Source organism: Chitinophagales bacterium (assembly GCA_020635995.1).
Classification (GTDB): Bacteria; Bacteroidota; Bacteroidia; order Chitinophagales; family UBA8649; genus JAFMKE01.
Map to the genome: position 1 here is coordinate 1 of JACJYS010000007.1, position 115,343 is coordinate 115,343.

110 protein-coding genes, 2 tRNA genes, 1 pseudogene and 1 riboswitch (1 of these 114 running past the window's edge) are annotated in these 115,343 nt (G+C 32.0%); of the genes and pseudogenes, 43 read left to right on the forward strand and 70 right to left on the reverse strand.

From position 1 onward, the window contains the following. From H6578_10085 to H6578_10110, 6 genes are all read left to right on the forward strand, one after another. A partial coding sequence (locus tag H6578_10085; protein MCB9227501.1) for a hypothetical protein occupies positions 1–248 on the forward strand: 248 nt, incomplete at its 5' end. Next, complete coding sequence (locus H6578_10090; protein MCB9227502.1) at positions 241–609, forward strand: hypothetical protein; 369 nt, start codon at positions 241–243, stop codon at positions 607–609. The genes H6578_10085 and H6578_10090, both read left to right, overlap by 8 nt. A 561-nt stretch (positions 610–1,170) precedes the next feature. Next, positions 1,171–2,208: a hypothetical protein gene (locus tag H6578_10095; protein ID MCB9227503.1), complete on the forward strand. Its 1,038-nt coding sequence runs from the start codon at positions 1,171–1,173 to the stop codon at positions 2,206–2,208. Positions 2,209–2,214: 6 nt separating this feature from the next. Next, positions 2,215–2,937, forward strand: a complete 723-nt coding sequence (locus H6578_10100) for a hypothetical protein (GenBank protein ID MCB9227504.1) — start codon at positions 2,215–2,217, stop codon at positions 2,935–2,937. A gap of 310 nt (positions 2,938–3,247) precedes the next feature. Beyond that, the gene (locus H6578_10105) at positions 3,248–4,273 is read left to right on the forward strand and encodes a hypothetical protein (GenBank protein ID MCB9227505.1); all 1,026 of its coding nucleotides are present in this window, start codon (positions 3,248–3,250) and stop codon (positions 4,271–4,273) included. Continuing rightward, positions 4,242–4,703 (forward strand): hypothetical protein, encoded by a 462-nt coding sequence (locus H6578_10110; protein MCB9227506.1) that lies wholly within the window; start codon positions 4,242–4,244, stop codon positions 4,701–4,703. Before H6578_10105 ends, H6578_10110 begins: the two co-directional genes overlap by 32 nt. A 260-nt stretch (positions 4,704–4,963) precedes the next feature. On the opposite strand, the gene H6578_10115 is transcribed toward H6578_10110, so the two are convergent. The 3 genes from H6578_10115 to H6578_10125 all read right to left on the reverse strand — a co-directional run bounded on the left by H6578_10115 (position 4,964) and on the right by H6578_10125 (position 8,975). Beyond that, the gene (locus H6578_10115) at positions 4,964–6,085 is read right to left on the reverse strand and encodes a serine hydrolase (GenBank protein MCB9227507.1); all 1,122 of its coding nucleotides are present in this window, start codon (positions 6,083–6,085) and stop codon (positions 4,964–4,966) included. After that, positions 6,085–7,317 carry a phosphoglycerate dehydrogenase gene (gene serA / locus H6578_10120; protein MCB9227508.1) on the reverse strand — a complete coding sequence of 411 codons (1,233 nt, stop codon included), beginning with the start codon at positions 7,315–7,317 and terminating at the stop codon, positions 6,085–6,087. The genes H6578_10115 and serA overlap by 1 nt, the downstream gene beginning before the upstream one ends. 134 nt (positions 7,318–7,451) lie before the next feature. Beyond that, positions 7,452–8,975 carry an OmpA family protein gene (locus H6578_10125; protein MCB9227509.1) on the reverse strand — a complete coding sequence of 508 codons (1,524 nt, stop codon included), beginning with the start codon at positions 8,973–8,975 and terminating at the stop codon, positions 7,452–7,454. A gap of 140 nt (positions 8,976–9,115) precedes the next feature. On the opposite strand from H6578_10125, the gene thrS reads away from it, so the two are divergent. The 9 genes from thrS to H6578_10170 all read left to right on the forward strand — a co-directional run bounded on the left by thrS (position 9,116) and on the right by H6578_10170 (position 17,756). Continuing rightward, positions 9,116–11,044 (forward strand): threonine--tRNA ligase, encoded by a 1,929-nt coding sequence (gene thrS, locus H6578_10130; protein ID MCB9227510.1) that lies wholly within the window; start codon positions 9,116–9,118, stop codon positions 11,042–11,044. Between the two features lie 63 nt (positions 11,045–11,107). After that, entirely contained in the window at positions 11,108–11,644 is a 537-nt protein-coding gene (locus tag H6578_10135; GenBank protein ID MCB9227511.1) for a translation initiation factor IF-3, read from the forward strand. A gap of 75 nt (positions 11,645–11,719) precedes the next feature. Then, positions 11,720–11,914 (forward strand): 50S ribosomal protein L35, encoded by a 195-nt coding sequence (rpmI, locus tag H6578_10140; GenBank protein MCB9227512.1) that lies wholly within the window; start codon positions 11,720–11,722, stop codon positions 11,912–11,914. Between the two features lie 28 nt (positions 11,915–11,942). Further along, positions 11,943–12,287: a 50S ribosomal protein L20 gene (gene rplT, locus H6578_10145; GenBank protein MCB9227513.1), complete on the forward strand. Its 345-nt coding sequence runs from the start codon at positions 11,943–11,945 to the stop codon at positions 12,285–12,287. 96 nt (positions 12,288–12,383) lie between these two features. After that, on the forward strand, positions 12,384–12,941 hold the full coding sequence (locus H6578_10150; protein ID MCB9227514.1) for a LemA family protein: 558 nt from the start codon (positions 12,384–12,386) through the stop codon (positions 12,939–12,941). Continuing rightward, the gene (locus H6578_10155) at positions 12,938–14,812 is read left to right on the forward strand and encodes a DUF2207 domain-containing protein (GenBank protein MCB9227515.1); all 1,875 of its coding nucleotides are present in this window, start codon (positions 12,938–12,940) and stop codon (positions 14,810–14,812) included. The genes H6578_10150 and H6578_10155 overlap by 4 nt, the downstream gene beginning before the upstream one ends. 233 nt (positions 14,813–15,045) lie before the next feature. After that, complete coding sequence (locus H6578_10160) at positions 15,046–16,644, forward strand: sensor histidine kinase (protein ID MCB9227516.1); 1,599 nt, start codon at positions 15,046–15,048, stop codon at positions 16,642–16,644. 8 nt (positions 16,645–16,652) lie between these two features. Then, on the forward strand, positions 16,653–17,315 hold the full coding sequence (locus tag H6578_10165) for a response regulator transcription factor (GenBank protein MCB9227517.1): 663 nt from the start codon (positions 16,653–16,655) through the stop codon (positions 17,313–17,315). Positions 17,316–17,501: 186 nt separating this feature from the next. Beyond that, positions 17,502–17,756, forward strand: coding sequence for a hypothetical protein (locus tag H6578_10170; protein MCB9227518.1), 255 nt, complete (start codon positions 17,502–17,504; stop codon positions 17,754–17,756). Here H6578_10170 and H6578_10175 read toward each other — a convergent pair. The 5 genes from H6578_10175 to H6578_10195 all read right to left on the reverse strand — a co-directional run bounded on the left by H6578_10175 (position 17,727) and on the right by H6578_10195 (position 20,657). Further along, on the reverse strand, positions 17,727–17,978 hold the full coding sequence (locus H6578_10175) for a SprB repeat-containing protein (GenBank protein MCB9227519.1): 252 nt from the start codon (positions 17,976–17,978) through the stop codon (positions 17,727–17,729). The two genes, H6578_10170 and H6578_10175, sit on opposite strands and share 30 nt — an antisense overlap. Before the next feature lie 60 nt (positions 17,979–18,038). Then, a complete protein-coding gene (locus tag H6578_10180) occupies positions 18,039–18,452 on the reverse strand; it encodes a hypothetical protein (GenBank protein MCB9227520.1) in 414 nt (137 codons plus the stop codon). Next, entirely contained in the window at positions 18,449–18,601 is a 153-nt protein-coding gene (locus H6578_10185) for a hypothetical protein (GenBank protein ID MCB9227521.1), read from the reverse strand. The genes H6578_10180 and H6578_10185 overlap by 4 nt, the downstream gene beginning before the upstream one ends. Before the next feature lie 182 nt (positions 18,602–18,783). Next, complete coding sequence (locus H6578_10190) at positions 18,784–19,641, reverse strand: hypothetical protein (GenBank protein ID MCB9227522.1); 858 nt, start codon at positions 19,639–19,641, stop codon at positions 18,784–18,786. 5 nt (positions 19,642–19,646) lie between these two features. Next, positions 19,647–20,657 (reverse strand): hypothetical protein, encoded by a 1,011-nt coding sequence (locus H6578_10195; protein ID MCB9227523.1) that lies wholly within the window; start codon positions 20,655–20,657, stop codon positions 19,647–19,649. A gap of 168 nt (positions 20,658–20,825) precedes the next feature. Between H6578_10195 and H6578_10200 the strand changes: the two genes are divergently transcribed. Then, the gene (locus H6578_10200; GenBank protein ID MCB9227524.1) at positions 20,826–21,869 is read left to right on the forward strand and encodes a tyrosine-type recombinase/integrase; all 1,044 of its coding nucleotides are present in this window, start codon (positions 20,826–20,828) and stop codon (positions 21,867–21,869) included. Positions 21,870–21,913: 44 nt separating this feature from the next. On the opposite strand, the gene H6578_10205 is transcribed toward H6578_10200, so the two are convergent. The 5 genes from H6578_10205 to H6578_10225 form a co-directional block, all read right to left on the reverse strand. Then, positions 21,914–22,381: a hypothetical protein gene (locus tag H6578_10205; protein ID MCB9227525.1), complete on the reverse strand. Its 468-nt coding sequence runs from the start codon at positions 22,379–22,381 to the stop codon at positions 21,914–21,916. Between the two features lie 328 nt (positions 22,382–22,709). Beyond that, positions 22,710–22,946, reverse strand: a complete 237-nt coding sequence (locus H6578_10210; GenBank protein ID MCB9227526.1) for a hypothetical protein — start codon at positions 22,944–22,946, stop codon at positions 22,710–22,712. Further along, a complete protein-coding gene (locus H6578_10215) occupies positions 22,946–23,215 on the reverse strand; it encodes a helix-turn-helix domain-containing protein (protein ID MCB9227527.1) in 270 nt (89 codons plus the stop codon). The genes H6578_10210 and H6578_10215 overlap by 1 nt, the downstream gene beginning before the upstream one ends. Positions 23,216–23,341: 126 nt before the next feature. Further along, positions 23,342–23,415 (reverse strand) — tRNA-Asp (locus H6578_10220). A 54-nt stretch (positions 23,416–23,469) separates the two neighbouring features. Next, positions 23,470–23,859 carry a DUF423 domain-containing protein gene (locus H6578_10225; GenBank protein MCB9227528.1) on the reverse strand — a complete coding sequence of 130 codons (390 nt, stop codon included), beginning with the start codon at positions 23,857–23,859 and terminating at the stop codon, positions 23,470–23,472. Between the two features lie 76 nt (positions 23,860–23,935). Here H6578_10225 and H6578_10230 point away from each other — a divergent pair, with 76 nt between their 5' ends. Then, complete coding sequence (locus H6578_10230; protein MCB9227529.1) at positions 23,936–26,449, forward strand: hypothetical protein; 2,514 nt, start codon at positions 23,936–23,938, stop codon at positions 26,447–26,449. On the opposite strand, the gene ung is transcribed toward H6578_10230, so the two are convergent. After that, the gene (gene ung, locus H6578_10235) at positions 26,430–27,110 is read right to left on the reverse strand and encodes a uracil-DNA glycosylase (GenBank protein MCB9227530.1); all 681 of its coding nucleotides are present in this window, start codon (positions 27,108–27,110) and stop codon (positions 26,430–26,432) included. The genes H6578_10230 and ung overlap by 20 nt on opposite strands. A gap of 56 nt (positions 27,111–27,166) precedes the next feature. On the opposite strand from ung, the gene H6578_10240 reads away from it, so the two are divergent. From H6578_10240 to H6578_10260, 5 genes are all read left to right on the forward strand, one after another. Then, positions 27,167–29,404, forward strand: coding sequence for a PAS domain S-box protein (locus H6578_10240; protein ID MCB9227531.1), 2,238 nt, complete (start codon positions 27,167–27,169; stop codon positions 29,402–29,404). A gap of 79 nt (positions 29,405–29,483) precedes the next feature. Next, a complete protein-coding gene (locus tag H6578_10245) occupies positions 29,484–30,632 on the forward strand; it encodes a glycosyltransferase (GenBank protein ID MCB9227532.1) in 1,149 nt (382 codons plus the stop codon). Continuing rightward, positions 30,629–31,714, forward strand: coding sequence for an ABC transporter permease (locus H6578_10250; protein MCB9227533.1), 1,086 nt, complete (start codon positions 30,629–30,631; stop codon positions 31,712–31,714). The genes H6578_10245 and H6578_10250 overlap by 4 nt, the downstream gene beginning before the upstream one ends. A gap of 13 nt (positions 31,715–31,727) precedes the next feature. Next, the gene (locus H6578_10255) at positions 31,728–32,948 is read left to right on the forward strand and encodes a PP2C family protein-serine/threonine phosphatase (GenBank protein ID MCB9227534.1); all 1,221 of its coding nucleotides are present in this window, start codon (positions 31,728–31,730) and stop codon (positions 32,946–32,948) included. An 11-nt stretch (positions 32,949–32,959) separates the two neighbouring features. Then, entirely contained in the window at positions 32,960–33,685 is a 726-nt protein-coding gene (locus H6578_10260; protein MCB9227535.1) for a nitroreductase family protein, read from the forward strand. 51 nt (positions 33,686–33,736) lie between these two features. Here H6578_10260 and ric read toward each other — a convergent pair whose 3' ends face one another. The 6 genes from ric to H6578_10290 all read right to left on the reverse strand — a co-directional run bounded on the left by ric (position 33,737) and on the right by H6578_10290 (position 38,799). Continuing rightward, a complete protein-coding gene (gene ric, locus H6578_10265) occupies positions 33,737–34,462 on the reverse strand; it encodes an iron-sulfur cluster repair di-iron protein (GenBank protein ID MCB9227536.1) in 726 nt (241 codons plus the stop codon). Between the two features lie 68 nt (positions 34,463–34,530). Then, the gene (locus H6578_10270) at positions 34,531–34,914 is read right to left on the reverse strand and encodes a group III truncated hemoglobin (GenBank protein ID MCB9227537.1); all 384 of its coding nucleotides are present in this window, start codon (positions 34,912–34,914) and stop codon (positions 34,531–34,533) included. A 51-nt stretch (positions 34,915–34,965) separates the two neighbouring features. After that, positions 34,966–35,400 carry an Rrf2 family transcriptional regulator gene (locus H6578_10275; GenBank protein ID MCB9227538.1) on the reverse strand — a complete coding sequence of 145 codons (435 nt, stop codon included), beginning with the start codon at positions 35,398–35,400 and terminating at the stop codon, positions 34,966–34,968. A gap of 49 nt (positions 35,401–35,449) precedes the next feature. Continuing rightward, positions 35,450–37,399, reverse strand: a complete 1,950-nt coding sequence (gene feoB / locus H6578_10280) for a ferrous iron transport protein B (GenBank protein ID MCB9227539.1) — start codon at positions 37,397–37,399, stop codon at positions 35,450–35,452. Next, a complete protein-coding gene (locus H6578_10285) occupies positions 37,381–37,584 on the reverse strand; it encodes a hypothetical protein (GenBank protein MCB9227540.1) in 204 nt (67 codons plus the stop codon). The genes feoB (H6578_10280) and H6578_10285 overlap by 19 nt, the downstream gene beginning before the upstream one ends. Positions 37,585–37,587: 3 nt before the next feature. Beyond that, a complete protein-coding gene (locus tag H6578_10290; GenBank protein MCB9227541.1) occupies positions 37,588–38,799 on the reverse strand; it encodes a phosphoglycerate kinase in 1,212 nt (403 codons plus the stop codon). Positions 38,800–38,999: 200 nt separating this feature from the next. Between H6578_10290 and H6578_10295 the strand changes: the two genes are divergently transcribed. Continuing rightward, positions 39,000–39,074, forward strand: a tRNA-Glu gene (locus H6578_10295). A 159-nt stretch (positions 39,075–39,233) separates the two neighbouring features. Here the strand turns inward: H6578_10295 and cysK are convergent. The 10 genes from cysK to H6578_10345 form a co-directional block, all read right to left on the reverse strand. Beyond that, entirely contained in the window at positions 39,234–40,163 is a 930-nt protein-coding gene (cysK, locus tag H6578_10300) for a cysteine synthase A (GenBank protein ID MCB9227542.1), read from the reverse strand. A gap of 14 nt (positions 40,164–40,177) precedes the next feature. Next, entirely contained in the window at positions 40,178–40,993 is an 816-nt protein-coding gene (locus H6578_10305; GenBank protein MCB9227543.1) for a serine acetyltransferase, read from the reverse strand. 246 nt (positions 40,994–41,239) lie between these two features. Next, complete coding sequence (gene secDF / locus H6578_10310; protein ID MCB9227544.1) at positions 41,240–44,323, reverse strand: protein translocase subunit SecDF; 3,084 nt, start codon at positions 44,321–44,323, stop codon at positions 41,240–41,242. 106 nt (positions 44,324–44,429) lie between these two features. Beyond that, the gene (locus H6578_10315; protein MCB9227545.1) at positions 44,430–44,891 is read right to left on the reverse strand and encodes a hypothetical protein; all 462 of its coding nucleotides are present in this window, start codon (positions 44,889–44,891) and stop codon (positions 44,430–44,432) included. A gap of 87 nt (positions 44,892–44,978) precedes the next feature. Further along, positions 44,979–45,443: a hypothetical protein gene (locus H6578_10320; protein ID MCB9227546.1), complete on the reverse strand. Its 465-nt coding sequence runs from the start codon at positions 45,441–45,443 to the stop codon at positions 44,979–44,981. Next, complete coding sequence (locus H6578_10325; protein MCB9227547.1) at positions 45,436–45,645, reverse strand: hypothetical protein; 210 nt, start codon at positions 45,643–45,645, stop codon at positions 45,436–45,438. Before H6578_10325 ends, H6578_10320 begins: the two co-directional genes overlap by 8 nt. Before the next feature lie 214 nt (positions 45,646–45,859). After that, positions 45,860–47,419: a choice-of-anchor B family protein gene (locus H6578_10330; GenBank protein MCB9227548.1), complete on the reverse strand. Its 1,560-nt coding sequence runs from the start codon at positions 47,417–47,419 to the stop codon at positions 45,860–45,862. Between the two features lies 1 nt (position 47,420). Beyond that, complete coding sequence (locus H6578_10335) at positions 47,421–48,800, reverse strand: ABC transporter substrate-binding protein (GenBank protein MCB9227549.1); 1,380 nt, start codon at positions 48,798–48,800, stop codon at positions 47,421–47,423. A gap of 22 nt (positions 48,801–48,822) precedes the next feature. Further along, positions 48,823–50,361 carry a glutamine-hydrolyzing GMP synthase gene (gene guaA / locus H6578_10340; GenBank protein MCB9227550.1) on the reverse strand — a complete coding sequence of 513 codons (1,539 nt, stop codon included), beginning with the start codon at positions 50,359–50,361 and terminating at the stop codon, positions 48,823–48,825. A gap of 95 nt (positions 50,362–50,456) precedes the next feature. Further along, positions 50,457–52,304 (reverse strand): type IIA DNA topoisomerase subunit B, encoded by a 1,848-nt coding sequence (locus H6578_10345; protein MCB9227551.1) that lies wholly within the window; start codon positions 52,302–52,304, stop codon positions 50,457–50,459. Positions 52,305–52,449: 145 nt separating this feature from the next. On the opposite strand from H6578_10345, the gene H6578_10350 reads away from it, so the two are divergent. Together H6578_10350 and H6578_10355 are read left to right on the forward strand one after the other, a co-directional pair. Continuing rightward, positions 52,450–52,860 carry a response regulator gene (locus H6578_10350; protein ID MCB9227552.1) on the forward strand — a complete coding sequence of 137 codons (411 nt, stop codon included), beginning with the start codon at positions 52,450–52,452 and terminating at the stop codon, positions 52,858–52,860. Then, positions 52,853–53,590, forward strand: coding sequence for a response regulator (locus H6578_10355; GenBank protein ID MCB9227553.1), 738 nt, complete (start codon positions 52,853–52,855; stop codon positions 53,588–53,590). Before H6578_10350 ends, H6578_10355 begins: the two co-directional genes overlap by 8 nt. On the opposite strand, the gene H6578_10360 is transcribed toward H6578_10355, so the two are convergent. The 7 genes from H6578_10360 to H6578_10390 all read right to left on the reverse strand — a co-directional run bounded on the left by H6578_10360 (position 53,587) and on the right by H6578_10390 (position 61,825). After that, entirely contained in the window at positions 53,587–55,329 is a 1,743-nt protein-coding gene (locus H6578_10360) for a hypothetical protein (GenBank protein MCB9227554.1), read from the reverse strand. The two genes, H6578_10355 and H6578_10360, sit on opposite strands and share 4 nt — an antisense overlap. Before the next feature lie 67 nt (positions 55,330–55,396). Beyond that, on the reverse strand, positions 55,397–56,041 hold the full coding sequence (gene pdxH, locus H6578_10365; protein ID MCB9227555.1) for a pyridoxamine 5'-phosphate oxidase: 645 nt from the start codon (positions 56,039–56,041) through the stop codon (positions 55,397–55,399). 12 nt (positions 56,042–56,053) lie between these two features. Further along, positions 56,054–56,554 (reverse strand): hypothetical protein, encoded by a 501-nt coding sequence (locus tag H6578_10370; GenBank protein ID MCB9227556.1) that lies wholly within the window; start codon positions 56,552–56,554, stop codon positions 56,054–56,056. Positions 56,555–56,574: 20 nt separating this feature from the next. Beyond that, positions 56,575–58,290, reverse strand: coding sequence for a M3 family oligoendopeptidase (locus tag H6578_10375; GenBank protein ID MCB9227557.1), 1,716 nt, complete (start codon positions 58,288–58,290; stop codon positions 56,575–56,577). Then, positions 58,290–58,814, reverse strand: coding sequence for a DUF5606 domain-containing protein (locus H6578_10380; protein ID MCB9227558.1), 525 nt, complete (start codon positions 58,812–58,814; stop codon positions 58,290–58,292). Before H6578_10380 ends, H6578_10375 begins: the two co-directional genes overlap by 1 nt. Before the next feature lie 132 nt (positions 58,815–58,946). Continuing rightward, positions 58,947–59,918, reverse strand: coding sequence for a DUF4465 domain-containing protein (locus tag H6578_10385; protein MCB9227559.1), 972 nt, complete (start codon positions 59,916–59,918; stop codon positions 58,947–58,949). Beyond that, positions 59,915–61,825, reverse strand: coding sequence for a TonB-dependent receptor (locus H6578_10390; GenBank protein MCB9227560.1), 1,911 nt, complete (start codon positions 61,823–61,825; stop codon positions 59,915–59,917). Before H6578_10390 ends, H6578_10385 begins: the two co-directional genes overlap by 4 nt. A 102-nt stretch (positions 61,826–61,927) precedes the next feature. Further along, positions 61,928–62,128: riboswitch (cobalamin riboswitch) on the reverse strand. Positions 62,129–62,284: 156 nt separating this feature from the next. On the opposite strand from H6578_10390, the gene H6578_10395 reads away from it, so the two are divergent. Further along, entirely contained in the window at positions 62,285–63,220 is a 936-nt protein-coding gene (locus H6578_10395) for an IS982 family transposase (protein ID MCB9227561.1), read from the forward strand. Between the two features lie 181 nt (positions 63,221–63,401). Here the strand turns inward: H6578_10395 and H6578_10400 are convergent, their stop codons facing one another. From H6578_10400 to H6578_10465, 14 genes and pseudogenes are all read right to left on the reverse strand, one after another. Further along, a complete protein-coding gene (locus tag H6578_10400) occupies positions 63,402–64,322 on the reverse strand; it encodes a hypothetical protein (GenBank protein MCB9227562.1) in 921 nt (306 codons plus the stop codon). A gap of 6 nt (positions 64,323–64,328) precedes the next feature. Continuing rightward, positions 64,329–66,644, reverse strand: a complete 2,316-nt coding sequence (locus tag H6578_10405; protein ID MCB9227563.1) for a sensor histidine kinase — start codon at positions 66,642–66,644, stop codon at positions 64,329–64,331. After that, a complete protein-coding gene (locus tag H6578_10410; protein MCB9227564.1) occupies positions 66,644–67,858 on the reverse strand; it encodes a DNA cytosine methyltransferase in 1,215 nt (404 codons plus the stop codon). Before H6578_10410 ends, H6578_10405 begins: the two co-directional genes overlap by 1 nt. Next, entirely contained in the window at positions 67,855–68,064 is a 210-nt protein-coding gene (locus H6578_10415) for a helix-turn-helix transcriptional regulator (protein ID MCB9227565.1), read from the reverse strand. The genes H6578_10410 and H6578_10415 overlap by 4 nt, the downstream gene beginning before the upstream one ends. 202 nt (positions 68,065–68,266) lie before the next feature. After that, positions 68,267–70,492 (reverse strand): annotated as a pseudogene (feoB, locus tag H6578_10420) (ferrous iron transport protein B). Then, entirely contained in the window at positions 70,476–71,522 is a 1,047-nt protein-coding gene (locus tag H6578_10425; protein MCB9227566.1) for a metal-dependent transcriptional regulator, read from the reverse strand. Before H6578_10425 ends, feoB (H6578_10420) begins: the two are co-directional and overlap by 17 nt. 2 nt (positions 71,523–71,524) lie before the next feature. Then, complete coding sequence (locus H6578_10430) at positions 71,525–72,190, reverse strand: metal-dependent transcriptional regulator (GenBank protein MCB9227567.1); 666 nt, start codon at positions 72,188–72,190, stop codon at positions 71,525–71,527. A 291-nt stretch (positions 72,191–72,481) separates the two neighbouring features. Beyond that, positions 72,482–72,904 (reverse strand): ribose 5-phosphate isomerase B, encoded by a 423-nt coding sequence (gene rpiB, locus H6578_10435; GenBank protein ID MCB9227568.1) that lies wholly within the window; start codon positions 72,902–72,904, stop codon positions 72,482–72,484. A gap of 5 nt (positions 72,905–72,909) precedes the next feature. Next, complete coding sequence (tatC, locus tag H6578_10440) at positions 72,910–73,698, reverse strand: twin-arginine translocase subunit TatC (GenBank protein ID MCB9227569.1); 789 nt, start codon at positions 73,696–73,698, stop codon at positions 72,910–72,912. A 5-nt stretch (positions 73,699–73,703) separates the two neighbouring features. After that, entirely contained in the window at positions 73,704–74,717 is a 1,014-nt protein-coding gene (locus tag H6578_10445; protein MCB9227570.1) for an OmpA family protein, read from the reverse strand. 181 nt (positions 74,718–74,898) lie between these two features. After that, a complete protein-coding gene (locus H6578_10450) occupies positions 74,899–75,735 on the reverse strand; it encodes a DUF1016 family protein (protein ID MCB9227571.1) in 837 nt (278 codons plus the stop codon). Positions 75,736–75,882: 147 nt separating this feature from the next. Beyond that, positions 75,883–76,707 carry an IS3 family transposase gene (locus H6578_10455; GenBank protein MCB9227572.1) on the reverse strand — a complete coding sequence of 275 codons (825 nt, stop codon included), beginning with the start codon at positions 76,705–76,707 and terminating at the stop codon, positions 75,883–75,885. Further along, on the reverse strand, positions 76,704–77,102 hold the full coding sequence (locus H6578_10460) for a transposase (GenBank protein MCB9227573.1): 399 nt from the start codon (positions 77,100–77,102) through the stop codon (positions 76,704–76,706). The genes H6578_10455 and H6578_10460 overlap by 4 nt, the downstream gene beginning before the upstream one ends. A 529-nt stretch (positions 77,103–77,631) precedes the next feature. Then, on the reverse strand, positions 77,632–78,387 hold the full coding sequence (locus tag H6578_10465) for an outer membrane beta-barrel protein (protein MCB9227574.1): 756 nt from the start codon (positions 78,385–78,387) through the stop codon (positions 77,632–77,634). Positions 78,388–78,476: 89 nt separating this feature from the next. Here H6578_10465 and H6578_10470 point away from each other — a divergent pair, with 89 nt between their 5' ends. Beyond that, positions 78,477–79,484, forward strand: coding sequence for a WYL domain-containing protein (locus tag H6578_10470; protein MCB9227575.1), 1,008 nt, complete (start codon positions 78,477–78,479; stop codon positions 79,482–79,484). Between the two features lie 77 nt (positions 79,485–79,561). On the opposite strand, the gene H6578_10475 is transcribed toward H6578_10470, so the two are convergent. From H6578_10475 to H6578_10490, 4 genes are all read right to left on the reverse strand, one after another. Next, positions 79,562–80,197, reverse strand: a complete 636-nt coding sequence (locus H6578_10475; GenBank protein ID MCB9227576.1) for a YceI family protein — start codon at positions 80,195–80,197, stop codon at positions 79,562–79,564. Positions 80,198–80,269: 72 nt separating this feature from the next. After that, entirely contained in the window at positions 80,270–80,923 is a 654-nt protein-coding gene (gene hxpB, locus H6578_10480) for a hexitol phosphatase HxpB (GenBank protein ID MCB9227577.1), read from the reverse strand. After that, the gene (gene bioD, locus H6578_10485; GenBank protein MCB9227578.1) at positions 80,916–81,533 is read right to left on the reverse strand and encodes a dethiobiotin synthase; all 618 of its coding nucleotides are present in this window, start codon (positions 81,531–81,533) and stop codon (positions 80,916–80,918) included. Before bioD ends, hxpB begins: the two co-directional genes overlap by 8 nt. Further along, positions 81,530–82,684: a pyridoxal phosphate-dependent aminotransferase family protein gene (locus tag H6578_10490; GenBank protein ID MCB9227579.1), complete on the reverse strand. Its 1,155-nt coding sequence runs from the start codon at positions 82,682–82,684 to the stop codon at positions 81,530–81,532. Before H6578_10490 ends, bioD begins: the two co-directional genes overlap by 4 nt. A 277-nt stretch (positions 82,685–82,961) precedes the next feature. Here H6578_10490 and H6578_10495 point away from each other — a divergent pair, with 277 nt between their 5' ends. Next, complete coding sequence (locus H6578_10495) at positions 82,962–83,840, forward strand: nucleoside phosphorylase (GenBank protein ID MCB9227580.1); 879 nt, start codon at positions 82,962–82,964, stop codon at positions 83,838–83,840. Between the two features lie 14 nt (positions 83,841–83,854). Here the strand turns inward: H6578_10495 and rdgB are convergent, their stop codons facing one another. Then, entirely contained in the window at positions 83,855–84,430 is a 576-nt protein-coding gene (gene rdgB, locus H6578_10500) for an RdgB/HAM1 family non-canonical purine NTP pyrophosphatase (GenBank protein MCB9227581.1), read from the reverse strand. Beyond that, positions 84,431–84,865: a hypothetical protein gene (locus H6578_10505; GenBank protein MCB9227582.1), complete on the reverse strand. Its 435-nt coding sequence runs from the start codon at positions 84,863–84,865 to the stop codon at positions 84,431–84,433. 86 nt (positions 84,866–84,951) lie between these two features. Here H6578_10505 and H6578_10510 point away from each other — a divergent pair, with 86 nt between their 5' ends. The 3 genes from H6578_10510 (at position 84,952) to H6578_10520 (ending at position 89,596) form a co-directional block, all read left to right on the forward strand. Further along, positions 84,952–86,031 (forward strand): branched-chain amino acid aminotransferase, encoded by a 1,080-nt coding sequence (locus H6578_10510; GenBank protein ID MCB9227583.1) that lies wholly within the window; start codon positions 84,952–84,954, stop codon positions 86,029–86,031. A gap of 169 nt (positions 86,032–86,200) precedes the next feature. Then, positions 86,201–88,954: a gliding motility-associated C-terminal domain-containing protein gene (locus H6578_10515; GenBank protein MCB9227584.1), complete on the forward strand. Its 2,754-nt coding sequence runs from the start codon at positions 86,201–86,203 to the stop codon at positions 88,952–88,954. A 51-nt stretch (positions 88,955–89,005) separates the two neighbouring features. Next, on the forward strand, positions 89,006–89,596 hold the full coding sequence (locus tag H6578_10520; GenBank protein ID MCB9227585.1) for a riboflavin synthase: 591 nt from the start codon (positions 89,006–89,008) through the stop codon (positions 89,594–89,596). A 581-nt stretch (positions 89,597–90,177) separates the two neighbouring features. Here H6578_10520 and H6578_10525 read toward each other — a convergent pair. After that, entirely contained in the window at positions 90,178–90,708 is a 531-nt protein-coding gene (locus tag H6578_10525; GenBank protein ID MCB9227586.1) for an ATP-binding protein, read from the reverse strand. Continuing rightward, positions 90,687–91,244 (reverse strand): nicotinamide mononucleotide transporter, encoded by a 558-nt coding sequence (locus H6578_10530; GenBank protein ID MCB9227587.1) that lies wholly within the window; start codon positions 91,242–91,244, stop codon positions 90,687–90,689. The genes H6578_10525 and H6578_10530 overlap by 22 nt, the downstream gene beginning before the upstream one ends. Positions 91,245–91,318: 74 nt before the next feature. Here H6578_10530 and H6578_10535 point away from each other — a divergent pair, with 74 nt between their 5' ends. Then, positions 91,319–91,960, forward strand: coding sequence for a thiamine phosphate synthase (locus tag H6578_10535; GenBank protein ID MCB9227588.1), 642 nt, complete (start codon positions 91,319–91,321; stop codon positions 91,958–91,960). On the opposite strand, the gene H6578_10540 is transcribed toward H6578_10535, so the two are convergent. Beyond that, entirely contained in the window at positions 91,957–92,856 is a 900-nt protein-coding gene (locus tag H6578_10540; GenBank protein MCB9227589.1) for an LD-carboxypeptidase, read from the reverse strand. The genes H6578_10535 and H6578_10540 overlap by 4 nt on opposite strands. A gap of 71 nt (positions 92,857–92,927) precedes the next feature. Between H6578_10540 and metG the strand changes: the two genes are divergently transcribed. From metG to H6578_10560, 4 genes are all read left to right on the forward strand, one after another. Further along, on the forward strand, positions 92,928–94,997 hold the full coding sequence (gene metG, locus H6578_10545) for a methionine--tRNA ligase (GenBank protein ID MCB9227590.1): 2,070 nt from the start codon (positions 92,928–92,930) through the stop codon (positions 94,995–94,997). A gap of 58 nt (positions 94,998–95,055) precedes the next feature. Beyond that, positions 95,056–96,918 (forward strand): T9SS type A sorting domain-containing protein, encoded by a 1,863-nt coding sequence (locus tag H6578_10550; protein ID MCB9227591.1) that lies wholly within the window; start codon positions 95,056–95,058, stop codon positions 96,916–96,918. 332 nt (positions 96,919–97,250) lie between these two features. After that, positions 97,251–98,159: a T9SS type A sorting domain-containing protein gene (locus tag H6578_10555; protein ID MCB9227592.1), complete on the forward strand. Its 909-nt coding sequence runs from the start codon at positions 97,251–97,253 to the stop codon at positions 98,157–98,159. A gap of 10 nt (positions 98,160–98,169) precedes the next feature. Further along, on the forward strand, positions 98,170–98,856 hold the full coding sequence (locus H6578_10560; protein MCB9227593.1) for a hypothetical protein: 687 nt from the start codon (positions 98,170–98,172) through the stop codon (positions 98,854–98,856). A gap of 156 nt (positions 98,857–99,012) precedes the next feature. Here H6578_10560 and odhB read toward each other — a convergent pair whose 3' ends face one another. After that, complete coding sequence (odhB, locus tag H6578_10565) at positions 99,013–100,311, reverse strand: 2-oxoglutarate dehydrogenase complex dihydrolipoyllysine-residue succinyltransferase (protein ID MCB9227594.1); 1,299 nt, start codon at positions 100,309–100,311, stop codon at positions 99,013–99,015. A 2-nt stretch (positions 100,312–100,313) separates the two neighbouring features. Further along, positions 100,314–103,055 carry a 2-oxoglutarate dehydrogenase E1 component gene (locus H6578_10570; GenBank protein ID MCB9227595.1) on the reverse strand — a complete coding sequence of 914 codons (2,742 nt, stop codon included), beginning with the start codon at positions 103,053–103,055 and terminating at the stop codon, positions 100,314–100,316. 195 nt (positions 103,056–103,250) lie between these two features. On the opposite strand from H6578_10570, the gene H6578_10575 reads away from it, so the two are divergent. After that, positions 103,251–103,502: a 30S ribosomal protein S20 gene (locus tag H6578_10575; protein ID MCB9227596.1), complete on the forward strand. Its 252-nt coding sequence runs from the start codon at positions 103,251–103,253 to the stop codon at positions 103,500–103,502. Between the two features lie 69 nt (positions 103,503–103,571). On the opposite strand, the gene H6578_10580 is transcribed toward H6578_10575, so the two are convergent. Genes H6578_10580 through trpS form a run of 3 tightly spaced genes read right to left on the reverse strand, consistent with a single transcriptional unit; the run spans position 103,572 to position 106,021 of the window. After that, the gene (locus tag H6578_10580; GenBank protein ID MCB9227597.1) at positions 103,572–104,369 is read right to left on the reverse strand and encodes an SDR family NAD(P)-dependent oxidoreductase; all 798 of its coding nucleotides are present in this window, start codon (positions 104,367–104,369) and stop codon (positions 103,572–103,574) included. Positions 104,370–104,374: 5 nt separating this feature from the next. Next, positions 104,375–105,007 (reverse strand): deoxynucleoside kinase, encoded by a 633-nt coding sequence (locus H6578_10585; GenBank protein MCB9227598.1) that lies wholly within the window; start codon positions 105,005–105,007, stop codon positions 104,375–104,377. Positions 105,008–105,013: 6 nt separating this feature from the next. Next, entirely contained in the window at positions 105,014–106,021 is a 1,008-nt protein-coding gene (gene trpS / locus H6578_10590; GenBank protein MCB9227599.1) for a tryptophan--tRNA ligase, read from the reverse strand. Positions 106,022–106,170: 149 nt separating this feature from the next. Between trpS and gatC the strand changes: the two genes are divergently transcribed. From gatC to H6578_10610, 4 genes are all read left to right on the forward strand, one after another. Beyond that, positions 106,171–106,461 (forward strand): Asp-tRNA(Asn)/Glu-tRNA(Gln) amidotransferase subunit GatC, encoded by a 291-nt coding sequence (gene gatC / locus H6578_10595; protein ID MCB9227600.1) that lies wholly within the window; start codon positions 106,171–106,173, stop codon positions 106,459–106,461. A 2-nt stretch (positions 106,462–106,463) separates the two neighbouring features. Next, a complete protein-coding gene (locus H6578_10600) occupies positions 106,464–107,153 on the forward strand; it encodes an ABC transporter ATP-binding protein (protein MCB9227601.1) in 690 nt (229 codons plus the stop codon). 57 nt (positions 107,154–107,210) lie between these two features. Beyond that, complete coding sequence (locus H6578_10605; protein MCB9227602.1) at positions 107,211–108,092, forward strand: SDR family oxidoreductase; 882 nt, start codon at positions 107,211–107,213, stop codon at positions 108,090–108,092. 112 nt (positions 108,093–108,204) lie between these two features. Beyond that, positions 108,205–109,485: an oligosaccharide flippase family protein gene (locus H6578_10610; protein ID MCB9227603.1), complete on the forward strand. Its 1,281-nt coding sequence runs from the start codon at positions 108,205–108,207 to the stop codon at positions 109,483–109,485. 314 nt (positions 109,486–109,799) lie between these two features. Here the strand turns inward: H6578_10610 and ruvB are convergent, their stop codons facing one another. After that, positions 109,800–110,822 carry a Holliday junction branch migration DNA helicase RuvB gene (ruvB, locus tag H6578_10615; protein MCB9227604.1) on the reverse strand — a complete coding sequence of 341 codons (1,023 nt, stop codon included), beginning with the start codon at positions 110,820–110,822 and terminating at the stop codon, positions 109,800–109,802. A gap of 20 nt (positions 110,823–110,842) precedes the next feature. Beyond that, positions 110,843–113,080 (reverse strand): BamA/TamA family outer membrane protein, encoded by a 2,238-nt coding sequence (locus H6578_10620; protein ID MCB9227605.1) that lies wholly within the window; start codon positions 113,078–113,080, stop codon positions 110,843–110,845. Between the two features lie 98 nt (positions 113,081–113,178). Here H6578_10620 and H6578_10625 point away from each other — a divergent pair, with 98 nt between their 5' ends. Next, a complete protein-coding gene (locus H6578_10625; protein MCB9227606.1) occupies positions 113,179–113,913 on the forward strand; it encodes an RNA methyltransferase in 735 nt (244 codons plus the stop codon). Positions 113,914–113,919: 6 nt separating this feature from the next. Here the strand turns inward: H6578_10625 and H6578_10630 are convergent, their stop codons facing one another. The 3 genes from H6578_10630 to H6578_10640 are packed head-to-tail and all read right to left on the reverse strand — an operon-like array spanning position 113,920 to position 115,281. Next, positions 113,920–114,432, reverse strand: coding sequence for a tetratricopeptide repeat protein (locus H6578_10630; GenBank protein MCB9227607.1), 513 nt, complete (start codon positions 114,430–114,432; stop codon positions 113,920–113,922). Between the two features lie 2 nt (positions 114,433–114,434). Continuing rightward, positions 114,435–114,788, reverse strand: a complete 354-nt coding sequence (arsC, locus tag H6578_10635; GenBank protein ID MCB9227608.1) for an arsenate reductase (glutaredoxin) — start codon at positions 114,786–114,788, stop codon at positions 114,435–114,437. Next, positions 114,754–115,281 carry a hypothetical protein gene (locus H6578_10640; protein ID MCB9227609.1) on the reverse strand — a complete coding sequence of 176 codons (528 nt, stop codon included), beginning with the start codon at positions 115,279–115,281 and terminating at the stop codon, positions 114,754–114,756. Before H6578_10640 ends, arsC begins: the two co-directional genes overlap by 35 nt. A 36-nt stretch (positions 115,282–115,317) precedes the next feature. Here H6578_10640 and H6578_10645 point away from each other — a divergent pair, with 36 nt between their 5' ends. Next, on the forward strand, positions 115,318–115,343 hold the 5' portion of the coding sequence (locus H6578_10645; protein ID MCB9227610.1) for a dCTP deaminase. Its footprint extends 496 nt past the window's final position; the window shows 26 of its 522 coding nt (coding positions 1–26); it begins with the start codon at positions 115,318–115,320; the stop codon falls past the right edge of the window.

The following is a 115,343-nucleotide window of genomic DNA, read 5'->3' on the forward strand; positions in this document are numbered from 1 at the left end:
GTGGTGGTATTGGTCCTTTTTCAGGTCAAGCAAGTGGAAATGACCCTGATGAAGATAATTTTAGATTAAAAGGAAAACAATACACAGCGTTAGAGGGTGGCGGAAGTTTAGGGGAAGGCTACAAGGCGTTAAAATGGACGAAATTAAGTAAACTTACTAATGTAGAAATAGGCGGACAATATCAGTGGACAACTACCTATACTTTTTGGAAAAATAAAGTAGCTAAACAAAATTCGTCTAATGAGTAGTGGAAAATTAGAGAAAGTAGGAGGGATTTTGTTTTTAAGTGCAATAGCTCTTTTTGCAATATTTTTACTATTACAGCCAAGCGATGAATGTTTAAGTAAAAAATATATTCTCAATAAAGATTTACAAGGAGTTGTTGTAGAAAAATTTTACGATAATAAGCATAGCAATGTTGAGGTCATTAAAGTTAGAAATAATAATTATAATGTAAATTTCAATAGCTATTCGGAAAGATTACCATTGTTTAATTACACTCAAATAGGCGATAGCATATACAAGCCTAAAGGAGTATTGGAAATAAAATTGTTTAGAGGAGGTTTTGACACCACATTTGTTTTCAATTATGATTGTGATAAATGGTAAAATAAAAAGTTATCAACACTACACTGAAACAAGCTAAAACGCCCACCATTCGGGCGTTTGGCTCTCTTTTTTCATTCTTTTTCTTTCCTTTCCTTTTCCGTAGCTCCCACCCTGTAAAATCAGGCATTGGTGGCGGTGGGTGGGTTTGTTTTTGTTTTGTTTTTTTGCTTTGTTTAGGATCTTGTCTTGTGGTGGTTCTTTAGTTGGTTTTGCCTTATTCCTTTTGTTCTTTTAGTGGTTTTGTAGTGCTTTTTTCTGCTACGCAGAAAAAAGAGAGAAAAAGGGGGGCTTTTCCGCCATTGGCAGACAGGTTTTAAGTGTTTTGCCAACGGCAAAACACTTTTTTAGTTACTTATATAATTAAATACTATAATCATAGTATATAAATTCAATTTCATCTATTTCCGTGCTGTCGGGTGTTTCCACCCGACACTTTTGAAATGTAAAACAGAAGCGGAATAAGCTCTAATAATTTTCCGTGCTGTCAGAAGCTACCTTCTATTTGATTGTAAAAACATCAAAAAAAATGCTTACATTTGGTTTAAACTTTAAGCAAGTTACGTGCAAAATCAAGTAGCATATTATATAAATTTAAGTGTAAAAAAATACCACCCGTTTGGCATGCCTATGCCAGGACGCTCCTTTAATAGCCATGATTATAGGTTCGGGTTTAATGGTATGGAGAAAGATGATGAAGTTAGTGGAGATGGAAATCAGTACACGACCGAGTTTAGACAATATGACCCAAGATTGGGAAGGTGGACTAGTTTAGACCCATTGATGGCTCAGTTTCCTCATTTAAGTCCTTATGTGGCTTTTGCCAATAACCCTATTTATTATGTAGATCCATATGGACTTGCACCAAATCCAGGAGGTGATAATGTTGCAAAACCATTTTGTGAAGACTGTAATAATGGAGATAATGTAAGTACACAGTCTCAAATGGAAGGACTTTTGGGATTTGATACTGATGATTTTGACTTCAAGTTGACTCCTGTTGCAGACTCCAAGGATAAATATGATTTAACATTATATGACAAAGAAGGTAATCGCGTTGGAGCACTAACTAATTTTACAGTAAATGAAAAAACAAATAAGTATATATTTAGTTATACTTTAGGTCAGGAAAATAGCGGAAAATCAATTACTAGTGACGCTTTAAGATTTTGGGGAACGTCTCAATCCTCAGATATCCCCCCTGGAACAGCGATAGTTCACTATGAAGGACCCTTTGAAAACCATTCAAGTAATAGTACTACAATTTTAATAATTTCTTCAATACAACTTAATGGTGGATATGCAAAAACCAACATGGCATTTGTCCCTTCAGATACAAAGGTAACAGGTGTACAAGTAAAACAGTGGCTAGTTGCAAATATTACCTATGTTAATGAACAAATACAAAATAATCTTTTTAATCTTATTTCGTCTGAGATGCCTGAATATGGGAATAATCCTTTTGCATTAAAAGAGAGGAATGAGGATTTATATAACAGTTACAAGAAGAAGGCTTCTAAAATGTTTTTTGAACCATTTCTCCAATATGGAATTGATGAATCATCCATGAGGTGGGATATTGGAGTTGGAAATAATTTTTAATTTATTATGAGATATACTTTATATTTTATCATTGTTTTTTTGATTTCAGGGTGTTCACATGATAACACACTTGTAGGCTATTGGGAATCAAGCACAGGTAACTCAATTCATTTTACGAAAGATAACAGGGTATTCATTAATGAAAAGTATTGTATGCAATACTCAGTTTCAGGAGACTCTCTATTTTTTTATAGGAGTGATTTAGAGTGTATGTATTTTGAACTAATCAAGCATAAAGAAGAAGACCAATTAAAATTGATAATTAATGATAATAATCAATATTTAACTCAGATTTTAGATAGGGATTATCATTTAATTGATAAAAACAAAATTATAGAAGATACTTTGTGTGAAACAATTAATGTTTCAACTAAGAAGGAGACACGGGGGGGGATTGAATCAGGAATATATGCAATAGAGGGTTCTAAGAATCACTACTTTTTTGAAATAAAAGACTCTAATCTATTAAAGTATGAAGGTAATAATACTATCTACAACTTAGTTAGTATGGAAGGGGGGGCATTCAAAATTGTAATTTTTTGTGATGAAGAAGTAAACCAAAATACTACAGAAGAAAATTTTCTGTTTACAATGGATTATCTTCAAAGATTAATTGATACTCAAAAACAATTTTTAATTCAACAAGAGGATGGATTGTATTATATGGATATTGTGGTTGGAGATACTTTTAAAGTATTTAAGACTGTACTACTGGATACTGTAAAATGAATGTTTTCCCCAATGCTGGTGCGAGCTTGTAGCTCGTACTAATAGAAAGTAATTTTCCCCATGGTCGGCATCCGTGCCGTACCATAAACTAGTAAAGAACAGAGGCGGAAGTAATCTAATAAATTTTATAAACCTAGGGTTTTATAAAAAAGAGGGTTTTTCCGTGCTGTCAGAAACTACCTTCTGACATTTTAATGTATGAAACATCAAAAATATTCCTTACATTTGGTTTAAACTTTAAGCAAGTTAAGTGCAAAATCAAGCCACATATTATACAAATATAAGTGCAAAAAAATACCACCCATTTGGTATGACTATGCCAGGACGACACAAACTTGCTCAAAGTAGTGATGATTATAGGTTCGGGTTTAATGGGATGGAGAAAGATGGGGAGGCATGGAGTGGTGATGCAGGTAATCAGTTAGACTTTGGCGATAGGATTTATGATAGTAGGTTGGGGAGGTTTCTTTCAACTGATGCATGGGAGTACAAATACCCCTCCCATAGTACATATAACGCATTTATGGGTAATCCTATTGTTAATATTGACCCAACTGGTAATGGAGCAGAAACGACCGTTAAAACAGACGAAAATGGAGATGAATACGCGGAAATAAGTTCTACAATATATGTTTATACAGACCAAGAAGGCGTAGATATTGAAAATTTTGCTCACACATTAGAAACATCATTAAACGCCCAATTTAATTATACAGGACAATACAGTAAAACAGATGGTAATGGTGATGCTATAACTCCTCAAGTAAAAGTACAAGGTAAAGGTAAAATGGATGCTGTTTTTAATATTAATGTAGTACCATTGTCAAGTGTAGATGAAGCTCAAAGTAAAGCAAATGCAAACACAAATAAAGCCAATAATTTTTTCTTTGTGGATAAAGAATCAACAAGTAAAGAGAACTTTCAAAGTTCAGCAAAAGGAGGCAATGCAGGATTTTTCAGTTATTACGCACATGAAAAAGTGTGGGCACATGAATTTCTTCATGTTTTAGGGCATACTAATACTGCTGGAAAAATGGGAGGACATAATGACACTGATTTTAATAATAGAGATAATAATTATTCAATAATGATTATGGACCCGACTAAGTTTAATAATACTTTTGTTAATTGGAAAGATGATTTATGGAGAATGAATGGAGCAAAGTCACTGCCAACTAATAAACCGTTTGGTGCTCCAATGACAAATAACATATATAATTCTCAGACAATTGAGGAATACGTGAATGGGAATAGACCATTTTCTGAAGGTATTATACCAATTAATAGGAATTTATTTAACAAATATGGCAATACTTGGAATGTATTTAAAGAGTAGTTTTTATTGTTTATTTTTTATCTTGACATTATTCAAAATTGGATTTTCTCAATCTTTGAATCCAGTAGACATAGTGATTAATGTAGATGGCAAAGTTTATAATAGATTGGATACAACAATAAGATTTAAAAGGAAAAAATTTCGACATATTGAATTTAGAGTATTAGATGAAAGGTATAAAATTGTTGCATTTTATATGCGAAGTGAACCTGATCTAGGAGCAGGAGATATGATAGCTTCCGTCCTTATAATTGGAAATAGAATTGATAAGAAATTTTCCAAGATTTTTAAAAAGCGACACTATGGAGTACTTAAAACGAGTAAAGGATTACAAGTTATAAAATTTTATGTGCTTGATCAACTCACTTCTGAAATTATTATTCCTAATTATGGTATGGTTATTAGATGGAGAGGTACTGTATCAGATTAGGTCATGGGATGGACAGTGTAAAAGCAATTTCCCCCCAGCAGAGTCTCTCAAAGAGGACTCTGCTGTTTTGAGTATGCTGTCAAAAGCTACCTACTGACAATCTGTTTACAAAAATATTTCCTACATTTGGTTAATAAATTTGGCTAAAATAAGTGCAATATCAAGCTATATATAATACAAATTTAAGTGCAAAAAACTACCATCCATTTGGTATTTACCATTGTAAAACACAAAATAGATTAGACTATTTTGTGTTGGTATTATAACTTTTGAGCTATATTTCTTAAAATACTTTCCCAGTTTATCTCTTTGTCAAAATCTCTTTTTCCCAAACGGATAATTATTAAATCTTTAAGTGGATTAATGTAAATAAACTGTCCATTAAAACCTTGTGCCGTGTAGTCGCCTTTCCCGTCTGTAGAAGGAAACCAATGTCTATAAAAAGTAAAGGCTTTGTTGTTGGGGTTTTTACCTTTGTATTCTGTTACAAAACTAACCCAGCCTTTAGGCAAAATCTGTTTGCCATTCCATACGCCATCATTTAAGTATAGCTGAGCAAATTTTGCAAAATCTTTAGCTTTGGCGTTTAAACAGCAGTAGCCTCTTATTAAATCATCTTTTTTGTAGGTGTTCCAAAAAGCTTCTGTAGCACCTATTTTATTCCATATTTTTTCGTAAAAATATTCTGTTATGGGTCTGCCAATTACTCTTTTTAAAATTAAGGCAACTAATTCGGCATCCGTTTGATTGTATCTGGGTGTTCCGCCCGGTGCTTTTTCTATTTTTATAGTTTTCATAAACCTATAAAAATTATTGCCATAATATGTTCTGGCTAAATCGCCAAAAAGAGCCGCATTTTTTCCTCTTATTTTTATGCCGGAGTTCATTTCAAACACATTTTGAAAAGTAATATTGGCAAAAGCACTATCGTTGTTTAAAAGCTCCGGTATATATTGAGTTATAGGAGCGGTATAGTTTAGCAAACCTTCATCTATAGCAATGCCTACAATAGAAGCTATGGCACTTTTACTTACTGAAAAAGCTAAGTTTTTGCTGGCCTCATTATAATTTCCGTAGTATTTTTCAGCCTTAATTTCTTTGTTTTGTACTATAAGAAAACCGTTGGTTTTTGAATATTTTAGTAAAGAATCTAATGAACTTTCAGCACCATTTCTAAAATGAACTGTTAAATTATTTAGGTCAATTGGAGTTTTAGCGTACTTCCACACAAATTCATTTTCCGATTTAGCAATATCTTGTTTGGGAAACTTATTGCCGTCTTTATGGTCGGGGCGAAAGTAAGTAAATGACCGTACGAAATGGCAAGAGGGTAAAAGGATAATTAAAAGTAGGAGTGTAACTAAAAGTGTTTTTTTATTCATTAATATAGTATTCTTGCGTTTATAGTATTAGGTATGCTTTTTAGCTCAGTAAGTGTTTCTTCGCTTGTTTTTTTGCTCACATCTAAAACCACATAGCCTACTGTAGCATTGGTACTTAAATATTGACCTAATATATTAACTTCTAATTTTGAAATTCTATTGTTAATTTCGCTAAGTACGCCCGGTACATTTTTGTGTATGTGTAAAATTCTATGAGAATCAGCAACTTTTGGCAAACTTAATTCCGGCAATGAGTGAGAACCTAATGTAGAGCCTGTTTCTATATATTTTATCAATTTAGACGATACATCTAAACCTATGTTCCATTGTGCCTCTTCGGTACTACCACCTATATGTGGTGTTAAAATAACATTAGGTAGATTTTGCAAAGGACTTTCAAATTTATCGCCCACTATTTTGGGTTCTACAGGAAAAACATCTATAGCCGCACCCGATAGTTTGCCACTTAAAATAGATTCTTTTACGGCATCTAAATCAACTACATTCCCTCTACTCATATTTATTAGATGCTGCCCTTTTCTAAATCTTTTTATTATTTTTTCATCAAATAGATTAACCGTTTCGGGTGTGGCAGGCACGTGCAAGCTTACAATATCGCATTTGTCTATTATTTCTTCTATAGTGCCCAGTGTGTTGGCATTGCCTAAAGGCAGTTTACTTTCTATATCATAATAATATACTTCTAAACCCAGAGATTCTGCCAATACAGAAACTTGAGAACCTATGTGTCCATAGCCAATAATGCCCAATTTCTTTCCTCTTACTTCGTGTGCATTTTCACTTTCTTTTTTCCACAATCCTTTGTGTGCCGCTTCGTTTTTTTCGGGTATTCTTCTTACCAACATAATTATGCTGGCTATAACCAGTTCTGCCACAGAACGAGTATTGCTAAAAGGAGCATTAAATACGGCTACACCATTTTTAGTGGCGGCTTCTAAATCTACTTGGTTGGTGCCAATACAAAAACAACCTACACTCATTAGCTTATCTGCTTTGTTTAGCACATTTGCGGTTAGTTGTGTTTTGCTTCTAATGCCCAAAATTCTAACATCTTCCAATTTCTCTAAAAGTTCTTCTTCGCTATAAGCACCCGTTGCGGTTTCTATATTGGTATATCCCGCTTTTTTTAATTCGTCAATAGCAGAAGGGCTAATACTTTCAAGCAGTAAAACTTTAATTTTATCTTTAGGGAAAGATGTATTTTCAGACATATTTTTTAGTGAATTTTTGCTAACGAGTGCAAAGATGCATAACTGCTTTCCATTTTTAAAATAATATGAGAATAAGTTATAAAAAAAGAGCTCCGAAATTTTCGGAGCTCTAAAAATATTAATTGATATGCTTATTATTCAACAACGATAGAAACGCGTCTATTTACTTTAGACGTTCCTGTTGCTTCAGCTTCTCCATAATAATTTACATTTAATCTATCGGCATTTACACCTAAAGAAACTAATTGTTGTTTTACATAATTAGCTCTTTTTTTAGATAGTTCTAAATTGAAAGCATCATTGCTACTACTATCTGCATAGCCACTAATATCGGCAGTTCTGTGAGGATAACTTAATAGGAATGAAGCTACATCTAAAATAACGGCATTATATTCTTTGGTTAAGGTAGAAGCACCAGAGTTAAAGAATACATTCCATCTAATGTTGTCTTGTGCTACAGATGAAGTGTTATTTGTAGGAGTAGATGTAACTAATTTAATAGTTCTTCCTAAAGCATCGGCTTGAGCTTCAGCTGGAGTATTAGCTTCTTCATCTTTGTAGTCAGCCACTCCATCGTTATCACTATCTATTGCTTTGCCTGTAGCATCTACAGTAGCACCTAAAGGCGTTCCGGTTTCAGCATCTCTGTAATCTGGTACGCCATCTTTGTCTAAATCTATAGAGTTTAATTTCTCATCTACTTTTTCGCCTATAAATTCAGGACTTACATTTCTTTTTAATTCAGCCACATCATCATAATTATTAGCTACAGGATTTTGCCAGTATGTAGGTTCTTCACGTTTTCCTATTTTAAAGTTTAAACCGGCAGATAAATAATGCAACACATCATTGTTTCTTCCAGCATAAACACCATCTAAATAGTCGTCAAAATGTCTGCTGTGTCTATATTCTAAAGCTAAATCAATTCTTTTGCTTAAGTAAACATCAATACCGCCACCTAATACTAATGTTGGTAGTATTCTAGTGTCTTTTATCATTGGGTAGTCTGTCTTTTTTGGAGTGGAGTTAGTTTCGTATTTTCCATCTTGCAATTGATTTAATTGGTGTCTTACAAAAAATCTATCGCCCCAAGTTTCTTGATTAGCAATATCTGAATAATCATATAAAGTGGCATTTTCATCGTAGTAATCAGCTTGAGAAAAAGCTGTGGTAGCTCCACCACCTACAAAGAAATTGAAAATTACTTTAGATTGTCTTTTATTTCTGTTAACATTGCCTACGCTAAATACAGCTTGTAAGGTATTATCAAACATTCTTGTTTTATAATTGGCATAAACATTATTGCCATTTACAATTCTTGTGTTAATATCTTGCCCTTTGGCTTGTAAAAATAAGCCTTGGTATCTTACTGAGAAAAAGCTAGTAATACCTTTTCTAACTTTTAAGCTAGCTCCAATACTCTTTCCCGTAGGAGCAAAATCTCCGGATATAATAGGCATTCCTATATCAAATCCAACTGCCCAATTTGATTTTTTCTTAGGAGCAAATGGACTAATATTGTTTTCGTAATCATACTGACGCATGTAGTTTCTCTTGCACAAATTGCTTGAATCTTTTAGTGCAAATTCTTGAGTGTTTTGTGCCGTTGAAATCCCAAAAAATAAGATTGGCACAATTAATAGTATAAGTTTTTTCATAGAAAATAGGTTTATATTTAAAAATATCTCAAATATACAATAATTAAGCCAAAATTGTTTCACAAAAAGTATTTTTATTAATCTATTATCTTCTTGTTTTAGTTTCTTACTTTTGCAATTCAATAAAAAGAGAACATAATATTATGAAGATTACTTTTCCGGATGGTAATGTAAAAGAATATGAAAAAGGCACTTCTTCAATAGAAATAGCTAAAAGTATTAGTCATGGTTTAGCTAAAAATGTATTGGCAGCTAAAGTTAATGGCGAAGTGTGGGATTTAACCAGACCTATTAATGCTGATGCTACCTTAGAATTATTAACGTGGAATGAAGAAGATGCAAAGCGAACTTTCTGGCACTCTTCTGCTCATTTAATGGCTGAGGCTTTAGAAGAAATTTATCCTGGAGTAAAATTTGGAATAGGACCGCCTATAGAAAACGGATTTTATTATGATATAGATTTGGGCGATAAAAGCTTAAGCGTAGAAGATTTGCCAAAAATTGAAAATACCATGCGTAAATTGGCTAAAAATGGTAGCAAATATGAGCGTAAAGAAGTGGCTAAAGCAGATGCTATAGCTTATTTTAAAGAAAAAGGCGATGAGTATAAATTAGAGCTTTTAGAAGATTTAAAAGATGGCGATATTACTTTTTATACGCAAGGAAATTTTACTGATTTATGCAAAGGTCCTCACATACCGGGCACAGGACAAATAAAAGCCATAAAACTGCTAAATGTAGCCGGAGCTTATTGGCGTGGAGATGAAAACCGCAAACAAATGACCCGAATTTATGGCGTAACTTTTCCTAAGCAAGAAATGCTTGATGAGCATTTGGCATTATTAGAAGAAGCTAAAAAACGAGATCATAGAAAATTAGGTGCTGAATTAGAACTGTTTATGTTTTCTGAAAAAGTAGGAGCAGGGTTGCCTATTTGGCTACCTAAAGGTACAGATTTAAGAGAAAGACTTTCAAATTTCTTAAAAGAAGAGCAGCTAAGAAGAGGTTATTTGCCAGTAGTAACTCCACATATTGGGAAAAAAGAATTGTATGTTACCAGCGGACATTACGAGAAATACGGAGAAGATAGTTTTCAGCCTATACATACGCCTAAAGAAAATGAAGAGTTTTTATTAAAACCTATGAACTGTCCTCATCATTGCGAAATTTATGCTCATGTGCCAAAATCCTATAGAGATTTGCCGTATAGAGTGGCAGAGTTTGGTACAGTATATCGCTATGAGCAGAGTGGCGAGCTACATGGTTTAACCAGAGTTAGAAGCTTTACCCAAGATGATGCACATATTTTTTGCACAGCAGAGCAGTTAAAAGCAGAGTTTTTAGATGTACTTGATTTAACCATGAAAGTATTTAATAAAATGGGCTTTAAAGAATTTACGGCTCAAATTTCATTGCGAGACCCTGAAAACCTTAGCAAATATATAGGAAGTAAAGAAAACTGGGAAAAAGCAGAAAATGCTATTATAGAAGCTACAAAAGAAGTGGGTTTAGAAACCGTAACAGAACTTGGCGAAGCCGCTTTTTATGGTCCTAAGTTAGATTTTATGGTAAAAGATGCTTTGGGAAGAAGCTGGCAGTTAGGAACTATTCAGGTTGATTATAATTTGCCGGAAAGGTTTGAATTAGAATACATAGGAGCCGATAATGAAAAACACAGACCCGTTATGATTCATAGAGCACCGTTTGGTTCTTTAGAAAGATTTATAGGCGTGTTAATAGAGCACACAGGCGGAAAATTTCCATTGTGGTTAACTCCCGAGCAGGTTAGAGTATTGCCTATAAGCGATAAATTTATAGAATATGCTAAAGAAGTGGAAGCTTATTTGAAACAAAGTGGCATAAGAAGCAGTATAGATGATAGAACCGAAAAAATAGGCAGAAAAATTAGAGATGCGGAAACTTCTAAAATACCATATATGTTAATAGTGGGCGAAAAAGAAGTAGAAAATAGAGAGGTTTCAGTAAGAAAACAGGCGGTAGGAGATGAAGGAAGTAAAGATATTGGTATATTTATTGAACAAATAAAAGAAGAAATAGCAGGAGAATAATTTATTTTCCACATATTTGCAACATATTATTTATAATAACTTAAAAAATTTAGATTTAACAACTTGGCAAAATTTAATAACAGACACAAAAAAGAAGAACCATATAGAGTTAACGATAAGATTAGAGTACCTAAAGTTCGTTTAGTGGGCGATAATGTAGAAGTAGATGTATATCCTACACACAAAGCCTTAGAAATGGCGGAAGATTTAGGTTTAGATTTGGTAGAAATATCGCCAAACGCTAATCCTCCGGTGTGCAAAATTTTAGATTACAAGAAATTTTTGTACGAAAAAAAGAAAAAAGAGAAGGAAATTAAGGCTAATGCTCAAAAAACAGTAATAAAAGAGTTGCGTTTTGGTCCTAATACCGATGACCATGATTTTGAATTTAAAGCAAAACATGGCGAAAATTTCTTACAAGAAGGGTCAAAAGTTAAAGCCTATGTACATTTTAAAGGTAGAGCTATAGTTTTTAAAGATAGGGGAGAATTATTGCTACTTAAATTAGCTAAAAGACTTGAAGAATTTGGAGCTCCGGAGCAATTGCCAAAATTAGAAGGTAAGCGAATGATAATGGTAATAGCACCAAAAAAGAAATAAACCCACAATAAAACTAAAAAACGTTTGCTTATATAAAAATATAAGATTACCTTTGCACTCCAAATTTTTAGAATTATGCCTAAGATGAAAACAAATTCCAGTGCTAAAAAGAGATTTAAAGTAACTGGATCAGGAAAAATAATGAGAAGAAAAGCTTTTCACAGCCACATCTTGACAAAAAAAGATAAAGACACTAAAAAGCAAATGACACACGATACAGAAGTGCATAAGTCAGATATGCCGAGAGTGAAAAGAATGCTTTGTAAATAAATTATTGAAATAAGAAAAATTTAAGAAAATGCCTAGAGCTACAAACAGACCCGCAGCAAGAGCAAGAAGAAGAGCCACATTAAAATTGGCTAAAGGATATTTTGGAAGAAGAAAAAATGTTTGGACAGTTGCCAAAAATGCAGTTGATAAAGGACTTCAATACGCTTATGCTCACAGAAGATTAAAAAAGAGAGAATACAGAAGCCTTTGGATAGCAAGAATAAATGCAGCAGTAAGAGAGCACGATATGAGCTACTCTAAATTTATGCACGCATTAAATGAAAAAGGAATTAAACTAAACAGAAAAGTATTGGCAGATTTAGCAATGAATGATGCTGTCGCTTTTAATGAAATAGTAAAATCTGTAAAGTAAACTATACTAAATAACAATATTTGAAAAGCTCCGATTTATCGGGGCTTTTTTATTATGTCAATTTTTGCTTAATTTTATCTCAATTTAAAAACCAATATGATTTATATATACATTGGCATTGCTTTTTTAATGCTGTTAATTTCTTTTATTGTCATTTTCAATAAATTTATTCGCTTAAGGAATTTAGTAAAAGAAGCATGGTCGCTTATAGACGTGCAGCTAAAAATGAGGTATGAAGTAATTCCCAATTTGGTAAATACCGTAAAAGCTTATACAAAACACGAGCAGCAAATACTTAGAGATGTTACCGCACTACGTGCTAAAGCAATGGAAAAACAAGTGCCAAGCGAAAAAGCGGTATCGGAAAATGTACTTACCGAAAAATTGGCTCAACTTATGGTAACCATAGAAAATTACCCCGAACTAAAAGCAGACCAACATTTTTTAAAACTGCAAGACCAAATATTTGATATTGAAGATAAAATACAGTTGGCAAGAAGATATTACAATGGTGCTGTAAGAAATTATAATATTGCCATAGAATCTTTTCCCAGCAGTATAGTGGCAGCCCTAATCAATTTTAAAAAGTATGACTTCTTTGAATTAGACTCTATAGAAGAAAGAAAAAACCTTGAAATCTCTTTTGAAGAATGAAAAAAATAATATTATTCCTGTTTGTTATTTGCATTGTATTTGCAAAAGCTGAAGAAGAAATTATCTCTTTTAATAGCGATATAACCATTCAGCAAAATGGAGAGCTAAAAGTAGTGGAAACCATAAAAGTTAGTGTAGAAGGCAATGTATTTCAACGGGGTATTTATAGAGCTTTAAACACCGTTTATAAAGCTAAAAATAATATCAACTATAATGTTTCCTATAATGTACAGCAAGTAACTAAAGATGGAGTTTCAGAACCATTTTTTATCAAAAAAAATCAATCCAGCATAAATATTTATGTAGGAGATGAAAATATTTACTTAAAAAATGGTGTTTATACTTATCAAATAACATACACCACTAAAGACCAGCTGGGAGCTTATGATGAAGTAGATGAATTGTACTGGAATGTTACGGGAAATTATTGGGAAGTACCCATAATGATTACTACGGCTACCGTACACACGCCTGCCGGGGCAGATATAATACAATATACGGCATATACAGGCTACTTAAAAGAAACATTTAAAGATTATCAAGTTGATAAAATTGACAATAATACCATAAGTTTTAAAACCACTAAAGAACTACATGCCAATGAAGGACTAACCATAGCCGTAGGATTTAAAAAAGACGTGGTAGTTATGCCTAACAAATGGCAAATTTTCCTTAAAAGCAATATGGGATTGTTTGTTTTATTGGCAGGATTGTTACTTACTTTTTTATATTATTTAACCACTTGGTATAAAGTGGGTATAGACCCACCTAAAGGAACAATTATACCACTGTTTGATCCGCCTAAAGATTTAAGTCCATCGGCAGTGCGTGTTATTAACCAAATGGGCTACGATAATAAAGTGATAACAGCCGCACTTATAAATTTAGCTATAAAAGGATATATAACTATAGACAAAACCAAAGGTGGAAACCAAAAATTGGTTAAAAACAAAAATGCGGACAATGGAATAACACCAGCCGAAAAAGTAGTTATGGATTCTTTTTTTACCAGTAATAATTCTTTAACCTTAGAACAGAAAAACCATGCTAAAATTAGCAATGGGATAACTAAAATGAGGGATAAAGTGAAATCTGAAATAGATAAAAAGTACTATAATTTGAATACTTCTCATTTAATAGTAGGCGTAGTTATAAGTGTAGTAGCCATAGCTATAGCAGTAATTATAAATGGAGGTTTTGTAAATATTTTTCAAACAGGATGGCTAAGTATATGGGGTATTGGTGTGTTTATGATGTTCCGTCAGTCTTTTTCAAGTTTGCGAAATAGGCAGTTTGGAATAGGAATAGGTATGTTAGTTTTTGCTATTCCATTTTTAGTAGTTATGGTAGTGGTTGCTTTGGTTTTTAGCAAAACTTTATCTATCCCTTATGCCGTTATTCTGGCACTTTATGTTATAAATATAGTGGTGTTTTACCATTTATTAAAAGCACCTACTGTTTATGGCAGAAAAGTAATGGATGAAATAGAAGGTTTTCAAATGTACTTAAAAACTGCCGAAAAGCATTTGATGGAAAGAACTAAAACTAAAGAAGATAGCATCAAATTATTTGAACGATTTTTACCTTATGCAGTTGCCTTAAATTGTGAAACAGAATGGACTAAAACTTTTGAGAAAACTATAAATGAAGCATTAAAAGATGGTACGTATCAACCTACATGGCATCATAGTAATATACCGTATATAAATATAGGAAGTATAACCAACAGTGTAGGTTCAAGTCTTACGCATGCTGTAACATCAAGTAGTGTTGCTCCAACATCAAGTAGCTCAGGCGGTGGATTTTCTGGCGGTGGAGGAGGCGGTTTCTCTGGTGGTGGCGGAGGCGGAGGCGGTGGTGGTGGCTGGTAAGGTTTTTTTAGTTATATAAAACGTCATTTCCACGATTTATCGCCTAATCATTAAATAAGCTCCCCTGCTATCTCATTCCCTTTGTGTCTTAACAACTTTGCGAGAATATCAAACCTCCAAACATCAAACTAATTTGGTAATTGCATCTTTACTTTATACATTTGCTCACATCCACGTATTGGTTTAGAATGATAAAAAAATGGTTTAATTATTTTTTAATAACAATGCTGTTAATGCTATTATGGCAGTGCAAGCAAGAAAAACCCAATACTTTAAAAAAAGTAGAAGAGAATAACTTTCAAACCGACACTTTAGTTATAGTTCAATTATTGCAAAGTGCAGATAGTTTAAAACTGATGCTTGAGTATGATAATGCTTTTAAAAATTACCAAAAAGCTATAGATATTTCAATAAATCAAAAAGATAGCAATCAGCTATTTAGTGCTTATATAAAAACGGCAGAAATGTTTAGGGCTAAATCAGATTTTATTCAAGCGGAAGATTACCTTAAAAAAGCACAAGAAATTTCTACTAAAATAACTATTTCTAATGAGGAATTGATGTCTTATTACAACAGAAAAGCTGCTTTATATGCGGAGTATTATCAAGAACCCGATTCATCATTGCTTTACTCTAAAAAAGCAATGGATGTAGCTATAAAAACCAATGAAACTGAAATTATTTTCTCATCGGTAATGGAAATGGGTTTTGCGTATGAAAATCAAACAAAATTGGATAGTACACTATTTTACTATAAAAAAGCACTTGCAATAGCCGAAACGGAACAGGAAAAACAAATGGAATGCGATGCACTTTCCAATTGTTGCCGTATATATTTAAAACAAAAGAATTATACAAAGGGTAAACTTTTAGCACAGAGAGGCTATAAAATAGCTTCAAATAATAATTTATTGTTTAGCCATTTAATTTTTGCTCAATATTTGAGTGAAATAGCTCAAAATGAAGACAATTATAAAACAGCATATACATACCTAAAAGAAAGAACGGAACTAACCGATAAGTATTTTGAAAAACGCTATGATGATAAAATTATAGAAACCGAAAAAAAATATAAAGTAGCCGAAGCAGAAAAGCTAACTGCTTTAAAGGAATTAGAACTTAACGAAAAAGAAAATGCACTGAATCGTCAAAAAAGCGTACTTCTAATTATTCTTCTTTTACTTTTGGCATCTGTAATTTTACTAACCACCATAGCTTTGTTTAATAGAAAAATAAATGCTGCCAATAAGCAACTTAATTTTTTAAACGAACAAAATAAATTTCTTGTTTCGGAAACCAATCATAGGGTAAATAACAACCTACAACTCATTTCTGTTTTTATTAATCAGGAAATAAATAAAAAGGAAGATGATGTGGCATTGCATAAACTTCAATCTTATGTAGATTCTATGGCAATATTGCATAGACATTTGTACGGTCAAGAGGATAAACGTTTGGTAAAATTAGATGATTATTTGCTTGAAATAGTAAGTAATTTAGCTCATTTAATGAAAGAAAAAGGTGTTGAATTACACGTTAAAATAGATAATATTCTTATAGATAGCAACCAAGCTATGTACATGGGGTTGTTAGTAAACGAACTATTTATAAACTCATTAAAACACGCTTTTACAACAGCAAACAATAATAAAATAGAACTAAACATAAAAACAAACAGTAAAGAAATAAATTTAAAATACCTTGATAATGGAATAGGCATAAAAAACGAAATTGCTCCTAAAATAATAAGCCAAATTTGTAAACAATTAAAAGCCAATTATCGTATAAAGTCAAACAAGGGTTTTTATTTTTGTACTGCTGTTGAAGTTTAAATAAGAAAATGACAAATAATTACAACTTAAAAATACTAATAGTTGAAGATGAAGTTTTTATAGCAGACTTTATAGAAACGATACTTAATGATGCGGGTTATTTTAATATACAAAAGGCTCATAATAAATTAGAAGCACAAAAAAGTATAACAAACAATACTTTAGATATAATTTTAATGGACATTAATATAAACGGAAAAATGGAAGGGATAGAATTGGTAAAAAAACTTCCTTATAACTGTGGGGTAATATATATAACGGGGCAAAGCGATATTAAAGTAGTTAGGCAAGCCGTAGCCACACACCCCAAAGCCTATTTAACCAAGCCTATTAAAAAAACAGATTTATTATCAAATATAGCCATAGCAGAACAACAAAAGCAGGCTTTTCATTTTGAAGTTAAAGACGGGCATACCTCTGTACGATTGTGTGCCGATGACATATTATTTATAAAAAGCGATAATAATTATATAGATATTGTAACAAAGAATAGGAGGTATGCACTGCGAGAAACTTTAAAGCAATTTTTAAAAGAAATTAACTGCAATGATTTTGTTCAAGTACATCGTTCTTATGTAGTAAACAAAAAAGCCATAACCAAACGAACCAGTACGGCTATTTTTATAGATAAAGAAGAAATTCCGGCATCAAGAAACTTTGAATTGCTGTAAATTATACTCGTGTCTAAATTGTCTCGTCCTATACTAAGCCTCTCAGCTCATTCCCAATTTTATTAAACCCATAAACCAAATGTAAGAAATATTTTTGATGTTTTTGTAAACAAATTGTCAGAAGTTAGCTTTTGAGAGCACGGAAAATTATTAGAGCTTATTCCGCTTCTGTTTTACATTTCAAAAGTGTCGGGTGGAAACACCCGACAGCACAGGAAAGAGCCTATTAAACTGCACTTACTTATCTGTTTTATGGCATTGGTGGTATCAAAGCATATAGAACTCCAATACGGTATTTCCATTAGAAAGTTTATAGACTTATCTAAAAAAGTGGTAGATGGTCAGTTACTCAATCATGCAACCAATAAAATCATCAATGTAAAGGCTCAACCAAACGATAAAATGGACGAATTAATATCCAAAATTTTCTCTCCGCACTAAAAGGTACAAGTCAGGAAATGTTGCATTAGATTGGAAATTAGTACCATCTATGCTATATTCATAAGGAGTTGTACCTCCACCAGCAGATAACACTATCATTCCATCATTACCATTATTGCACGTAATATTTGTAGTACTTAAGGTATCTAAAGTAAGTACTGTTGGTTCAAATATATTATTTGTTGTAGATTTAATACAGTTATTAGCATCTCTAACATAAATAGTGTATGTGCCTCCATCTAAACCACTTAATACATTACTACTTTTGCCTTGTGGTCGGTCTTATTTGACAGTACCACCGATTTCCATTTTTTTAGGGATTGGAATACCAAAATCCTTAAACATTTTTTCAGTAGCCAACAAAAAACTCTTTTCAGGGTTCTTCTTTGAATAAATTACTTTATACTTCTTCCCAATACAGTTTTTGCACATTATTCTATCAATACCATTTACGTTTACATACTCTTCATCTTCTACAAAATATTTATACTTTACCTCATATGCTCCCGACCTAGGAATTAAATCATAATCTATTATAGTTCCACTAGTATAATTTCTATTATCATAAACCTCTTTTTTCTCACTAAAATATTTATACATTCCCCTACCAATAATAATAAATCCAATAAGTATTACTAATTGCATAACCCATTTATAAGTAAAATCTTTTTTTACAGAATCATTAATACTTTTCATGGCTTAGTACCTTCTTCTATAGATTGTGGTAAAATAGTCCCTAAGAAATTAAAATGTAAAGTGGCTGCTGCTCCAATAAAAGCCTCATTTCCAAACGGATGGTATTTTTTTACACTATTTTTTATATAATATCCCACTTGATTTTGCACTTAACTTGCTTAAAGTTTAATCCAAATGTAAGGAATGTTTTTGATGTTTTTGTAAACAATTTGTCAGAAGGAAACTTCTGACAGCACAGAAGAAAATTATTAGACTACTTCCGCTTCTTGTTTGCTTTTCAAAAGTGTCGGGTGGAAATACCCGACAGCACGGAATATATTCTCGTTACTTGTTATGGTTCTTTTAATGTTTCTTGAATTAATATATATTTCTCCCCATTCACAACTTTAATAACTGAATCCTTTTTGTTATGATAATTGCCATTTAATAGATTGGGGTTTTTAATATAGTAATACAAAGTTGAGGAAGGTGTATAACTTGAATCTATTAATATAAATTCTTGAAGTGTATCTGATGCGTATATCTCATCAAAAAGATGATTCCCATTAGCATCATATGTAGAAGACTTTCCTTCTTTTACCCCATACAAATACTCAGTCTTTTTTGCTATTTGCCCATTCTCAAACCATTCAGTTGTGAGTCCAACCTTCCTACAATCCTTTACTTCAAATTGTTTCATTTTATTTCCATTCTCCCAAAAATACGTCCAATTCCCATCAAAAAGAGTGGTCTTAACTGTATCATGGGATGTATTGATAGTCTTTTTTATTGGATCAATTGTATAATTTGAATTTAAAGAATAACACTCTCCCTTGAATCTTACATTTTCAATATTAATATGATATTTTCCGTTTACATAATTCTGGTAAAAAAAATCAGTAAGTGTATCGTTTTGGAAAAAAGCTGTACTCATGATATTCCCATTCTTGTAATACCACTTCCATTCACCATTTTTTTTCCCTTCTATAAATTTCATTATAACAGCAGTATCGAGAGAATTGGCATATAATTGACAGTAAACCCCGTCATATTTCATTGGTGGAATTGCTTCAATTAAGCATTTTAAATTGACTTCATCCATATTGCATTGCACAGTAAAGTCCTCATTACACTTTTTGATCTTTTCTTGTGAACAAGCAACAAAGATAAAAGTAAGAGCTAAATAGACTATTCTTTTTACAAACTTCATAATAATTAATTTACAGTTGGAGCCGGTGTTGATTGTGCACCAACAATTGGAATATTGGGGGCTTGATTAATCATAGGAGTCACAAACGGAACATTAACTGCTGCACCTGCCCAGTTCGCATTTACAACATTTTGAGTAGGGTTAAACATAACCGTCCATCTTGGATTAGCTCTAGTTGGGTCACTTATAACAGAGACTTGAATAGTAGGGTTGTTGGCTTGTATCTGATTGGCTACATTAGTTGCTGTATTAACACTATTCACATTTCCATCTGTTACAATCAAGATTCTTGAAACATTGTTAGGCATAACCGTTGTGATTGCTGGATTTTGAGCTTCACCCATAATTAAATTAGTAGTATTATTCACGTTCGCTGGAGGATTTGCAGGATTTGTTTGATTAACTACCCCGAAAGCTTGGTTAAATTGACCAGTTAAATTTATTGTAGTAACCTCTCCTAGCTGTCTAATTTCAGGTCCACCAGCTCCAGTAGGATCAATAGGTGGTTCATATTCTGGGTTATCAAATTGTGTTGCAGCAGGACTTCCTCCCGTTTGATTTCTCGTAAATTGTATAGTTGCTGCCGTCCGTTGGTCAAACCCTCCAACCACAGTTTGATTTGTTTGATTACTGTTTGCAACATTTCCAGCACCATTTATTGTATTTGCATAATCTGTGGTTCTTACTTCAGGATTTGGGGTTGGCTTATAATATGAAGTAACTTGCATTTGTATTAATACGCCATCCACATTTTGTTTATCGACATCTAAGTATTCTAAGCCTTCAAGTTCAATACCATCAATCACTCTATTCTCTGCAAAAGCATAAGGAGAATTCCAAGGGTATTTAGCTACAAGCGGATCTATTGACAAAAACCTCCCCAACCTAGCATCATGTATTCTATATTTAAAATCTAAATGCCCACCATCTACACCGCTAATATCGTTATTCTTCTCTTGCCCTTGGAATCCGAACCTATAGCTTTCACTGGTGTAAGACCGTCCTGGCATAGTCATACCGAACGGGTAGTAGTCAAACGCTATGTAAGTATTTGTGTTCATTGGCGTTTCAAGATAATTAAAAAATGTGAAAACTAACCATATTTGGTCAAAAAATGCATTTTTTGATGCTATTTTATACTCTACTTTAACTAAAACAGTAATATTTGTGCAAAAATAAAAACTATGAAGATTAAAATTAAACTTATTCCTTTATTTCAAAAATTTATACGAGAATCTGAAACAGGAAAACGGAGAAAACTAAATGGAGAGAAGTTAAGAGAAGGCTCAATCCAAAATTATCATTCTGCTTTGAAGCTACTTAATAAATTTTGCACAGAAACAAATTTTGAATTTAGAGGCTGCGATGTTAACAAGCTAACCAATAGAGAATTTATTTCTGAAAAACGGTATTGGAAATCTTTTTACACTAAATATTCTAATTATTTATACAAAAATGGTTGCTACGATAATTATGTGGGTACTAATTTTAAACACATTAGAGCTTTTTTTAATTACCTTAAAAAAGAGAAAAATATAAATATTGGCGACTTTCATAAAAGTTTTTATGTGAGAAAGCATGAAATAGATATTAAAGTACTAAGTCCTGAACAACTAAAATTTTTGATACACAATAAAGATTTTGAAAGAAGTTTACCACCTCATCAACAAAAAATTAAAGATGTATTTGTGTTTGGCTGTACTACAGGTTTAAGGTTTTCTGATATAGACGCTTTAACTATTCAAAATTTTGAATTTATAGAAGATACGTGGTATGTAAAAGTAAGAACTAAAAAAACCAAAACATATACTTTTATTAAACTTCCTGATTATGCTGTAGATATTTTTATGAAATATAGAACTAAGTATAAAACAAAGACATTGTTTCAATTGATGTGTTTAGATAATTTTAATAAACAACTTAAAAAAATAGGTAGAAAAGCGGGTTGGACAGAAAGTGCTGAGCATTACAGAGAAAAATTAGGTAAGGCATATAAAGTTAAAATGGGAAGTAAGCGAAAAACGGAATTTTGCGATTTTATGAGTTCTCATATGATGAGAAGAACAGCCATAACAACAATGTTGATTTTAGGTATGCCGGAGCATTTAGTTAGAAACGTAAGTGGACATACTAACAATAGCCAATCATTTTTTAAATACGTGCATTATGCCCAAAGCTATACTGATAAAGAAATAAGTAAAGTGCATGAGAAACTTAATCAGTATTAATATTTTTAATTTATTATTAATAAGTAATTAATAGTTTAATATTATTACATGTCAAAAGGAATGGGAATTTCTGATTCAAAATCGTAATAAACTTCATCTGCATGTTTTTTCATAAACTTTTTAAATTCCTTCTTATATGTATCATAATTATAGATTTTATTTAAGTTAGTAATATTTTCAAAAGTATATTCATGATATTCAAGTATGCCAGAAATAATACGTTGATATTTGCAATCAATTTCTTCTATAATTAGTAAGAGTTCTTCTGTATTAGGCGTTTCAATTTCAGAAAATTTTTCAAGTAAATCCATAAGAAACTCAGATGAATAATAGCCTAGTTCTCCAAATGTATTCCATTTTGGATACTTATTATTTAAAATATTAATTAGAAATCTAAATAGAGGAAGATCAGAATATGCTTCCATTACTTTGAAATAATACTCATGCTCTTGTCTATGATCTTGCATAGCTCTTTCTGCTCGTAAGAAGATATTGAATTGTTCTTTGTCCATAATTTTAATTTTTATAAAGTTAATGATTTAATATCGGATATTATTAACTAAATAATACTGTATGCTTAATTTACTGTCTGAGATTGTTTATTGCTATCCAAAGTATTGTTTAGTTCTTGTCCAATATTTTCAAGTTGGTACTTAACGAATTTAAAATGAACATCTGTTTTAAAAAAATACCAAAGTTGTAATAATCAAAATACAAATAGCAATAAGAATTACGTGTTGTGTTTTACATTAATTATACTATTTCAAACAAAGGAAAACCAACTCTTGAAACCTATAGGACTTAAATCAAATACTATTTCCGCACAAAATAGTTCATAGATTACCTTCCTAATCCCTTTCGTTTTCTTACTTTTTTGGTAGGTTGTTCCACCTCGTGCTTTTTTAATAATTTTTTTTCGTGCAAATATTCCTTTATACCACTTTCAAAACCCATTTTATAAAGCGAATTATTTTTAGATAAACTCGGGAATAATTCAGTAGTTAATGAAGGTAAATATTTTGCTAAAATATATCCATGATTAAAACCTATATTTAAAATTTTATTTGATTTTTCCATTAAAATATATCTTTTGCATTTTTTTCAATATAGCTTAATACTGAAGGTTTGAAATAAAGAAAATGTTTAGCTGTTAATTCACTATACCTTATAGCTCCTTCGTCTCTCAATTTCTGTAATGTTGTTTTAGATTTAATTTTTAACAGAGCCATTACCTCGTTAGTATCAATCCATTCCTCATTAACTACTTTTTTTTCAATTTTAAGTTTACTTACAACTTGCTCTACAAGTTGATAGAAAGCTACACTTTCTAAACAAATAACCTTCAAATCAGATTCCATGTTACAAAATTAGAAAAATAATAACAGAAAATTTAATCAAAATTGCGTGCAAATTGCGTGCAAACAAAAAAGGCTTACTTGGTAAAAACCTTGTAAGCCTTTGATTTTATTTTGCGGTCCGGACGAGACTCGAACTCGCGACCCCCTGCGTGACAGGCAGGTATTCTAACCAACTGAACTACCGGACCTCCTTTTAAAGGACTGCAAATATATACCCCTTTTTGATAAGTTCCAATACTTAACTAATTTTTTTTCAAAAAAATATTTAAACCCATTGCTAACCAACTAATTATAAACATTAAGCCACCCAGTGGAGTTATAGCTCCAAACCAAGGCTGTACAAAACCCAGCACATCTTTTAAGGCTAATAAATATAAAGAACCACTAAATAATATAATGCCTGCAAGAAAACCGTAAAACACCCAGTTTAACATTTTAGCAGATTTAACACTATACAATGCTATAAACATAGCAATGCCATGTATAAAATGATAAAAATTGGCAGTTTTATAAATGCCTGTGCCGTACTCAGTTAAGTAAGGTTTTAATCCGTGAGCACCAAAGGCTCCAATAGCAACAGCCAAAGCCATAACTACGCTGGCTACTAAGTATTTTGATTTTTGAACATTCATAGGTTTATAAGCTTATGGGGCAAAGTTCGCATTAAATACCCTTATATTTTAATTTTGAACTCAAATTGCTATATAATTGAAGAAAATTCTCGTAATCCTTGCTTTAGTATCGGCATTATTGCTTGTTTTGTATTTCTATTTTTATAATAAAAATGAAAATAAGACGCAAAGTGAGCTTTATGTGGCTATTCCTGCCAATTTTCCAATAGCTTTTGAATCTGATAATTGGGATAAATATTACAGTAAAATAGACACTTTAACTGCCACTAAAAATATAGTAGAAAAAGATTGGTACATAGGCTCAAAAATAAATTATACTTTAACCAAGCAAATAATTGAAAATCTCACTAATGAAAAAAATGGAGCTATACTTATAGCTTTAGGAAATAACGGCAGTGAAGGTATAGGAATATTGACTGTGGCAGATGTAAAATTAAGTTCAAGCGAGCTGGAAGCTGCAATGACAAAACTGAGTTTAAAATGGAGTAGCTATAACAACCAAAATAACAAAATATACAAGCTTACCGATTACGATAGCAAATACACTTTATACCTTGCCGTGAAAAATGGATTACTCCTTTTTAGTTTTAAATCTAATTTTGTAGAAGAAGCTTTGCTTGCCATAGAAAAACAGATTAACTTATTTGATAAAAAAGATTTAAAAAATGATTTTATAGTTTACTTAAAACCCAAACAATTAAATTTTTTAGCTAATTATACACTTCAACCAAAATATTTTGAGCTAAGTAATTCTTTTGAAAAAATACTGGGAAATACAGCTTTAAATATAAATTTATTTAATAATGAATTGCTTTTTTACGGAAACTCCTTGTATGCCAAAGAAATGCTTTTAGATACCTTAAAAACTTTTAGAGCAGGAGCAAATGTAAATCTTGAAGTTTTGCCCGATAATATTTCTTATTATCAAACTGTGTGTTTTAACGATACCATTTTGCATACCAATGATTATTTGAAAAATAGTTTTTACGACCAGATAAATCAGAGCTATACTACTTTTATTCAAAATACTTATGATAGCAATATAAATGCAAACAAAGGCATAGTTATAAGTATAAACGGCAAAGAAGAAATGCTAAATGTACTTGCAGAAATAGATAAAAATATTATTATTTCAGAAGATGAAGAAAACATTTATACAGCAAAAATTGGGCATTTTGTAAGTGAAAATCTTATGCTACCAAAAACATTAAACAATACGGTTTATTTTGCCCTTATTTCTAACAGTTTAGTACTAAGCGAAAATGTATCTGTAGTAAAAAATTTCATTCAAAAAAATAAAGAAAATCAGTTGCTCAAGCAAAATGAAAGTTTTAAAACATTTAAAAACAATACCTTAACACAATCTAATATTGATGTGTATGTAAATTTAAACGAACTAAGAACTTATGCCAACACAGCATTATTAGATAAAGATGCTTTTGCCAATATTTCTAAATTTAATGTACAGCTTTCAAATGTTGGAAAAGTGGCAAATGTACAAGGCAAAATAAATTTTAGTTCAACAGAGCAAAATGTTTCTACAAAAGAATTATGGACGGCTATTTTAAGTAATAATGCTTCTTGTAAGCCTTTTGAAACTTTAGATTTTAATTCTCAAACAAAAGAAATTCTTTTGCAAGACGATAGTAATTATTTATATCAAATTTCAAAATCGGGAGATGTGCAATTTAAAATTCCGATAAAAGGAAAAATACAGAGCGAAATATACCAAATAGATTATTACAATAACAACAAATTGCAGTATGTATTTAATACAGAAAACAAAATTTATGTAGTAGATAGAAATGGCGATTTAGTAGATGGATTTCCTATAGAACTTCCGGCACAAGCCAGCAATGCTATGTTGTTGACAGAATATAAAGACAATAAAAATATACGCTATTTTGTGGCTTGCAATAATGGAAACATTTATGGATATGAGCATAATGGGAAACCACTAAGTGGCTGGAGCCCAATAGCTAATGTAGGAGTGGTGGAAAGCAAAATAGAGAGGGTAGTAGTAGGCGGAAAAGATTACATTTATTTCACTAATTCAGAAGGTATATTTAATGCCTTAACAAGAAGTGGCAATGAAAGATTTAAAAGTGTTAAGTCGGGTTCTAAAAACGGATTTGAGTACGAAAATGAACGATTTATAGCAGGCAGCAATGGAAAAGTTTATTTTATTGACATGAAAGGAGTTATGACAGAAAAACCAATTTTAGATGAAAGCTACCAATATTTTAAACTCGTAAAATCTATAAACGAAAATAAAGAAGCGTATGCTTTTGCTAATAAACATACTTTTAAATTGCAATTATCTCAATGGAAAAATTTGTGTACCTACAAAGTAGATGATGAAATAAGAAAAATAGATGCTTTTGTATATCAAAATAAACTTTGGTTTTTAATTTACACACAAAATGAAGTTTATATGATAGATGAAATAGGAAATTTACACCCCGATTTTCCATTAGAAACTAAACACGATATAGGTATTTATAATTTAATAGCAGACAAAGAAAAAGTTATAATTTATACTACTGCTAATAAACTTACTGTTAAAGAAATTAAATGGACCAATTTATAGTTGATAATCCATTTTGTTTTAAATAATCATTAGCTTTAGAAAAATGCTTGCACCCAAAAAAACCTCTGTGAGCAGAAAATGGAGAAGGGTGAGCGGCTTTTAAAACTAAATGCTTTTTATGGTCAATTAAATACTCTTTTTGTTGTGCGAAACTGCCCCAAAGCATAAAAACTACATGAGTTTTATGTTCAGATAAATATTTAATTACATTATCGGTAAAAGTTTCCCACCCGGCTTTTTTATGCGATGCAGGCTCGTGAGCATTTACTGTAAGTACGGCATTTAAAAGTAAAACGCCTTGTTCTGCCCAGTTAGTCAAATTGCCATGGTTGGGAATTTCATATCCTAAATCAGCTTTTATCTCTTTATAAATATTTTGAAGAGAAGGTGGTGTTTTTACATTTTTAGGTACAGAAAAACTCAAGCCATGAGCTTGTCCCGTATTGTGGTACGGGTCTTGACCTAAAATAACAACTTTAACATTATCTAAAGGAGTTAATTTAAAAGCATTTAAAATAAATTCTCTTGGTGGAAAAATAGTTTTACCCTTGCTTTTTTCATTATTAATAAATGTAGAAATAGTATTAAAATAGTCCGATTGAAACTCTTTTTTCATAAATTTGAACCAAGTATCATCATAATGTACAGATATGGAATTCATTGCTATAATTTATTGCAAGGTAAAAATTTTAAAAGAAATTATTAAATTTATGTCCTATGCCGAACAAACTACCAACCCTATTTTCTAATTTTATTCATAGTAGTACCTTGCCTATGGCTATTTCTAATTTTAAGTTAGAAATATTAGATATTAATAAAACAGGAGCTAAAATTTTAGGCTATACTGCCGATGAAATTATAGGAAAATCTACTTCGTTTTTTACATTAGTAGGCGATATTTCCTTTGATTTTGAAAGTTTTCAAAAGCTCATAGCTAATAAAATAGATAGCTATTCTTTTAAGCGGAGATATAAGTCTGCTGATGGAAGTGCCAAAGAAGGAGTTTTAACAGTTTCTTTGATAGGCGATAATAATCAAAAATATATTTTGGGTGCTTTTCATTCAGACGGAAAAGTAGAAGAAACGGGAAAATCGTCAGTTAGTATAAATACTTTATCACAAATATTGTCTGTCAATCCTGATATACATTATATATATGATGAAGAAAATGATAAATTTATTTATCAAAACATTAATGTTTTAGAATATTTAGGATATGCAGAAAAAGAAATTGGTAAAAACTCAATAGATAGTTTTTTAAAAAGTAAGATAGATAAGGAATCTATTGTTGTAAAGAAAAATAATTACAATAAAAAAATACAAAGTTTTGATGAATTAGAATATAGAATTCAAACAAAAGATGGAGATTGGAAATGGTTTAATTCAAGACAGACAGTACTTGAAAACAACAATAAAGATGTAAGGCTTAAATATTTTATTATATCTGATATTACCAAAGAAAAACTAATACGAGATGAGATAGAATATCAGTATAATTTTATAGAGCAAATAACCACCATACTTCCAGATGTTATTTATGTTTACGACCCATATAATGATGATATAATTTATACCAATTTGAATGGAAAATCATTTTTGGGTTATCCTGAAGAAGATTGGTTAGAACCTGGGCGAGTAAAGCCAATGGGCGAGTATGCCCAAAAATTAGTGGATGATGGGGTAAAACTGCTAGCATTGGCAGATGGTGCGATAATGACAGAGGAGTACAAATACCTTGATAAAAGTGGCAGAGAGCGGTGGCTAATGTTAAAGGGAAAAATATTTTCAAGGAAAGCTGACGGCTCGCCAGAGTATTGTTTATTATTAGCTGTAGATATTACAGAAAGTAAAAATAGTGCGGAGATGCTTAGAAACTCTAAAAAAGAAGTAGATAGCATAGTAAAAGCAATACCCGATTTAATGCTTATTTTAGATAAAGACGGAAATTATTTAGATTTTTATGCAAAGCAAAAAACTGTAGAACGTTATAAAAAAGATTTGCTAAATAAAAATGTAGTTGATGTAATAGAAGAAGGCGTAGCCAAAGAAATTTTACGTTTAATAAAAAAATGTTTAAAAGAAGACAGCCTTGAACAAATAGATTTTAAATTTAAAGAAAGAGACGGTTCAATAACTTATCATACTAATCATATTTCAAAACTTGACGAAAATAGAGTTTTAATATTGGCACGAAATGTTACCGATAAAAAACTAATGGAAATAGAAATAAGCAATAGAGTGTATCAGTTATCGGATAAAAACTCAGAATTAGAACGCTTTATTGAAAAAAATACAGAATTAGAGCGTTTTGCATACATTATTTCTCATGATTTAAAAGAACCGCTAAGAAGCATAAGTTCTATATCTCAAATAGTGAAAAACGAAATAAGCACCTTAAATAATGCCAAGTTAAATATGCTTGTAGAACATTTAATAGATGCTTCAAGCAGAATGAATGCCATGATAGAAGGCGTGTTAGATTACTCTAAATTAGAAACAAATTTAGTGCAAAATGTGGCGGTTAATCTCAATGCCGTTTTAGGCAATATTATAAGTGATTTTGCAAGAATAATGGCTGAACGGAACATTGAAATTGAATTAGAAGATCTTCCTATTGTTAAAGGAAATGAAGTTCAAATAAGGCAATTATTTCAAAATTTAATTAACAATGCTATCAAATTTAATAATTCTGGTAGTCCTAAAATTAAAATTTATACAGAAAAACAAGGAAAAGAAACCGTTTTTTGCATAGCAGACAATGGCATAGGAATAGAAGAAAAATTTAGAGAAAGCATTTTTAAGTTATTTAGAAAATTGAATAGCGATCAAAAATATTCGGGACAAGGAATAGGACTATCTATATGCAAAAAAATAGTGGACAACCACGATGGTAAAATATGGGTAGAAGATAATCCGGAGGGAGGTTCTATTTTTAAGTTTACTTTGTTTCAGTAAGTACGTGTAATGCCAATTGTTAAAGAAAATTCTAAACTTTAATTTTAGTTTTTCATACATTTGTGGTAAAGGAAAATAATTGATAGCTTTTTACTTTATATCTTGTTTATTACTTGCTACAGCTTATGTTTGGCTTATACATTTTTATGTAAAAGGATGGCTAAAAACCCCTCAGCAAAATTTAGATAAAACCCTAAAACCAACCGAAGCTTTTACGGTAGTAATTTCGGTAAGAAACGAAGAAGATAATATTGAAAATTGCTTAAATAGTATTTTAAAACAAAATTACCCAAAGGACTTGTATGAAATTATTGTAGTAAATGATTTTTCAACAGATAGTACTTTAAAAAAGATTAGTCCTTTTGAAAACAGGATAAAACTTATAAAATTATCGGAACACTTACCTAAAGAAAGAGCTAATTTTCCTAACAAAAAAACAGCTATTACTATGGCTGTAAATATGGCTAAAAACCCACTAATACTTTGTGCTGATGGAGATTGCGAATATGGCGAAAACTGGATTTTGAGTATAGAGCAGTTTTATAAAAAATACAAAAAAGATTTTATAGCCGCTCCTGTAGATTATATTTTTGACAATACTTGGCTCTTTAATTTCTTAGAAATGGATTTAGCAGCCATGATGGGCGTAACTGCGGGTAGCATAGGACAAAAAAAGCCCGTAATGGCAAGTGGTGCCAATATGATGTTTACCAAAGCCATATTTAAAGAAGTTAATGGCTATGAAGGTAATGAAGAAATACCCAGCGGAGATGATGTTTTTTTAATGCAAAAAGTGTTTATGAATAACGAAAAAGCAGTGGGCTTTGTAAAAAACACAGAAGCCATAGCTTTTACCATTGCTCCACATACTTTTTCTGAATTTTTAAACCAGCGTATTAGGTGGACATCTAAATCTACCAATATGATAGACATTAAAGTTAAAGTAGTATTAGTGTTTAATTATTTGTTTTATTTAGCCTTGTTTTTAAATTTCTTTGTGCTGCCATTCTTTAATATAGCTTTTTTAGTTTTTGGTGTGGTAATGATGGTTTTTAAACTAATTATTGATACTTTATTTTTTACTAACATACTGGCATTTTTTAATAAATCTAAATTGTTAAAATGGATGTTTCCTATAGAAATTTTGCATATAATTTATGTAAGTGTTATGGGAATATTAGCATTAGTAGGAACATATAATTGGAAAGGGAGAACAGTTAAAAAATGAGTCAAAATTCTCCAAATAAAGTTGCTCTTAAAAAGTTTTTTAAAAATCGTTTAGCTGTTTTATCATTTGTTTTTATAGTTGCTTTATCGTTGTTGTCTATATTCGCCTACATTGTTTCTCCCGACCATACCCACGGAGCAAATGAGCAATTTCCAAAATTAGCAGAAAATAAACCCGGATTTTCAATAAAAATAGTTCATCTTTTAAATAACGAAAAAGACAATAGCTCTTTTTTGAAAAAAATTATTGGTGGCTACGAAAGAAATTACACTATTTTACCTGTAGATAGTATTAACGAGTTAACTAATGAAATAATAGTTTATCCATATAAAGGTGTGAAATATAGTGTAGGAAAAGATTTACTTGAAAAAAATAAAAATTCTTATGTTTTTAATAAAACATTTTATTTGGGCACCGACCAATTGGGGCGAGATATACTTAGTCGTTTAATTTTAGGAAGTAGAGTTTCATTAATGGTAGGATTTTTTGCGGTTATTTTATCCAGTTTTATTGGCATTGTAGCAGGTGGAATAGCCGGATACTACAGAGGATTAGTAGATAAAATAATACTTTGGAAAATGAGCGTTTTTTGGTCTATTCCTACCATATTGTTGGCTATGTCGCTTTTTGTGGGCTTAAAAAGCTATTTTAAATCAAATATGTGGCTTATTTTTATTGCTATAGGTATTACCATGTGGGTTAGTATGGCACGTATAGTGCGTGGGCAGGTGCTGGCATATAAAAATATACAGTTTGTAGAAGCTGCAAAATCGCTTTCTTATTCAGATTTTAGAATTATTTTTAAACATATTTTGCCTAATTTAGTGGGACCAATTGTGGTAGTTATGGCATCAAATTTTGCTAATGCCATATTGGTAGAATCGGGGTTGAGTTTTTTGGGAATGGGTGTGCAAGCACCAATGCCTTCGTGGGGAGGTATGCTAAGTGAATATAAAAATTTTATTGGAACTAATTTGTCCTTTTTAGCTGTTGTACCAGGAGTTGCCATCATGTTGTTGGTGTTGTCATTTAACCTTGTGGGCAACGGAATTAGGGACGCATTAGATATTAAAAACACCTAAAACCCTAAAAACAATGCTTGACGAAAACGTTTATTTAAAAAAACTAATAGCCCGAAAACAAGAGAAAGTTAATTCATACATAGAGTTAACTAAGGCTATTAATAATAATTTTTCAAGAGCAGCCTTATACAAATTGCTTGAATTTACCTTAGAAAGAAATTTCCAAATTCAAAAAATGGCTCTTTTTGTAAATGAGGGCGAGTGGAAATTAGAAATTAATAAAGGCAACGAAGAAATAGCCAATAAAATTGATGTAAAAGAAGATTCAATAAAATTTCATGTTATACAGGACATAAAAAGATATAAAGGAAGCCATTTTGAAGGTTTTGATTATTTAATTCCTGTAGTACATAAAAAAAGTCCTTTGGCGTATTTATTAATAAGCGAAATGAAGCTTGAAGAATTGGATTCTATTGATGAAAACTTAAAATATATTGAGTCAATATGCAGCTTTATACTAACATCAATAGAAAATAAGCGTTTATTTAAAGAGCAGTTAGAAAAAAACAGAATAAGCAAAGAGGTAGAACTGGCAAGTCAAGTGCAAAATATGTTGATTCCTTCAGTTTTGCCAAAAGATGAAAACATAGAAGCGGCAGCTTTTTATAAACCACACGGCAGTATAGGTGGCGATTATTACGATTTAATAAGCATAGATGATAATACAGTGGTGTTTTGTATGTGCGATGTTTCTGGCAAAGGGATAGCAGCGGGCATGATAATGGCAAATTTTCAGGCACAGTTAAGAGCTATGGTGGTTAAGTACGATTCTTTAGAGCAAATAGTTGATTATCTTAATTTTAAGTTGTTTGAAATAACGCAAGGCGATAAATTTATTACCATGTTTTTAGGAAGGTATGATTATGAAACCCGAAATTTAGAATATGTAACTGCGGGGCATAATATTTCTTATTTAATTCAAAATGATGAAATAATAGAACTTAAAAAAGGTAGCACTTTATTAGGAGCTTTTGATAATTTACCAAAAATAGAAGTGGGTAGGGAACAAATTGACGAAAATGGTGTTTTATTTACCTATACAGATGGATTAACCGAGCAAGAAAATGAGCTTAAACAAATGTATGGGGAAGAAAATTTAGTGAAATTTTTATTGAATAATGATAAAACCGATATGCAAGAATTAGTAGAAAATCTTCAAATAGAAATATCTAAATACAAAGGAGAGTTGCCTTATGGAGATGATGTAAGCGTTCTTGCTATGAAATTTTTATAAAAGAGATGATAATGAATGAAACAGCAAAAACCTTTGATGAAATAGTAAACAACAGAAGGTCTATTAGAATTTTTGATACAGAACACCAATTAGATGAAGGCGTAGTAAAACGAAGCATAGAAAGAGCCATTTTAGCACCCAATAGTAGCAATTTACAACTTTGGGAATTTTATAGAATTAAAAGTGATGAAGCTAAAAATGCTGTAGTGCCTATTTGTTTGAATCAAAATGCGGCTAAAACAGCCAGTGAGTTAGTAGTGTTTGTATCTCGCCCTGATTTGTGGCGAAAAAGAATAAAAGCCAATGTAGAAAACTTAAAGAAAACGGGCTTAAAAAGAGAAACTATTACGGGAGGTTCTCCATTTGATTACTACGAAAAAATGCTACCTCAGCTGTATAATACCGATTTGCCATTAATTAGAGATTTTGCTAAGAAAATAGTTTTATTAAGTAAAGGGAATAAGCCTTTTGTTCAAGAAGTTATGAGCAAAGATGTGCCTGTTATAGCCCAAAAAAGTGTGGCTTTAGCCGCTCAAACATTTATGCTAAGTATAAAAGCAGAAGGTTATGATTCTTGCCCTATGGAAGGTTATGATTCTAAAAAAATGAAGAAATATTTAAAACTACCGGCTAAGGCAGAAATTAATATGGTGGTGGGTGTAGGCAAAGGTAAGCCCGAAGGTAGATATGGCGATAGATTTAGAATACCTAATGAAGAAGTAATTTTTGAACTGTAGTATTATTGAGTTCAAAAATTACTTCATTCATATTCGGTTTGGTAAATAAAATTATTGAGTTAACTCTGCTTCCATTTCAATAGCTCTTGGAAAAAGGATATTGTTTTCTAAATGGATGTGTTTATGCAAATCATTTTCAAATTCTTTAAGCAAAGCAAAAGCTACTCTGTAGGTGTTGCAAGCATCGGCAGGAGGTGTGTAGTTATTGCTAAGTGCTGCTATTTCTCTAAAGCGTTCTCCTTCCACATCATGCTCTTGTTTCATCATATTAATAGGATTTTCTACAGTACCAAAATGTGGTTTTTCGGTTATAGAATTGCTTAAGCTATTTCTTACCATTTTTTTGATAAAAGGAAAAAGTACTAATTCTTCTTTTTTCATGTGTGCGGCTAAATCGCCAGCCGATTCATCAAAAATTTGATATATTTCTTCAAGTTCGGGGTGGTTTATACCATGCACTTTATATATTTTGTGTAGATATGCTTTTAGCTCGGGTGTTCTGCTTTCTATATATCTGTGATGTGTTTTTTCAATATAGTCTGCTAATAAATCTAAATCCCAAGTTTTAAAATCAATGTCTGTATTGCTTGTTTGCTTGTAGGCATTGTCTATTTTTTTTCTGAGTTCGTCAGCATTAATATTTTTTTTCTCAGAAACTTGTTCTATTGTTCTATTGCCCTTACAGCAAAAGTCAATATTGTACTCTTTAAAAACAGAAGCTGTTCTATAATTATCGGCTACTATTTCTCCTATTGTTTTTTCATCTAAATTTTTCATTTTTTTTGTTTAAGTGAATAAAAATTTTTTTCTCACTTTATCCCTTATCCTTATATATTATTTTAAACTCAGCTTTTAACTGTGTTTAAGTATTCTTTTAATGAGTTATGCTCCGCCATATTGTTTTCCTGTATGTATGCAATTTTGTTTTCAAACATTTTAGCCATATTTGTTGCTCTTATTTTAGCTTCTTCTGCTTTTGGTCCTTCAAAATGTTCATCTATATTGCTATGAAAAATAGAAACCCAAATATTAAAATGTTCTGCTTTAAGTGGCATAACAGAGTGAGGCTGAAAAGGAGCACCTTGGTAGGTATATTGGTTTAATAAAACCGTTTGCCAAAACCGAGTAAGCTTTTCTATATGCTCAGCCCATCTATTTTTTATTACCGTATTAAATATAACTCCAATGGTCTCATTGGCTCTAACTTTAGCATAAAATGTATCTACCATTAAGTGTACATCTTCAACATTTTCTATGTCTTTTTTTACTTTCAATTTCTTTTACAGTTTTAAATACAAATCAATAGTGTTCATTTTATGAGCAACCTCTAACACGGTAGTATTTTCTAACACATAGCGTAGCTCGTTTTTTACTACTACAAATTTATGATGAACAGGGCACGGCTTTTCAAAACCACATTTGGGCAATCCTAAAGCACACTGTGTGTACATATCTTCTCCGTCTATAGCTTCTACTATATGCGATAGTTTAATTTCAGCAAGTTTTTCTTTAGGTATTTCAAAACCTCCGTTTGGCCCTTTTACTGAATCAACTATATTCTTTTTGGATAAAATTTGTAGCACTTTGGCTGTAAATGCTTCGGGCGTATCTATAGCTTCCACTATTTCTTTAATGCCCACTCTTATTCCTAACTGCGACTGCTGAGCTATATATAAAACAGCCTTTATTCCGTATTTACACGATTTTGAAAACATAACTATACAAAGCTACAAAATTATTTACAATAAAAGATGTGTCTATCTTTTATTTTAATAATTGATAACTAAAAAATGCTAAAACATAGGCAAGTACGTTCATATATAGCAGTTGAAGTGCTGCGTATTTCCAACTATTTGTTTCTTTTACCATTATGGCTAAAGTACTCATACATTGCATAGCAAAAACATAAAACAGCAATAATGAAACAGATGTGGCGGTGGTAAAAACAGGTGTTCCATCTATCTTTTTTTCATTTTTAAGTCGGTTTATTATGCCCGTTTCATCATTGGCATCTATACTGTAAATGGTAGATAAAGTGCCTACAAAAACCTCTCTGGCAGCAAAAGAACTTAATAATGCTATTCCTATTTTCCAATCATATCCTAAAGGTTTTATAACGGGTTCAATGGCTTTGCCTGCGTAGCCTAAGTATGAATATTCTAATTTGCTACTGCTAAAAGAAATGTTTTCTGCTTGTGCTTTTTCATTAATAAACGTATCATTTTTGGGACTAAATGATGCTAAAAACCATAAAATAATTGATATAGTAAAAATTATTTTGCCTGCATTTAATACAAATGATTTAGTTTTTTGGTAAACGCTTATACCTAAATTTTTCCATGCTGGTTTTCTATAAATAGGAAGCTCTAATACCCAGTTGTTATTTCCTTGTATTTTACTGTATTTGTTTACTAACCATGTAGTAGTTAATGTAGCTATTACACCCAGCATATACAAAGCTAAAAGTACCAAGCCTCTGTAGTCAAAAATACCATTATTTAAAGGAAAAAGAATGGTAATGAGTATGGTATAAACAGGTAGTCTGGCACTACAAGTCATAAAGGGAATGGCAATAATGGCGGCAAATCGTTCTCTCGGATTTTCTATTATTCTGGTACTCATAATAGCCGGTATGGCACATGCCCAGCCCGAAATTAATGGTACTACACTATGTCCACTTAATCCAAACTTTTTTAAAAAATTATCGGCAATAAAAGAAATTCTTGACATATAACCTACTTGCTCTAAAAAACCTATGAGCGTAAAAAGTATAGCAATTTGCGGTACAAATATTATTATTCCTGTTATTCCGGGTATAATGGCATTGCTTACAAGATTTGCTAACCAATGTATGCTTATAATTTCGCTAAAATAACCCGATAGCCATGTCATGCCGCTGTCTATCCAGTCCATAGGAAAACTGGATACAAAAAACACGGTTTCAAATACTAAATATAAAACACCTAAAAATATAAGAATACCAAAGATAGGGTGCAATAAAATTCGGTCTATTTTGTTGGAATATAAACTGTAAGGTATATCATTGGGTGTTTTAACGCATGAATGTATTATTTCGGCTATAATTTTGCTGCGTTTGGCAGTGTCTGTTTTCCAAAAACTTAGATTTGTTTCATTTTTAACTAACTCAAAATAATTATTCTCTATTTTATTATTGCTTTCGCTTTCAAAAAAGCTTCTGTTTATTGAATTGGGAACATAAAATTTATTGTCTTTTATTTTTTGTTTAAGCGTATCTATGCCTTCGCCAGTTCTTGAGTTTATTAAAACGATATCGCAACCCAATCTGTTTTTTAAAAGTTTGACATCTATTTCTATCTTATTTTTTTCAAGTTCATCTTTAAAATTTAGAGCTATTAAGCTGGGAATTTGTAAATCTGCTATTTGCGAAAACAGTAATAAACTGTGCGAAAGTTGCATACTATTGGCAACAAAAATGATATTGTTTTGTTCTTCTTTAGCTTTTAAAACATAGTCTTTAGCTATTTTTTCTTCGGGAGAATTAGCAATTATAGACTCTAAACCGGGAAGGTCTATAATATTGTTGTTTAAAAATGTTCCTTTTTTTACGGCAACAGTAACTCCCGAAAAATTACCTATTTTTTGATTTAAACCAGTTAGTTGATTGAAAAGACTTGATTTTCCCGCATTTGGTTTGCCAACCAAGAAAAAAGAATTTACATTACTATTTCCCATTTAATTTTATTGAAATCTTCATTTCTGAGAGAAATAGACTTGTTATCAAAGTTGATTATAGTAAGGTTAAAAAGGGTAGGAGCATAGCCTTTTGTAAAAATAGTACCTACGCCAATATTGTGGGAGAGCAAAAAGCTTTCAAATTCTTCTGAACCCAGTATTTCTATAACCTTATATTTGTTCATTATTTATATTAAAGCTTCAATTCCCGGAAGGTTTTTACCTTCAAAAAGTTCTAATAAAGCACCGCCACCTGTAGAAACATAGCTTACTTGGTCTGCTAAGTCAAATTTATTGATGGCAGCCACAGAATCGCCACCGCCTATTAAGCTAAATGCTCCATTTTTAGTAGCTTTTGCCACTGCTTTTGCTATTGTTTTGGTTCCTTCTTGAAATTTATTCATTTCAAAAACGCCCATGGGACCATTCCATAAAATAGTTGCAGAGTTTTCTATTATTTGGGCAAAATCTTTTTGGGCTTTTGAGCCTATATCTAATCCCATCCAGCCTTCAGGTATTTCCATATTATTGGCGGTTTTTGTGTTGGCATCATTATTAAAATCATCAGCTATAATTGAATCTTCGGGCAAAACAATTTTTACATTATTTTTCTTAGCTTTTTCTAATAAATCTAAAGCCATATCTAATTTATCATCTTCTACTAATGATTTTCCTATATTGCCACCTTTAGCTTTAAAAAAAGTGTAAGCCATTCCGCCACCTATTAAAATATTGTCGGCTTTATTAATTAAGTTGTTAATAATTTCAATTTTATCAGATACCTTAGCTCCTCCCAAAATGGCTGTAAAAGGATGTTTTGTATCGTTAAGTATTTTGTATGCGTTATCAACTTCTGCTGCCATTAAATAACCCATAAATTTATGCTCTGGTTTAAAATAGTGAGCTATTATAGATGTAGAAGCGTGTGCACGATGAGCAGTACCAAAGGCATCGTTAACGTACACCTGCCCATGCTGCGAAAGCATATCGGCAAAATCCTCATCGCCCATTTCTTCTTCCGGATAAAAACGTAGGTTTTCTAATAAAACAACTTCTCCGTTTTTTAAGTTTTTAGTTGTATTAAACGCTTTTTCACTTGCGGCATCATCTTCAAAAATAATTGGCGTATTTAGCTTTTTGCTTAAATAAGGTACAATATGTTTTAAAGAAAATTTTTCTTCAGCACCTAAAGCTACACTTTGCAAACCCTTTTTTGGTCTGCCCAAGTGGCTCATTAGCACCACGCTTCCTCCGTCTTTAAGTATTTTATTTATGGTGGATAAAGATTTATCTATTCGGGTGGTATCGCTTATATTATATTCATTATCAAGAGGTACGTTAAAATCTACTCTTATTAAAGCTCTTGTATTGTTGAAATTAAAGTCATTAATTTTATTCATACTAATTCTAAATAGAATGCAAAATTAATGAAATCTTTATTCAAATAAAAGATAAAGGTGTCTTTGATAAAAATTAATTCTAAAAATTAGAAAAGTAGTTGGAAAAACAAAAAAACCATTTATATTTGCAGTCCCTTACGAAATTTCCTATGGTTAGGAAGCCGAATTGCGGAGGTAAAAAGTGAGAAATCACTACGAATGGCCCCTTCGTCTATCGGTTAGGACGCCAGGTTTTCATCCTGGAAAGAGGGGTTCGATTCCCCTAGGGGCTACCAAAGCTCCGGCAGAAATGCCGGGGCTTTTTTTGTGTATATAAGTTTTGGATATGTTATTGTTGAAAAAATGAAGCTGTTTACATACAATATAAAATAAAAAACTCGTGCCACGATTCTAAGTCGCAGCACGAGTTCATAATAGCACTCTCTTACCAATACCTAAAAATCTTTAGGTTTATGAAATAAATCATCTACGCTAAAATATCTTTCGCCTGTATCGTAAGAGAAGGTTAAAATTCGGCTTCCTTTAGGTAGTTCTTTAATTTTTTTAGCCACAGCAGCTAAAGATGCTCCCGTAGATATGCCACTTAAAATGCCTTCTTCTTTTGCCAATCTTCTTGCATACTCATAAGATTCTTCTTTATCTACTTGTATAGCTCCGTCTAAAACTTTAGTATCTAAAACTTTAGGTATAAAACCTGCTCCAATTCCTTGCAGTGGGTGTCCGCCCGGTGCACCACCGCTAATAACGGGAGATAGGGTAGGTTCAACAGCAAAAGATTTAAGTTTAGGAAATTTTTGTTTTAAAACTTCACTTACTCCGGTTATATGTCCGCCTGTGCCTACGCCTGTTATTAAATAATCAATACCTTCAGGGAAATCGTTTAAAATTTCTAAAGCGGTAGTTTTTTTATGAATTTCTGTATTAGCTTCATTTTCAAACTGTTGTGGAATCCAAGCGTTTTTGTATTCTTTGGCTAACTCAGCAGCTCCGTTTATAGCTCCTTTCATGCCTAATTCTCGTGGTGTTAGCTTAAATTCGGCACCATAAGCAGCCATTATTCGTCTTCTTTCTAAACTCATAGACTCCGGCATTACTAAAATAACTTTGTATCCTTTTACAGCTGCCACAAACGATAAACCTATTCCTGTATTTCCCGATGTGGGCTCTATTATTACCGAATCTTTGTTTAATAATCCTTTTTTTTCTGCATCTTCTATCATTGCCAATGCTATTCTGTCTTTTATAGAAGCACCCGGATTTTGGCGTTCCAATTTTATATACACTTCATAGTCCTTTGGAAATAAATGATTGATTTTTACGTGAGGAGTGTTTCCTATAATTTCTAAAATGTTGTTTACTTTCATGTTTTTTAATTTTATTAAATTGAATAATCTATATCTTGTTTAAATGAATCGGTGTTTCTTATTTTTATTTCGTGGGTTGATAATACTATAGAGTTTGATAATACACTTTGCGTTAGCCAAACATTACCTCCAATTATTGATTTTTCGCCTATTGTGGTGTTTCCTCCTAAAATGGTTGCTCCTGAGTAAATAATTACATCATCTTTTATAGTAGGATGTCTTTTAGTATTGCTATATTTTTTTGCCACATTTAATGCACCTAAAGTTACACCTTGGTAAATTTTTACATTATTGCCTATTATGGTAGTTTCGCCTATTACTACTCCTGTGCCGTGGTCTATAAAAAAAGCATTGCCAATCTTTGCACCCGGGTGTATATCTATACCTGTTTTGCGGTGTGCGTATTCCGACATTATTCGGGCTATATAAGGTATTTCTAAAAGATGAATTTCGTGTGCTAAACGATAAACTGCCGTAGCATAAAAACCGGGGTAGGCATTTATAATTTCTACAATTGATTTAGCCGCAGGGTCAAAATTTAAAGTGTTTTCGGCATCTACAATTAATTTATCAAATATTTTGGGTAGTTTATTGAAAAATAGGATTTCTATCTCCTCAATTTCTTTTTCTGAATAAAGTTGCAGCTCATTTAATATTTGCAACAAAGATTTTTTAAGAAAAATTAGTTGCTTATCCAGTTCAACAGATTTATCTCTTATAGGAAATAGAAAATGAATTAATCCATCGGTAAAAGTTTCAACATTAGCAATGCTTGGCAAGCTAATATCCAGCTGATTGGTAAAATTTTGTATTTTATTTATAATATTCATAGCAAAAAAAAAGCCCTTTCATTTTCAGAAAGGGCTATAAAAGTTATTTATTAATTTAATACAATAGAGCTATTACCTTCCTGTTTTAGAAAGAGTGCAACAACACACTGTATTAGTATTTAAAAAATTCATGCGACTAAGTTAGACTTTATATTTTATTATTCAAACTATTTAAAGTTTTTTTAGAAAAAAATAAGCCCAATACTTTCTGTATCGGGCTTATGAATATGAAATTTGTCTTAATTATTATTTAGTACTCGGTGTTTTCTTCTTTTTCATAGTATCTACAACAATTGCTGAGGCTATAAATATAGATGAATATGTACCTATTAAAATACCAACTAATAAAGCAAAAGAGAATCCTCTAATAGCTTCGCCACCAAAAATAAATAGTATTAATACTACTAAAATGGTGGTAAATGATGTCATTAAAGTACGGCTTAAAGTACTGTTTATGGCATTGTTTACATTGGTTATTATATCTGTAGTTGGGTGCTCATCAAAATACTCACGTATTCTATCAAAAACAATTACCGTATCGTTTATAGAGTAACCTATAACGGTAAGAATTGCCGCAATAAATTTTTGTTCTATCTCTAAAGAGAAAGGAAACCACTCGCCCCAAAATATAGAGTATATAGATAAAAGTATTAGTGAATCGTGAATAACTGCACCTACGGCTCCTACACCAAACTGCCATTTTCTAAAACGAATTAATAAGTAAATAAAAATTAAGATAGCTCCTACTATTCCTGCTTTAAATGCACTTGTTTGTATATCATCTGCAATAGATGTATCTACTTTATTTGACTGAATTAAAGCATCTCTTAAGAATAATTCTTTAGTTGGTTCTTTGTCAAATTCGCCTTTTAAGTTATCATAAAGCATATAAGAAACAGTACTATCCATTTTAGGGTTCGTACTTTCTATTTCGTAAGAAGTTATTATTTGCACGGTTCTGTTGTTTCCAAAAGTTTTTACTTGTGGCGGAACACCAAATACATCGGCTAAATCACTTCTAATAGCGTCTGTAGAAACATCTTTATCAAAAGCTACTACAAAAGAACGACCACCTTTAAAATCAACACCTAATTCAAATCCTTTAGTGAAAATAGATACTAAACCGGCTATCATAATTAACCCTGAAATAGCATAAAATATTTTTCTTTTACCTAAGAAATCAAAGTGTACATCACTTAATAAGTTTTCGCTCCACGAAGTTGAAAATTTAACTTTTTTATTTCTGTCATTTAATCCTTCAAAAATTAATCTTGTTAAGAACACCGCAGAAATAAATGAAGCTATAATACCTATCATTAACACTATGGCAAACCCTTTAACAGGACCGGCACCTAACCAAAGTAGGGTAGCGGCCGTAATAAAAGTAGTAACATTGGCATCTATAATAGCACTATAAGAACGAGAGAAACCATCTGCTATAGCTAAACGTAAGCCTTTGCCCTTCCGCAGTTCTTCTTTTATCCTTTCAAATATAATTACGTTAGCATCTACCGCCATACCTATGGTAAGTACTATACCTGCTAAGCCTGGCAAGGTTAAAGCCGCACCTAATGAGGCTAATGTACCCATTATTAATACTAAGTTGGCTATTAAAGCAATATTGGCAATAACACCAGAACCACTATAATATAATACCATAAATAGTATAACTATTAAGAAGCCTAATGCTAAAGCAAAAATTCCTGAACGAATAGAATCTTTTCCTAAAGAAGCACCCACTACGGCTTCTTGCGGTATGTTTATTTGAGCATCTAATTTTCCCGATTTTAGGATATTGGCTAAGTCTAAGGCTTCGTCAAAATCATCTAAACCTGAAATAGACGAACGTCCACCGGATATTTTTTGATTTACATTAGGAGCAGAAAAAACTTTATCGTCTAAAACTATAGCTATTTGTTTTCCTACGTTTTCTCCTGTTAAGTTTTCCCAGTTTTTGCTTCCTATGTTGTTCATACTCATAGAAACCTCAGCACTACCATATTGGTCAAAGCCTGCACGAGCGTCAGTAATAACATCTCCATTTAAAGCAGGTTTGCCATTTAATTCTTTTACTAAACCAAATAACATATATATGTCTGTTTGGTTGCCGTCTTGCCCTGTTATAGGTTTAGCAGACCAAGCTAATTTTATACGAGCTATGTCAAAAATGTTTTGTACCTCTTCATGTGCCAATAAAGCTTTTACTTTATCTAAATCTTTTCTGGCTACATAGCCTGCTACAGCACCTTGACTCCAAACTTGTCTGCCGTTTTGAGTTTCTATAGCCGGAGCTAATAAATCAAATAAAGGATTAAATTTATTGCTTACAGTTGAATCTCCACTTGTAACTGAATTTGTTTCTAAATCACTTAATTCGCCTAAATCATTATCTAAATCTGATAAGCTATTAGAATCTTCATTTAATGCAACCGAAGCACTATCTATCTCTGCTGCCGTAGTAGAACTGTTAATTAATTCACTTAAACCACTATTAGAAACAGAATCTGTAGCTTCTTCCAATCCTAAAATACCTACCAACATATCGTTAGCTTGTACTAATAATTCGCCTGTTGTAGATGCCGGTGCTGTTCTATAAAACTCTAATACTGCCGCTGATTGAATAATCCCTCTAATACGGTCGGTATTATCGGCACCGGGTAGTTCTATATATATTCTACCATTAGCGTCCGGCTCAGAAATAAAAGGTTGAGCTACACCAAATTCATCTATACGAGTAGTTAATATGTTGTGTGTTTCGCCATTTTTAGCTTTTACTTCTTCTTTTAGTACATCAATTACTTCACTATTTGACGATTCAAAAGTTATTTTTTCTCTAAACTTTTCTATTGGATAAAATATAGCCGATAGCTTAGCTCCATTACCTATTTTTTCGTATTCTTTACCAAAAGAAGTAATAAAATCTTCTTGACTTGAAGCTTGGGCTGCTATAGCTGCGTCTATGGCTTTATTAAAATTTTCATCTTTAGTGTTGTTGGCTAATTTTCTTAGCACGTCAGCTTGGTCTATTTCTACTAATAAACTAACTCCACCTTTTAAGTCTAATCCTAAGTTTAAACTTCTTTTGTCTATTTGGTCGTAAGTGAAGCCTAAGAATACATCTTCATTTTTGATAGAGTCTAAATAATAATTTTTTGCTTTATTAAACTGAAATGCTTTTTCAGCACTTTCTTCTAGGGTAGAAGTTTGAGCTGTGGCATATTTTGTTGCTTTTTTTACAAAGTTGTTTTTAATAAAAGTAAATGAAAGTTGAAAAATAGACACCACCAATAGTGCTATAATAATAATTCTAATAAATCCTTTTGCTTGCATTTTAGATAGATATATTTTTTTAAAGGGTGCAAATATACCATTAATAATGCTTTTAAAGTAAGAATTTAGAAAAAATTGTAGTGCCTTTTCTCTTGCTTAATTGTGCTTAGTACTTATATTGCTCTAAAACGGCTAATAATTCCTCATGTTTTTGGGTGCCAAGCACAAATTTTTTACCTGATTTTAGTGTTATTTGAAGCCCCATTTTTCCTTTAACATTATAAATTGTGCCGTATTTTATACTCATTCTAATGCCCCAGCCACCTACAAAACCATAGTTAATAACTTTGGCACTTTCTATTTCACTCCATAAAAATTGTCTTTTTCTTATAAAAGGGAAATAACTATACGAAATGCCTTGCTCATTTACTTCTGTTTTTAGCTTTAACAAAAAAAACATAACGAAAACTATACTTAGGATAGACATGCTGATGATAAAAGAAGTGTCATTCATTGGTTTTGAAGGATTACTAAAATAACTATATATTGGTAATGCAAAGCATATAATTAGCAGTAACCATAGCCACCATTGTGTAAATTTTTGAGTTTCGGAGAAATGTTTTTTCATAGGTGTAAAGAATTAGAGAAAATTCTTGAAAAAGCGGAGTAAAAGTTTTCAAAACTTTTGAAGTATCTTTTATTGGTTATAGTATTTTTATTTTTTAATTCTGTTGGATGATTTCTTTAAAAAGTTTTCAAAGAGTTCGTCTGTTGTAATTATATTTGAGAATCCTTTTTCTTGAAGTCCTTTAATCAGTTTTTTGTCACCTGTCCATAGCTTACATTTCAAATATCTTGAAAATGCAACAAAAGGAGTATCATCAATATCTATGTTTTTGCATAGTTCAAGGGCTTCTCTATAATTTCTTTTATCAACAATAGAGTGGTTCAAAATGGTAATGTTTTTTAGTATTAATTCGTAAACTTCAATAAATTCTTCGTTGTTTAACTTGGCAATTTTCTTTATTTTTTCGTGATGCTCCCAAATTTCAGTTCTGATATATTTGGGGGCATAAAAATCATAAAAATCATTTCCCATTAGCAAAATTTGCGTTATGCGACTGTTGGTATTTAAAATAGCACTAAAAACAATATTTGAGTCAACAACTAATTTAGTCATCAAATCCTATTTCTTTCTTAATTTTTTCCCAACGATTTTGCTTAGATTCTTTTACCAATTTTTCTAAATCTTTTTCAGTAGTATTAGATTTAGCAGTAAGTTCAATATATCTCAAATAATCTAATAATGATTGAATTTTAGATACTCTTAATCCTGCGGAAAATCTTACTAATATTTCATTATTTTGTCTTTCAACTATCATTTTTTCTCTTTTTACTCTTACCGAATATAAGTAATCTTTTTATTTATACCGATTAGGTTTAATAAAAAGTAGATAATAATATATCTTGCTCTGAGTTTGCAAGATACTATATATTTTATTAAAACGCAAAATATCAAAAATAGTTCAGACTATTTTGAATTAATAATTGATATAAGATGCCATTCTCTACCACTGAAAAAAAGTAGTGAATCTTTTATGATTTAATTATTTTGGTGGTGTATATTTTATTATTGCTATACAAAGAAATAAAGTATATTCCTACATTAAGTTGCTTGGTATATTGTACCGAAAATTGTTTGCTGTTGGTAGCTATACTTTTAATTGTTTGCCCTAAAGCATCTGTTATTTTTATGTCTGTTATTGTTTTGTTGCCTTCGTATTCTATGGTAAGCGTACCTGCCGTATTAAAAAATGCTTTATAATTATCACTATTTGCATCATTTATCCCCGTATTTATACATTTTGTTTCAAAATTTTCTACTTTTTCTATGGCTGTTTCAAGTAGTATGTTAGATTTTATAACAGTGCTACACCCCGGTTTAGTTACTCTTATATCGTAATATCCGCTATCGGCTACGCCTATATTATAAGTGCCGTTATAAAGGGTTTCTTTTATGTACGATGTGCCTATTATTTCTACAGAAGCATTGTTTAAGGGAATATTATTGAGGGTGTCAAAAACATTTCCTGTTAAATATGCTGCTCTGCTATAATGTGGCTGTAGTACAAAAAGTCCTTCTTCTCTATCGCTTATAATTATTTTTCCACTGCTAAAATACGGATATACGCCCCAGTTTCCTTCAAAGCCTTCGGCAGCATTAAAAGGAGAAGAATCGTAAAAACCCACTTCTACTAAATTGTGTTTTAAAGTGGCATCTACCAAGCGAAGTCCGTCTCTGTAGTATGAAGTGAAAATATAGTTTCCCTTAAAATGTGCATTGTGAGGAATAACGCCATAGCTTGGGCTACTTCTGTATTTGTCTATTAATTTTATGTTGTTTAAGTTGCTAATGTCATAAAGTTCTACGTACGCCCCCGATTTTTCATCTGTAGTTATTACATATTTTCCATCATTGCTAAGCCAAATATTATGCGTGTAGTTTGTTCCTGTAGTTTTTCGTGCTAAAACTATAGGATTACTTTTATCACTTACATCTATTATAGAAAAAGTGCCGTTGTTTAATTCGGCAGTATATAGCGTATCTCCTCTGGCATAGGCATCGTGTACATATTGGTCGTCATACAAACCTACAAATTCTGGCAAAAATCTGTTTGAAGTATTCAAATTTATCATAAATGCACCTTGGTTTGCTATATTGCTACCCAGCAAATAGGCTATGCCGTTTTCATCTATAAAAATATTGTGTGCTGTTTCAAAATTATAACTTCCTATTTGAGTTACATATTGATAGGTAAGAATATTTGGAAGTTGCGTAAAATTCATTATTAAAAGACCTCCGCCATCTTCGTTTACTGCATAGCCGTAGTTATTATAAACTTTTATATCTCGCCAAAGGCTTGAATCTCCAGTAACGTGGTGCAAAAGTAGGGTAGTGTCGGGATTATTTATTTTTACTATGCTTACTCCTGTAGTTAGTCCTACTAAAGCATATTCGTTTCCTGCTGTGTCTGTATATCCCCAAATATCATTTAAAATGGGTTCAAAATCTAAATAATTTAGTAAGTCAAAGTTTTTTTGAGTAAAGCCTTTAAAGCAAAGCAAACTGAATATTATAAAAGTAATTAAACGCATATTATTTGACTAATATACGTTTAAAATCTTCTATTTTATAAATGTATAGTGCATTATTTTCAATTCTTCCGTTTATATTTCTTGAAAAATTGTAGTTTTTAATATAGCTTTTATAATCCGATTTAAGCAATTCAGCATCAAAATTAATACCGTAGTTATCTATTGTTTTTATAAAAACAGTAGCAAGGTCATAACCTAAATACACTTCATTTTCAGGCATTTTTTTGTAGGTAGATTTATAATTATCACTAAACACGCTTTTTTCGTCAGTTTGGTTGTTTTCCCACACACTACTTGTAAAATGTATTTGATTATTGCTTAAATAATTGATTCTTAGTACTTCAGATTGCTCCCAGCCCGGCATTCCAAAAGTTATTAAGTTATTTTCTTTTTTATCAATAGCATTTATTTTTTGCAATAGAACACTTATAGCGTTTTCGTCAAAGCTGTTAATAATAAAAACATTGTCTTTTGTTAAAGATAGCTGGTCTTCTACTTTTAGTTTATAAATACTTTTATCGTTTATATCTATAATAGCATAGGTAATTTGCTGGCTTAAATCTCTTTCTTTGTTTAAAGAATCTATATAGTTGGTAAAATAATTAGCACTTTTTTGTCCAAAACCATTATCGTGATAAAAGAAAGTAATTTTTGGTGCATCATAAATTTCAGCTCCGTATTTTATCATTGTTTCTATGTGTTTGTTAATGGGTGGTTCTAACATGTAAAATCTGCTAACTCCAGCTCCCGCAACTGTAGATGGGCTAAATGGCGAAATGAAAATGGTATTGCTGTTTTTGTTGGTTTTGGTTAGCTCACTTATGTTTTTTGAACTAAACGGGCATACTACTACATCAAAATTTTCATCTGCTATTTTATTGGCAATGTTGGTGGTTTCGTACAGGCTACCTTTATTGTCAAAAACAGAAATTTTAAATTTTGAATGGAGTGTTAACTCTTTTAATCCCATTAAAAAACCTTCGTAAAAAGAAATAGAGCTTTCACTTTTGGCTGGCGTTTGAAAATTGGTGTAGTTTTTTGCAGCAGATGCGTTCCAGTTAGTACGTACGCTATCTTCCATAAAAGGAAGTACTAAAGCTACTTTATATAAATCTTTTGTAATTTTTTCTTCTTCAATAATACTTGTTGTATCTGTAAAAAATACGGTATCTATATTGTTTTCTTGATAATCTTCTTCGTCAATGGCTGTGTTATCATCTTCTTTAGTTTCTTGGTCTTTTGTATCTGTTTGGGTATTAGTATCAGAAACATAAACATCAGCATTATTACTGCTTATTAGTTTTTTTGTTTTACAAGCAGATAAATTTATTAGTATAATTAAAGCAAAAAATGCGAAGTATGTAAGTTGTATTTTTTTCATTGTCAATTTTTTGTATCAAAAACTATTCCCATTCTATAGTGGCGGGTGGTTTAGAGCTAATATCATACACTACTCGGTTTACGCCTTTTACGTTATTTATTATTTCGTTAGACACTTTAGCCAGAAAATCGTAGGGTAGATGTACCCAATCGGCAGTCATACCGTCTTTGCTAATAACGGCACGTAGGGCTACAGCATTTTCGTAGGTTCTTTCATCGCCCATAACGCCTACGCTTTTTTGGTTGAGCAAAATAGTGCCGGCTTGCCAAACGTCTTTATATAAATTGTACTTTTTTAGCAAACTGATAAAAATATAATCGGCTTCTTGAAGTATTCGGACACGCTCAGCATCTACTGCTCCCATTATTCTTATAGCTAAACCCGGCCCGGGAAAAGGGTGGCGTTCTACTATTTCTTTAGGAATATTAAGGGTATTGCCCACCAGTCGCACTTCGTCTTTAAATAGCATTCGCAGTGGTTCTACTATTTTTAAATGTAGTTTTTCGGGCAGACCACCTACATTGTGGTGCGATTTTATAGTAACAGATGGCCCGTGTACAGAAACAGACTCTATTACATCGGGATAAATAGTGCCTTGAGCAAGCCATTTAGCTCCTTCTACTTTGTTAGCTTCTTCTTGAAAAACATCTATAAAAATTTTGCCTATGGCTTTGCGTTTTTTCTCGGGGTCGCTTTCATTTTTTAGGGCTGTATAAAATTTTTGCGAAGCATCAACACCTTTAACGTTTAGCCCTAAACCTTTGTAGGCTTCTAAAACTTCGGTAAATTCATTTTTGCGTAGCAAACCATTATCTACAAAAATGCAATATAGATTTTTCCCTATTGCCTTGTGCAATAAACCTGCCGCTACACTACTATCTACACCGCCACTTAAACCTAATATTACTTTGTCATTGCCTAATTGTTCTTTTAAATTAGCTACAGTTTCTTCTACAAAAGATAAAGGAGTCCAGTCTGCTTTTATTTCACATATATCAATTAAAAAATTGTGCAACATTTGTAGTCCATCTACAGAGTGTGTTACTTCCGGGTGAAACTGAAAAGCATAAAAAGGATGATTGAAAGTGCCTGCGTTGCTTTTGTAAGCAGCTACGTCTATACTTTCTGTATTGGCTATTATTTCAAAACCTTTGGGTATTTCTAAAATGCTATCGCCATGGCTCATCCAAACCTGGCTGTTGTTTTTTATATTGTTAAAAATATTGTCATGAACAGCAATGTTTAAATTGGCTCTACCGTATTCTCTTTTATTGCTTTTAGCCACTTTGCCTCCCATAGTTTGGGCGGTATATTGAGCACCATAGCATACGGCTAAGGTTGGTTTGGCGTTAGCTATTTCTTTTACATTTATTTGCGGGGCATTTTCTTCTAAACACGAAAAAGGGCTACCACTTAAAATTACCGCTTTAATATCGTCAGTAAGTTCGGGAATTTTATTAAAAGGGTATATTTCGCAAAATATTTTAAGCTCTCTAACTCTGCGTGCTATAAGCTGCGTGTACTGCGAACCAAAATCAAGAATAATTACTTTGTCGTGTATCATGCGTGCAAAAATAGCTTAAAGAATTTTTACCAAAGGTTTATAAGGTAAAAAAAATGGAAAATGAGCAATTGTGTTTGTAATTAGTACTATTTCTACGCCACTTCTTCTAAATCTTTTTCCACTTTTAAGTTGTCTATTATAAATTCTTGGCGGTCTTGAGTGTTTTTGCCCATATAATATTCCAAAATATCTTCTATGGAATTTTCTTTGGTTAAAAGTACGGGCGTTAATCTTATATTTTCGCCTATGAAATCTTCAAATTCATCTGGCGATATTTCTCCTAATCCTTTAAATCGCGTTATTTCTGCTTTTCCTCTTAATTTGTTTATGGCTTCTTGTTTTTCTTCTTCGCTGTAGCAGTAAAAGGTTTCTTTTTTATCTCTAACTCTAAAAAGTGGTGTTTCCAATACTTTTACGTGTCCTTCTTTAACTAAATCGGGGAAAAACTGTAGGAAAAACGTTAGTAATAATAAGCGTATGTGCATGCCATCTACATCTGCATCGGTAGCTACTACTACATTATTGTATCTTAGTTCTTCAATGCCTTCTTCTATGTTTAATGCGTGTTGCAATAAATTAAATTCCTCATTTTCATATACCACTTTTTTCTTTAAACCGTAGGAGTTTAGTGGTTTTCCTCTTAAACTAAATACGGCTTGTGTTTGGGTATCTCGTGCTTTAGTTATTGACCCACTTGCGGAATCTCCCTCTGTAATAAAAATGGTGGTATCTAAATGTCTTTCGTCTTTTTTATCGGAGAAATGAACACGGCAATCTCTTAGTTTTTTATTGTGAATATTGGCTTTTTTAGCTCTATCCTTAGCCAGTTTTTTAACGCCCGCCATGTCTTTTCTTTCTCTTTCGCTTTGCTGTATTTTTTTAAGCAATTTTTCGGCAGTATCAGGGTTTCTATGTAAGAAATTATCTAAATGCTGTTTTACATAATCGCCTACAAAAACGCGCATGCTGGTATCTGTATCTATATTGTTAGAGCCTAATTTTGTTTTAGTTTGACTTTCAAAAACGGGATCTTGCATTCTTATACTTATAGCACCTACTATAGATGCTCGGATATCCTGTGGGTCAAAATTCTTATTGTAAAAATCTCTAATTACCTTAACTATTGATTCTTTAAAAGCATTGAGGTGCGTGCCTCCTTGCACCGTATGCTGTCCGTTTACATAGCTGTAATATTCTTCTCCGTAGTGGTTGTCGTGTACCAAAGCAAATTCTATATCTTCAGATTTGAAATGGATAATAGGGTAACGCAGTGATTTTTCATCCGTTTTGCGTTCCAATAAATCTTTTAAACCGTCTTTTGATAAAAATTTTTGTCCATTATAGTTTACGGTTAGTCCACTATTCAAATGAGCATAATTCCAAATTTGATTTTCTAAATAATCAGGAATGAACTTATATTTTTTAAAAATTTGGTCATCTGGAATGAACTCAATATAAGTACCATTTTTTTCTTCTGTTTTAACCAGTTCTTCGCTTTGCAGTTCGCCTTGCTTAAAAATAGCTATTTTTTTCTCTCCTTCTCGTATAGCTTCAACTTTAAAATAGGTAGAAAGTGCGTTTACCGCTTTTGTACCCACACCGTTTAATCCTACCGATTTTTTAAAGGCTTTAGAGTCGTATTTACCTCCTGTATTTATTTTAGAAACTGCATCTACTACTTTTCCTAAAGGAATACCTCTACCATAATCTCTAACTTTTACAAGTTTTTCTTCTACCACTATGTCAATTCTTTTCCCATGTCCCATTACAAATTCATCTATAGAATTGTCTATTACTTCTTTTACAAGAATATAAATACCATCATCTACAGAGGAGCCATCACCGGTTTTGCCAATGTACATTCCCGGTCTTAGCCTCATGTGTTCTTTCCAGTCTAAGGAGCGTATATTATCTTCGGTATATTTAATTTCTTCACTCATAAAAATATCAACTTATAACCGTGAAAGTATAAAAGATAAAAGAGATTGTGAAAAAAAAAAGGCTAACATTGTAAACATTATTTTGTGAATTACTATATTTGACACAGACTAAACGGCAAAACGACAATTGAGGAATAGAATTTTCATGATAGATGATAGTTTGGCTGAACCCATATTTTTGAGAGAAGCCATTGTGCAAGCCACATTAGATGTTGAGTTAGAAGCGTTTAATGAAAGTGTAATTGCTTTGCAAGAATTGAAAACGAGGGAGGAAAACAATAAGTTTAAGTTGCCTCATTTAATTTTGTTAGATATTAATATGCCGGGAGATAGCGGAATAGACATTTTGCATAAATTGAAAAATGAGGGTCGGTTAAGGCTTATTCCAGTTGTTGTGTTAACATCTTCTAATTTGCTGAAAGATATAGAAGATAGTATAGATGCAGGAGCTAGAAGTATAATAGTTAAACCAACAAATATTGAAGATTATAAAAACATGATAACCAATGTATATAAATATTGGTTTGAAACTATAAAAGTGAACAGAGTTGTCTAAAGATAAAATAAAAATATTAGTAGTTGAAGATGCTCCGGGCGATGTTTTCTTAATAAAATTTTATTTAGAAGAATTAGATCCTGATTTTTATGAAATTTATGATGTAGATAATTTAAAAATGGCTCATGAAATGATTTCAAGAGAATATTTTGATGTTATTTTGTTAGATATGAATTTACCCGATTCGGAGGGTATGTTAACGCTTACTTCTACAATAGATAAATTTCCTGATGAAACAATTATTGTTATGACAGGACTTTCCGATGAAAAAGTAGGAGTGGAGGCTGTAAAAAAAGGGGCTCAAGATTTTTTAGTAAAAGGTAGATTAGATAGTCAAGCTTTAGATAGTTCTATAAAATTTGCTTACCAAAGAGCAGAGTTGAAAAATTCAGTTAAAATATTTAGACATGTTTTAACGGAGATGGAGAAACTGAATGATTTTGTTTGTTTATACTACAAAAGAAGTACTGGCGAACTTTTTCATTCGGCTAATTTTGCGGCTTATTTTAATAGAGAAGTAGATGCTGATAACTTAGATGATTTTAATAAGTATTTTGACAAAGATTCAGTAAAAAAGATAAAGGAAGCCGTATTAGATGAAAAGCCTAATGATGAAGTGAGAAGTTTAGAAAAAATTAGATGCATAGATGATGATGATTCATTTACATTTAAAATTTCTAATTCCAATCTTTTGAGAGGTTATGTTGTTATTTCGGTTAGGAGAGATTAATAAATATCTTTAAGCACATTATATTTATATAAATTTTGAGTTTGTACGCTTGATTTATCTCTAAAATCTCCCACTTGATAGCCCCATATTTTTTCTTGGTAAATAGGTCCATTAGGGTAAATTCCAAAAGAAACTTCTAAGAATTCTATCCCCAGTACTCTGTTTTGAAATCTAATACCTAAACCGTAGCCATGATTAAAAGTACTGTTAAAAACAAGTTCCTTATCATTATCGGTTATCCATGCAAAATCAGCAAAAAAGAAAAAGTTTCCTCTGCTTGTCCACCATTTTACCGGAGTATAAAAAACAGATTCAAGGTTTAAAACAAAACTTTTTGTTCCTATTAATTTTTGACTGTTAAACCCTTTTAAAGCTGTAGTACCTATATTATAAAATTCAGAATAGGGACGCTTAAAACTTAAAGTGGTTGTGGTATTTAAAAACTGCCTAAAACCTAATTTGCCCAATGGGTATCTTTTAGTAAAGTACTTATTACTATTTTGAACGGTTATTTGTTCAAAAGTTTTTTTCCTTAAAAAAGTACCTAAACTTATTTCATTTTGCATAAATCCAAATTTTGGATAGTCATGATTGTAGTTTACAGTTTTGCCAAAATAAAACCGACCGCCTAAAAATTGGTTTATTTCATATCCAAAAAGGGTGGCGTTATTTATACCTTTTGGCACATAATCAAACTCCCTAAAACTATACAATTCTTCATAACCATACCAATCTCTATTGGCTAATCCAAAACTGGTTAAATACATTTGGTTGTTTACAAAATTTTGAAAAGGCTGGTCTTGAGGAATTAAGTAATTTTTTTTAAAAGTAGCTCTTGCCGAAACTATTAAGCGAGTTAGTGGGTGTTTTACATTTAGTTTTTTTAGGGGAAACGAATGTGCTAACCAAGAATCTACAGAAATGTATTTATTATTATAGAAACCGTCAATTTTTTCGTACTCTATTTTTTTGTTGTTATTTTCTACCGTAAGCATGCCCGCCCATCTGGTATTGTATGCAAAAAAATCTCTACTAATTTCAGCTTTATAATTTTGGTATTGGTTGGTTTTATTGTAGTCTAATTCTAAGTTAATTTGAGTTTTAAACATATTTCTTACTCTGTACTCTGCTTGAAAAGCATAGGGATCTATTGGGTTAACAATGCCACCACCTGCGAAAGATATTTTTTGAGAAACGCCCCAAAAATCATAAAAACCGCTACCCAGCAAAAGAGAAGTGGGCGAACCCCAAAAGTGAGCTTTCCAATGGCGGTTGTCATGAGCTATTATTAGTAGGTTAACACCACTAATATTGGGTGTGGGAATAACTCTAAAAACGGCATCTTTAAAAATTAAATCTCTACGTATATTTCTTTCGGCATCAGAAAATAATTGGGCATTTACAGTATCGCCTTCTTTAAATAAAAGTTGTTTGCGTATAAGTACTTTGTTGTAGTTACCTCTTTTGCTTTCCATTATTTCGGCACTATCTATATAGTACTTATCATAGGCAGGAGTAGCATATTTATCTATTATAATAATGTCAATGTTATTAATTACTTCTCCTTGGTGTTCTTTAAAATATGATGCGGGCGTATTTTCCCTTACATTTTTGGGCATTAGATTAAAATAATCTACAAATTTCTCTTTTAGCTTGGGTGTTTTATCCACCTTGGTGCTATCTTGAGCTAACGCAATATGTGCTAAAATTAGAAATATTAAACCTAAACATTTTTTCATGAAGGTTTAAAAATAGTGAACAATGCTTACAAACAAAATTTTTATTTTCGTAAAGCTAAGTTTTGGGCTATGGAGATAAAATATTTTTAGTCCATTTATCTTTATTCAGGTTGTATGTAACTCTATCGTGCATACGATTGGGTCTGCCTTGCCAAAATTCAAAATAATGAGGTATTATATTGTAGCCTCCCCAATTTTTTGGTCGTAAAGGCTTGCTGTATTCTTGTTTAATTTTTTCTAAATCGGTATATAATTCTTCTTTGCTGTTAATTATGCTGCTTTGCAAAGAAGCCATTGCACCATATTGACTATCAATAGGTCGCGAATAAAAATACTCATCATTCTCAGCATCAGAAAGTTGTATGGTAGTTCCTTCTATTCTTATTTGCCTTTCCATGGCTTCATAAAAAAACAAAATGCTTACTTTATTGTTTTGCAATAAATCTTGCCCTTTGTGGCTGTTGTAGTTAGTGAAAAACTGCAATCCTTTTTCTGAATAGGCTTTTAATAAAACTACCCTGCTACTGGGTTGCATATTATTATTAACTGTGCTAACAATCATAGCATTGGCTTCAAAACTTTTTAATGAAGCTGCTTCTTTGTACCAAGTATCAAAAAGTAAAAAGGGATTGACTGGCGTATTAGCTATTTCTAAAACGTCTTTTTCATAGCTTCGTCTTTCATTATGTAATTTTTCGTTTAAAGACGACATCATGCTCAAATATTAGTTAATAATTATTTTCAGTTGTTTTTCGTAGCTGCTATTATCCTGTGCTTCCAACTTAAATATTATTCTTATAGCATCATAGCTTGGTGGTGCATACGGTGTGGTGCTTCCACTAAAGTAGGGTTTAAATGGAATGCTATCTGCCACCTGACTTGGAACAGTAAAACTTGTTGTTACACTTTGAACATTGCTAGTGTCTTCAAATCCTTGAACAAAAAATACGGAATCCATATCGTTAAATGTTAAGTTTTGAACCATCATAGATGTATCTATTAAGTATGCACCTCTTATGGTATCTATAGCTTTATCTATGGCTAAGTATAATTCTAAATTTACAGTACTTCCGGCATCGGCATAAATGGTGGTGCTATCTGGCGATAATATATTTATTGGCTCATTACTGGTGGGTCTGTCTTCGTCATCTTTTTTGCAAGAAAAAAGTAAAACAGTAAATAATGCTGAAAAAATGGTGAATTTTAATATGTTTTTAAACCTCATTTCGTATATTTTAGATAAAATTACAATTTTTCAATTTCTTTATTCAAAAAAACTGCTAATTCTTTAACATAATCTTCAGAAAAGTTAAATTTTATACCTGCTTCTTCATATAATTCAGGTAGTGTTTTAGTATATCCAAAGGATAATGCGTTTTTATATTCAGCTATAGTTTCCATTGGATTATTTTTATAATTTTTCCAAAGAGCTATGGCTCCAAGCTGTGCAAAACCGTATTCTATATAATAAAATGGAACTTGGTAAAAATGTAAAATTCTTTGGTAAGAAGTTGGTAAATATTTTTCAACTCCTTCGTAATTTATTACACCTATAGAGTATTTGTCTAATAATTCTTTCCATTTGGCATTTCTTTCAGAAGCGGTATGTGTAGGGTGGGTGTACATCCAGTGCTGAAATTCATCTCCTTGTGCTACACTTACTAAAGTGCCCAATAAACCTTCTAAATGGTTTTTCTTAGCACGGTTTAAATCTTCTTGGTTTGGATAAAAGTTTTCCCAGTTTTCAAGAGCTAATAGCTCCATACCCATGCTGGCTAATTCACTCATTTCGCTTGGTGTAGTACGCAGGCTGGCTAATTCTATATCGTGAGCTAAAAAACCGTGCACGGCATGTCCGCCTTCGTGTACCATTACTCTAACATCTCCTTCGGCAGCTGCGTGGTTCATAAAAATAAAAGGCACGCCACTTTCCGGCATTGGCATCATGTAGCCACCCGGGGCTTTTGCTTTTCTGCTTTCAAGATCCAGTCTGCCCATTTCGTTCATTTCTGCTATGGCAGCACCAAAATAAACATCTAATTGATTAAAACACTCAACGGTTTTATTTACAAAATCTTCTGTATTTTCAAAAGGTTTAAGTGGTTCTCTGTTTAGTGGGTCAACTTTTAAATCCCACGGTTTAAGTTCTGTGTAGCCTAAAAAGTTTTTTCGTTCTAATTGAAATTTTCTAATTATAGGGATAATTTGATTGGCTACCGATTGATGAAAATTCATGCAGTCTTTAGCGTTATAATCAAAACGGTGCATGGCTTTAAAAGCATAATCTCTATAATTTTCAAAACCTGCATTAGTAGCTAATTCATGTCTTTTAGCTACAAGTTTATCCATAAGTTCATCTAACTTGTCTCTGTCTTGAAATTTGCGTTCTTGCATTAAAGTATAAACTTCTTGTCTTGCTTTTCTATCCGTACTTAATAGCATTTTAGAAGCCTGTGGGAAAGTAAGTTCTTTTCCGTTGTAGGTAATGCTCCAAATTCCTGTAATTTGGTCAAACTGCTGTGTTAATAAGTTTAATTCTTTTTCTACTTCTATATTTTTTTCGGTATAAATTTCTAAATCGGCTTCAATGGCTCTAATAAAATTCAAATAACTTTTATTTAAGCTATTTTTAAAAGGACTTTCATTAAATTTTAGCCGAAGTTTATGATTCCAAGGTTTAGTTTTGGGATCTATTTCTGTATAATATTCACTTACTGCTTGTTGTGCGGCTACGTCTGCTGTATTAATTGACGTTTTTATGTATTTCCACCTAAAATCTTCGCTGGCTACGGCATCAAATTCGTCCCAATCTTTTATCCATTTTTCAAATTTTTCAAAAGTAGAAATATCTCTGTTAGCTAAATCGGTATAAATTTTTTCTAATTGTTCCCAGCTTTCTACATTAAAGTTTTGTGGTAAATACTGTCTTTCCTTTACGTCAATTAATTTAATTTCTTGCATTACTTATCTTTTTTCTTTGTTTCCTTTTTTGGTTTAGCCGTTTTTTTGTCAGCTTTTTTTTCGGTAGTAGCTTTTGCTTTAGGTTTTGTTTCTTTTTTAGTTTCTTTAGCCTCTTTTTCTTTCTCTTTTTTCTCTTCTTTTAAACTAATTATGCCCAGTTTATCTAAAGCTTCGTACCATTTTACTATTTTTTTTATGTCGTTGTCATAAACTTTTTGCTGGTCGTGGTCGGGAAGAATATTGGTAAAGTATTCTCTAAATTTTTTGCCACTATCTTTTTTAGTAGGAAGCGGAAATTCTTTTTCTTTTTTCTTCATTTCTTTAAAAACTTCACTTAATTCTACTGTAGAAGTAGTAGTATATATAGTTATGTTTTCAAGCGGTGTAAACATGTGCTGCCTTGATGAAACAAATTTCTTTTTGTCTTCTCCAAGCGGAGTTACTATTAATCCGTTATCTCTGGTGGCTAAAACTTTAAATAAGCCTGGTAATTTACTTACCGATAAAATTTCTTTTAATTCCATTAAGTTAATTTTTTGAGCAGACAAAGTTAATTAATAATTGTATGTATTTACCCTTGTTTGCAATTTGTAGGAATATACAAAAAAAATGCCACACAGTTTTGTATGGCATTTTGGCATTAAGTAATTTGAATTTTATTTTTTTAAAAAGCTACTTGAATAGCTTTTATTTTCCTTATCTGTTATGCTTATAAAGTATGTTCCTTTAGCCAAAGATTCTACATTAATAGAAGAAAATTCTTGATGATGAGTTGAATATACTTGTTTGCCTAACATGTTTATAATGTTAAGATTACCTTTTAAATTAGGCGTTTTTATGTTAATCAAGTTTGTAGTTGGATTAGGATAAATATTTGCATTTATAGTATTAAGCGAAGCAATGCCTGTTATGTTATTTGTAGTTTTAATATTATCTACACAAAAGTAGGTAGGCGTATTAATGCCAAATTGTCCTACATCTGAAGATGATAAGGTAAACTGTAAGCTGTCGGCTTCGCCTAAAGGAGTTAAATCTACTTTTGTCCATTCGTTAATAATGTAATCTTGGCTGTTATCTGTAAATCTAAAATCAGCTAAATAAAAATTGATGCTATCTGCTCCTAATGTTCCATTTTTGTATTTTTTAATGGTTAATAAAAAGAAATCGGGATCGTTACCACTGGCTCCGCCAAATTTTTTAGCATAAGCATCTCCATCTCTCATACTTAAATAAGCATAAGTACTGTTATTTATATACATACTTTCAAAACCTACATCGGTAGTGTTATTTAGCTTTAAAGTATTAGGCGAACCATAACCTTGATAAAAAACTGCAAAATTTGATGAAGAATTGTATCCACTTCCAGAAGAAACTGAATATTGATTTCCGTATCCGGCAGTGGTAATATCTGTCATGTTTGATATGGCAAAACCGCCCCATGTTTCGTATCCGCCAACAGTATCATAAGAGTTAGGCAGAAAAATAGAACTTTCGGTAAAACCGCCATTAAAATCGTTGCCGTTGTTGTACGATTCTGCTGAAAGCGTAAAACTTTCAAAATCGTTGGTGGTTTGTGCATTTGCAAAAAATGCAGTTAAAATACTTAATGAAAATAAAATTTTGTTCATGATGATTGTTTTTTATAATTGAAAAATATGTTTATTCCTGTTTGAAAATTAATGCCTGCTATTGGTCTTCTTTCTATTACATAGTATTCTTTGTTTAATATGTTATTGATATGTAAGAAAACTGAGCCACTCACTTTTTTATGGTTAAAATTTTGTTTCAGTTTGATGTTACAAATATTGTAAGCAGCTACATTTTCATTTACGCCATTGCTTTGGCTTATATAAAAATGCTCAAGTCCGACATTAAAATTTTTGTAAGAAAACTGAATGTTGTTTTGTATTCTAAATTTTGGGGTATAAAGTAATTGGTCTCCTTTTTCAACTTTTGGCATAGCCAAATCTATTTGATAAGTTGAAGAAGTATAATCAAAATTTATGGCGTAAGATGTTTTAATGTTTTTATTGGAGTAGGTGTATTTAGCATTATTTTCAACGCCCCACGACCAAACTTTTGCTACATTATGAGCTTCCCAAATAAAACCGCTTTCTGGCGGAATCCACATAATCCAATTGTTAATATTTCTATTAAAATACGTGCTACTGATACTTAATTCGTGATTTTTAAGTTTTTTATTAAAAGTTAAACCTATTTCTTCACTCCAACCTTGTTCTGGTTTTAAATTTATATTGCCACCGGGCGTCCAATATAGGTCATTAAAAGTAGGGAAACGGTAGTCTCTTGTAATTTTAGATTTTATGCTTAAATACTTAGTAGGTTTGTATTCAACGCCTAAAAGTGGGCTGGGTGCTATCCATTTTTTTAAGTTCATTTCTTCTCTTAAAGAGAATTGGAAATCTACTTTTTTGTGTAAAAATTTATAGCCCAAAACAAAACCTAAACGATACAGTTTTTTCTTTTCTTCATAAGATTTAGTATAAGCTATAGTATAGTTGTGAGTATTGTTAAACCAAAAAATATGTTGTTTTTTTAGGGTGTAGCTTAATTCAATGTCGCCTAAAATTTTGTCAAAATTATTGACACCTTCATCTTCCGTAATAGGATCTTTAAAATGCTGATTTTCTCTAAAAAATCCGCTACTAATTTTTGCTTTAAAAAGTTTTGGGGTAAATAACCAATTGCCCATAATTCTAACAGCATTGTCGGTTTGATTGGCTAAACTTTTGTTTTGCACGGTTGTAGCAGGTATTTCTTTGTAAGCATCTTGTAGCCAAGCATAAAAATTTAGTTGGTTTTTGTTATTGAGTTTAAAATGCAATGACTGCATTAACGCTTTTTGATTAAAAGTGGCATTAGTTTGTCTTTCCCAATCTTGATTTTCGGCACGCCTAAATTTTATGTCATTTTTGGCATTTATGTATAAAATTTGAGTTTTGCTTTGCACAAATTTATTACCTAAAGAAAGACTTAAATTTTGCACTAAATTTCCAAAACTACCAATAGAGCTATGGTATTTTATAGCTATGTTTTGGTTGTAATCTGCGGTATTTTCTAAGGAAATAGTTCCACCTATGGCTGCACTTCCCCACGATGTAGAATTGCCACCTTTTACTACACTTGCTTTATTTACGAACGATAGAGGGATTAAACTTAAATCTAATTGTCCTAAAGTAGGGCTTTCAATAGGAAGTCCGTTCCAAAGTACTAAATTTTGAGAAGCTCCGGCACCTCTGATACTGGCTGTAGCTATAGAATAATTGCCATAAGATTTAATATAAACGCTATTGTCATTTTTTAATACTTCGGCTAAGGTTTTGTATGAATTATCCGTTTGGTTTAAGCTATTAAAAACAGTAAAAGTTGCACCGGTAGGGTAGGTTCTTTCTTTATTTTCCTGTACCATAACTTCAGGTAGCAGAAAAGTAGTGTCGCTTATTTGACCGTAACTATAATTTAAGCAAATAGAAGCATTTAGCAACAGTAATAATATGTAGTATTTTTCTTTCAAAAATCATTTTTACGCTTTTGAAAGATTTAGTTTGATTGCGAACAGTTAAAGTGTAGAATACCTTTGTATGTATGCAAGCATTACTTTTCTTCCGAAAGCAAATTACTTAAAATTACAAATGGCAGGTATTCTGACTTACTCTACTTCAAAGCCTTCCCATTCCAACAATATTGAAACAGTGGCGTAGTTTTGAAGCTTTTTAAAGAGCTTACAGCAGCGGAGACTGTTTTGGATTTTCACCAAATTCCCTATATTCTAAACCACTTTTTAAAAAAGTAGTTTACCATCTGCGGTACAAACATAAGTATAAAAAATGAGAAATACTTTTAGCCGAGTTTATTTGTTCATAATTTTTCAGAAATCAACATTTTTAAAACTATCTAAACGCGAGTTTCGTCTTAAAAAAAGCACAAGAAGGAGAAAATGTGTGGGAAGAATAAAAGAAGAAAGCAAGCTACTTTGAAAAAAAACATTTTACTTGCTTTCTATGAAAGCAGTAACCGTAAAGTTATAGAAATATTTTGTGAATTGGATGATTGGTGTCAAATTTATGAACGCTATTTAAGTATAAGTAATAAACTTGCTTTAACAACAAAACCTCCTCCTATAGCGTGTGGATTGTCTATAAGTGAAATCATGTCCATATTGGTATATTATCAACTAAGCCACAGCAAAACATTTAAACATTTTTATATGGATATAGTACTTGAAGATATGAAAAATTATTTTCCTAAAGCACCATCTTATTGTCAGTTTGTAAAGCTCATTGATAGAGCACTGATTCCTTTGGCTACTTTTCTATTAAAGCAAGGAGCAAAGCACAAAAAAGGTTTTTATTATGCTGATAGTAAACAACTTAAGGTGTGTCATATTTTAAGGGAATATCAACACAAAGTGTTTAAACAACATGCCACAAAAGGCAAAAGTTCAACAGGATGGTTCTTTGGATTCAAGTTGCATTTAGTCATTAATTTATATGGCGAAATTGTAAAATTTTGTTTTACACCGGCACATGTTGCAGATAATAATTTTGATTTAATGACCCATTTTTTGAAAGATTTACAGGGTAAAATTTATGCCGATAAAGGATATCTATCTTCCAAGGCATGGCATGAGTTAAGAAATAATGGTGTGCAAATAATAACTAAATTGAGAAAAAACATGAAGAATAAATTAATGGATTTACAAGACAAACTTTTTTTATTAAAACGAGGGCTTATTGAGTCCGTTTTTAATGTTTTAACCACTGTTTGTGATCTTGAACATTCCAGACACAGAAATCCTATAAATGCTTTTACGCACATGGTCGGTTCTCTTGTAGGTTATCACTTTTTAGATAAAAAACCCAAAATCCGTCTACATAATAAAGCAAACTCCTTATTATCAATCACTTAAAGACGAAACTGGCGTTTTATTAGTATCTCGCCCGCATTACGCTTATGCAACGTTGAGTTTTAGTACTTTATCTTGTTTTGTTTTTCAACATTGGCAAAGACATACTCTTTTGCAATTTTGGGCTTGTGGTTTGGCTTTTGCGAATTGCAAATGTGTATGGCTTTAAGCGTAGGCATATCATCTATTCTTTATTCAACAGATTCTTTAAAGTTTCAATATTTCGTTTATGTTCAATTAAGTTCTTTCGTATTTCTACACAACTTGCTTCTGTAAATTCGAAATCCTGCCCTTCAATTTGCCCTTTTAGTTTAAGGGTGCCATTATCATCAATGGCTTTGGCGTGGGCAAATTTGTTGCGAATATCAATTACTTGTGCTTGATATGTTTTATTACCGTCAAGGAAAGTTTTGATTTCGTTTTGAGCTTTCAAAGGTTTTAATAAATCCCTGAAAATTTCCCATTTCTTTACCGCATCAATTTTTGGGAAATAGCTTTGGAAGCTGTCATATCTATCCCAAAAATTATCGAGTCTTTTTTGCAAGGGTGTATGTGCTTTGTCCGTAACTATCTGTTTTAAATCATCTGCACTTTTGTTGTGTTTTACGACCAACTGCATTACTATTTCTTCAATTTCTACATCTAAATCACTTGTAGCTGCGGTTATCAAACCTCTTGTAGCGTTGAGTTCAAGGAGTTTGTCTAACGTCAATCTAATCAACTTTTCAACTTTATCCAAAAACGTATCCCGATTTGAATGGAAAGTAATTCTATCCATAAAAGCTAAACGCTCTTTTACATCTGGGTCGTCCCGAAAATTTGATTTAGCTGTATAAAATAAAATCTCTGTGGAAAAACCTTTTTCATCTCGAATTTTTTCAATTATTTTATCTCCGGTAGTAGCGTTTAAGTTGAAATCAGAAATAATCAAATCATACTTATAGTTATAAATGAAGTTGTCCAATTCTGCTTCGTCCTCAACAGTAACAATGTTAGGTTCAAACCCTAATTCTTCCAAATAAGAATTGAGATTGCCGACTTCTCCATTGTCGATATATTCTTGTATATCATTATCAATCCATAGTATATTGTATTCCAATTTCATATGTGCTCAATTTTTCAAGGAAATGATAAACTCAACTCCCTTATCTACTTTATTATTGACCGTTATTGTTCCTTTCAGTTTCTCAATAATTTCTTTTACGTGATACAAGCCAATTCCTGTTCCTCGTCTTGATGTAGTAAAGCCAAAATCAAAAATGTTATCAAGAATGTTGTCTTTGATTCCTGCTCCGTTATCTTTAAAAGATAATTGAATAGTATTGCCTGATTTACTCCAATTTAATACAACTTTTGATGCTCCGTGCTTAGATGAATTGCTGATTAAATTATCCAATACAATTACAACATCAATAGGATTGAATTTAAGATTGAGTTCCAACCCTTTTGGTGTGTCTATTTCAATATTTAGCAATTCACGATTGATGCGTAAATCGTCTCTTTGCTTGTAAACATTGGTAAGATATTCGTTGATGAAAGAAACAAGGTCTGCATTTAATTTATTGGAATGTATATTGAAATTGACTTTTTTGAAATACTTTGAAAATGATGTGATTTTCTCGTTTTGCTGACTAATTCGTTTAATAATTGTTTGTAGCTCATCTTTTGAAGCATCCTTGTTTACCGCTTTTACAAGGTTTTCAATATCTGTTTTGAGCAAACTTGTTGTTAAACCAATGTGATGTAAAATACTTTCTAAATTTTTGGTGTCGTCACTAATTTCCGATTGTAAAAAGTTTTTTTGGCTGGTAACAACATCTAATTTTTGCTCGGTTTCCTTTTGTAGGGTTACGGCTTTTTCTTTTTCTTCTCGGTCTTTTTGGGCATCCGCTTTTATTTCTTTTACTGCTTTTTCAATCTTTTTAGCTTCTTTTACCAATTCAGGGTTATCAGAGTTAGCGGCTACTTTGGCTATGTTTTTTACAATCTTGTCAACACTTTTTTCTTGTTTGCTTTCAATGATTTCAAGAAAATCTTTGTCGTACTGAATATCAATGACATTTTTGGAATTGATAAAGCCGGAAATGAGTTCCAAAATTTGGATTTTAACGTCTTTTGCCCATAACTCTGGTCGTATTTCTCCGGTTTCTTTATTAACTTTTTCATCTCCCCATTGAATAACATTGACCACATAATTTTCCAATCTTTTTAGAACATAATCATAGAAAAATTCTACTAAATTGTAATAAGTGGGAGTTTTAACCAAACCTCCATCTCTACTGGTGGTTTCTTTCAATTCGGGCTGTTCTCCGTTGATTTCAATTCTACCAATCAAATCACGAGTTCCAAGAAAACGGTTATAACCTTGTTGTTTCCGGTTATCTATTAAAAGTAAATCTTCTCCCGGTTCTCCATACGGGTATACTCTAAACCCATTTTTATACATAAAAACAGAACCAAATTTTACAGGCTCCATTCCCATTGTTCGGGTAAAGTTGGATTTTGCGGTTCTATTAAGTTGAAAAAGGTAAACCGAAATATTTTTTAAGTCGGAATGCGGATTTTTTTCTTTTAGAAAATATATGGGGTCGCCTCTATCTTGTAAGGTTGTTTCTATAAAGTTGCCGTCAGAACTTATCTGGACAAGTATATTGGAGGTTTTTATTTCAAGCGTTTCAAAAATGGTATTTCTTATCGTTCCGTTGACAATATCCCAATCATCTCTTGATTTTCCTTTTTTATTTGGTGTTTTGTCAATATTAACTTCTTCTTTGGCAATAATCTCAATATCAAATTTTTCGCTGTCATTTCCCTGATTTGGATTGATGAGTTTAGCTAATGACTTTTTTAATTTTAAAATTCTTTCCCTATCCCAATTATCTCTTAATCCAGTAATTTCGAGAACTGTACCACTTTTAATTTTATATGGAGTGTCTTTTAGTTCGTTGTGGGTAACCTTGATATTTACAAACTCTTCTTCATCAGCATTTTCAAAATCTTCCCAATGCACTATAAGATTTTCAATTTTAGGATTGGGTTCGTCTTTTATCGTGATTAAGTTCAGATGCTTCCCCAATCTATCGCAGGAAAAGCGACCAACACCTTTTGCTCCGGCAAATACCCGTTGTGTTTTTATTTTATCTCGGTAATCTTCATTTTCTTTTCCCAAACGTTTGGCTGAATAGGCTACGAACAACCACTTGTTTTTAAGGTCGTCATAGTTCATTCCTTTGCCATTATCTTGGATTATGATTTTGGCATTGTCCGGGTTGTAATTGTCTTCAAAAATGACTTCAACTTTTGTTGCATTTGCATCAAAGGAGTTTTTAACCAATTCAAAAACAGCAACAAACTCATCAGTAATCAATTCTTTACCAATGAGGTCTTTTAATGCTGCACTTATTTTGAATGATTCAGTATTATCCATTAAATGAGTTGTTTTAAAATCAATCCTGCCTGTTCGCCAAATAGCGGTGGAATTGCATTTCCAACCTGTGTATATCTGGGAACTTCCATTTTTCGCAATTTTCCACCCGTAGTATATTTTCCTTTAAAGTCAAACCAATCGGGAAAACTTTGTAATCTGGCACATTCTCGAACTGTCAAAATACGAGGTTCGCAATAATGTATCATATCGTCAGGATGTGAAGTAACCGTAGGAGCTTGTTCCTTTGGTTGTAGCGGAACTAAAACCTGTGTGGAAAGTCCGATTTGTTTTTTCAAATCATCCGATATGTTTTTACATTCTGTTGAAAGAGATTGGACATAACTCAAACGCTCAATTACTTTTTGGGAATGTTTAGTGAAACTATGGCTATTGGGAATTTTGGCATTTTCATTTTCCTTTCGGGCAAATCGTTGATAGTTGGATTTTGTTTTATGATAAAATCCGCTCGTAAATCCTTTTCTGTCAGGTGTTTCAGTCGTTTTTTTGCTGCGAATTAAATCTGAAAGTGCTTCTTCGATTGTTGGTTTTACGGAAAGTTCTTTTTCAGTTAAAAAAGAAAATTTGTTGTTTTCAATGAGATTGAAAAAGCTTTTTGCTTTTTCTACGCTCGAATTTTTGATGTCGTTTCTAATACCAACAAGAATAAAGCGTGTTCGCTTTTGTGGAATTCCGTAATCTCCAAAATTGACCAATTGTCCATAAACGTTATAGCCCTCTTGAGTTAATTTATCGGTAACAATTTGAGAGTATTTTTTCCCTTTTTGTTTATTGTTTTTAAACTCCATTGTAAAACCTTTTACATTCTCAAAAAAGATAAGTTTAGGTTTTACTAACGAAACAAACTCAATGTATGAATTGATTAAACTGTTGCGTTCGTCTTTTTCATTTCTTTGTCCGGCAATGGAAAACCCCTGACAAGGTGGTCCACCTGCAATTAGCGTTACTTTACCTTGTAGTTTTTTTAATTTTTCCGAATAGTTCTCAATGACTTCATTTATATCGTGAGCCATTTGTGGCAACCATTTAGGCCACTCAAAATGATTTATTTTTTCAATCAAGTTATGTTCTAACGTTTGAAAAGCGTGTGGGCTTTTTTCAATCGCAAACAAGCCCTTCCATTCAGAACGATTTAGTCCAAGTGATAGTCCGCCACAACCGGCAAACAGGTCAATATATGTATGTTTACCTCTCATTCTTTTGTAGTATTTAAAAGTTGGCGAATGTCCACATTCAGCACTTTGGCAATTTCTTCAAGAGTTTCCAAAGATGGTTGTCTTGTGTTGTTGCACCACAATGAAATAGTTGATGCGTTTTTGCCCAATTTGTCTGCAAGCCACTTGTGTTTTCGGTTCTGTTCGGCTAAAACAACACGAATTCTATTTAATCTTTTTGTAGCCAACTTTATTGGATTTTACGCAAAGATATACAATTATATTGTGAAATAGTTTGCTTAAATGTAAGTTTTTTGTACTGTTTTTGCAGCTGGTTTCAAGCTTGCCCACAACAAAATTATAAAAAATCGTTTTAATGTTTTTTATATGTGGTTCAGCGAAGTTAGCGACTTTTTATGATAATGTCAAGTATTTTTTAATGTATTTTTGTTAATGCACCAACAGCCAAATTTGAGTAGTAAAAAAAGTTACAATTAGCCCTAAAACTATAGGTAAAAACGTAGAAACTAAAGTCCATTTTAAACTTTTGGTTTCTTTATAAATAGTAACAATAGTTGTAGAGCAAGGGTTATGCAATAAACTAAAGAGCATTAAATTAATTCCCGTAAGTAGTGTCCACCCTCCGGCATGCAAAATATTTGCCGTATCTGAAACAGAACTCATTTCAAACATTACACCTGCACCATCTCCAATACCCGTAAGTTTGGCACTTAGCACCGTAAGCATTAATATGGTGGGAATAACCAACTCATTAGCCGGTATTGCAATAATGTATGCCAATAAAATTATACCGTTTAATCCAAAAATAAAGGCAAATGGATTAGACCAATTAATAAAATGCTCTGCTAAACTCAAACCATTTATATTTACATTGGCTACCAACCAAATAACAATGCCTGCGGGCACAGCAAATACTACCGCTCTCCACAATACAATTATGGTTCTATCAATAATAGAAGTGTAAAGCGTTTGCCATATTTGAGGAGGTCTATAGGGAGGAAGTTCTAAGCTAAAAGAAGATGCTTCGCCTTTTAAAACGGTTTTACTTAAGCCCCAAGAAACTATTAGACTAAAAAAAATACCCAGTATGGCTACAGTTACCACTGCTCCTGCCGAAACTAAGCCGGCTAAACCGGCAGGCACTAAACTCCCAATAAAAATACTTGCTATTAATATTTGTGTAGGCCACCTGCCATTGCACAAGGAAAAATTATTGGTAATAATGGCAATTAAGCGTTCTCTTGGACTGTCAATTACTCTGGCAGCAACAACACCTGCGGCATTGCATCCAAAACCCATACTCATAGTTAATGCTTGCTTGCCGTGAGCTCCTGCTTTTCTAAAAAGATTATCCATATTAAATGCTACACGAGGCAAATAGCCAAAATCTTCAAGTAAAGTAAATAAAGGAAAGAAAATAGCCATAGGTGGAAGCATTACCGCAATAACCCACGCCATAGATAAGTATGCTCCGTCTATTAATACACCACTCAGCCACCAAGGAATATGTATGGCATCTGCCCAAGTTTTTAAAATAGGATGAAAAGTATCAATTAAAAGAGAAGATAATAAGGCAGAAGGATAATTTGCCCCGGCTACGGTAAGCCAAAATACTAAGGCAAGCATTAAAAACATAATGGGGAAACCTAACCATCTGCTGGTAACAATTTTATCTAATTTTAAGTCAAAGCTATAGGCTGTTTTATCGCCTTTGTGTTTTACGGTTTTTTTGCTTATTCGCGAAGCATTTTCATAGATTGACTCTATAATTGAATCGTGAAAATCAATAGCTAAATCCCATCTTGCGGTGTTGGCTGCCGATAGTATTTCTTCTCCTTTATTTTTATTGTTTTGTTCCATTTTTTAATTGTCTATTGCTAAATCTTCATCGTGTAAGTTGCCTAATTCGCCTGTTTTTATAGCTTCTATAATGCTGTTATCTCCTTCTAATAATCGCATGGCTACCCAGTTTGCATTAGGTAGATTAGGATAAAGATTTAATATTTTTTCCGATAAAGTTTCTATAACATGGTTAAGCTGTTTAGAGCGACTTTTTATTTTAGGCGGTTTACAAATATATTTTCCCATAGCTACTTCTTCTATGGCAAGTAAAAGTTCACTCATACCTTGTTTTGATCTTGCCGAAGCAGGAATAACGGGAATACCCAATTCTTTAGATAGTGCCCGAGTATCTATTTCAATATTATTGCGTTTGGCTTCATCCATTAAGTTAAGGCACATAACCGCTTTGTCTGTTATTTCAAGTATTTGAAGTACTAAATTTAAGTTGCGTTCTAATCGGGTGGCATCTACTACAATTACGGTAACATTAGGTTTGCCAAATAGAATAAAATCACGTGCTACCTCTTCGTCTGTGCTGGTAGATAAAAGAGAATAAGTGCCGGGTAAATCAACTACTTTATAACGTTTATCGTTAAAAATAAAGCCACCTTCGGCTCTGCTTACTGTTTTGCCAGGCCAGTTTCCGGTATGCTGGCGTAGCCCTGTTAAATTGTTAAAAACAGTACTTTTTCCTGTATTTGGATTTCCTGCTAAAGTTATTACATGATCTACATTTTCAAGATTAAGTCCCAGTTTTTTTAAGTTGGCTTTATGGTAAGCAGGGCAAGTTTCACAATTATGCTGTGTACTCATTCTCTTCTATTTTTCGGTTAATAAATACTTGGTCGGCATGCTGTTTTCTTATGCCAATGGTAGTACCCATTATTCGGTATCCTACAGGGTCGCCAGAGGCACTTTTTATTACTGCCGAAACTTGGCTGCCCGGTACAACACCTAAATCCATTAAGCGTCTTCTTTGCTGTCCTCTGCAATTTGGAGATATAGCTAAAATTTCGGCATTTTCGCCCACTTTAAGCGATGATAATAATTCGTACTTAGTTGGCTGTGTTACATCAATTTTTTCTACTGTAATGTATCCTGCAAAAAGAGGTGTTAAAGTACATTCTTCTCCGTCTGCAGCAAAGCTTATTTTTTTATCCGTAACATCTGTAACATAAACTTGCATACCTGGGTACAATCCTAACACCAGCAGTTGCTCATAAATGTTTTTTGGTTCATCTTCTAAGTGGGTAATTCTGCCCATATCGCCTTCTTGCAAGGTGCTTAGTCTTAATCCTTTGTGTTTAGGTATTTTTCCTTCGGATGTAGGAATAGGGTCGCCATGTGGGTCGTAAACAGGATTGCCCATGCTTGCTGCCAGTTTATCAATTTCTTCGTCTGTTAAAGTGTGTTCTATTTCGCAGGCTTCATCGTGCCAATCTGAAGGAGCTACACTTGTTTTTTCAGCTAAATAATATTCCCACACTCTGTGTATTCTTATAATACGCAAGGCATAAGACCGCCCTTCATCTGTTAATTTTACCGTTTGATTATTGAGTTTAACTAATTCTAAAGCAGTTAATCTTTCCAAAAGCTTGCTGGCTTTATCCATAGAAATATTTAAGTGCCCAGCAAGAGTATTAATATTGCAATCTATTTTTTTGTATTCACAGTCAAAAATAAATTTTAAAGCATCTTCTAATAATACCCGTTGGTTGTTTTCTTTTAATTTACTGATAAGAGCCCAGCCTCCTTTTTTAGGCCAAAAAAACCAAATTAAGCCAATAATAATGGCAATGCCTATGAGTAGAGTAGTGGCGGCTTGTATTTTTATAGTATCCATAATTATGCGTTTATTAATTGTTTAACATAAATGATATTGGTAAAGCTTTCATTTAATAAAATTTTATTCTCATTAATTTTTATTGCTGTCATTTTGGTAGCATCGTATTGTTTTTCTACCAAAATAGTAGCCCCAACTACTATATTATTAGCTGTGCAAAATTCAAAAAAATCTTTTTCGGAGCTAAAAAGTCTTGAAATTTCATAAAAACTACCAGCATCTGCTTTAGATAAAAGCATTTGAGTTTTATCCGTTTCTATATTTCCATTTAATTTAGGAATGGGATCGCCATGAGGGTCGGTAGAGGGATAATCCAAATATTGTTCAATTTTATCGGCTAAAAAATCGGAAGTTATATGTTCTAATTCTTCTGCTTCTAAATGAATTTCATGTAGCGATAAATTTAATGTTTTATGTAAAAAAGCTTCCCACAAACGGTGTTTGCGTATAACGTTTAAAGCCAATTTACTACCCGAATTGGTAAGTGCTAAAGGTTTATATTTGGTATAAATAACTAATTTTTTTGTAGCCAGTTTTCTTGCCATATCCGTTGCCGCTGCATTAGATATGTTAAGTATGCCGGCTATTGTACCCAATTTTGTATCGGCATTGGGTAGTTTACTTTGCATATAAACTGCTTTTATAAAATTTTCTATTGAAACCGTCATTTGTAGTTTGTTTAATTAAATATTTAAGCTTACTTAAATTAAATAACAAAAGTACTGTAAAATTAGTTTCTTAAAAAATTTTGAAGATAATTTTATTTTGGTTGATGGAGTTTTAATACCAATTGTTGACACAAAATAGTCTAATCTATTTTGTATTTTACAATGGTAAATGCTGTTAGAGTAATATATTTAGTACAATGAGGCGAAGCCGAGATTGGACTACTATATATTAATAATTTAATACATTGTAGGTTATGGAGTTTTAAATTACTGTATTTGCTTATAATTGAATTATATCAAGTCAACTCTTTTTTGATGTCTGCCACCTTCAAATTCAGTATCTAAAAAGGCACTTACTATAGTTTTTGCTTTGTTTGCACTTGTAAAGCGAGCCGGTAAGCATAGTATATTGGCATTATTATGTTGCTTTGCTAAAGCAGCTATTTCTGGATTCCAAGCTATAGCAGCTCTTATTTTTTTGTGTTTATTAGCTGTCATACAAACACCGTTAGCACTGCCGCAAATTAGTATTCCGGTTGTTGCTTCACCTTTTTCTATGGCTGTTGCCACAGCATGAGCATAGTCGGGATAATTGACAGATTTTGTAGAATGTGTTCCTTTATCTATAACTTCTACTTCTAAATCATTTAGGTATTTAATAAGTTGTTCTTTTAGTTCAAATCCAGCGTGGTCGCTGCCTATTATTATTTTCATATTGATTAGGGGTTTACTTTTTGTGCCACAAATATACTCAATAAATATAAGCCAAACAATGGAATACCTACCATTATCATAGAGGCTACATCGGGAGGTGTTATTATGGCTGCTAATATCATGCAAATTAAAAAGGCATAACGCCAATAATTTTTCATTAAAGTGGCACTTACTAAGCCTATTTTAGCTAACAAAAAAACTAAAATGGGCATTTGAAACATAATGCCACTGGCTAATACTAATGTGCCTACAAAATTTATATAATTAGTAAGCGAAAACATATTGGAAACTATATTACTTACGTTGTATTTGGCTAAAAAATCTAAAGAAAAAGGCGTTAGTACAAAATATCCAAATAATACGCCAATGAAAAATAAAGAAGCACTTATTAAAATAGCCGTTCTTGAAGCTCTCAACTCATTTATTTTTAACGCAGGACTTATAAAACGCCATGCTTCCCAAACCATATATGGAAAAGCCAATATAACACCTAATCCTAAAGCTATTTTTATGTGTACCATAAATTGCCCCGCCATTTCGGTATTTATTATTTCAAAAGTATTGTTTCCTAAACACAAACTTTCTGATAAGTTAAGCTTTTTTATGAGCAAACACCAATATTCGTAGGAAATAAAATTAGAATGAGTAGGTGCAAATATTACTTTGTCAAAAATAAATTCTTTAAAAATAAAAGCTAATATAGAAAATATAATAACGGCTATAACTACCCTTACCAAATGCCACCTTAACTCTTCAAGGTGGTCAAAAAACGACATTTCTTTTTCTTCTTCCAAGGAGTTTATTTATTGAGAATATCTAAAATTTTGCCCAATTTAGGAGATAAAATTATCTCTGTTCTTCGGTTTGCCGCTTTGTTCTCTTTTGTATCATTTTCTTTTACAGGGTGAAACTCTCCACGACCGCTTGCAGCTATTTCGGCAGGATTTACACCGCCATCCGTTAAAATACGCACTACCGAGGTGGCTCTTTTTACACTCAAATCCCAGTTGTCTTTTAGTTGCCCGGTACCGTTGTAGGGTACATTATCTGTATGTCCTTCTACTACTATCGTAAAATCATCGGCATCATTTAGCACGCTAGCTATTTTTTTAATAGCATCTTCTCCTTTTGTGTCAACCGTGAAACTTCCCGATTTAAACAACAGATTTTCTGATAAAGCTACGTGCAAATTGCCATCTTTTTCTGTTACTTGAACTTCATCGCTACTAAAACCTTTAAGAGCATTAGTTACATTAGTTTTCAAATTAGCTATAGCTTCTTCTTTAGCTTTTAGTTGGGCTTCTAATTCGCCTATACGCTTATTTTTAGCTTCATTTTCTTTTTGAGCTAAAGCTATTTCTGTTTGCAGTTGAGCCAAATCACTTTCTTTTTTCTTTAAAGTTTCATCTAAAGCTTTTTGTTGAGCCGCTATTCTGTTTAACTCAGCTTCTTTTTCAGCTAAGGCTTTGTTTAAGGCTTGTTGGTTTGAAGTAGCTTCTGCTAACAACTGACTTTTAGATTCTGTTAAATCGGCAGTTTGATTTCGGTAGTTGGCTACATCACCTTCTAATTGACTAATTTTCTGTTCATTTTTAGCCTTTTCGTCTTTTAAAGTATTTATTTCGCCTTGAAGTTTTGCTTTTGCTTGCTCACAATCATCATTGTTAGACTCCATTTTGCGTAATCTATTTTCACAATCTTGTTTGTCATTCAAATATTTATCGCTTAAAGCTTCTAATTGATTATACTTTTTAGAAGTAACACAAGAACTTAATAACAACACACTCAATAAAACTATACTTAATTTTTTCATTACAATTTAAAATTTACCACAAAAGTAAGATTGATAAATGATATTATATAATGAGTTTTTCACTAATTTTAGTTAATAAGATAGCTTAGTAACGCAGAATAGTCTAATTTCGGCTACACTTTATTGTGCTAAAATATTAATATATCGGCATTTAATATGGTAAAACGCAAAATAGATTAATCTATTTTGTGTTTTTTAGTTCGTTGTTTATAAATGCTTCTAACTTCGCTTTGTCGGGTAGTTGAAGTTGGTATTTACTTACAAAAATATCCAAGTCACTGTCCGCAATTGCATATTCTACCAATGTCTTGTTTTGGTTGGTAACAAGTAAAATTCCAACAGGCGGATTGTCGTTTTCTTCTTGCACGTTTTTCTTATAGTATTGTAAATACGATTTCAACTGACCAATGTGTTCGTGTTTGGCTATTTCAGTTTTTAGTTCCACTAAAACGTGACATTTCAAAATACGATGATAAAAAACCAAATCAATGAAATAGTATTCATCGCCAATTAAAATGCGTTTTTGTCGTGCTTCAAAACAAAATCCGTTTCCAAGTTCAGTAATGAATTCTTGCAAATGAGAAACAAGAGCTTGTTCAAGTTTCGTTTCTTCAATTAAATGTGGTTGCCCGATATTTAAAAACTCAAAGAAATAATGCGACTTTACTAAATCTGTTGCCTGTATAGGTTGTATTTTCTTTGTAACTTCTTCAAACGATTTTTTGTGATTTTCAGACATACCAATACGCTCAAAAGTTAATGTTTCAATTTGCCTTTTGAGTTCTTTTACGCTAGGTTGTGTTTTTAAAATCAGCAATTCGTAAAAACGTCTTTTGGTGCTGTCGTCAATTTTTATGAGTTCAGTAAAATGCGTGTAAGAAATGGATTGGAAAATGGTTGAAACGTGTTTTATGTCTTCCTTTTGTAATTTTTGGGTCGGCAACCCAAGAATTGATTTTTCTATATTTTTGGGCAAGAAATCGGCAGGAAACACATTTTTAAATTCTTGGGTTATCAACCCAAGAATTTGCGGATAAGTATTGTAAAATTGTCGGCAACGTGATAATTCTGGTGCTGTAAGTCCTTTTACTGTGCCCGTCCCTAAATAGTGTTGACCGTTTTAGTTAATAAATTATTTTTCATTTTGTTTAAATCTATCGGTCAATTATGAGCCTGAAGGTCTGCTTTGCTTGGGTAAAAGTAATACTTCTTTTTCAAAGACTATAGGTGCTTTTCTTTTTATTGCATTATGTAATCTTGTGTTGTTATAGTGTTTTACTGCTTTTGCTACCATTGCTTTTAATTCTTTTAAGTTCTGTGGTTGCCAATAATCTAAATATTCGCTTTTTATAGTTAGGTTAATACGCTCAGCATAAGCATTGTCTAAAGCAGTTTCACCCATACTTATGATGGCATTGTTGTCTTTCAACATGGTTATATATTTTCTGTAAATGTATTGACTACCCTTATCTGAATGATGTATTTGCGGTTCTTTATGGGTTTTGAGTGCCATTTTAAGAGCTGTTACGTTTGCTTCAGCTCTTAAACTGTCTGATACATGATAACCCACTATTTTCTTCGTGTAAACATCTATGATAAATACGGCATAATAAAACCGTTCGCCTACTTTAATGTATGTGATGTCGCTCTGCCATACTTGACTTGGGCTATGTAGCAACATGCCTTGAATAAAATTTGGGTAATACACCTTTGAACCCATGGTGGTTCTGTGATAGTTTTTCTTTCGTTTTAGTCTAAATCCCAAATCCATAAAAAGTTCTATGAATCTGTCCCTGCCCATAAAATCGGGGGCTAAGCTATAGTACATCTTCTCCACCCCACATCCCGGATGCTCGGCTCGTAGCAACTCTGCTTCTCTTACCAACTGCATGGTCTTGGTATCAAACACTTCCTGTCGTTTTGCATACTGATAAACGGCTTGCTTGCTGATGCCTACAACCTTGTATAATTCGTTTAAAGAATAACTCATCTTTTCTTGGTGTTCTTTAAAGTATCGGATTGTGGGGTGTCGGAGTTTTTTTTGATATCTATATCCAGTTCCTCTTTGGCTATATCTATCATCTTCTCCAAGTAATCTATCTTAATCTGTTTTTGTCCTACTATAGATTCTAATTGTTTTATTTTAGCTTCTAATTCTTTAACCCTTTGTGCACTACTCTCTCTATGTTCTACCATGCGATATCCTTTCTTATTGTATGTCGAAAATTTATAAATCCACCCGTAAATTAATTGTTTAGAAATACTGTGAAGTTTACTCAGTTCTTTTACACTATATTCTCCTTTCTCAAATTCCTTTACTAGCTCTTTTTTAAATGTTTCACTAAATTTACGCTTTTTACGTATCCTTTTTAAATTTGCTTTCATCTGTTTTCCGCTTTTTTTTAACGGTCAACCTATTTCAGGGACGGACAGTTTGTACTTTTACTTTTGTCTTGATACAAAAGTAACAAAAAATCAAGACTGTAATCAAAAACACTAAAATGCTATAAAACAGACGAGGACAAATTAATGTATGCTCAATTTTAGTTTTCCTAAAGTATTTTCACTCGTGGGAGCATACTAATTTGTCTGTTTACTGTTTTATAATTTCATTCACTTTGGATGTCTGTTTTACACCATTTCTTAACGTATTTTTGATTAAGGTCAGATAAAAAGTGCACCTTAAGTTTGCAAGTGGGGCACCCATTAACCGAAAACTCCGTAAAAAATTAAACTGTTTGAAGAACGGAGTGATGAGTTTTTGATTTTTAGGAGTTAAGGTTATAATGGGTCGCTGAAAACTTAGTGCGATTCTTTTGTAACTTTTCTTCTAAAGAAAAGTTAATGTAAAATACTTCATAGGTATCTTTACAGATAGTCATAAAAACATCTCTATAAAATTGGACGTAAATTTTTACAGCCCTATAAATGAAATCCCAATAGAGAAAGGCGTCATTTTAGGTCCACTATTTTTCTTAAATAGCTCAGTAACGCTATAGTAAGCAAAAATGTTAAAGCCACCGTAGCCTACTCTCAGCGTTGGCCCAGCTTCCCATAAAGCTAAATCTTTAAAGTTTTTAGTTTTAAATTTCTTGTAGTAGCCGTTGTCTTTGTTTTTCTCCACTCTAACGCCCGTCATACGCACGCCTCCTCTAAAACCTACTGCCACTTTAAACATATTGCCTGTTTTTAAAGACGGTTTAGTGAAAAAACGTAATTCTAATGGCACTTCAAAATAGTTTACAGCTACTTTTCTTTGTTTAAAATTATCGTCATCTTTAAAATTAGGTATTGGTGTAAAAGTAGTTTGTACAGAATCTTCTACCATATTGCTATTGTGGTAATAGCTGGCATGTCTAAAACCTACACCCGCAGCAAAACTAACTCTTTCAGTTCCTAAAGGAAAATCTTGCAAATAATACAAACCTATACCTCTTGAATGCCATTGCGTTTTAAAACCGTTAGTTTCTTTGTGAAATAAATTATCAAAAGTCAAATTTATCATAAATCTATCTCTACCTTTAAAAGATTTTTTGGTAGTTTGTACTTCTTCTTTTTTCTCTGTTTCGGTATTATTTGCTTCTGGTGTATTATTTTTTAATTTGAATTGTGCATTAGCACTTGAAAAAGTAAAAAATGCCAATAAAAATACAACTAAGATGTTTTTCATAAATTTGTTTTGAATTTCTGAAGCGTAAAAATAAGAACTTTTAATTTAATAAGCTGATATTTAATATTTTTAACTGAAATAACTTAACCATGCCTGCAAACAAAGAAGCTTTTTTAAGATACCGAATTATTAACAAAATGCTCACTAATAAAAAGCATCCGTACCCTACCATGGACGATTTTGTAGAGGAGCTGGAAGAAAAATTAGGTAAAACTTTTTCTGAATCTACCATTCAAAAAGATATAAAAGCCATGAAAGAAGACGAACTTTTGGGCTACAAAGCTCCTATTAAATACCACAGAGCTCATCATGGATATTATTATTCTGAAGAAGATTACAGCATAAGCGAAGTGCCTTTGCAAAATGAAGATATTAATGCTATTGAATTTGCGGCATCCACTTTAAATCAATTTAAAGACATTAAGTTGTTTAGCGAATTTAGTGCGGCTGTAGAAAAAATATTTAATGCCGTTAGTGTTAGTTCAATTTTAGATGAAAAAGAGATAGAACAAATAGTTCAATTTGAAAAAGTACCTTATTATAGTGGCAGCCAGTGGGTTTCTGCTTTATCTAAACATATAAAAGATAGAAAAGTACTTGAATTGACTTATAAAAAATTTAGCGATGACTCTTCTAAAAAACATATAGTGCATCCTATTTTATTAAAAGAATATAGAAATAGGTGGTATTTAGTTTCTATGTTAGATAAAAATATGCATATTGTTATTTATGCTTTAGATAGAATTAAGAATATAGCGGAACATTCCCATAATTATAAAAGTCATCCTTCATTTTCGTCAAAAAACTATTTTAAACACGCTTATGGTATAACTACTTTTGAAGATGAACCAACAGAAGTTATTTTAAAGGCAAGCCCTATTCAATCTTCTTATTTTGAAACGCAAAGCTTGCATCAGACTCAAAAAATTATAGAAAAAACAGCTGATTATACGCTTTTTTCAATTACCATAGGTATTACGCCTGAGTTTTTAATGGATTTGCAAAGTTTTGGAGATAGTGTAGAAGTTATAGAACCTGCATCTTTACGCCAAGAAATAAAAACTCGCTTAGAAAATACATTGAGGCTATACAAATAGGAAAAACGAAAAGCTAATAACAAAAAAAAAGGCTCGCTAATGCGAGCCTTTTTCTATATGCTTTATTTTTGATTGAATTATTTAGACACTACTGTGAAACTTAATTTGAATTCATCATTAATAGCTTTATCTCCTAAATTATCAAAGAATTTGCCTGAACCGTATTTAATGTCATATAAAGTTCTATCTACAGTCATAGTTCCTGTAATAGTTGGTTGACCTTCTACATCTGCTAAATTAGCATTTATAACTACATCTTGAGTGATGTCTTTAATAGTTAATTTTCCTATTAATTCATTAGCTGTAGCTCCTTGAGTAAATTCTAAAGTAGCCGTTGGGAAATTAGCTGTATTAAAGAAATCTTCAGAGTTTAAATGACCTGTTAATTTAGCATTCATTTCAGCGTCTGTTAAATCAGAAACCACTATTGAAGTCATATCTACAGTAGCTACACCACCTACTACTTGGTTGTGTTCTAATGTAAAGTTACCACCTTGAAAGTTTATAGTTCCATAATGTTCCCCTGTTACTTTTTTACCTAACCATTCTAATTTAGATGTTTCAGTATTAATATCAAATGTTCCTGATATTCCTTCTTCCACCACTTCTTCTACTACCACTTCTTCCTCTACCGGTTTGTTAGATTTACAAGATGTAAATGCTACAAATACAATAAGGATTAACGACAATAAGCTTAAATTTAATTTCTTCATTTTTTATTTTTTGTTTAAAGTTTATGAAAGTCTAAACTCTGATGATTAAAAAAAAGTTCACTAAGTGTTAAATTATTTTTTTTCTTTCTCTAAAAATTCTTTTAAGCTTCTTATTTTTAAATCTGCCAAAGCAAATTTCGGATTATCATAATCTTGTTTGCTCGGCACTGCTATGCATTGCATTTTTGCCGCTTTAGCCGCTATAACTCCCGATATTGAATCTTCAAAAACTAAGCAATCTGTAGGTGCTACTCTTAAATAATTAGCTGTAGAAATAAAAACAGACGGATGTGGTTTTCCATATTCTTCAAACTCGGCAGAGCACATTACTTTAAAATATCTTTTTATTCCTAATTTATCTACCACGCTTTGTATTATTCCCAGTGGCGAAGATGAAGCTATGGCAATAGGGATTTGTTCATGCTTAAAAAAATCAAGCGTTTCTTGCACATAAGGCATCATTACTCCTTCTTTTTCTATTAGCTCTTGCACTAAAGACAAAGTATTTAGCTCTACATCTTTATAGCTGTTTTTGGTATCGTCAAAGTAACTAAGCCAATATTTTGCCACTTCATCACTTCTCATGCCCATTGTGCTTGCTGCCATTTGTTCTGTCATGCTATATCCTAAATCATTATAAATAGAACATATAGCTTTTCGCCAAAGCGGTTCGCTATCTATAAGCAAACCATCCATATCAAAAATTACACCTTTTATTTTAGTCATTGTTCAGATATTTAAACTTTTCTGCTTGTTTTAGTATTTCTTCTTTATTCAATTTTATAGTAGGAATATATCCCAAACATTTTACTTTGGTGTAGTTCAAAATATAATCTTCACTACTTTTATTTTCCTCTCCACAAAACACCACACCCTTAATTTTAATTCCATTTTGTTTTAGTGCATTTATAGATAATAAACTATGATTTATGCTTCCTAAATAATTTTTAATTACCAAAATAACTTCCAAATTTAAGTGTTTAATTAAGTCTAAAATTAAGAAATTATCATTCAAAGGTACCATTATTCCTCCTGCTCCTTCTACTATAAAGTTTTTGTTTACATTAGGTAGTATAAATTTTTGATTATCAATATATTGTTTATCTATTTTTGCAGATAAATGAGGAGATGCCGGAGTAGTAAATTCATAAGAACTTTTATGAAAAACCGTAGATGGATTACTTATTAAATTTCTAACTTTTAAGGTGTCGCTGTTATCTATATCCCCAGACTGTATAGGTTTCCAATAGTCGGCTTTTAAAGCTTCTACGAATACTGCCGAAACAACTGTTTTTCCTACATCTGTACCTATTCCTGTAACAAAGTATTGTTTCATAAATCCATTGTTTTAGTATGTTTAACAATAGTATGGCATAAACGTTCCACTTCTTGAGGTGTATTAAAAGCGTGCAGGCATATTCTTATTCTTTCTAAGCCTATAGGTACTGTAGGTGCTACTATCGGTTTCACATAAAAATCATCCTCTTGTAGCTTATTACATAAGTACTTTACATTGTCATTTCCCGGTATAATTATACATTGTATAGGGCTAAAACTGTCAATTAGGCTAAGCGATGATTCAGCTTTAATTTTTGTTTTAAATAAACTTATTAAATTGCTGATTATTAATCTTTTATCATCAACAAATGACAACTTGTCATAAGCGTATTTTACCCCTAAAACCTGATGTGGAGGTGGTGCTGTGGTGTAAATAAACGGTCGGGAGAAGTTGATAAGGAAGTTGATTAAATTTTGGTTTCCTACCACCACTGCTCCATGGCTTCCTATGGCTTTTCCAAATGTCATTACTCTGGCAAAAACATCTTTTTCTAATCCTAATTCGCAAACAAGTCCGCTTCCATTCTCTCCAAAAATTCCATTGCTGTGTGCTTCATCTACTATAAGTGCCGCATTATATTTTTTGCATAATTTCATTATTTCAGTTAGCGGAGCTGCATCTCCATCCATAGAATAAATAGACTCAACTACAACATAAATTTTGCCCTTAGCTTTTTGAAGTCTTTTTTCTAAAGCTTCTAAATTATTGTGAGCAAAAGAATAAGAATTAGCTCTACTTAGCTGCATTCCATCTCTTATGGAAGCATGTATTAATTCATCATACAAAATAGTATCTCCCCTATAAGGCAGTGCCGCAAAAAAACCTAAGTTTGCCGTAAAACCCGAATTGTAAAACAAAGCAGCTTCGGCTTTATGAAAATGGGCAATTTGTTTTTCTGTATCTAAAATTAAGTTGGTAGTACCGGTTATGGTTCTGGCTCCGGTGCCACCATTAGGAATATTTAATGTTGCCAAAGCTTTTTCTACTTCCTTTGTCAGCTTTTTATCTCTGGCAAAGCCTAAATAATCATTAGAGCAAAAATCTACTAAGTTTTCTTTAACTTCTAATGTCCTATATGCATTGTCTGTTTTTCTTTTTAATAGTTTTTCCGTTATATATTTATTTATGTCTTGTAGGTAATTTTCCATGTACCGCAAAAATAATAGTTTTAAACTTCAAATATTAATACCAATTGTCAACACAAAATAGATTAGACTATTTTGTATTTTATGCCGGAGCAATACTGATTTTAATTTATATTCTGTTCCGTACACCCTTTCCGGTTCTTTAGTAGTATGCACGGACAAACATAACCTGACAGTTTACTATCAACTATAGTTAATAACTGTTAGGTTAAGAAGCCGAATTTGGATTATTATATATTCCTAAACGGTATAAATATCTAAATATTAGTAACTTTACTTTATGAATGAAATAATAAAACCCAGCGAATTAATTTTAAATGACGATGGCAGTATCTATCATTTACATTTATTGCCAGAGCAAATAGCCGATACTATTATAACTGTGGGCGACCCCGATAGAGTGGAAAAAGTGAGTAAATACTTTGATAAAATTGAACATAAAATCCAAAAAAGAGAGTTTGTAACTCATACCGGCTATATTGGCAATAAAAGATTGACGGTAATTTCTACAGGAATTGGCACCGACAATATAGATATTGTTATTAATGAATTAGATGCTTTAGTAAATATAGATTTACATACCCGACAAATAAAAAAGGATAAAAAAAGTTTAAACATTATAAGAATAGGTACTTCCGGTACTTTGCAAGGGGAAATTGATGTAGATAGCATTGTTTTGTCTTCTTTTGGCTTGGGATTAGACGGTTTAATGAACTTTTATGTTTCTCATAATTCTGATGAAGAAGAAGAAATTTTATTAAAAATAAATAAGGCTGTAGAGCTTCCTATAAAGCCGTGCATAGCAAAAGGTAGCGAGTTTCTTTTAAATCAAATTAAAACAGACAGCACTTATACGGGAATTACTATTTCGGCTACCGGTTTTTATGGTCCGCAAGGCAGAACGCTTAGAATGCAACCCAAAGTAGCCAATTTTATAGACGAATTAGCTCAGCTAAAGTTTGACAACAACGAGCGAATTACCAATTTAGAAATGGAAACTTCGGCTATTTATGGTATGGGGAAAGTTTTAGGACATCATTGCTTGTCGGTAAATACCATTTTAGCTAATAGACAAACTAAAGAATTTAGTAAAAATCCTGCGGAGAGTGTGGAGAAAGTAATTTCTTATACTTTAGATAAGTTGGTTAGTATAGGATAGATTTTTTGTACCAATTAAGATTTGAGATAACTCAAAAACTTTTTTAAAGCTATACCTCTGTGGCTAATTAAGCTCTTTTCGGTATCATTCATTTCAGCGAAAACTTTTTTAAACCCTGCCGGTTTAAATATTGGGTCATAGCCAAATCCATTGTTGCCCGTTGGTTTCTGAATTATTTCGCCTAAAACAATGCCCGTAAACTGAGTAGCTTTTCCTTTATCATTTATATAAGTTAAAACCGTTTTAAACTGAGCGTCCCTGTTTTTTTTCTGTTCCAAATTTTTAAGCAATAGTTGCATATTAGCATTTGCATTGCCATTTTCTCCGGCATATCGGGCACTATATACGCCCGGCTCATTATTTAAAGCTTTAACTTCTAAACCTGTATCTTCTGCAAAAACAGCTCGTTTTAGCTTATTAAAAACGGTTTTAGCTTTTAGCAAACTATTCCCCTCTATAGTTTTTTCCGTTTCTTCTATTTCATCATTAAAACCCACTTCTTTTAACGTAAGCAATTTTACATTTTTAGGCATTAATAATTGTACTTCTTTTAATTTATTGGGGTTTCCCGTAGCAAAAATTATTTCCATTTATATTTCAAACATTTTTTGAAGCAATTTCCACAAAGCAGATTTCATATTTTGGTTGTTATAAACATCTATTAAATCATTTACCACAATTAACTCAAAATTATTGATATTGTATAAATGGTATTTGGTTAAATTTATGTTTAAAGAAATATCCTCAGCCTCAGTACCAAAACAAAGTACTTTACTTACTTTAAAAGTATGTAGTAGCTGTGTAAGATGAATTTTATTAGAAAAACTTATAATTTCAACTTCATTTTCATCTATTTTTAGTGCCTTAATAATATTTAGCAACATTTCTTTAAGTTCAGGCTCAATTTCGTTTTCTTGTTTTATACAAATTAAAAACTTCAACAAGCCATTATTGTTCAATATTTTAGCATAATTATCAGTAGGAAATTGGTATAAATTTGAATTTTGATATAATAACTTGTTCATAATTTAACGTTCATTTAAGAAGTCTTAATAAAATAATGTCTTTTCAATTTCGTATATTTGCACTTAAACCAAAAAACAATCGGTCAATGAAATATAGCGTATCCGTTTCCAAAGTTACAAAAAGCAATTTATCTAAAGCAGATTATAGTAATTTAGGTTTTGGTAAGGTATTTACAGACCACATGTTTATAGCCGATTATTATGACGGCAAATGGCAAGATTTACGAATTGTTCCATTTGGACATATTGAAATGCACCCTGCAATGTCTTCAATACATTATGGGCAATCTATTTTTGAAGGCATAAAAGCCCGAAAAGATAATGAGGGAAATATTATAGCTTTTAGACCAGATATGAATGCCAAAAGGCTAAATGTTTCGGCTACAAGAATGGCTATGCCTACAGTTCCTGAAGATTTATTTATGCAAGCTGTTGATATGATGCTTCAAATAGATGAGGCTTGGATTCCTACAGATGAAGGAAAATCAATGTACATAAGACCATTTATGTTTGCTACTGACGAAGTAATAGGTATGAAACGCTCTGCAAACTATAGATTTATGGTTTTCTTATCGCCAGTAGCCAGCTATTATAATGCCCCTATTAAAGTGTATGCCAGTAGCCAGTATGTAAGAGCTTTTCCCGGTGGAACAGGTTTTGCTAAAACAAGTGGAAATTATGCCCGAACCATAGCTCCTGCTGAAGAAATACACGAAAAAGGCTTTGGTCAAATTTTATGGCTTGACGGTATTGAAAAGAAATACCTGCAAGAAATAGGCACAATGAATATTTTTGTGGTAATTAATGGCAAAGTACTTACGCCAAGTTTAAATGAAGGAACTATATTACCTGGAGTTACACGAGATAGTGTATTGCACTTATTAAAAGAGTGGAATATACCTACAGAAGAACGCAGGGTTTCTATAGATGAAATTATAGAAGCACATAATAATGGTACTTTAGAAGATGCTTTTGGAGCAGGAACAGCAGCTACCATTTCGCCAATAAAAGCCATAGGTTATAAAGATTTAGAAATGATCTTGCCAGCTTTTGAAAATAGAACCATATCTAACCGACTACAAGAAGAATTAACGGGAATAAAAGACGGTAAAATTGAAGATATACACAACTGGATTCATAAAGTTGTAATAGAGAAAGTGGTATAATACAGATAGACCATACACATCACAAGGTTAAAAATAAAGTAGAAACCGGATAAGTGAAAACTTAAAATTTTAAATACGACAAAAAAGTATTGCACAATCTGCTCTTTTTTTTGTAATATTTTAGCCGATAAACATAAATACTACATCTTTTTTGTATTTTCGTATTAGAATGAAATTAAAACTCAACTTAAAGCTCGTCATTCTATTAGCTATAATAGTTTTAGCTAATAACTTTGTATATGCCACTCATAATAGAGCTGGCGAGTTATTATATGAGTTTGTATCGCCTTTAAGCTATAGAGTTACCGTAATTACTTACTCTAAAATAAGCGATATAAGTGCTAATGCCGATAGAGATTCTCTAATATTAGACTGGGGCGATGGCACTTTAGAAACCATAGTTAGAGTTAATGGTCCTATTGTTGGAGGAACTCCTAATGGAGAACTAATAGGAAATGACATTAAACAAAATAAATACGTAAGTGGCGTTCATAGCTATGACGGTGCTTTGCCGTTTTTTATTATTTCTTTAACCGACCAAAACCGAATTGCCGATATTGTAAATATAGCAGGAGGAGCAGGTTCTGTTAACGTCCCTATTTATTTTGAAGATACCTTGTTTTATATTCCACCGGAATTATTTGAACATAACTCTTCGCCAGTATTGTTAAATCCGCCAATAGATTATGCCAGTATAAACGATACTTTTTATCATAATCCTAATGCTTATGACCCCGATGGAGATAGCTTACATTTTCAATTAGTACCTTCACTACAAGCTAATGGAATTGAAGTGCCATTGTACAATTTTCCGGATCAATTTCCTCCGGGACCTAATAATCAGTTAACTATAGATGAAAATACAGGAGAAATAATTTGGGCTACACCCCAGCAAGTAGGTACTTATAATATAGCTATTCTTATTACCGAATATAGGGAAGGCAGGAAAATAGGTACTTTGCTCAGAGATATGGAAATATTTGTAGCTCCTACAAATGATGACCCTCCACAAATAGTCCCCTTAAAAGATACCTGTGTAGTAGCTGGCTCTACTTTGCAAATTAATGTAACGGCAACCGACCCTAATGGCGAGCAAGTTCGCTTATCGGCTAATGGTGCTCCTTTTGAAATAGATCCTTCAAGAGCTTCTTTTAATGCTACTGTTGGCAATCCTGCACAAGGCATATTTACTTGGAATACAATATGTACAGATATTCGTCCTCAGTTTTATCAAGTGGTTTTTAAAGCTGAAGATGAAGCAGATGGAAACGGAATAGTGCTTTCTGATTTAGAAACATGGCTAATAAATGTAGTGCCGCCACCTCCCACTAATTTAACAGCAACAATAACCAACAATAAAGATGTTTATTTAGAATGGAGTAGTGCTTATCCTTGTATTAATGACCCTAATTTTCAATATTTTTCTGTTTGGAGAAAAATAGGTTGCGATAGTTTAGATTTTTCTATCTGCGATTTAGGATTAGATAACACAGATTATGAAATGATAGCTACTAATATTACTACTTTCAATTATTTAGATACTGATGTAGATAGAGGAAATGTATATAGCTATAGAATTTTAGCCCATTTTGGCAAAAATCCTACATCGCCATTAGGAGAAGTTTATAATGTTGTTGCCAGCTCGCCAAGTACAGAAGCCTGTATAGAATTGCCTTTAGATTTGCCTGTAATTACTAATGTTTCTGTAGAGCAAACCGACAATACTACTGGCGTTATGTTTGTGCAATGGTCTAAACCCGTAGCAGATACTTCGCTTTTAGATACACTTTTAGACCCACCACCTTATATTTTTGAATTGTATCGTTCAGAAGGATTTACGGGTGCTAATTTACAATTAATAACTTCTTTTACTGCTCCAAGTTATGCTGCAATGAATGATACATTTTATTATGATTCATTGTTAAACACGGTAGATAATCCGTACAGTTACCAAGTGCGTTTTTATGCCGATAATGGAAACGATACTTTGGGAAATACCTCTATTGCTTCATCGGTTTATTTAACTATTGCCTCTGGCGACCAACAATTAAATTTAACGTGGGAAGAAGATGTACCATGGTTAAACACTACTTATACAATATTTAGAAGCAATTCATTTACAGGAATTTATGATAGTATTGCCAATGTTTCAGTTCAAAATTATATAGATACAGGTTTAATAAACGATAGTACCTATTGTTATTATATAAGAAGCGAAGGAGCTTATAGCAATCCTCATTTAATCAATCCGATTATTAATTTATCTCAAATAAATTGTGGTGTACCTATAGATACCATAAAACCTTGCCCGCCAAATTTTGTAGTAGAAAATGACTGTGAGCAGTATGCCGGACAGCCTTGGACGGATGAAAATTATCAAAATAGATTGACTTGGAGCAGAGAAGCGTGTAATGATGATGCAGTATCTTTTAATGTTTATTATGCTGAGGATTTTACAAATTTTGTTTTGTTAGCCACTACTACTAATACTTTTTATACACATCAGTTAAATAACACAGTAGCAGGTTGTTATCTTATTAATGCAGTAGATGAAAATGGCAATATTGGCGATTTTGGAGATACCGTTTGTATAGAAAATTGTGCTTTTTATAACTTGCCAAACACTTTTACACCTAATGGAGATGGAGCTAACGATTTGTTTACGCCTTTCCCCGGTTGGAGATTTGTAGAAAGTATAGAAATGAAAATATTTAACCGCTGGGGAAATTTGGTGTGGCAAACAGAAAATCCTAACATAAACTGGGATGGTACAGACCAAGAATCTAAAAAAGATTTGAATGATGGTGTATATTTATACAGTGGATTTTACTTTGTAAGAAAAAGTGATGGTACACTTATAAAAAATCCATTGCCTCACGATGACAAAGGAGGTGGTTTTATTCATTTGATACGCACAAAATAATAAAAACTCTAACGACCAAAGACTAAAGTCCAACGACTAAAAACCATATAAATGTTTACAGGAATTATTGAAACACTTGCCGAACTTGTTCACATTAAAAAAGAACAGGAAAATGTGCATTTTACTTTTAGGTCTGCTTTAACATCGGAGCTAAAAATAGACCAAAGTGTGGCTCATAATGGCGTATGCTTAACAGTAGTGGCAATAGAAGAAGATAAATATACCGTTACCGCTGTAGAAGAAACTTTGCAAGTTACAAATCTTGGAAATTTGAAAGTAGGAGATAAGGTCAATTTTGAACGTTGTATGCTTATGAATGGCAGATTAGACGGACATATAGTTCAAGGACACGTTGATGCCACAGGAAAATGTCTTGTAAAAGAAGAAAACGAGGGAAGTTGGCGTTTTGTGTTTTCGTATAAAGCAACGCCACAGCATTTAATAGTAGAAAAAGGTTCTATAACCGTTAATGGCATTAGCTTAACAGCTTTTAATGTGAGCAATAGTAGTTTTGAAGTTGCCATTATTCCATATACTTATGAGCATACCAATTTTCATACTATAAAAATAGGAGATTCCGTAAATTTAGAATTTGACATTATAGGCAAATACATTGCACGTATGCAAGAATTCAAAAAATAGTATAACTATCTGTTATTACACTAATAGTTTATGCTTTAAGGTAGCATCTTGGGACGTTTAAATAGTTGTAGTTACAGTTTGTGTTCTTTTTACCTTTGTCTTGACACAAAGGTAACCAAAGGTCAAGACTGTAATCAAAAACACTAAAATGCTATAAAACAGACGAGGACAAATTAATGTATGCTCAATTTTAGTTTTCCTAAAGTATTTTCACTTGTAGGAGCATACTAATTTGTCTGTTTATTGTTTTATAATTTCATTCATTTTGGATGTCTGTTTTACACCATTTCTTAACGTATTTTTGATTAAGGTCAGGTAAAAGTGCACCTTAAGTTTGCAAGCGGGGCACCCATTAACCGAAAACTCCGTAAAAAATCATCATATCAGGGGCGTCATTCCATAAAATTTTGTAGTGAAACGGAAAAATTTATATGGAATCCCAAATTCCTTTTACGAAAACAATTATTAAATTGATGTTCCGAATACCTATAAAGTTATAATGGGTCGCTGAAAACTTAGTGCGATTCTTTTGTAACTTTTCTTCTAAAGAAAAGTTAATGTAAAATACTTCATGGGTATTTTTACGGATAGTCATAAAAAATAGTATTTACTATTTTTATTGCTTGTTTTACTCTTTCTATATTTAGTTTATCAATAATGTTATATTTATAATGGTAAAAGTTTAGGTGTTTTTCAAATAAATTAAACAAAGTCAATCTATCATTTTCATTTTGGCGAAGTCCGTCATTTATCCAAGGTGTGTTAGGGTAGAGTAGTAGTGTATGCGTATATGGTTTGGTTTCTATGTAGTTTTCTATAAATTTTGGGGTTTTCATATTGTAAAACTCAAACCAAATTTTAAAATTGATAGCATCGGTATCATAAAATACTAATTTAGGCTTCAATTTTAATGCATCTTTTTCCATTTTAATTTGCTTTTTAGCCATTATTTCTACATCTTTTTGAGAGTAATTTGTACCAATATCTTTTAAATATTCTCGGGCATATTCTTTTACTAAAGGTGCATTGTAGTGTTTGGCTAAAGCAACTGTTAATTCCGATTTTCCACTGCTTTCAGGACCTGTTATGGCTATTGCAATTGTTTTTTCCATTGTATATACCCAAAGATAGCAAAAGCTGTGTAGCACAAGTAAAGAATAAAGTAAAAATACATGTCTTTATATAGCATCATGCCGGCAATAGTTAAATCAATAGGTATCCAAAAAATCCAATTTTCTAACTTTTTTTTTGCGGCTAAATATGTGGCTACAATGGCAAATCCATTAGTTAAAGCATCTACAACAGGTATAGAGCTTTTAAAATAATTTAATGGAAAATAAAAAACAACGGAAACCAATATACTTGCCAAAATAGCAAAAGCAATATCATTTAGTTTCATATTAGAAACTGTAAAGTTTTGTGTCCTATTTTTAGTCCAATTGTACCAACCATAAATTGAAATAATAACGTAAATAAACTGCAAACTCATTTCGCCATATATTTTACTTTCATAGCAAGAATAAGCATATAAAATAACTGCAAGAATGCCCACCGGCCAGCTTAGCCAGTTCTCTTTTATCATTAAAATTACGTAGCTTATTCCTGTTACTAATCCTAATATTTCAATAATTAATAAGTAATTATGCATATTTTTTATTGTTAAGTAATTTTGGCATTATATTTGGTAAAATGTGTATAGTATAACTATTTTGATGTATTATTATGAAGTTAATTGTTTATTCTTTACCCTACAAAGTTACTAATGAAGCCGATAAAATCAACCATTTATTTAATGAAGGACTAAAAGAGTTTCATTTAAGAAAACCAACTTTAAAAAAGCAAGAAATAGAAGAATTAATATTAAATATTGATTCAAAATATTGGAGCAAAATAATTATACACTCAAACTATCACTTAGCTAAAAAGTATAATTTAAAAGGTATTCATGTGTCCAATAATTTTTTTGATGGAGTAGTAGGTATTTTTCGTAAAATTCAATACCAATCTATAAAAACGGTTTATACGTCAGTTTTTTCATGTAAAAAAATAAAAGCGATAAAATTTTCCTTTAATAAGGTTTTTTTAGGACCTTTATACAAACATTTTTCAGCTACTCAAACAGTGCCAAACTTTAATATTTTTGAGCTAAAAGAGGTTTTACAGCATTCAAATTATCCAATAGTAGCCATGGGAGGCGTTAATATTAACAACTATAATGAGCTTAGCAATCTTAACTTTGAAGGTGTTGTTTTACAATCTGCTATTTGGAAATCTGATGATTATATAAATGCCTTTAATGCGTTTATGTTGAAAAATGGCAAAACTAATTTTGATACGAACAAAAATAAAATGATAATTAGTTAAAACGCTATTTTAACTTTATCATTTTCACATTCTATTTTAACTTTTTTCCCAAAAATTAAAGCTCTGTTGTCGGTAATGTGTCCCACAGGCACATCAAAAATAACAGGATAGCCAAATTCTTTGCTGTGTTCTAAAACAATTTCTTCGGCAGTTTTACCATAGGGAATTGTATTGTCATTCATAGCTGTCATTCCGCCTACTAAAAGTGCTTTTAATTTACTTAATTTTCCGGCTCTTTTTAATGCCATCATCATTCGGTCAATATGATATAAATATTCATCTAAATCTTCAATGAAAAGTATTTTATTATCGGTATTTATACCTGATTTAGTACCCAAAATACTGTACAAAATAGATAAATTTCCACCTACTATTATGCCTTCAGCACTACCTAAAATACTTTCTTTTCTTGTTTTAAAATTGATATGATATGTTTTGCCAAACAAGGCATTTTTTAAGGAATTTATGCTTTCCTCTGTATTATTTTCAAAATTTATAGGCATTGTGGCGTGCAATGTTTGATAACCCAAATAGGTATTAATGTGAGCGTGCAATATAGTAACATCACTATAACCCACAATCCATTTGGGATTCAAATTAAACAATGAGAAATCTAAAAAATCTAATATTCTTACTGTACCGTAGCCACCTCTGGCACAAATAATGGCTTTAATATTTTTGTTATCTAACATTTGCTGAAAATCTTTGGCTCTTTGCTGGTCTGTTCCAGCAAATTGATGATACGCTAAGCCAATAGTTTTCCCCAATGTTACTTTTAAACCCCAACTTTCAAAAAGCTTTATTGCATAGGCAATTTCATCTTTATTTATCTTTCTGGCAGTGCTAACTATGGCTATTTCATCGCCTGTTTTTAAGCTTGGAATTTTCTTTAGCATTAATTTATTTTAATTTCTTTCGCAATTTCGCTACAATATGTGCAATTTTGCAAGTCAAAGCAAAAAAATATATGAACAATCCGCAACGCTATACTATAACTGCTGCTCTTCCGTATGCTAATGGGCCATTGCATATAGGGCATATAGCCGGAGCTTATTTGCCTGCCGATATTTATGCACGTTATAAACGTTTGCAGGGAAATGATGTAGCGTTTATTTGTGGAACAGACGAGCATGGTGCCCCTATAACCATACGTGCCAAACAAGAAAATGCTTCGCCACAAGAAATAGTAGATAAGTATCATTATCAAATGAAAGAAAGCTTTGATAAATTAGGTATTTCTTTTGATATTTTCCATAGAACATCTGCTGAATTGCATCACAAAACAGCACAAGAGTTTTTTTTGGATTTATACAACAAAGGCTTTTTTGAAAAGAAAGAGACAGAGCAATTTTATGATGAAGAATTTAATCAATTTTTAGCCGATAGATATATAAAAGGAGAGTGCCCAAAATGTGGTAATAAAGAAGCTTATGGCGACCAATGTGAAAAATGTGGAAGCACTTTAAGCCCTATGGAGTTGATTAATCCAAAATCGGTATTAAGTGGTAAAAAACCTATTTTAAAAAAGACGGCACATTGGTATTTGCCATTAGATAAAGATGAAGAGTGGCTAAAAAAGTGGATTAATGAAGGGGTTTTAGACGGAGAAAAGCACCACAATCCTGAAGATTGGAAAAAAAATGTGATGGGGCAAGTAAATAGCTGGCTTAATGACGGTTTGCAACCACGAGCTATTACCCGCGATTTAGAATGGGGTGTAGATGTGCCGAAAGAAGTGCCGGGACATGAAAATAAGAAATTGTATGTGTGGTTAGATGCACCTATTGGCTATATTTCTGCTACTAAACAGCTGGCTTTAGAAGGAAAAATTGAAGATTGGAAACCCTATTGGCAGGATAAAAAAACCAATTTAATTCATTTTATAGGAAAAGACAATATAGTTTTTCATACCATTATATTTCCTTCCATATTAAAAGGGAAAGGAAATTATATTTTGCCTGTAAATGTACCGGGCAATGAATTTATGAATTTAGAAGGCGATAAAATTTCTACTTCAAGAAATTGGGCTATTTGGGTACACGAAATAGTAGATGAATTTCCGCAACTAATAGATGCTTTTAGATATGTAATTTGTGCCAATATTCCCGAAACAAAAGATTCAGAATTTACTTGGAATGATTTTCAAACAAGGGTAAATAGCGAGTTGGTAGCAGCTTTGGGCAATTTTGTAAACAGAATAATGGTGCTTAATAAAAAGTATTATGATGGCGTTTTGCCAAACGCAACTTTAAGTGCCGGAGTTAAAAATAATGTAGAAGAAGCCATAGGAAATATAAAAGCAGAAATAGAAGAAAAAATAGATGCTTTTAAATTTAGAGATGCTTTAGATGTGCTAATGAAATTAGCAAGAAATGCCAATAAGTTTTTGACAGATTACGAGCCGTGGAAACTAATTAAAACAGATGAGCAAACTACAAAAGAAGTAATGTATGCTTGTACACAAATTGTTGCAAATATGGGTATTCTTATGCAAGTATTTATGCCCGAAAGTGCAAAAAAGATATTTGACATGTTAAATATAAATGCTCCAAAATGGGATAAACTCGGCAGTTTAAATATAGTAGATGGAGGACATCAATTAAATGAAAATCAGTTACTTTTTGAAAAAATTGACGATGAATTTGTAGTTGCACAAATAGAAAAACTACACCAATCTAAAAAAACAAATAAAAAATACGCACCAGTGAAAGATACTATACAATTTGATGATTTTAGTAAGTTAGATATACGTTTAGGCACCATAATTGAAGCCGAAAAAATAAAAAAAGCAGATAGATTGCTTAAACTTACGGTAGATTTAGGTTTTGAAACCAGAACGATAGTTTCGGGTATAGCCGAGCATTTTACACCGGAAGATGTAGTGGGCAAACAAGTGCAAGTATTGGTAAATTTAGCTCCGAGAAGCATGCGAGGCGTAGAATCGCAAGGTATGATATTATTTGCCGAAAACATGGAAGGCAAGTTAATTTTTGTTACTCCTACAGAGCAAACCGATAATGGAACTGCTGTAAGTTAATTTAATGTTGTTTTTTTATTAAATAATTCCTTACATTTATAGGCAAAAAATTAAGCCTATGAAATTTTTATATTCTCTAATTGCATTTTCTTTTGCCATTACATGTATGCAGGCACAAACTTGTGCTGGCAGATATCAGAGTGATATTTTTACCAATGTAGATGTTACTACTTACGATTATGGCAGTGCCGTTAACATGGCAGGCAATACACAAGTGCTAAAACTTGATTTATATACACCTGTTGGCGATACAGCTACAGACAGACCTGTAGTTATTTTATGCTTTGGAGGGTCGTTTTATGCGGGAAGCAGAACATCTAGCGAATTGGTAACTATAGCAACAAGTTTAGCAAAAAAAGGCTATGTAGCAGCTTCTATAGACTATAGGTTGGCATCAAGTATGTTTGATTTAATAAGTGAAGAAACTATGGTAAAAGTAGTTTTTGGAGCTGTACAAGACGGCAAAGCGGCTATTAGATATTTTAGAAAAAACTTTGACGAAGGCAATTCTTTTGGCATAGATGCCGATCAAATATTTATAGGAGGTACATCTGCCGGAGGTATTCTGGCTATCAACTTAGCTTATGTAGATTCATTAGGTAAATTACCTACAACATGGCAAGATTGGGCATGCGAAATAGGTGGAATGGAAGGTAATAGCGGAAATCCGGGGTATTGTTCTTATGTAAGTGGCGTATTTGGTTTTGCAGGAGCAGTGGGAGACACCTCATATATTAATGCTAATGATGTTCCGTTTTATGGTTGTCATGCTACGGGAGACCAAACCGTACAATACGGATATGGAGCACCACTTAATGGATTGGCACCGGTAAGTTTATATGGTAGTGGCAATATAGGAACCAGATTAAATAATTTGGGTGTTTATAATTGGTTAGATACATACAACGGTTCAGAACATCCGCCTTTTGGCAATGGAGGATTAGCAACTACCAATAGCAATTTAACTTCGTTTTTATATAACATTTTAGATTGCAATCCCAGCAACATGAAAAAAGCATATCAACAAGGATGCTCATCTTTAACAAGTCCAACCTCCCTAAATGAGGTATTGCTTAATCTACCGTTAGATAATGACAGCAGTCAGAGTTATTCTGCCACAGAACTTGTTTGGAATACAATGGAATGCGATTATGCCTACTATGAAATAGAAATAGATACAAATGAATTTTTTACTCAGAATCCCAACATATATAGTAGTACATCTCAAAATTATAACTTATCTAACTTAGAGCCAAACACTACCTATTATTGGCACGTTAGAGGATCAAATGATAATGTTAATTATGATAATTGGAGTGATACGTATAGCTTTAAGACCATTAGTGAACAAAATTTTTATTTGATTTCACCAAGTAATAATTCATTTGGATTGGATTATGATTCTCTTTATTTTGATTGGTCAGATGACTCTAGCAATGTTGATGGTTACGTAATTTATTTAGATACGGTTTCTGATTTTAGTAGTGCTTATGCTCAAATCATTTCTAATGTAAATTCTTCAAATTATGTATTTGATTCTTTAGCATCCGGACAAGATTATTATTGGAAAGTTGTTTCTGTTCAGTCAGATACTTCGGGAGGAACTGTAAATGTTAGTAGTTCAACATGGAAATTTAGAACAAAAGATTTAACAGGCATTGGTGTAATTAATTGCCCACTAGGCCTACCGGGTTGGAATATTTTCCCTAATCCTACAGAGAATGTATTAAATATAGAGTACGAAAACCATGTAATAGACCAATTATATATTTATAATGTAGTAGGAAATCAAGTTTTTGAAACCAAAGGAATAGAAAATAGAGCTACAACAATAGATGTAAGTAATTTTTCAAAAGGTGTTTATTACATAAAAGCATTTACTGAAGGGCAGTGGGTGCAAGATAAGTTTATAGTGAAGTAAATATTTTATACCGATTAGGAATATATAATAGTCCAATCTCAGCTTCGCCTTATTGTACTAAATATATTATACACAATATAAATTAACATATAGTATAATGCCGTTTTGATAGCCGTTTAGAACAAGCATTGGTCTATTACGGATATCCATGCGGTATTGCTCTATCGGTATTTACTATTGTAAAACACAAAATAGATTAGACTATTTTGTGTTAACAATTGGTATAAGATTATACTAACAGAGTTAATTTATAAAGCTTTTAATGAAAAAAATATTTGTTTTTTTTATAAAAAGTAAATTTAATTTGTAGTTTTGCATAAAATAATAAGATCATGAATAAAAAATTACTTTTACTATTGTTTATCTTGTACATAATAGGACTATCGGAAGCTCAAAATTTAGTTCCAAATCATAGTTTTGAAACTCAGTCTGGTTGTCCGTCAGTAAGTGAGATTACTGTTGCAGAATACTGGAATTCTCCTACTTCAGGAACGCCTGATTTGTTTAACTCTAATTGTCCATCTCAAAACTCTTCTGCACTGACAGGAATAGGAAGTGCTGGATTTTATGCTTATTCTAAGTTTCCTAACAACAGGGAGTATATACAGGTTAGATTGAATGAATCTTTAATACAAGGTCATACATATTGTGTAGAATTTAATGTTAAAAGAACAAATTTCTTATACGGAATTGGGGGGATAGGTGCATATTTTGATACAGATTCCACATTTATAACACAGACATCAGTTTTAAATTTAGTGCCACAAGTTGAAAACCCTCTATCAAATATATTAGGTGGAACAGTGTGGATTTCTATCTCAGATTCTTTTTTAGCACAAGGAGGAGAGGAGTATATGATCATTGGAAATTTTCAAAATGATGTTAATACTCAATTAAGCATTGAAAATGCGAATAGTACGGATTCAATTGCATATTATAAAATAGATGATATATCAGTGGTGGATTGTACTTCTCAGGATACTACAAGCATTAGGGAGCTTGCTGAAGTAGCTAAAATGTATCCTAATCCATCGTCAAGTCAAATACATATTGATTTTAAAAATTCAAATTCATCTTTTGATGTTAAGCTATATAGTGTGATAGGCGTTGAAGTTACTAATTATACGAATGTACGTGATTATATCAATATTGATGTTGCTGAGTTTCAAAATGGATATTATAGTCTTCAATTAATTGAAGGCACTAAAACATATCAATCAACTTTAATTATTAAACACTAAAAATTATATAATGAAAAACAGAATTATTTACATACTAACTATAATATTAGCTATCGGATTGTTATCTTGCGGAAACAATAATAATAGTACACCAAATCAATCAACAGGTGATTATTACCCAACAGCTATAAATAATACATGGTACTATTATAATGGGGATACAACCGTTAATAAATTTATATCCTTAGATGTTTTTAATGGTAAAAATTATTATAAGCAAAATACCTATTATGGTACTACTCAGCAGGGTTCAAATATTGCAGCTAAAATTTGGATAAACAAAGATAATGGCGATTATGTAGGTAGAATGGACTTTTCTGGAGATAACGAATATTATATGATGGAAGTAGATGAGCCAGTTGAAACAATTTTTTTGAAAGACTATTTAAATGCTGGAGATTCTTGGACAGAAAATATAAATTATACACTTTCTTATACTCCTATGCAAAGTTATTTACCGCCATACCCAGATGTAACAGTAAATATGGAATACAAATATACAATTGTAGAAAAGGGAGCAAGCTATACTATTGCTGGACAATCGTATAATGATGTTATACAAATAAAACTTGATGCTAAAGATTATAGCACTTCCTATATTGCTACTACGTATGCATTTTATGCTAAAGATGTAGGAATTATTAGAACAATTGATGATAATGGTACAGGAAATTTATTTAATTATCAGTTGTATTAAGAATTTATTTCAAAAAATACCCAAATTCATGTAATACTATTAAAAACTCCAATAGGATATGTCCTATTGGAGTTTTTAATGTTATACTGTTAATAGCCTAATATTGGCTTCTGCTTATTGTACTAATGTATTATTTTAAGCTTTATATTTTGTTTACTACATTCCTAAAAGCACATCTATAGGATCTTCGCCTAAAAGCATTTTTTCTGGATTTTCTAAGTAGTCTTTTACTTGCACTAAGAAACTTACCGACTCTTTTCCGTCTATTATACGGTGGTCGTAGCTTAGGGCTAAGTACATCATGTTTTTAACTACTACTTTCCCGTTTTCTACCATTGGGCGTTCTTCTATTTTGTGCATACCCAAAATGGCACTTTGTGGTGGGTTAATTATAGGTGTAGAAAGCAATGAACCAAAAATACCGCCATTAGTAATGGTAAATGTACCTCCAGTCATTTCTTCCATAGTTAGCTCTCCGTCTCTGCCTCTCACGGCTAAGCGTTTTACTTCTTTTTCTATACCGTCCATGCTTAAAGATTCGGCATTTCTAATTACAGGTACTACTAAACCTTTAGGTGTAGAAACAGCAATAGAAACATCTACAAAATCATGATAAACTATATTGCCACCGTCTAAATCTAAACGGGCATTTACAGCCGGGAATTTTTGTAAAGCTAAAGCACAAGCTTTTGTGAAAAATGACATAAAACCAATGCCTACACCGTATTTTTTATAGAAAGTATCTCTATATTTTGCTCTTATGGCTAAAATAGGATCCATATCTACTTCGTTAAAAGTAGTAAGCATAGCGGTTGAATTTTTAGCATATACTAATCTTTCCGATATAGTTCTACGCAAACGGCTAAGTCTTTCTGCTCTTTCTTCTCTTGAAAATGCTTTGCCACTATCTAACATTGCCACAGCACCTTGTTGTATAGTTGCTGTTCCGTTTTCTATAGCTTTTATTACATCTTCTTTAGTTACTCTGCCACCTGTACCTGTACCTACTATAAAAGCAGGGTTAACTTCATGCTCAGCTGCTATTTTGGCAGCAGCAGGAGATGGGAAACCTTTAGCATAAGTAGTAGATGTGTTAGAGCTTTCTTCTTTTTTTGGAACTTCTTTAGTTTCCTTTTTAGCTTCTTCTTTTGCAGGCTCTTTTTTATCTTCTACTTTAGTTTCTTCTTTTTTAGTACTTCCGGCAGGAGCTTCTGCACTAGTGTCTATTCTACATATTAAAGCACCTATTGCTAAATCTTCGCCTTCAGCGGCTACAAATTCTATTTTCCCACTTTGCTCGGCATATAATTCTTGCGAAGCTTTGTCTGTTTCCATTTCTACAATGGCTTGATCCATTTCTACATAATCTCCATCTTCTACCAGCCATTGTGCTAAGGTTACTTCTGTAATAGATTCTGCCAAATTTGGCACTTTCATTTCTATAATCTTTGACATAATTATTTTTGTTTTCCGTTAAAAGCTCTATTTAATAAATCTTCTTGTTCTTGTTTATGTTGTTTTTTATATCCCGTAGCTGGCGATGCACTGCATTTTCGTGCTACACATTCCATTGGATATTTTTTGTAGTATCGGCTTAGCAAATAACTCCATGCTCCCATATTTTCGGGTTCTTCTTGTACCCAAACTACTTCGGCTTTTTTGTATTTATCTAAAATTCTTTCTAAATACATTTCATTAATAGGGTATAGCTGTTCTAATCTTACTATAGCCACATCATCTCTGTTTTCGTTTTCTTTCTTTTCTAATAAATCAAAAGAAACTTTGCCCGAGCATAACAATAAGCGTTTTACTTTGCTTACGTTTTTATCAGTAACATGTGGGTCGTCTAAAATTTCTTTAAAAGTACCTTTAAACAAATCATCAATAGGAGATGCTGTTCGTGGATGACGCAATAATGATTTTGGCGACATATTGATTAATGGTTTCCTAAAATCCCATTTTTGTTGTCTTCTTATAGCGTGAAATAAGTTAGCGGAATCGGTAATATTAGTAATAACTACATTGTTTTCTGCTGCCATTTGCAAAAATCTCTCTAATCTGGCACTTGAGTGCTCTGGTCCTTGACCTTCGTAGCCGTGAGGGAGTAGCATAACTAAACCGCTATATCTGTTCCATTTGCTTTCTCCTGCTATAATAAATTGGTCTATCATAGCTTGTGCTGTGTTAGAAAAATCGCCAAATTGTGCTTCCCAAATAACTAATGAGTTAGGGCTGGCAAGTGAATAACCATATTCAAAACCTAAAACGGCATATTCAGAAAGATGAGAATTGTAAATAAAAAACCTACCTTGCTTATCTTGTATTTCTGAAAGTCTGTTATATTCTTCGCCTGTTTTTTCATCAGAAATAACAGCATGGCGGTGCGAAAATGTACCTCTTTTAACATCTTGACCGCTCATTCTTACATCATTGCCTTCCATTAGTATAGAACCATAAGCCATTAATTCAGCAGCTGCCCAATCTACAGAGTTGTTTTCTTGCATTACTTCTCTTCTGTTTTCAAGGTATTTCTGCACTTTTCTAAGTGGATGAAAACCTTTTGGATAAGAAATTAATGCTTTTATAATTTTTGTAGCATTAGCTTTAGTAATACTTGTTTTTGGCGAAGACTGAAAATCTTTATAAGTAGAAGCACGCAGTTTTTGCCATGCCAATTCCGGAGCTTGTGGTTTGTATTCTGCTTTTTTCTCTTTTACTCTGTCTAATCTGCTTTGTAGTTCGTCCCAAAATTCTTGGTCAAGCTGTTTAGCTAATTCTTTGCTTACATCTTTATGATTTGATAATTTTTCAAAATAAATATCTCTCGGATTTTTATGTTTGTTTATTAAATCGTAGAGTAGTGGCTGCGTATATTTAGGATCATCGGCTTCGTTATGTCCGTGTTTTCTGTAGCAAACCATATCTACAAATATATCTTTGTTAAATTTTTGGCGATATTCTGCTGCCATTTCTGCTACATATATAACCGCTTCTATATCATCTCCATTTACTTGCAGTATTGGAGCATTTACCGTTTTGGCTATACTACTACAATAATCGGAAGAACGGGCATCGTCAAAATCTGTAGTGAAACCTATTTGATTATTAATAACAAAATGTATGCTTCCTCCGGTATAATATCCTTTAAGTAGGCTCATTTGCAAGGTTTCGTACACAATGCCTTGCCCAGCCACAGCTGCATCGCCATGTATAAGTAAAGGTAATATTCTGTCGTATTCAGAGTTGTAAATGTCATCTGCTTTGGCTCTTGAAAAACCTTCTACCACGGGGTCAACGGCTTCTAAGTGCGAAGGATTTGGCATTAATTCTAAATGTATTTCTTTATTATCGGGCGTTTTATGAGTAGAGCGGAAACCTAAGTGATACTTTACATCTCCATCGCCCATTGTTTTTTGAGGTTCATTGCCTTCAAATTCGTCAAAAATCTCATCATAAGTTTTGCCCAATATATTAGTCAGTACATTTAAACGTCCACGGTGTGCCATGCCTATAACTACTTCTTCTACAGGCGTATCGGTAGTAGCTGCTTTGTTAATTATAGCTATTAGGGCTGGGATTGTAGTTTCTCCACCTTCTAAAGAAAATCTTTTTTCGCCAATAAATTTTTTACCTAAAAACTCTTCAAAAACTACAGCTTTGTTTAAGTTTCTAAATATATCTATCTTCTTATCTAAAGGAAAATCATAGCTTAAATAATCTTTTTCTATTTTTTGCCTAAGCCATTTTATTTCTTCTGTTTCTCTAACATAATTGTACTGAAAACCTATGGTTCGGCAGTATATTTTTTGCAATTGTTCTATAATTTTTTCAAGCGTAGCTTTGCCTATGCCTATAAGTTCTCCAGCTAAAAATTCTTTTTTTAAGTCTTTGTCTGTTAGTCCAAAATTGCTTAAATCTAAATTGGCATGTCTGTCTTTTCTTTTTCTAATAGGATTGGTGTTTGCCACCAAATGTCCATTGTTTCTGTATGCTTCTATAAGCTGAAAAACTTTTATTTCATCAGAAGAAATAGAACCACTGCTTAAATTATCGGCACTATAATTTTGTGTTGCAAATTCAAAACCTTCAAAGAATTTTCTAAACTCGGGATCTATTGAATTTTTATCCTTTAAATAGTCGTTATACAAGTTTTCAATGTAATCAGGGTGGGCATTACTTAAATAAGAAAAATCACTCATAAATTGTGTTTCAAAAATATTAGGTTGCAAATATCATATTTTTTTGTGGCAATAGGGAATATAAAACAATGAATATTAACATTCGGTTCGTTAATAATAGTAAAGTGTAAGGATAATAAAATATTAGATAAAAATTTTGGAAATAAAATGAAATAGACTTACATTTGCACTCCGTTAATAAAAGGAATAATATAAATGGCAAATATTAAATCAGCAAAAAAGAGAATTAGAAAGTCTGCTAAGCAAAGATTAGAAAACAGATACTACGGCAAAACTATGCGTAATGCTGTACGTAAAATTAGAGCTACGAAAGAGAAAGGCGAAGCAGAAAAAGAACTTCCTAATGTAATTTCTATTATAGATAAAGTTGCTAAAAGAAATCAAATACATAAAAATAAAGCAGCTAACTTAAAATCTAAGTTAACTAAGTACGTAAACGCTTTATAGTAATACACAATACGGATATTATTAAATAGGGTTCTGAAATTTTTCAGAACCCTATTTTTGTTATATCTTTTAACTATCTACACCTTTAAGTTTTCTCTTTGCTAAACCTGCCGATATACTTGGAAAATGCTTGTTTACTATGTAAAAAAAGCGTTCTAAAAACGATGATGGAATAAATAAAAACTGTTTTTTAGCAGTATATGCTTTGTAAATTTTATTGGCAACAATATCTGGACTTAATCCTTCTTCTATAGTATTATCGGTTGTTCCTTTTTGACTGCCATCGGCTACAAGTGCATTTTTGCCTACGTTGGTTTTTACCGCTCCCGGTCGTATCATGGTTATATCAATATTCTTATTTGATAATTCTACTCTTAAAGCCGCAAAATAGCCTTCTACGGCATATTTGCTGGCACAGTAAGCGGTTCTATACGGCAAGCCTGCCACTCCGGCTATGCTGGTTACATTTATATAATGACCCAATTTTTTGTCAATAAAATGGGGGAGTAGTGCTTGGCTTAGTTTTATAGTACCTATCTGATTAACATTAAAAATCTTTTCATAAACTTCAAAAGAAGAGTTTTGAGCTAAGCTACGCTGAGAAATTCCTCCGTTATTAATCAATACATCAATTTTGCCAAATAAATTAATGGCTTCCTTAACCGTTGTTTCAATTTGATTATGATTTCCTAAATCAAAAGCAAGCAATTTAATGTTGTCGGTATTTTTGCAGTTGGATTTTACTTTTTCTAAGTCGGCTATTTTTCGCGAACTTAAAATAACTTGGTAGCCTTCTTTACTAAATTTATATACCAACTGTTCGCCAATGCCGGACGAAGCTCCTGTTATCCAAACAACCTTGCTCATTTTACTTAAAATAATCCGTAAAGTTCTGCTTGAACTTTATTGTAAATAGATGTTATATCTTCTTGATTTTCAACAAAGTTCAAATCATCACAATCTATAATTAATACTTTTCCTTGTTTGTAATTTTTAATCCATGATTCGTAAAATTCATTTAAACGTTTTAAATAATCTAAACGAATATTATCTTCATAATCTCTACCTCTTTTTTGAATATTATCAACTAATTTAGGGATAGAATTTTTTAAATAAATTAATAAATCCGGAGCTTTTATTTGAGAAATAATGGTATTGTACAAACTCTTATAATTATCAAAATCTCTGCTTGACATTAAGCCCATTTTATGCAAGTTCGGAGCAAAAATTTCGGCATCTTCATAAATAGTTCTATCTTGTATTACCGTTTTAGGATTGTTTTTTATTTCAATAATTTGTTGATAGCGACTATTTAAAAAATAAATTTGAAGGTTGAAAGACCAGCGTGGCATATCATCGTAAAAATCGTTTAAATATGGGTTGTTTTCAACATCTTCAAACTGTGCTTCCCAATTATACTGTTTAGCCAACATACTTGTTAATGTTGATTTTCCTGCTCCTATATTTCCGGCAACAGCTATGTGATTAATTTTCTTTTCTGACATAAAATTCTATTTAAAATAATTAAAACCCATGATATCTCTAACTCCTTCTATGGTTTCTTTTGCATTTTTTTTGGCTTTGGCTACGCCATGTTCTAAAACTTCTTTTAGGTATTTTTCGTTTGCTCTTGTTTCTATAATACGCTCTCTTATTGGTGCTAAAAAAGAGTTGGTATCTGTAGCTAATTGCTTTTTAAAATCTCCGTATCTAATGGTGCAATCATTATATGCATCATCAAATTGTTGGTAGGTTTCTTCAGAGGAAACATGCTTCATTAAAGTAAATAAATTAGCTATCTCTTGCGGTTTTTCTTGATTTTTTTCTGTAGGACCAGCATCTGTTTTAGCTTTTTTATACTTTTTTAAAATAGTGGCTTCATCATCGGTTAAAAATATGGCATTGTTGCCATCTGCATCGCTTTTGCTCATTTTTCCCGTACCGTTTAATCCGGGTATTTTAACTAAATCGCCTTCAAAACTAAATGCTTGAGGCTCCGGAAAAAAATCGGTATTATAAACATGATTAAATCTATTGGCAAAAGTACGTGTCATTTCTAAATGTTGCTCTTGGTCTTTGCCTACAGGCACGTATTTGGCTCTGTGTATTAATATATCGGCTGCCATAAGCGTAGGGTAGGTAAGCAAGCCTGCATTTACAGTAACACCTTTAGCTCGTATTTTTTCTTTAAAAGAAGCTGTTTTTTCCAATTCGCCTTTGTGGGCAAACATATTTAAGTACAAATACAACTCGGCTATTTCACCCATACTGCTTTGCAAAAAAATAGTTGCTTTTTCAGGATTAATTCCAACACCCAAATAATTAGCTAACACATCTTTTACATTATGTTGAAGTTCAATAGGATTATGATTTGTAGTAAGCGTGTGCCAATCTGCAATAAAAAAATAGCAGTTGTAATCATTTTGCATTTTCACAAAATTAATAGCAGCACCAAGGTAATTGCCTAAATGCAATTTGCCCGAAGAACGCATTCCACTAAGCACAATTTCTTTATTCATTAAAAAACTTCATTTTTTTGAAACGCTAATTTATAAAATATTCAAAGAATAAAGTCTGTTTAAATTGTATTTGTTGATATAGATGCAAATATTACTTAAAAAGATGTACGGCAATACATTTGTTAAATTAACTTTCTTACATTTGTAATATGAAAATAGACGAAACTTTAATTGACCGTTTAGCTGTTTTATCTAAGTTAGAATTTAATGCTACAGACAAAGCTGAAATTCAAAAAAATCTGAATAATATATTAAAATTGGTAGAAAAACTGCAAGAAGTAGATACCGAAGGTGTAGAGCCATTAATATATATGAATGAGGATATTGATGTGTTTAGAGAAGATAAAGTAATAGAAACAATTTCTAAACAAGAAGCCTTAAAAAATGCTCCAAGCAAAGATTCTGACTATATTAAAGTGCCAAAAGTAATTAGCAAGTGAAAATAATAGAACTAAATGATGTAAAGAAAATTTACAAAATGGGTTCGCAAATTATCAAAGCTTTAGCGGGCGTAAGTTTTAATATTTATCAAAATGAATATGTAGCTTTAATGGGTCCTTCTGGCTCGGGAAAATCTACTTTAATGAATATGTTGGGCTGTTTAGATACGCCTACTTCGGGTTCGTACATACTTAATGGTACAGCTGTAGAAAGTATGACAGAAGATGAACTGGCTCATGTACGAAACAAAGAAATAGGTTTTGTTTTTCAAACTTTTAATTTATTGCCTCGTTTGTCTTCTTTAGAGAATGTAACCTTACCATTAATTTATGCCGGTATGTCTAAAAAAGAACGCTTAGAACGCGGAGAAGAAGTAATGGATATGGTAGGGCTAAAAGATAGAATGCATCATAAACCCAATGAACTTTCGGGTGGGCAAAGGCAAAGAGTAGCCATAGCCAGAGCTTTAGTTAATAAGCCTTCAATAATACTTGCCGATGAACCTACAGGAAATTTGGATACTAAAACTTCTTATGAGATTATGAATATTTTTGGAGAAATTCAAGCACAAGGCAATACGGTTATTTTAGTTACTCACGAAGAAGATATTGCATTGTACGCTAAAAGAGTTATACGATTAAGAGATGGCTTAGTAGAAAGTGATATGCTTAATGAGACAGTTGAACAATGACTAATGTAGCAATAGATAGAATTTGGAACACAAGAAAAGCAAATAAATAAAAAAGATATGAGAATAACCGAAGGAATGTTGCGTGAAGACGCACTAAAAGATAAAGTAATAGTAGTAACAGGCGGTGGCTCCGGTTTAGGAAAAGCTATGACTAAGTATTTTATGCAATTAGGAGCTAAAACCGTAATAACAAGCCGTAGATTAGAACTACTACAAGAAACAGCTAAAGAAATAGAGCAAGAAACAGGCAGTGAGTGTTTGCCCGTAAAATGCGATGTGCGAAATATTATAGAAGTAGAAGCACTTAGAGATGCCGCAATAGAACGATTTGGCAAAGTAGATATTTTATTAAATAATGCGGCAGGAAATTTTATTAGCCCTACGGAACGCTTGAGTGCTAATGCCTTTAAAACTATTATAGACATTGTACTGATGGGTACAGTTAACTGTACTACCACTTTTGGTAAACACTGGATAGAAACCAAACAAGAAAAAGGAAATGTACTAAATATAGTAACTACTTATGCGTGGACAGGTTCTGGCTATGTAGTGCCTTCGGCTTGTGCTAAAGGTGGTGTGCTGGCTATGACACGTTCTTTAGCAGTAGAGTGGGCTAAGTATAATATCCGTTTTAATGCCATAGCTCCGGGTCCATTCCCCACTAAAGGAGCGTGGGATAGATTATTGCCTGGCGATTTAAAAGAGAAAATGGACATTAGCAAGCAAGTGCCATTAAAAAGAGTTGGAGAACATCAAGAATTGGCAAATTTAGCAGCTTATATGGTTTCAGATTTTGCAGACTACATGAATGGCGAATGTGTAACTTTAGACGGAGGAGAATGGCTGCGAGCAGGACAATTTAATGGCTTAAGTATGATACTGGAGGGCATGTGGGATCAGCTGGAAACTATGATTAGAGGTACTAAAGGGAAAAAATAACTTTAAATGATTGCTTACACAACTTACATATAAGGTAAAAGATGAGGCAATGATTTTGTAAGTTCATATTGCTTTCATGAGTAATGCTAAAATATATTTTTAAATTTACGCAATGGTACAGCGTATATTACAATCTACTTTTGTAAAATTTACATCTGTTGTATTTGTTGGCAATGTTGTTTCGCAATTAATAATATTTATAGCTTTTGCTTTATTTGCACGTCATTTTCCTAAAGAAGATATAGGTATTTATACCATCTTTATTTCCCTGTCTATTGTATTGGCTATTATAGCTACAGGACGGTATGAATTGGCAATAATGCTTCCCAAAAAAGATAATGAAGCATTTTCATTATTTAAAGCTTCGGTAGTTTTAGCTGCTGTTTTTAGTATAGTTTTATTTGCCGTAGTTGAATTATTGCCCTTACATCTTTTATTTTCCAATTTTACTACTTTTACCACTTTAAAACCATATTTATATCTTTTGCCTTTAGGTGTTTTTTTTATGGCTTCTTTTCAAAGTTGCTTGTTGTTTAATAACCGATTAGAAAAATATACACAAAATGCTGTTTTAAAAATACTACAAGCTGTTTTAATGCTTTCGTTGAGTTTTTTTTTAGCAAAATATTGTTATTCTGTAGCTACAGCATTAGTATTGGCGTGGGTAATAAGTCAAGCTATAGTTTTAGTTGTAAATTTAGCAATGTATGTGCCTTTTTATAAAAATGGGTATTCATTAGCTCAAACCCAAGAGCTTTTAAAAAAATATAAAAGATACCCTACAATAGCTTTGACTGGAAATTTTGTTGAAACATTAGCCAATGAATTGCCTAATTATATTATACCTACTTTTTATGGAGTAGCTACACAAACTTTGTACGCTTACGGCAATAAAGTGGCAGCAGCCCCAAGAAATTTTATTGCTTCGGCTGTAGGAGATGTTTTTTTTAAAACTTCAAGTGTAATAGCTCATGATAATCCTAATAAACTGTTGCAGCATACTAAAAAAATTACATTAACATTGTTTGTTTTTTCTATTTCTATATATGGCATTGCTATTTTGCTAAGCAAATTTATATTTCCCTTATTCTTTGGGGCAGATTATACGCAAGCCGCATATTATTTTAATTGGATAGCTTTTGCTTCTATTTTTATGTTTGTAAAACAACCTATTTCTACTATTGATGATGTAGTACAAAGGCTGAAACCCACTTTTGTATTTAATATAGTAGCATTAGTTATAAAGTCAATAACGCTTTATTTTGCTGCTTCAAAATTGAATAATCCTATTCATGCTATAGCTATTTATGCGGTTTTAAATGCCATTTTAGCCTTGTTTTGGATATTTTATTTGCACAAAATGGCAAATGATTTTAAAAGTGTACCTTCCTAAAATAGGCAACCATTTTCAATAGAAGATAAATGGATTATAATTTATTTTTCATTTTCTCCGATAAAAAACTATCAATTATAAACTGATTCCACTTAGGAAGTAGTTTCTTGTATTTTTTAAATATACCTGTTCGGGTATAAAATAATTTTTACAAATACACTTTATACCTTTTCGGGTATAATTTCTTAAGTTAGAATGTAATACCGTTTAGATTGTACACCCCCAATATTTATACCGAATATATTTCGTTTGCACAAAACGTAAGATATATATTTTTTATTCTAAAATTTTATTGCAACAATAATCCAAAACTATTAAAACAATCTTCCTTCCTGTGCCGGTGGTGTTTTGCCTAAATGTTTGTATGTTTTTTCTGTTATTTCTCTACCTCGGGGAGTACGTTTTAAATAGCCTTCTTTTATTAAAAAGGGTTCATAAACTTCTTCTATAGTGCCGGCATCTTCGCTTACGGCAGTAGCTATAGTGGTTAGCCCTACAGGCCCTCCGCCAAATTTTTCTAAAATAGCACTCAATATTCTATTATCCATTTCGTCTAAGCCATTTTCATCTACATTAAGGGCATTTAATCCAAATTTTGCTATTTCTAAATTAATTCTTCCATCACCTTTTATTTGTGCAAAATCTCGTATTCTTTTTAGCAATAAATTGGCTATACGGGGTGTGCCTCTGCTTCTTCTTGATATTTCATTTGCCGCAGCTTTATCTATACCTACATTTAATATTTTGGCACTTCTGCTAATTATTCCTGCTAATGTATCTGCATCGTAATACTCCATACGCAAGGTAATGCCAAAACGGCTTCGCAAGGGTGCTGTTAGTAAGCCGGAGCGAGTGGTGGCTCCCACAAGTGTAAAAGGTGCTAATTCTATTTGTACCGTTCGGGCATTGGGTCCTGTATCTATCATTATGTCTATTTTATAGTCTTCCATGGCAGAGTATAAATACTCTTCTATTACAGGACTTAAACGGTGTATTTCATCTATAAATAGTACGTCATTATCATCTAAATTGGTAAGCAAACCGGCTAAATCTCCTGGTTTTTCTAACACAGGGCCAGAAGTTACTTTAACATTTACACCCATTTCTGTGGCTATAATATGCGATAAAGTGGTTTTTCCTAATCCCGGAGGACCATGAAGTAAAACATGGTCTAAAGCTTCATTTCTTAATAAAGCGGCTTTTACAAATATTTCAAGATTTTCAAGTATATGTGTTTGCCCGTCAAAATCTTTAAAACTTTTAGGACGTAATGCTTTATCTACTTCAAGCTCATCTTTTTTCAGATTATTTTTATCGGGATTCAAATTAATATTCATACTAACATAAAGGTAAAAAATTAAAACGGATAACCTATACCAAGGTGGAAAATAATGTTTTCTCTAAACCAACTGTTTTTCCCTACGTTAAATTTAAAATTGTTTAAAGGATAACGGTTTTCGCCATTATACCGAGGGTCTATTAAAGGAAAAGAGAAATCTGTTCTTATTACAAAATAATTAAAGTCTAATCGGATACCTAAGCCTGTGCTTAAGGCTAAACCTCTAATAAAATTTTGCTTGTTTATTTCTCCACCGGGGCGAGCGGTATCTTTTTTTAACAGCCAAATGTTTCCTGCATCAAAAAATACAGCTCCTTTAAACCATTTATATATGCCAAAACGAAGTTCTGTATTGGCTTCTAATTTGAAATCACCGGCTTGGTCAAAAAAGAAATTAGAGTTGGTAATATTGGCGGTGTCGGCATAAGTTCCGGGTCCTAAAGCTCTTAGTTTAAAACCTCTTATACTATTGGCACCACCTACATAAAACTGCTGAAAATACGGAGCAATAGTTGAGTTTCCATAAGGAATTATTACGCCCGAATTGAACCGAGAATGTAGAGATGAATTTTTAGAAAGTCGTAAATTATGAACAATATTAAGCTCAAAACGGGCAAATTGTGAGTACTCCCTGTTCAATATTTTGTATGGTGTAGTATTATTTTTTGCTTGCTTGGTTAATGCCACTATTCCATGTATTAAATTGCCGGCACTAGACACTTTACCTTGAAAAACAAAGTAAGATCTATCTGTGGTAGATTTTAAATTATTGTAGGTAAATGTATAGTTAGAACCTATAATAAACTGTTCTTCAAAACTCCTTTTTAGAGCAGGTATTTCATTTAAACGATCTATAAAACTTTGCTCTTTATTTTGAAGTATAAATACGTTTAAAGCTACAGGATTGTATTGATGACCTATGTTGTTGTTTTTTCGCCAAGTATAGCCAAAATTAAATCCCATATTATGCAATGAATAAAATAAAATTCTTCTTTCAAAATTATACTGTAAGCTGAATTTTGTTTTTATATCGCTAAACTTACTGTATTTTTTTACTTTAAACGGTGCTAAAAATCTGTTTAAGTAATAATTGGTTTCTACTAAAAAATCTAAATTGTTAAGTGGGGGCGTGTTTTTCTTTCCTACGTTAAATTGTAAACCTGTAGATATTTTAAACTCAAATAAATCGGCTGCTTTAAATATATTTTTGTTTTGGTAAGTAAAACTTACTGATGTTCCCGTTAGTCCAATAAAATTGTGGTTGGCTTCTACATCTACCGATAAACTTTGCTTTTTAGCCGATGATAAATCTATGTAAGTATCTAAAACGTGTTTTTCATCTATTATTTTAGGCACAAAACGTATATCTACAAACTTAAAAGTACCATAATTAGCCAATTTTTTAAGTGTATTTTGGTATTTACTTAGTTGAAAAACTTGATTTTTACGCAAGAAAATGCCACTGGCTAAAGTATTTTCTCTGTATCTTTTTTTATTGTAAATAAAATGTATGCCGTCAAAAAAAGTAGTATCTAATTTTGATGAATCTTGCAGTAAAGCACTAACATCTACATACGTATAAATATCGTTTATATAGTATTTTTGATGCCACGAAGTATCGTTAGGAGCTTTAACATCTAAAATTATTTTAGCTGTATTATGTGTTTGATTGGTATCTATTTGGTAGGTTATATAATCTTTTCTAAAATCGTAGTAGCCATATTCTCTTAAATAATCACTTATTCTTTTACGCTCATCATCTAAGATTATAAAATTAAGATTGTCATCTACTTTAAGTAACGATTTTCTTTTGCTGAGGTTTAATAGATTTAAAATTTCATTTTCGGGAGTGGGGCGTACTACGTCATTAATGGTATAAACATCTTTGGCCGAAACAGTAAATTTTGTAAAAACTTTTTGTTCGCCAAAAGAAGACTGGTAGCTAACGCTACTATTTAAATATCCTCTGTTAAACATATAAAGTTTGAAATTATCTCTACTTCGTTTAATTAAATCTTCATTATATACTTTTGGAGCTTCGCCTATTTTATTTTTAAGCCACCATCTAAATTTTGTTTCTTTTTTGTCAAAAGTAAAATTGTAAATGCCTAATCTAACAGGAAGAATACCAAACATTTTTTGATTGGGCTTTAAGGCTGCTAAATTTTTTATTTCTTCTTTTACAATGTTTTTATCTTTTACTTTGCCATCAAAAACTACTTTATTTTTGGTAAACAAATATTCGTCTTCTTGCAATGATTTAGTTACATTACAAGCAGATAGCAGTAAAATAGTTATAACAATACCTACTAAATAATTGATATTTTGTTTACAGCTTCTTATAAATTTGTATTATGAAATTTGAAAAAATAACTAAATCTAACGTTAAACATCTTAGGTTTTTACACTCAAAAAAATATAGACAAAAATACAATCAATTTATTGTTGAAGGTTATAAAAGTGTTAGAGAATTTATTAATAGTGCTTATAAATGTGTAGCATTATTTGGAAAAGAAGATGCTTTAGCTGAATTTTATAGCCATGATTTTGAGAAATATATATGCAATACTAAAGAGTTGCAGCAGATAAGCACCTTAAAAAATCCCCAAGATATTGTTGGCGTTTTTGAAATTCCTGTATTAAAACCTATAGATTATAGGCAAGATTTTATAGTGGCATTAGATGATATGCGAGACCCCGGAAATTTAGGTACCGTTATTCGCACGGCAGATTGGTTTGGCTTAAACCAAATTTTGTGTTCAGAAACTTGTGTAGATGCTTTTAATCCAAAAGTGGTGCAAGCCAGCATGGGTTCTTTAAGCAGAATTAATGTTGTTTATACTAATTTGGTCAATGAATTAAAAGCTATACAATCGCATACTTTAGTTTTTGCAGATATGGAAGGCAAAGCCTACCAAAATTTTAATTGGAATAAGAATATATTAGTAATAGGCAATGAAGCAAACGGAATAAGTGCCGATTTAAAGAAAATGAAGCATGAATTAATTGCCATTCCACAAAAAGGCAAGGCAGAATCTTTAAATGCTGCTGTTAGTGCCGCCATTATTATGAGCAGAGTGCTGGGGTAGCAATTGTTAGTTTGCCGTTTTATTCTTCTCTTCTAACATTTTTAGTATATCGTCATCGCTTAGGTATAAGTTGTCTAACGAAAACTGAGCATCGTCTGCAAGCTCGTGAGTAGGATAGTCTTTTATTATTTTCTTGTAGAGTTCTTCGGCTTTTTTCTTGTTGCCCAAATTATTATCTTGTATAAAAGCCAACATAAACATATTTTCAGGAGTATGAGGATTATTTGGATATTTATTAATAATCGTTCTATATGTTTTTACTGCTTCGCTGTATTTTTCACTTGCATTTTGATATTTAGCCTTTTTTTCTAAATAGCCGTATGTTTTTTCATCGTTAGGAAAGTTATTGGCATAATCATCATAAAACTGTATAACTTTTTCCATGTTTTCTTTACTGGGGAAATCTTCTTTTGCCATTGTTTCCTCTAAAAGTGCAATATCGCTTATTAATTTGTCTTTTTTATTGCTGCAAGCCAAAAGAAAAAAGAGAGATAATGAAATAAAAAGTAGCTTTTTCATAATTATAAACTTTTAATAAATTTAGTAACATTTTCTTCCGGGCGACCTACCACAGCCGTAGTTTCAGTATATAAAATAGGTCTTTCTATAAGCTTAGGATTTTGTTGCAAAATCTTTATCCATTCATTTTCGCTAATACTTTTGTCTTTGTAATTTTCTTTATACAAATCTTCACCTTTTCTTACAATTTCTTCCGCACTTTTGCCCAGTTTTTTAAGCAATAATTTAATATCATTTTCACTTAAAACGCCATCTAAATAATTCACTATTTCAAAATCTATATTGTTTTCTTCAATAGCGGCAACAGCTTTTCTACTTTTACTACAACGGTTGTTGTGGAGTATTTTTACTTTCATCTTTATTAATTAATATTTTAGTTAAAGGATTTGAGAATTTTATTATGCAAAGAGATATAAATATACTTAGACCTGTTAATTTCCATAGATAGGGATTAAACATAAATGCTTCACTATCTAATATTTGTTTTATGTAATTTATAGTTTGATATAAGAAATTAGGTAAGTTATATACTAACATGAAAACCCCTACAAATATTAATAACGTTTGCAATAAGGTAGTTTTATCTAAATCTTTGAAGGTTATTTCTTTTGTTAGTACTGTTTCATTAATTTTTAAAAACTTAATTATGTTATCTGTTTCGTATATTAGGACGTAGTATGCTAAAAGTAAAAATATTGTAATAGTAGATAAGCTGACTATCTTTTTAATAATATCAACATCCATAAACAATACACTATATAAATCCATAAAAAAAGTAGTAAAACTCTGTACAAATAAGAATATAAAAGCCACTTTTAAAATGATATTTAGTAAATCTCTTAAATTCATTTAGATAAATTTATCTTTGTGCTAAATTGTAAATATATGATTCTTAGTGGTAAAAAAATAAA

Excerpts from the sequence above, each read along its gene's own strand:
- H6578_10195 (MCB9227523.1), bottom strand. The coding sequence starts at position 20,657 with ATGACTATGCCAGGACGGTCTTACACCAGTGAAAGCTATAGGTTCGGA.
- feoB (MCB9227539.1), bottom strand. The coding sequence starts at position 37,399 with ATGGGAAATAGTAATGTAAATTCTTTTTTCTTGGTTGGCAAACCAAAT.
- H6578_10505 (MCB9227582.1), bottom strand. The coding sequence starts at position 84,865 with ATGAACAAGTTATTATATCAAAATTCAAATTTATACCAATTTCCTACT.
- hxpB (MCB9227577.1), bottom strand. The coding sequence starts at position 80,923 with ATGACTAAAATAAAAGGTGTAATTTTTGATATGGATGGTTTGCTTATA.
- H6578_10580 (MCB9227597.1), bottom strand. The coding sequence starts at position 104,369 with ATGAGCAAGGTTGTTTGGATAACAGGAGCTTCGTCCGGCATTGGCGAA.
- H6578_10155 (MCB9227515.1), top strand. The coding sequence starts at position 12,938 with ATGAAAAAAATAATATTATTCCTGTTTGTTATTTGCATTGTATTTGCA.
- H6578_10200 (MCB9227524.1), top strand. The coding sequence starts at position 20,826 with ATGAAGATTAAAATTAAACTTATTCCTTTATTTCAAAAATTTATACGA.
- H6578_10150 (MCB9227514.1), top strand. The coding sequence starts at position 12,384 with ATGATTTATATATACATTGGCATTGCTTTTTTAATGCTGTTAATTTCT.
- arsC (MCB9227608.1), bottom strand. The coding sequence starts at position 114,788 with ATGAAAGTAAAAATACTCCACAACAACCGTTGTAGTAAAAGTAGAAAA.
- H6578_10115 (MCB9227507.1), bottom strand. The coding sequence starts at position 6,085 with ATGAATAAAAAAACACTTTTAGTTACACTCCTACTTTTAATTATCCTT.
- trpS (MCB9227599.1), bottom strand. The coding sequence starts at position 106,021 with ATGAATAAAGAAATTGTGCTTAGTGGAATGCGTTCTTCGGGCAAATTG.
- H6578_10260 (MCB9227535.1), top strand. The coding sequence starts at position 32,960 with ATGAATGAAACAGCAAAAACCTTTGATGAAATAGTAAACAACAGAAGG.
- H6578_10475 (MCB9227576.1), bottom strand. The coding sequence starts at position 80,197 with ATGAAGAAATTAAATTTAAGCTTATTGTCGTTAATCCTTATTGTATTT.
- H6578_10445 (MCB9227570.1), bottom strand. The coding sequence starts at position 74,717 with ATGAAAAAATTAAGTATAGTTTTATTGAGTGTGTTGTTATTAAGTTCT.
- H6578_10110 (MCB9227506.1), top strand. The coding sequence starts at position 4,242 with ATGGCAATACTTGGAATGTATTTAAAGAGTAGTTTTTATTGTTTATTT.
- H6578_10530 (MCB9227587.1), bottom strand. The coding sequence starts at position 91,244 with ATGCATAATTACTTATTAATTATTGAAATATTAGGATTAGTAACAGGA.
- H6578_10315 (MCB9227545.1), bottom strand. The coding sequence starts at position 44,891 with ATGAAAAAACATTTCTCCGAAACTCAAAAATTTACACAATGGTGGCTA.
- H6578_10520 (MCB9227585.1), top strand. The coding sequence starts at position 89,006 with ATGTTTACAGGAATTATTGAAACACTTGCCGAACTTGTTCACATTAAA.
- H6578_10455 (MCB9227572.1), bottom strand. The coding sequence starts at position 76,707 with ATGAGTTATTCTTTAAACGAATTATACAAGGTTGTAGGCATCAGCAAG.
- H6578_10610 (MCB9227603.1), top strand. The coding sequence starts at position 108,205 with ATGGTACAGCGTATATTACAATCTACTTTTGTAAAATTTACATCTGTT.
- H6578_10335 (MCB9227549.1), bottom strand. The coding sequence starts at position 48,800 with ATGAAAAAAATACAACTTACATACTTCGCATTTTTTGCTTTAATTATA.
- H6578_10285 (MCB9227540.1), bottom strand. The coding sequence starts at position 37,584 with ATGAACAAATATAAGGTTATAGAAATACTGGGTTCAGAAGAATTTGAA.
- H6578_10535 (MCB9227588.1), top strand. The coding sequence starts at position 91,319 with ATGAAGTTAATTGTTTATTCTTTACCCTACAAAGTTACTAATGAAGCC.
- H6578_10325 (MCB9227547.1), bottom strand. The coding sequence starts at position 45,645 with ATGATAGTTGAAAGACAAAATAATGAAATATTAGTAAGATTTTCCGCA.
- H6578_10275 (MCB9227538.1), bottom strand. The coding sequence starts at position 35,400 with ATGTTTTCAAAATCGTGTAAATACGGAATAAAGGCTGTTTTATATATA.
- gatC (MCB9227600.1), top strand. The coding sequence starts at position 106,171 with ATGAAAATAGACGAAACTTTAATTGACCGTTTAGCTGTTTTATCTAAG.
- H6578_10640 (MCB9227609.1), bottom strand. The coding sequence starts at position 115,281 with ATGAATTTAAGAGATTTACTAAATATCATTTTAAAAGTGGCTTTTATA.
- H6578_10350 (MCB9227552.1), top strand. The coding sequence starts at position 52,450 with ATGATAGATGATAGTTTGGCTGAACCCATATTTTTGAGAGAAGCCATT.
- H6578_10180 (MCB9227520.1), bottom strand. The coding sequence starts at position 18,452 with ATGAAAAGTATTAATGATTCTGTAAAAAAAGATTTTACTTATAAATGG.
- H6578_10320 (MCB9227546.1), bottom strand. The coding sequence starts at position 45,443 with ATGACTAAATTAGTTGTTGACTCAAATATTGTTTTTAGTGCTATTTTA.
- H6578_10425 (MCB9227566.1), bottom strand. The coding sequence starts at position 71,522 with ATGGATACTATAAAAATACAAGCCGCCACTACTCTACTCATAGGCATT.
- H6578_10270 (MCB9227537.1), bottom strand. The coding sequence starts at position 34,914 with ATGGTAGATACATTTTATGCTAAAGTTAGAGCCAATGAGACCATTGGA.
- H6578_10090 (MCB9227502.1), top strand. The coding sequence starts at position 241 with ATGAGTAGTGGAAAATTAGAGAAAGTAGGAGGGATTTTGTTTTTAAGT.
- odhB (MCB9227594.1), bottom strand. The coding sequence starts at position 100,311 with ATGTCAAAGATTATAGAAATGAAAGTGCCAAATTTGGCAGAATCTATT.
- H6578_10125 (MCB9227509.1), bottom strand. The coding sequence starts at position 8,975 with ATGAAAAAACTTATACTATTAATTGTGCCAATCTTATTTTTTGGGATT.
- rdgB (MCB9227581.1), bottom strand. The coding sequence starts at position 84,430 with ATGGAAATAATTTTTGCTACGGGAAACCCCAATAAATTAAAAGAAGTA.
- H6578_10225 (MCB9227528.1), bottom strand. The coding sequence starts at position 23,859 with ATGAATGTTCAAAAATCAAAATACTTAGTAGCCAGCGTAGTTATGGCT.
- secDF (MCB9227544.1), bottom strand. The coding sequence starts at position 44,323 with ATGCAAGCAAAAGGATTTATTAGAATTATTATTATAGCACTATTGGTG.
- rpiB (MCB9227568.1), bottom strand. The coding sequence starts at position 72,904 with ATGAAAATAATAATAGGCAGCGACCACGCTGGATTTGAACTAAAAGAA.
- metG (MCB9227590.1), top strand. The coding sequence starts at position 92,928 with ATGAACAATCCGCAACGCTATACTATAACTGCTGCTCTTCCGTATGCT.
- H6578_10380 (MCB9227558.1), bottom strand. The coding sequence starts at position 58,814 with ATGGAATTAAAAGAAATTTTATCGGTAAGTAAATTACCAGGCTTATTT.
- H6578_10165 (MCB9227517.1), top strand. The coding sequence starts at position 16,653 with ATGACAAATAATTACAACTTAAAAATACTAATAGTTGAAGATGAAGTT.
- H6578_10490 (MCB9227579.1), bottom strand. The coding sequence starts at position 82,684 with ATGGAAAATTACCTACAAGACATAAATAAATATATAACGGAAAAACTA.
- H6578_10525 (MCB9227586.1), bottom strand. The coding sequence starts at position 90,708 with ATGGAAAAAACAATTGCAATAGCCATAACAGGTCCTGAAAGCAGTGGA.
- H6578_10575 (MCB9227596.1), top strand. The coding sequence starts at position 103,251 with ATGGCAAATATTAAATCAGCAAAAAAGAGAATTAGAAAGTCTGCTAAG.
- H6578_10370 (MCB9227556.1), bottom strand. The coding sequence starts at position 56,554 with ATGAGGTTTAAAAACATATTAAAATTCACCATTTTTTCAGCATTATTT.
- H6578_10385 (MCB9227559.1), bottom strand. The coding sequence starts at position 59,918 with ATGAACAAAATTTTATTTTCATTAAGTATTTTAACTGCATTTTTTGCA.
- H6578_10495 (MCB9227580.1), top strand. The coding sequence starts at position 82,962 with ATGAATGAAATAATAAAACCCAGCGAATTAATTTTAAATGACGATGGC.
- ric (MCB9227536.1), bottom strand. The coding sequence starts at position 34,462 with ATGAAAAATTTAGATGAAAAAACAATAGGAGAAATAGTAGCCGATAAT.
- H6578_10375 (MCB9227557.1), bottom strand. The coding sequence starts at position 58,290 with ATGCAAGAAATTAAATTAATTGACGTAAAGGAAAGACAGTATTTACCA.
- H6578_10100 (MCB9227504.1), top strand. The coding sequence starts at position 2,215 with ATGAGATATACTTTATATTTTATCATTGTTTTTTTGATTTCAGGGTGT.
- H6578_10560 (MCB9227593.1), top strand. The coding sequence starts at position 98,170 with ATGAAAAACAGAATTATTTACATACTAACTATAATATTAGCTATCGGA.
- bioD (MCB9227578.1), bottom strand. The coding sequence starts at position 81,533 with ATGAAACAATACTTTGTTACAGGAATAGGTACAGATGTAGGAAAAACA.
- H6578_10430 (MCB9227567.1), bottom strand. The coding sequence starts at position 72,190 with ATGACGGTTTCAATAGAAAATTTTATAAAAGCAGTTTATATGCAAAGT.
- rplT (MCB9227513.1), top strand. The coding sequence starts at position 11,943 with ATGCCTAGAGCTACAAACAGACCCGCAGCAAGAGCAAGAAGAAGAGCC.
- H6578_10515 (MCB9227584.1), top strand. The coding sequence starts at position 86,201 with ATGAAATTAAAACTCAACTTAAAGCTCGTCATTCTATTAGCTATAATA.
- H6578_10470 (MCB9227575.1), top strand. The coding sequence starts at position 78,477 with ATGCCTGCAAACAAAGAAGCTTTTTTAAGATACCGAATTATTAACAAA.
- H6578_10250 (MCB9227533.1), top strand. The coding sequence starts at position 30,629 with ATGAGTCAAAATTCTCCAAATAAAGTTGCTCTTAAAAAGTTTTTTAAA.
- cysK (MCB9227542.1), bottom strand. The coding sequence starts at position 40,163 with ATGAAAGTAAACAACATTTTAGAAATTATAGGAAACACTCCTCACGTA.
- H6578_10410 (MCB9227564.1), bottom strand. The coding sequence starts at position 67,858 with ATGAGAGGTAAACATACATATATTGACCTGTTTGCCGGTTGTGGCGGA.
- H6578_10555 (MCB9227592.1), top strand. The coding sequence starts at position 97,251 with ATGAATAAAAAATTACTTTTACTATTGTTTATCTTGTACATAATAGGA.
- H6578_10190 (MCB9227522.1), bottom strand. The coding sequence starts at position 19,641 with ATGAAGTTTGTAAAAAGAATAGTCTATTTAGCTCTTACTTTTATCTTT.
- H6578_10570 (MCB9227595.1), bottom strand. The coding sequence starts at position 103,055 with ATGAGTGATTTTTCTTATTTAAGTAATGCCCACCCTGATTACATTGAA.
- H6578_10585 (MCB9227598.1), bottom strand. The coding sequence starts at position 105,007 with ATGTCAGAAAAGAAAATTAATCACATAGCTGTTGCCGGAAATATAGGA.
- H6578_10305 (MCB9227543.1), bottom strand. The coding sequence starts at position 40,993 with ATGAATATTATAAATAAAATACAAAATTTTACCAATCAGCTGGATATT.
- H6578_10400 (MCB9227562.1), bottom strand. The coding sequence starts at position 64,322 with ATGAAATTGGAATACAATATACTATGGATTGATAATGATATACAAGAA.
- H6578_10605 (MCB9227602.1), top strand. The coding sequence starts at position 107,211 with ATGAGAATAACCGAAGGAATGTTGCGTGAAGACGCACTAAAAGATAAA.
- H6578_10465 (MCB9227574.1), bottom strand. The coding sequence starts at position 78,387 with ATGAAAAACATCTTAGTTGTATTTTTATTGGCATTTTTTACTTTTTCA.
- ruvB (MCB9227604.1), bottom strand. The coding sequence starts at position 110,822 with ATGAATATTAATTTGAATCCCGATAAAAATAATCTGAAAAAAGATGAG.
- H6578_10255 (MCB9227534.1), top strand. The coding sequence starts at position 31,728 with ATGCTTGACGAAAACGTTTATTTAAAAAAACTAATAGCCCGAAAACAA.
- H6578_10205 (MCB9227525.1), bottom strand. The coding sequence starts at position 22,381 with ATGGACAAAGAACAATTCAATATCTTCTTACGAGCAGAAAGAGCTATG.
- H6578_10290 (MCB9227541.1), bottom strand. The coding sequence starts at position 38,799 with ATGAATAAAATTAATGACTTTAATTTCAACAATACAAGAGCTTTAATA.
- H6578_10625 (MCB9227606.1), top strand. The coding sequence starts at position 113,179 with ATGAAATTTGAAAAAATAACTAAATCTAACGTTAAACATCTTAGGTTT.
- pdxH (MCB9227555.1), bottom strand. The coding sequence starts at position 56,041 with ATGTCGTCTTTAAACGAAAAATTACATAATGAAAGACGAAGCTATGAA.
- H6578_10330 (MCB9227548.1), bottom strand. The coding sequence starts at position 47,419 with ATGCGTTTAATTACTTTTATAATATTCAGTTTGCTTTGCTTTAAAGGC.
- H6578_10360 (MCB9227554.1), bottom strand. The coding sequence starts at position 55,329 with ATGAAAAAATGTTTAGGTTTAATATTTCTAATTTTAGCACATATTGCG.
- H6578_10160 (MCB9227516.1), top strand. The coding sequence starts at position 15,046 with ATGCTATTATGGCAGTGCAAGCAAGAAAAACCCAATACTTTAAAAAAA.
- H6578_10550 (MCB9227591.1), top strand. The coding sequence starts at position 95,056 with ATGAAATTTTTATATTCTCTAATTGCATTTTCTTTTGCCATTACATGT.
- H6578_10405 (MCB9227563.1), bottom strand. The coding sequence starts at position 66,644 with ATGGATAATACTGAATCATTCAAAATAAGTGCAGCATTAAAAGACCTC.
- H6578_10240 (MCB9227531.1), top strand. The coding sequence starts at position 27,167 with ATGCCGAACAAACTACCAACCCTATTTTCTAATTTTATTCATAGTAGT.
- H6578_10345 (MCB9227551.1), bottom strand. The coding sequence starts at position 52,304 with ATGAGTGAAGAAATTAAATATACCGAAGATAATATACGCTCCTTAGAC.
- H6578_10460 (MCB9227573.1), bottom strand. The coding sequence starts at position 77,102 with ATGAAAGCAAATTTAAAAAGGATACGTAAAAAGCGTAAATTTAGTGAA.
- H6578_10630 (MCB9227607.1), bottom strand. The coding sequence starts at position 114,432 with ATGAAAAAGCTACTTTTTATTTCATTATCTCTCTTTTTTCTTTTGGCT.
- H6578_10105 (MCB9227505.1), top strand. The coding sequence starts at position 3,248 with ATGACTATGCCAGGACGACACAAACTTGCTCAAAGTAGTGATGATTAT.
- rpmI (MCB9227512.1), top strand. The coding sequence starts at position 11,720 with ATGCCTAAGATGAAAACAAATTCCAGTGCTAAAAAGAGATTTAAAGTA.
- H6578_10540 (MCB9227589.1), bottom strand. The coding sequence starts at position 92,856 with ATGCTAAAGAAAATTCCAAGCTTAAAAACAGGCGATGAAATAGCCATA.
- H6578_10210 (MCB9227526.1), bottom strand. The coding sequence starts at position 22,946 with ATGGAAAAATCAAATAAAATTTTAAATATAGGTTTTAATCATGGATAT.
- H6578_10510 (MCB9227583.1), top strand. The coding sequence starts at position 84,952 with ATGAAATATAGCGTATCCGTTTCCAAAGTTACAAAAAGCAATTTATCT.
- serA (MCB9227508.1), bottom strand. The coding sequence starts at position 7,317 with ATGTCTGAAAATACATCTTTCCCTAAAGATAAAATTAAAGTTTTACTG.
- ung (MCB9227530.1), bottom strand. The coding sequence starts at position 27,110 with ATGAATTCCATATCTGTACATTATGATGATACTTGGTTCAAATTTATG.